At 62.1% G+C, this 112,714-nt stretch carries 109 protein-coding genes, 1 tRNA gene and 2 pseudogenes (2 of these 112 only partly in view); 50 read left to right on the forward strand and 62 right to left on the reverse strand.

Annotated features, from left to right (window positions below; all coding sequences use genetic code 11):
- A protein-coding gene (gene hrpB / locus AC07OF_RS17380; protein ID WP_495073278.1) for an ATP-dependent helicase HrpB crosses the window boundary here: on the reverse strand, positions 1–1,876 show its 5' portion. 650 nt of this gene lie to the left of the window's left edge; 1,876 of the gene's 2,526 nt are visible here — the first part of the coding sequence; it begins with the start codon at positions 1,874–1,876; the stop codon falls past the left edge of the window.
- Between the two features lie 118 nt (positions 1,877–1,994).
- Here hrpB and pmcY point away from each other — a divergent pair, with 118 nt between their 5' ends.
- Together pmcY and AC07OF_RS17390 are read left to right on the forward strand one after the other, a co-directional pair.
- Complete coding sequence (gene pmcY, locus AC07OF_RS17385; protein WP_038606632.1) at positions 1,995–2,414, forward strand: periplasmic Zn2+ metallochaperone PmcY; 420 nt, start codon at positions 1,995–1,997, stop codon at positions 2,412–2,414.
- Between the two features lie 25 nt (positions 2,415–2,439).
- Positions 2,440–3,312 carry a cation diffusion facilitator family transporter gene (locus tag AC07OF_RS17390; protein WP_157191054.1) on the forward strand — a complete coding sequence of 291 codons (873 nt, stop codon included), beginning with the start codon at positions 2,440–2,442 and terminating at the stop codon, positions 3,310–3,312.
- A 9-nt stretch (positions 3,313–3,321) separates the two neighbouring features.
- Here AC07OF_RS17390 and AC07OF_RS17395 read toward each other — a convergent pair whose 3' ends face one another.
- Complete coding sequence (locus AC07OF_RS17395; protein ID WP_157191053.1) at positions 3,322–4,155, reverse strand: DUF6515 family protein; 834 nt, start codon at positions 4,153–4,155, stop codon at positions 3,322–3,324.
- 442 nt (positions 4,156–4,597) lie between these two features.
- On the opposite strand from AC07OF_RS17395, the gene AC07OF_RS17400 reads away from it, so the two are divergent.
- Positions 4,598–5,074 carry an Lrp/AsnC family transcriptional regulator gene (locus AC07OF_RS17400; RefSeq protein WP_038606626.1) on the forward strand — a complete coding sequence of 159 codons (477 nt, stop codon included), beginning with the start codon at positions 4,598–4,600 and terminating at the stop codon, positions 5,072–5,074.
- A gap of 55 nt (positions 5,075–5,129) precedes the next feature.
- On the forward strand, positions 5,130–5,333 hold the full coding sequence (locus AC07OF_RS17405; protein ID WP_038606624.1) for a DUF2788 domain-containing protein: 204 nt from the start codon (positions 5,130–5,132) through the stop codon (positions 5,331–5,333).
- Here AC07OF_RS17405 and AC07OF_RS17410 read toward each other — a convergent pair.
- The 4 genes from AC07OF_RS17410 to AC07OF_RS17425 all read right to left on the reverse strand — a co-directional run bounded on the left by AC07OF_RS17410 (position 5,330) and on the right by AC07OF_RS17425 (position 11,222).
- The gene (locus AC07OF_RS17410; protein WP_495073279.1) at positions 5,330–5,959 is read right to left on the reverse strand and encodes an rRNA large subunit pseudouridine synthase E; all 630 of its coding nucleotides are present in this window, start codon (positions 5,957–5,959) and stop codon (positions 5,330–5,332) included. The two genes, AC07OF_RS17405 and AC07OF_RS17410, sit on opposite strands and share 4 nt — an antisense overlap.
- A 6-nt stretch (positions 5,960–5,965) precedes the next feature.
- A complete protein-coding gene (amn, locus tag AC07OF_RS17415; protein WP_371261980.1) occupies positions 5,966–7,471 on the reverse strand; it encodes an AMP nucleosidase in 1,506 nt (501 codons plus the stop codon).
- A 32-nt stretch (positions 7,472–7,503) separates the two neighbouring features.
- A complete protein-coding gene (locus AC07OF_RS17420; RefSeq protein ID WP_157191052.1) occupies positions 7,504–9,156 on the reverse strand; it encodes an acyl-CoA dehydrogenase family protein in 1,653 nt (550 codons plus the stop codon).
- Positions 9,157–9,239: 83 nt separating this feature from the next.
- Positions 9,240–11,222 carry a sensor histidine kinase gene (locus tag AC07OF_RS17425; RefSeq protein WP_157191051.1) on the reverse strand — a complete coding sequence of 661 codons (1,983 nt, stop codon included), beginning with the start codon at positions 11,220–11,222 and terminating at the stop codon, positions 9,240–9,242.
- A gap of 264 nt (positions 11,223–11,486) precedes the next feature.
- Between AC07OF_RS17425 and AC07OF_RS17430 the strand changes: the two genes are divergently transcribed.
- From AC07OF_RS17430 to AC07OF_RS17445, 4 genes are all read left to right on the forward strand, one after another.
- On the forward strand, positions 11,487–12,284 hold the full coding sequence (locus AC07OF_RS17430; RefSeq protein ID WP_038606609.1) for a hydroxymethylpyrimidine/phosphomethylpyrimidine kinase: 798 nt from the start codon (positions 11,487–11,489) through the stop codon (positions 12,282–12,284).
- A gap of 15 nt (positions 12,285–12,299) precedes the next feature.
- The gene (gene thiE, locus AC07OF_RS17435) at positions 12,300–12,926 is read left to right on the forward strand and encodes a thiamine phosphate synthase (protein WP_157191050.1); all 627 of its coding nucleotides are present in this window, start codon (positions 12,300–12,302) and stop codon (positions 12,924–12,926) included.
- Positions 12,927–12,941: 15 nt separating this feature from the next.
- Positions 12,942–14,228 (forward strand): glutamate-1-semialdehyde 2,1-aminomutase, encoded by a 1,287-nt coding sequence (gene hemL / locus AC07OF_RS17440; RefSeq protein WP_157191049.1) that lies wholly within the window; start codon positions 12,942–12,944, stop codon positions 14,226–14,228.
- 186 nt (positions 14,229–14,414) lie between these two features.
- Positions 14,415–14,963 (forward strand): tetratricopeptide repeat protein, encoded by a 549-nt coding sequence (locus tag AC07OF_RS17445; protein WP_157191048.1) that lies wholly within the window; start codon positions 14,415–14,417, stop codon positions 14,961–14,963.
- Between the two features lie 9 nt (positions 14,964–14,972).
- Here the strand turns inward: AC07OF_RS17445 and AC07OF_RS17450 are convergent, their stop codons facing one another.
- Positions 14,973–15,299, reverse strand: a complete 327-nt coding sequence (locus AC07OF_RS17450; protein WP_038606593.1) for a DUF1820 family protein — start codon at positions 15,297–15,299, stop codon at positions 14,973–14,975.
- 129 nt (positions 15,300–15,428) lie between these two features.
- On the opposite strand from AC07OF_RS17450, the gene miaB reads away from it, so the two are divergent.
- The 5 genes from miaB (at position 15,429) to lnt (ending at position 20,740) form a co-directional block, all read left to right on the forward strand.
- The gene (gene miaB / locus AC07OF_RS17455; RefSeq protein ID WP_495073280.1) at positions 15,429–16,757 is read left to right on the forward strand and encodes a tRNA (N6-isopentenyl adenosine(37)-C2)-methylthiotransferase MiaB; all 1,329 of its coding nucleotides are present in this window, start codon (positions 15,429–15,431) and stop codon (positions 16,755–16,757) included.
- 123 nt (positions 16,758–16,880) lie between these two features.
- Positions 16,881–17,882, forward strand: a complete 1,002-nt coding sequence (locus tag AC07OF_RS17460; RefSeq protein ID WP_157191046.1) for a PhoH family protein — start codon at positions 16,881–16,883, stop codon at positions 17,880–17,882.
- A complete protein-coding gene (gene ybeY, locus AC07OF_RS17465) occupies positions 17,875–18,369 on the forward strand; it encodes an rRNA maturation RNase YbeY (RefSeq protein ID WP_157191045.1) in 495 nt (164 codons plus the stop codon). The genes AC07OF_RS17460 and ybeY overlap by 8 nt, the downstream gene beginning before the upstream one ends.
- A gap of 5 nt (positions 18,370–18,374) precedes the next feature.
- Complete coding sequence (locus tag AC07OF_RS17470; protein ID WP_028944390.1) at positions 18,375–19,214, forward strand: CorC family transporter; 840 nt, start codon at positions 18,375–18,377, stop codon at positions 19,212–19,214.
- A gap of 8 nt (positions 19,215–19,222) precedes the next feature.
- Positions 19,223–20,740: an apolipoprotein N-acyltransferase gene (lnt, locus tag AC07OF_RS17475; RefSeq protein WP_157191044.1), complete on the forward strand. Its 1,518-nt coding sequence runs from the start codon at positions 19,223–19,225 to the stop codon at positions 20,738–20,740.
- Here the strand turns inward: lnt and AC07OF_RS17480 are convergent.
- A complete protein-coding gene (locus AC07OF_RS17480) occupies positions 20,737–21,498 on the reverse strand; it encodes a YdcF family protein (RefSeq protein WP_157191043.1) in 762 nt (253 codons plus the stop codon). The two genes, lnt and AC07OF_RS17480, sit on opposite strands and share 4 nt — an antisense overlap.
- Before the next feature lie 129 nt (positions 21,499–21,627).
- On the reverse strand, positions 21,628–21,945 hold the full coding sequence (locus AC07OF_RS17485) for a hypothetical protein (protein WP_038606574.1): 318 nt from the start codon (positions 21,943–21,945) through the stop codon (positions 21,628–21,630).
- A 238-nt stretch (positions 21,946–22,183) separates the two neighbouring features.
- Between AC07OF_RS17485 and leuS the strand changes: the two genes are divergently transcribed.
- The 5 genes from leuS to AC07OF_RS17510 all read left to right on the forward strand — a co-directional run bounded on the left by leuS (position 22,184) and on the right by AC07OF_RS17510 (position 28,229).
- Positions 22,184–24,790 carry a leucine--tRNA ligase gene (gene leuS, locus AC07OF_RS17490; protein WP_157191042.1) on the forward strand — a complete coding sequence of 869 codons (2,607 nt, stop codon included), beginning with the start codon at positions 22,184–22,186 and terminating at the stop codon, positions 24,788–24,790.
- Between the two features lie 65 nt (positions 24,791–24,855).
- Positions 24,856–25,464, forward strand: coding sequence for an LPS-assembly lipoprotein LptE (locus tag AC07OF_RS17495; protein WP_157191041.1), 609 nt, complete (start codon positions 24,856–24,858; stop codon positions 25,462–25,464).
- A gap of 36 nt (positions 25,465–25,500) precedes the next feature.
- The gene (gene holA / locus AC07OF_RS17500; RefSeq protein WP_038606566.1) at positions 25,501–26,538 is read left to right on the forward strand and encodes a DNA polymerase III subunit delta; all 1,038 of its coding nucleotides are present in this window, start codon (positions 25,501–25,503) and stop codon (positions 26,536–26,538) included.
- 157 nt (positions 26,539–26,695) lie between these two features.
- Entirely contained in the window at positions 26,696–26,851 is a 156-nt protein-coding gene (arfA, locus tag AC07OF_RS17505; RefSeq protein WP_038606564.1) for an alternative ribosome rescue factor ArfA, read from the forward strand.
- A 61-nt stretch (positions 26,852–26,912) separates the two neighbouring features.
- Positions 26,913–28,229 carry a lytic murein transglycosylase gene (locus AC07OF_RS17510; protein WP_157191040.1) on the forward strand — a complete coding sequence of 439 codons (1,317 nt, stop codon included), beginning with the start codon at positions 26,913–26,915 and terminating at the stop codon, positions 28,227–28,229.
- Between the two features lie 29 nt (positions 28,230–28,258).
- Here AC07OF_RS17510 and AC07OF_RS17515 read toward each other — a convergent pair whose 3' ends face one another.
- From AC07OF_RS17515 to AC07OF_RS17575, 13 genes are all read right to left on the reverse strand, one after another.
- Positions 28,259–29,218 (reverse strand): S66 peptidase family protein, encoded by a 960-nt coding sequence (locus tag AC07OF_RS17515; RefSeq protein ID WP_157191039.1) that lies wholly within the window; start codon positions 29,216–29,218, stop codon positions 28,259–28,261.
- Positions 29,219–29,352: 134 nt separating this feature from the next.
- On the reverse strand, positions 29,353–30,351 hold the full coding sequence (gene lipA / locus AC07OF_RS17520) for a lipoyl synthase (RefSeq protein ID WP_157191038.1): 999 nt from the start codon (positions 30,349–30,351) through the stop codon (positions 29,353–29,355).
- 2 nt (positions 30,352–30,353) lie between these two features.
- Positions 30,354–31,001, reverse strand: a complete 648-nt coding sequence (lipB, locus tag AC07OF_RS17525) for a lipoyl(octanoyl) transferase LipB (RefSeq protein WP_038606561.1) — start codon at positions 30,999–31,001, stop codon at positions 30,354–30,356.
- Positions 31,001–31,273 (reverse strand): DUF493 domain-containing protein, encoded by a 273-nt coding sequence (locus tag AC07OF_RS17530; RefSeq protein ID WP_157191037.1) that lies wholly within the window; start codon positions 31,271–31,273, stop codon positions 31,001–31,003. Before AC07OF_RS17530 ends, lipB begins: the two co-directional genes overlap by 1 nt.
- Positions 31,274–31,349: 76 nt before the next feature.
- Positions 31,350–32,510, reverse strand: a complete 1,161-nt coding sequence (locus tag AC07OF_RS17535) for a D-alanyl-D-alanine carboxypeptidase family protein (RefSeq protein ID WP_157191036.1) — start codon at positions 32,508–32,510, stop codon at positions 31,350–31,352.
- A gap of 135 nt (positions 32,511–32,645) precedes the next feature.
- Complete coding sequence (locus tag AC07OF_RS17540; protein ID WP_495073281.1) at positions 32,646–33,638, reverse strand: septal ring lytic transglycosylase RlpA family protein; 993 nt, start codon at positions 33,636–33,638, stop codon at positions 32,646–32,648.
- Positions 33,638–34,648, reverse strand: a complete 1,011-nt coding sequence (mltB, locus tag AC07OF_RS17545; protein WP_157191034.1) for a lytic murein transglycosylase B — start codon at positions 34,646–34,648, stop codon at positions 33,638–33,640. Before mltB ends, AC07OF_RS17540 begins: the two co-directional genes overlap by 1 nt.
- 17 nt (positions 34,649–34,665) lie before the next feature.
- Positions 34,666–35,769 (reverse strand): rod shape-determining protein RodA, encoded by a 1,104-nt coding sequence (rodA, locus tag AC07OF_RS17550; RefSeq protein WP_051939583.1) that lies wholly within the window; start codon positions 35,767–35,769, stop codon positions 34,666–34,668.
- A 38-nt stretch (positions 35,770–35,807) separates the two neighbouring features.
- Positions 35,808–37,697 carry a penicillin-binding protein 2 gene (gene mrdA / locus AC07OF_RS17555; protein ID WP_038606544.1) on the reverse strand — a complete coding sequence of 630 codons (1,890 nt, stop codon included), beginning with the start codon at positions 37,695–37,697 and terminating at the stop codon, positions 35,808–35,810.
- Between the two features lie 16 nt (positions 37,698–37,713).
- Positions 37,714–38,181: a 23S rRNA (pseudouridine(1915)-N(3))-methyltransferase RlmH gene (gene rlmH, locus AC07OF_RS17560; protein WP_010222895.1), complete on the reverse strand. Its 468-nt coding sequence runs from the start codon at positions 38,179–38,181 to the stop codon at positions 37,714–37,716.
- A gap of 9 nt (positions 38,182–38,190) precedes the next feature.
- Positions 38,191–38,619 carry a ribosome silencing factor gene (gene rsfS / locus AC07OF_RS17565; protein WP_157191033.1) on the reverse strand — a complete coding sequence of 143 codons (429 nt, stop codon included), beginning with the start codon at positions 38,617–38,619 and terminating at the stop codon, positions 38,191–38,193.
- Positions 38,620–38,664: 45 nt separating this feature from the next.
- Entirely contained in the window at positions 38,665–39,321 is a 657-nt protein-coding gene (gene nadD / locus AC07OF_RS17570) for a nicotinate-nucleotide adenylyltransferase (protein WP_408635416.1), read from the reverse strand.
- Positions 39,322–39,352: 31 nt separating this feature from the next.
- Complete coding sequence (locus AC07OF_RS17575; RefSeq protein ID WP_495073282.1) at positions 39,353–40,624, reverse strand: glutamate-5-semialdehyde dehydrogenase; 1,272 nt, start codon at positions 40,622–40,624, stop codon at positions 39,353–39,355.
- Between the two features lie 182 nt (positions 40,625–40,806).
- On the opposite strand from AC07OF_RS17575, the gene AC07OF_RS17580 reads away from it, so the two are divergent.
- Positions 40,807–41,499: a DNA-3-methyladenine glycosylase gene (locus AC07OF_RS17580; protein ID WP_157191031.1), complete on the forward strand. Its 693-nt coding sequence runs from the start codon at positions 40,807–40,809 to the stop codon at positions 41,497–41,499.
- A gap of 4 nt (positions 41,500–41,503) precedes the next feature.
- Positions 41,504–42,820 (forward strand): bifunctional DedA family/phosphatase PAP2 family protein, encoded by a 1,317-nt coding sequence (locus tag AC07OF_RS17585; protein WP_157191030.1) that lies wholly within the window; start codon positions 41,504–41,506, stop codon positions 42,818–42,820.
- A gap of 4 nt (positions 42,821–42,824) precedes the next feature.
- On the opposite strand, the gene AC07OF_RS17590 is transcribed toward AC07OF_RS17585, so the two are convergent.
- From AC07OF_RS17590 to AC07OF_RS17600, 3 genes are read right to left on the reverse strand one after another with little or no spacing between them, the layout of a single operon-like run.
- Positions 42,825–43,415 (reverse strand): LON peptidase substrate-binding domain-containing protein, encoded by a 591-nt coding sequence (locus AC07OF_RS17590; RefSeq protein ID WP_157191029.1) that lies wholly within the window; start codon positions 43,413–43,415, stop codon positions 42,825–42,827.
- Positions 43,416–43,424: 9 nt separating this feature from the next.
- Positions 43,425–44,135, reverse strand: coding sequence for an LrgB family protein (locus tag AC07OF_RS17595; RefSeq protein WP_191831510.1), 711 nt, complete (start codon positions 44,133–44,135; stop codon positions 43,425–43,427).
- A 2-nt stretch (positions 44,136–44,137) separates the two neighbouring features.
- Entirely contained in the window at positions 44,138–44,500 is a 363-nt protein-coding gene (locus AC07OF_RS17600) for a CidA/LrgA family protein (protein ID WP_157191027.1), read from the reverse strand.
- Positions 44,501–44,669: 169 nt separating this feature from the next.
- Between AC07OF_RS17600 and AC07OF_RS17605 the strand changes: the two genes are divergently transcribed.
- From AC07OF_RS17605 to AC07OF_RS17615, 3 genes are all read left to right on the forward strand, one after another.
- A complete protein-coding gene (locus tag AC07OF_RS17605; protein WP_157191026.1) occupies positions 44,670–45,125 on the forward strand; it encodes a MaoC family dehydratase in 456 nt (151 codons plus the stop codon).
- Positions 45,126–45,213: 88 nt separating this feature from the next.
- On the forward strand, positions 45,214–46,944 hold the full coding sequence (locus AC07OF_RS17610; protein ID WP_157191025.1) for a C13 family peptidase: 1,731 nt from the start codon (positions 45,214–45,216) through the stop codon (positions 46,942–46,944).
- A gap of 26 nt (positions 46,945–46,970) precedes the next feature.
- Positions 46,971–47,612, forward strand: a complete 642-nt coding sequence (locus AC07OF_RS17615) for an oxidoreductase (protein WP_157191024.1) — start codon at positions 46,971–46,973, stop codon at positions 47,610–47,612.
- Between the two features lie 67 nt (positions 47,613–47,679).
- On the opposite strand, the gene AC07OF_RS17620 is transcribed toward AC07OF_RS17615, so the two are convergent.
- The 5 genes and pseudogenes from AC07OF_RS17620 to AC07OF_RS17640 form a co-directional block, all read right to left on the reverse strand.
- Positions 47,680–47,967, reverse strand: a complete 288-nt coding sequence (locus AC07OF_RS17620) for a YceK/YidQ family lipoprotein (RefSeq protein ID WP_157191023.1) — start codon at positions 47,965–47,967, stop codon at positions 47,680–47,682.
- A complete protein-coding gene (gene ubiX / locus AC07OF_RS17625) occupies positions 47,964–48,593 on the reverse strand; it encodes a flavin prenyltransferase UbiX (protein WP_157191022.1) in 630 nt (209 codons plus the stop codon). The genes AC07OF_RS17620 and ubiX overlap by 4 nt, the downstream gene beginning before the upstream one ends.
- Positions 48,590–49,939: a UDP-N-acetylmuramate:L-alanyl-gamma-D-glutamyl-meso-diaminopimelate ligase gene (gene mpl, locus AC07OF_RS17630; protein ID WP_157191021.1), complete on the reverse strand. Its 1,350-nt coding sequence runs from the start codon at positions 49,937–49,939 to the stop codon at positions 48,590–48,592. The genes ubiX and mpl overlap by 4 nt, the downstream gene beginning before the upstream one ends.
- 66 nt (positions 49,940–50,005) lie before the next feature.
- Positions 50,006–50,149, reverse strand: a pseudogene (locus AC07OF_RS17635) (helix-turn-helix domain-containing protein); the annotation flags it as partial.
- A gap of 92 nt (positions 50,150–50,241) precedes the next feature.
- Positions 50,242–51,961: pseudogene (locus AC07OF_RS17640) on the reverse strand (sigma-54-dependent Fis family transcriptional regulator); the annotation flags it as partial.
- 268 nt (positions 51,962–52,229) lie between these two features.
- On the opposite strand from AC07OF_RS17640, the gene exaC reads away from it, so the two are divergent.
- The 8 genes from exaC (at position 52,230) to ppa (ending at position 60,513) form a co-directional block, all read left to right on the forward strand.
- The gene (gene exaC / locus AC07OF_RS17645; RefSeq protein ID WP_157191019.1) at positions 52,230–53,750 is read left to right on the forward strand and encodes an acetaldehyde dehydrogenase ExaC; all 1,521 of its coding nucleotides are present in this window, start codon (positions 52,230–52,232) and stop codon (positions 53,748–53,750) included.
- Positions 53,751–53,859: 109 nt separating this feature from the next.
- Positions 53,860–55,308: an ethanolamine permease gene (gene eat, locus AC07OF_RS17650; RefSeq protein ID WP_157191018.1), complete on the forward strand. Its 1,449-nt coding sequence runs from the start codon at positions 53,860–53,862 to the stop codon at positions 55,306–55,308.
- Between the two features lie 51 nt (positions 55,309–55,359).
- Positions 55,360–56,754: an ethanolamine ammonia-lyase subunit EutB gene (locus AC07OF_RS17655; protein ID WP_495073283.1), complete on the forward strand. Its 1,395-nt coding sequence runs from the start codon at positions 55,360–55,362 to the stop codon at positions 56,752–56,754.
- A gap of 11 nt (positions 56,755–56,765) precedes the next feature.
- Positions 56,766–57,590 carry an ethanolamine ammonia-lyase subunit EutC gene (gene eutC / locus AC07OF_RS17660; RefSeq protein ID WP_157191016.1) on the forward strand — a complete coding sequence of 275 codons (825 nt, stop codon included), beginning with the start codon at positions 56,766–56,768 and terminating at the stop codon, positions 57,588–57,590.
- A 104-nt stretch (positions 57,591–57,694) separates the two neighbouring features.
- Complete coding sequence (locus AC07OF_RS17665) at positions 57,695–58,153, forward strand: GNAT family N-acetyltransferase (protein WP_157191015.1); 459 nt, start codon at positions 57,695–57,697, stop codon at positions 58,151–58,153.
- A 268-nt stretch (positions 58,154–58,421) separates the two neighbouring features.
- Entirely contained in the window at positions 58,422–59,069 is a 648-nt protein-coding gene (locus AC07OF_RS17670; RefSeq protein ID WP_157191014.1) for a DedA family protein, read from the forward strand.
- A 9-nt stretch (positions 59,070–59,078) separates the two neighbouring features.
- Entirely contained in the window at positions 59,079–59,894 is an 816-nt protein-coding gene (locus tag AC07OF_RS17675) for a M90 family metallopeptidase (RefSeq protein WP_495073284.1), read from the forward strand.
- Positions 59,895–59,985: 91 nt separating this feature from the next.
- Positions 59,986–60,513 (forward strand): inorganic diphosphatase, encoded by a 528-nt coding sequence (gene ppa / locus AC07OF_RS17680; protein WP_157191012.1) that lies wholly within the window; start codon positions 59,986–59,988, stop codon positions 60,511–60,513.
- 122 nt (positions 60,514–60,635) lie between these two features.
- On the opposite strand, the gene AC07OF_RS17685 is transcribed toward ppa, so the two are convergent.
- Entirely contained in the window at positions 60,636–62,801 is a 2,166-nt protein-coding gene (locus tag AC07OF_RS17685; protein WP_157191011.1) for a M48 family metallopeptidase, read from the reverse strand.
- Positions 62,802–63,170: 369 nt separating this feature from the next.
- Here AC07OF_RS17685 and AC07OF_RS17690 point away from each other — a divergent pair, with 369 nt between their 5' ends.
- Positions 63,171–63,881: a LexA family transcriptional regulator gene (locus tag AC07OF_RS17690; RefSeq protein WP_157191010.1), complete on the forward strand. Its 711-nt coding sequence runs from the start codon at positions 63,171–63,173 to the stop codon at positions 63,879–63,881.
- A gap of 237 nt (positions 63,882–64,118) precedes the next feature.
- Here AC07OF_RS17690 and AC07OF_RS17695 read toward each other — a convergent pair whose 3' ends face one another.
- Positions 64,119–65,051, reverse strand: coding sequence for a carbon-nitrogen hydrolase family protein (locus tag AC07OF_RS17695; RefSeq protein ID WP_157191009.1), 933 nt, complete (start codon positions 65,049–65,051; stop codon positions 64,119–64,121).
- Between the two features lie 32 nt (positions 65,052–65,083).
- Positions 65,084–66,394: an MFS transporter gene (locus tag AC07OF_RS17700; protein WP_232478230.1), complete on the reverse strand. Its 1,311-nt coding sequence runs from the start codon at positions 66,392–66,394 to the stop codon at positions 65,084–65,086.
- A gap of 103 nt (positions 66,395–66,497) precedes the next feature.
- Here AC07OF_RS17700 and AC07OF_RS17705 point away from each other — a divergent pair, with 103 nt between their 5' ends.
- Positions 66,498–67,442: a LysR family transcriptional regulator gene (locus AC07OF_RS17705; RefSeq protein WP_232478229.1), complete on the forward strand. Its 945-nt coding sequence runs from the start codon at positions 66,498–66,500 to the stop codon at positions 67,440–67,442.
- Here AC07OF_RS17705 and AC07OF_RS17710 read toward each other — a convergent pair.
- From AC07OF_RS17710 to AC07OF_RS17725, 4 genes are all read right to left on the reverse strand, one after another.
- On the reverse strand, positions 67,432–68,637 hold the full coding sequence (locus tag AC07OF_RS17710) for an RtcB family protein (protein WP_157191006.1): 1,206 nt from the start codon (positions 68,635–68,637) through the stop codon (positions 67,432–67,434). The two genes, AC07OF_RS17705 and AC07OF_RS17710, sit on opposite strands and share 11 nt — an antisense overlap.
- 252 nt (positions 68,638–68,889) lie before the next feature.
- Complete coding sequence (locus tag AC07OF_RS17715) at positions 68,890–70,095, reverse strand: SGNH/GDSL hydrolase family protein (RefSeq protein ID WP_495073285.1); 1,206 nt, start codon at positions 70,093–70,095, stop codon at positions 68,890–68,892.
- Positions 70,095–71,210, reverse strand: coding sequence for an SGNH/GDSL hydrolase family protein (locus tag AC07OF_RS17720; protein WP_495073286.1), 1,116 nt, complete (start codon positions 71,208–71,210; stop codon positions 70,095–70,097). Before AC07OF_RS17720 ends, AC07OF_RS17715 begins: the two co-directional genes overlap by 1 nt.
- Entirely contained in the window at positions 71,197–72,600 is a 1,404-nt protein-coding gene (locus tag AC07OF_RS17725; protein WP_495073287.1) for an MBOAT family O-acyltransferase, read from the reverse strand. Before AC07OF_RS17725 ends, AC07OF_RS17720 begins: the two co-directional genes overlap by 14 nt.
- Before the next feature lie 243 nt (positions 72,601–72,843).
- On the opposite strand from AC07OF_RS17725, the gene AC07OF_RS17730 reads away from it, so the two are divergent.
- The 4 genes from AC07OF_RS17730 to AC07OF_RS17745 all read left to right on the forward strand — a co-directional run bounded on the left by AC07OF_RS17730 (position 72,844) and on the right by AC07OF_RS17745 (position 78,040).
- Positions 72,844–73,086: an exodeoxyribonuclease VII small subunit gene (locus AC07OF_RS17730; RefSeq protein ID WP_038606297.1), complete on the forward strand. Its 243-nt coding sequence runs from the start codon at positions 72,844–72,846 to the stop codon at positions 73,084–73,086.
- Positions 73,083–73,970, forward strand: a complete 888-nt coding sequence (locus tag AC07OF_RS17735) for a polyprenyl synthetase family protein (protein ID WP_157191002.1) — start codon at positions 73,083–73,085, stop codon at positions 73,968–73,970. Before AC07OF_RS17730 ends, AC07OF_RS17735 begins: the two co-directional genes overlap by 4 nt.
- A 185-nt stretch (positions 73,971–74,155) precedes the next feature.
- Complete coding sequence (gene dxs, locus AC07OF_RS17740) at positions 74,156–76,054, forward strand: 1-deoxy-D-xylulose-5-phosphate synthase (RefSeq protein ID WP_157191001.1); 1,899 nt, start codon at positions 74,156–74,158, stop codon at positions 76,052–76,054.
- A gap of 105 nt (positions 76,055–76,159) precedes the next feature.
- Entirely contained in the window at positions 76,160–78,040 is a 1,881-nt protein-coding gene (locus AC07OF_RS17745) for a TonB-dependent receptor domain-containing protein (protein WP_476446467.1), read from the forward strand.
- On the opposite strand, the gene AC07OF_RS17750 is transcribed toward AC07OF_RS17745, so the two are convergent.
- The 12 genes from AC07OF_RS17750 to nrdR all read right to left on the reverse strand — a co-directional run bounded on the left by AC07OF_RS17750 (position 78,018) and on the right by nrdR (position 86,702).
- On the reverse strand, positions 78,018–78,827 hold the full coding sequence (locus AC07OF_RS17750) for a cobalamin-binding protein (protein ID WP_157190999.1): 810 nt from the start codon (positions 78,825–78,827) through the stop codon (positions 78,018–78,020). The genes AC07OF_RS17745 and AC07OF_RS17750 overlap by 23 nt on opposite strands.
- Positions 78,827–79,246 (reverse strand): MFS transporter, encoded by a 420-nt coding sequence (locus AC07OF_RS17755; RefSeq protein WP_476446466.1) that lies wholly within the window; start codon positions 79,244–79,246, stop codon positions 78,827–78,829. Before AC07OF_RS17755 ends, AC07OF_RS17750 begins: the two co-directional genes overlap by 1 nt.
- Entirely contained in the window at positions 79,243–79,860 is a 618-nt protein-coding gene (gene ribA, locus AC07OF_RS17760) for a GTP cyclohydrolase II (protein ID WP_038606280.1), read from the reverse strand. The genes AC07OF_RS17755 and ribA overlap by 4 nt, the downstream gene beginning before the upstream one ends.
- Positions 79,861–79,973: 113 nt before the next feature.
- Positions 79,974–80,729 (reverse strand): substrate-binding periplasmic protein, encoded by a 756-nt coding sequence (locus AC07OF_RS17765; protein WP_157190997.1) that lies wholly within the window; start codon positions 80,727–80,729, stop codon positions 79,974–79,976.
- Positions 80,730–80,741: 12 nt separating this feature from the next.
- Positions 80,742–81,245 (reverse strand): phosphatidylglycerophosphatase A family protein, encoded by a 504-nt coding sequence (locus AC07OF_RS17770; protein WP_038606274.1) that lies wholly within the window; start codon positions 81,243–81,245, stop codon positions 80,742–80,744.
- A complete protein-coding gene (gene thiL, locus AC07OF_RS17775; RefSeq protein ID WP_495073288.1) occupies positions 81,242–82,207 on the reverse strand; it encodes a thiamine-phosphate kinase in 966 nt (321 codons plus the stop codon). The genes AC07OF_RS17770 and thiL overlap by 4 nt, the downstream gene beginning before the upstream one ends.
- Before the next feature lie 18 nt (positions 82,208–82,225).
- Complete coding sequence (gene nusB, locus AC07OF_RS17780) at positions 82,226–82,726, reverse strand: transcription antitermination factor NusB (RefSeq protein WP_038606270.1); 501 nt, start codon at positions 82,724–82,726, stop codon at positions 82,226–82,228.
- The gene (gene ribH / locus AC07OF_RS17785) at positions 82,723–83,199 is read right to left on the reverse strand and encodes a 6,7-dimethyl-8-ribityllumazine synthase (RefSeq protein WP_028944446.1); all 477 of its coding nucleotides are present in this window, start codon (positions 83,197–83,199) and stop codon (positions 82,723–82,725) included. The genes nusB and ribH overlap by 4 nt, the downstream gene beginning before the upstream one ends.
- 87 nt (positions 83,200–83,286) lie before the next feature.
- Entirely contained in the window at positions 83,287–84,378 is a 1,092-nt protein-coding gene (gene ribBA, locus AC07OF_RS17790; protein ID WP_038606268.1) for a bifunctional 3,4-dihydroxy-2-butanone-4-phosphate synthase/GTP cyclohydrolase II, read from the reverse strand.
- 18 nt (positions 84,379–84,396) lie between these two features.
- Positions 84,397–85,062, reverse strand: a complete 666-nt coding sequence (locus AC07OF_RS17795) for a riboflavin synthase (protein WP_157190994.1) — start codon at positions 85,060–85,062, stop codon at positions 84,397–84,399.
- Positions 85,063–85,104: 42 nt separating this feature from the next.
- Positions 85,105–86,235 carry a bifunctional diaminohydroxyphosphoribosylaminopyrimidine deaminase/5-amino-6-(5-phosphoribosylamino)uracil reductase RibD gene (gene ribD, locus AC07OF_RS17800; protein ID WP_495073289.1) on the reverse strand — a complete coding sequence of 377 codons (1,131 nt, stop codon included), beginning with the start codon at positions 86,233–86,235 and terminating at the stop codon, positions 85,105–85,107.
- A 2-nt stretch (positions 86,236–86,237) separates the two neighbouring features.
- Positions 86,238–86,702 carry a transcriptional regulator NrdR gene (gene nrdR, locus AC07OF_RS17805; protein ID WP_038606259.1) on the reverse strand — a complete coding sequence of 155 codons (465 nt, stop codon included), beginning with the start codon at positions 86,700–86,702 and terminating at the stop codon, positions 86,238–86,240.
- Between the two features lie 107 nt (positions 86,703–86,809).
- On the opposite strand from nrdR, the gene AC07OF_RS17810 reads away from it, so the two are divergent.
- From AC07OF_RS17810 to trxA, 3 genes are read left to right on the forward strand one after another with little or no spacing between them, the layout of a single operon-like run.
- Complete coding sequence (locus tag AC07OF_RS17810; RefSeq protein ID WP_422416001.1) at positions 86,810–87,256, forward strand: YbaY family lipoprotein; 447 nt, start codon at positions 86,810–86,812, stop codon at positions 87,254–87,256.
- Complete coding sequence (locus AC07OF_RS17815; RefSeq protein WP_476446462.1) at positions 87,256–87,915, forward strand: class I SAM-dependent methyltransferase; 660 nt, start codon at positions 87,256–87,258, stop codon at positions 87,913–87,915. Before AC07OF_RS17810 ends, AC07OF_RS17815 begins: the two co-directional genes overlap by 1 nt.
- Before the next feature lie 31 nt (positions 87,916–87,946).
- Positions 87,947–88,819, forward strand: a complete 873-nt coding sequence (gene trxA, locus AC07OF_RS17820; protein ID WP_342624076.1) for a thioredoxin — start codon at positions 87,947–87,949, stop codon at positions 88,817–88,819.
- 102 nt (positions 88,820–88,921) lie between these two features.
- On the opposite strand, the gene AC07OF_RS17825 is transcribed toward trxA, so the two are convergent.
- The gene (locus tag AC07OF_RS17825) at positions 88,922–89,269 is read right to left on the reverse strand and encodes a hypothetical protein (protein WP_461530417.1); all 348 of its coding nucleotides are present in this window, start codon (positions 89,267–89,269) and stop codon (positions 88,922–88,924) included.
- A gap of 132 nt (positions 89,270–89,401) precedes the next feature.
- Between AC07OF_RS17825 and AC07OF_RS17830 the strand changes: the two genes are divergently transcribed.
- The 5 genes from AC07OF_RS17830 (at position 89,402) to AC07OF_RS17850 (ending at position 93,319) form a co-directional block, all read left to right on the forward strand.
- On the forward strand, positions 89,402–89,971 hold the full coding sequence (locus AC07OF_RS17830; protein ID WP_476446460.1) for a DUF2796 domain-containing protein: 570 nt from the start codon (positions 89,402–89,404) through the stop codon (positions 89,969–89,971).
- Positions 89,972–90,017: 46 nt separating this feature from the next.
- Positions 90,018–90,737: an ABC transporter ATP-binding protein gene (locus tag AC07OF_RS17835; protein WP_476446459.1), complete on the forward strand. Its 720-nt coding sequence runs from the start codon at positions 90,018–90,020 to the stop codon at positions 90,735–90,737.
- Positions 90,737–92,002, forward strand: coding sequence for an ABC transporter permease (locus AC07OF_RS17840; protein ID WP_038606241.1), 1,266 nt, complete (start codon positions 90,737–90,739; stop codon positions 92,000–92,002). The genes AC07OF_RS17835 and AC07OF_RS17840 overlap by 1 nt, the downstream gene beginning before the upstream one ends.
- A gap of 8 nt (positions 92,003–92,010) precedes the next feature.
- Positions 92,011–92,526, forward strand: coding sequence for a DUF3299 domain-containing protein (locus tag AC07OF_RS17845; protein WP_157190986.1), 516 nt, complete (start codon positions 92,011–92,013; stop codon positions 92,524–92,526).
- A 109-nt stretch (positions 92,527–92,635) separates the two neighbouring features.
- Complete coding sequence (locus AC07OF_RS17850; protein WP_157190985.1) at positions 92,636–93,319, forward strand: OmpW/AlkL family protein; 684 nt, start codon at positions 92,636–92,638, stop codon at positions 93,317–93,319.
- Positions 93,320–93,369: 50 nt separating this feature from the next.
- Here the strand turns inward: AC07OF_RS17850 and AC07OF_RS17855 are convergent, their stop codons facing one another.
- Entirely contained in the window at positions 93,370–94,302 is a 933-nt protein-coding gene (locus AC07OF_RS17855; protein WP_157190984.1) for an NAD-dependent epimerase/dehydratase family protein, read from the reverse strand.
- The gene (locus AC07OF_RS17860; RefSeq protein ID WP_038606229.1) at positions 94,295–95,179 is read right to left on the reverse strand and encodes a sugar nucleotide-binding protein; all 885 of its coding nucleotides are present in this window, start codon (positions 95,177–95,179) and stop codon (positions 94,295–94,297) included. Before AC07OF_RS17860 ends, AC07OF_RS17855 begins: the two co-directional genes overlap by 8 nt.
- Positions 95,180–95,342: 163 nt before the next feature.
- On the opposite strand from AC07OF_RS17860, the gene AC07OF_RS17865 reads away from it, so the two are divergent.
- Positions 95,343–96,188 carry an alpha/beta hydrolase gene (locus tag AC07OF_RS17865; protein ID WP_495073290.1) on the forward strand — a complete coding sequence of 282 codons (846 nt, stop codon included), beginning with the start codon at positions 95,343–95,345 and terminating at the stop codon, positions 96,186–96,188.
- Here AC07OF_RS17865 and AC07OF_RS17870 read toward each other — a convergent pair whose 3' ends face one another.
- On the reverse strand, positions 96,189–97,007 hold the full coding sequence (locus tag AC07OF_RS17870) for a helix-turn-helix domain-containing protein (RefSeq protein ID WP_157190982.1): 819 nt from the start codon (positions 97,005–97,007) through the stop codon (positions 96,189–96,191).
- Between the two features lie 177 nt (positions 97,008–97,184).
- Between AC07OF_RS17870 and AC07OF_RS17875 the strand changes: the two genes are divergently transcribed.
- On the forward strand, positions 97,185–98,627 hold the full coding sequence (locus tag AC07OF_RS17875) for an alanine/glycine:cation symporter family protein (RefSeq protein WP_157190981.1): 1,443 nt from the start codon (positions 97,185–97,187) through the stop codon (positions 98,625–98,627).
- A gap of 1 nt (position 98,628) precedes the next feature.
- Positions 98,629–99,621: an asparaginase gene (locus AC07OF_RS17880; protein ID WP_495073291.1), complete on the forward strand. Its 993-nt coding sequence runs from the start codon at positions 98,629–98,631 to the stop codon at positions 99,619–99,621.
- A 4-nt stretch (positions 99,622–99,625) separates the two neighbouring features.
- On the opposite strand, the gene AC07OF_RS17885 is transcribed toward AC07OF_RS17880, so the two are convergent.
- From AC07OF_RS17885 to fdnG, 7 genes are all read right to left on the reverse strand, one after another.
- Positions 99,626–99,721 (reverse strand) — tRNA-Sec (locus AC07OF_RS17885).
- Positions 99,722–99,727: 6 nt separating this feature from the next.
- Positions 99,728–101,647, reverse strand: coding sequence for a selenocysteine-specific translation elongation factor (selB, locus tag AC07OF_RS17890; protein ID WP_157190979.1), 1,920 nt, complete (start codon positions 101,645–101,647; stop codon positions 99,728–99,730).
- Complete coding sequence (gene selA, locus AC07OF_RS17895) at positions 101,644–103,074, reverse strand: L-seryl-tRNA(Sec) selenium transferase (RefSeq protein WP_157190978.1); 1,431 nt, start codon at positions 103,072–103,074, stop codon at positions 101,644–101,646. Before selA ends, selB begins: the two co-directional genes overlap by 4 nt.
- 130 nt (positions 103,075–103,204) lie before the next feature.
- The gene (fdhE, locus tag AC07OF_RS17900) at positions 103,205–104,131 is read right to left on the reverse strand and encodes a formate dehydrogenase accessory protein FdhE (RefSeq protein ID WP_157190977.1); all 927 of its coding nucleotides are present in this window, start codon (positions 104,129–104,131) and stop codon (positions 103,205–103,207) included.
- 4 nt (positions 104,132–104,135) lie between these two features.
- On the reverse strand, positions 104,136–104,789 hold the full coding sequence (locus tag AC07OF_RS17905) for a formate dehydrogenase subunit gamma (protein WP_038606207.1): 654 nt from the start codon (positions 104,787–104,789) through the stop codon (positions 104,136–104,138).
- Entirely contained in the window at positions 104,786–105,736 is a 951-nt protein-coding gene (gene fdxH / locus AC07OF_RS17910) for a formate dehydrogenase subunit beta (protein ID WP_157190976.1), read from the reverse strand. The genes AC07OF_RS17905 and fdxH overlap by 4 nt, the downstream gene beginning before the upstream one ends.
- The gene (gene fdnG / locus AC07OF_RS17915) at positions 105,736–108,801 is read right to left on the reverse strand and encodes a formate dehydrogenase-N subunit alpha (protein ID WP_157190975.1); all 3,066 of its coding nucleotides are present in this window, start codon (positions 108,799–108,801) and stop codon (positions 105,736–105,738) included. Before fdnG ends, fdxH begins: the two co-directional genes overlap by 1 nt.
- A gap of 322 nt (positions 108,802–109,123) precedes the next feature.
- Here fdnG and AC07OF_RS17920 point away from each other — a divergent pair, with 322 nt between their 5' ends.
- Positions 109,124–110,122: a hypothetical protein gene (locus AC07OF_RS17920; protein WP_157190974.1), complete on the forward strand. Its 999-nt coding sequence runs from the start codon at positions 109,124–109,126 to the stop codon at positions 110,120–110,122.
- A gap of 114 nt (positions 110,123–110,236) precedes the next feature.
- Here AC07OF_RS17920 and AC07OF_RS17925 read toward each other — a convergent pair whose 3' ends face one another.
- Positions 110,237–110,752 (reverse strand): single-stranded DNA-binding protein, encoded by a 516-nt coding sequence (locus tag AC07OF_RS17925; RefSeq protein WP_107024803.1) that lies wholly within the window; start codon positions 110,750–110,752, stop codon positions 110,237–110,239.
- A 9-nt stretch (positions 110,753–110,761) separates the two neighbouring features.
- Entirely contained in the window at positions 110,762–112,156 is a 1,395-nt protein-coding gene (locus AC07OF_RS17930) for an MFS transporter (protein ID WP_157190973.1), read from the reverse strand.
- A 129-nt stretch (positions 112,157–112,285) separates the two neighbouring features.
- Here AC07OF_RS17930 and uvrA point away from each other — a divergent pair, with 129 nt between their 5' ends.
- Positions 112,286–112,714: the 5' portion of an excinuclease ABC subunit UvrA gene (gene uvrA / locus AC07OF_RS17935; protein ID WP_198325395.1), read on the forward strand. It continues 2,406 nt past the right edge of the window; only the first 429 of its 2,835 coding nucleotides appear in the window; the start codon lies at positions 112,286–112,288; its stop codon lies off the right edge, out of view.

The following is a 112,714-nucleotide window of genomic DNA, read 5'->3' on the forward strand; positions in this document are numbered from 1 at the left end:
GACTGAGCACCAGCTCGCCGACCTTGCGCTGACGCTCGGCGCGCAATACGTTTTCACGCTCGTCCCAGTCGAGGATGTCGACGCTGCGCACCTGCTCGGCCAGTACCCGGTCAAACAAGGCCGGATCGAACTCGGCAGCCAGATAGATGCGCTCTTCGCGCTGACCCTGGCGACTGCCAAGGTCGGCAATCACCAGCCACGGACACTTCATCAGTGCATCGGGCTCGCCAAACAACGCCGCACGGCCGTTGGCCAGACGGTACTCGGCGCCACCGGCGCGGCGCTGCTGGGCAACCCGGTCCGGGTAAGCCAGCGCCAACAATGCACCCAGCCAGCGGGAATGCTCGGGGTCGGCAACCGCAGAGCGCGCTTTGCCACGCAGATAACCGCGATACTGCCGGGCCAGTTGCCGGGCACGTTGCACTCCACCCTGCCCGCCTTTGTTCACGCGGGTTTCACCGCTGAGCAAGGCCAGGCGGCTGTGCAGATCAGCGCCAGCGCCGCGCAGAATATCGCGCTCGCCCAGCAGCGCAGCGACGTCACAGGCCATGGCTGCCAGGCCCAGGTCCTGGCCACGCAACAACAGATGGGCGATGCGCGGGTGTGCGGGTAACTCGGCCATGGCCTGGCCGTGCTCATTCAAACTGTCCCGACTGTCAGCCTTGAATGCTCCCAGGCGCTGCAACAGATCCAGGGCCTGTGCATAAGCAGCCGCAGGAGGTTGATCAAGCCAGCGCAATTGATCCGGGGTGACGCCCCAGCGCGCCAGCTGCAAGGCCAGCCCGGCGAGGTCGGCCTGAAGTATCTCGGCGCTACCGTAGGCGGCCAGCTGCTCATGCTGGGCCTCGGACCACAGTCGATAACACACCCCAGGCTCAAGGCGACCGGCACGACCGGCCCGCTGGGTGGCGCTGGCTCGGGAGATACGCTGGGTGTCGAGGCGAGTCATGCCGCTGCCCGGGTCGAAGCGCGGCACACGCGCCAGGCCGGCATCGATCACCACGCGCACGCCATCAATGGTCAGGCTGGTCTCGGCAATGTTGGTCGCCAGCACCACCTTGCGTTTACCGGGCGGCGCGGCATCAATGGCCGCACGCTGGGCATTGAGCTCCAGTTCGCCGTGCAAGGGGCACAACAGAATGTCCTGACGCTCACCCAGCGCCTCCTGCAACGATTGGTGCACCCGGCGGATTTCGGCCTGACCGGGCAGAAACACCAGCAAGCTGCCCGGCTCATCGGCGATGGCCTGCAATACGCAATCGACCACCCGTGGCTCGATGTACTCGCCCGGCTGGAACGGCCTGCCCCAGCGTACATCAACAGGGTACATGCGCCCTTCACTGCTGATCACCGGTGCCTCATCGAGCAAGCTCGACAGGCGCTCGCCTTCGAGGGTTGCCGACATCAGCAGAATCTTCAACGGCGGCTCATCACGCAGCAGCTCACGGCCATTGAGGCTCAGGGCCAGGGCAAGGTCAGCGTCGAGGCTGCGTTCGTGGAATTCGTCGAAAATCAGCAAGCCGACGCCCTCCAGCGCCGGATCGGCCTGCAGGCGGCGGGTGAGGATGCCTTCGGTGACCACTTCAATGCGGGTTTCTGGACCGACTTTGCTGTCCAGCCGAATCCGGTAGCCGACCGTTTGCCCGACCTGCTCGCCCAGCTCGCTGGCCAGTCGCTCGGCCGCCGCGCGCGCGGCAAGCCGGCGTGGCTCAAGCATGAGAATGCTCTGCCCTGCCAGCCATGGCTCATTGAGTAGCGCCAATGGCACACGGGTGGTCTTGCCGGCGCCGGGCGGCGCTTCCAGTACCGCTTCATGGCGCAGGCTCAAGGCTTCACGCAAGGCTGGCAGTACGGCATCGATCGGTAACGAAATCATGGTGGCCCTCAAACAATTCGCCCAGTATAACGGCGAACCGAGCCTGCTCTATCATGGTCTTAGCTGTAGATACCGGCTCTTTGCCTGTATCTTTGTGGCCCTCATTCCGGAGATTTCCATGCGTATTCCCTCCCGCGTCATCGGCGGCGTCCTGATAGCATCCTTGCTGACCCAACTGACGGCCTGCGGCACCATCTTCTACCCAGACCGGCGCGGCCAGATCGAAGGCAAGATCGACCCTGTGGTGGCGGCAATGGACGCCATTGGCATCCTGTTCTACGTACTCCCCGGGCTGATCGCTTTTGGCGTCGACTTCGCCACCGGCGCCATCTATATGCCAGGAGGGCGAAACGCGCAGATCGCACCGGAAAAACTCAACCAGGCCATCAGCGCTGATGGCAAGGTCGACAACAGCAAGCTGCAGGCCATCCTCGAAAGCGAGCTGGGCCTGCGCCTGCCGCTCAACGACCCGCGCCTGATCCAGCACAAGGGCAGTGTCGAGCAACTGGCGATGTACGGCCTCAAGCCCGCCGCTTGAGCAACGCACAGGAAGCCCCGGCAGCATGACCTCTTCGGCTGAACATCAACGTCTGCTGCGCCTGGCCACTCGCGCTTCGCTGGCGGTGGCCAGCATCCTGATCCTGACCAAGGCGGTGGCCTGGTGGCTCAGCGGCTCGGTAAGCTTGCTGGCCGGCCTGACCGACTCGGCACTCGACGGCGTGGCCTCATTGCTCAACCTGCTGGCGGTGCACTACGCCTTGCGCCCGGCCGATGACGATCACCGTTACGGCCACGGCAAGGCCGAAGCCATGGCCGGCATGGCCCAGGCGCTGTTCATCGCGGTGAGTGCCGTGCTGATCGGCGTACAGGCCGTGGAACGCCTGCAAAATCCCCAACCGCTGGGCGACACCGCCATCGGCATCGCGGTGATGCTGCTGTCACTGGCGCTGACGGTGGCCTTGTTGACGCTGCAGACGCGGGTGATACGCATCACCGGCTCCACCGCGGTGCGTGCCGACTCGCTGCATTACCGTTCCGACCTGTTGCTCAACGGCAGCATCCTGGTTGCGCTGGTCCTGGCACGCCTGGGCTGGCCGCAACTGGACGCCTTCTTCGGCCTGGGCATTGCCCTGTACATACTCTGGAGCGCGCTGCAGATCGCCCGGGAAAGTACATCGATCCTGATGGACGAGGAACTGCCCGGCGATATCAGCGAACAGATGCTGGCCCTGGCCTGCAGCGTGCCTGGCGTGCACGGTGCACATGATTTGCGCACGCGTGTTTCCGGTAGTCACTGGTTTGTCCAGGTGCACCTGGAGTTACCGGGCAGCATGCCGCTAACCGATGCCCATGCGCTGTGCGATCAAGCGGCGGCAGCCATTCATGGCAAGTACCCAAAAGCGGAAGTATTGGTACATGCCGATCCAGTGGGCTGAGCCGGCGTATCAGTTAACGCTGTAGCCCCGCCCGCTCAAGCAAGCCCTCAGCGCTTGCCGGTAGCTGTCCGTCACTTGTATAGCCGGTGCATAAGTCGCTTTGGCCGGATCGAAGCCGCTTTGCTGCACCGCCCAACGGTGGCACTCGTAACGATCCCGGTCAGCCTGTTCCGGACTTTGCCCGGAAACCGGATTGGCAACGACGTCGTAGTCATTTTCCATTGGCTGAGGCTCTGCGCTGGCCACCGGCGGATTGACCACAACGTACTCGTTGCTGTCTTGCAGGTACTGGTAGTAGGTACCTGCCACAAGGAAATACAGCGAATCGGCAACCCACACTTCACGCGCGTAATCCGGCAGGTAGCCGACCCGCATACCGTAGTGAGGCGCTACCACCACATAGCGCGGCCCTTGCGGACGGTACCAGTACCCGCCGGAATAAAAGTAATCACCACCACGGTAAGGCACACGCCAGTACTGGTCAGGGAACTGCTCGACCACCTGACCGGGCCGGTAACGCGGCCCGCTGCCCCAGCCGTTGCCATGACCATCAGGGCGTCCCGGCCAGTTATCCTCCTGCGGTCGCTGTTGCGGCCCACCAGCCTGGTAGTAGCGGTTGCCATTGTTGTGCCGAGGAATGTCCTGGTAGTACCCGGTTCGCGGTGGTTGGGTCTGGCGCACCTCGTCCGGGCGCGACTGCAGCGGCGACGCCGCTTGAGACTGCTCGGCGCCTTGCCCCCCATACCCGCCACCCGATCCACCCTGCCCCTCGGCCAATGCCTGCAGGTTGATAGTGATGCACAACAAACCTGCACCGGCCAGACACCAGCTACGCGACTTCATGTTGTTCCTCTCGGACCGTTGAGATGGGCCTGTGGGTAAGACTGGAAAAACCACGGCGGGTTTAACCAACAATTTATCAGGCTGTCCGCAACGAGGTATCGGCACCAGGATGAAAAATTACAGGCAATAAAAAAGGGAGACCCTGGGGTCTCCCTTTGAGAATTTTGTCCGTGCTCGACGCTTGTGACGTCGGCTCACCTCACGCTGTCTTGTGAACAGTGTGTAGCCCGGGGGCCGAGCACAACCCTGTTGGGTTGCTGGCCGCAGCTGCCCTGATAAGGCCAGCTGCACTGGACTGATGTCCGGGCAGTGATTCTGGGTATAAGCATAGGGCTAGAGCGGCAGCAGAGGATTGCGAAGATTGCTCGATCAAATAGCACTTGCGCAATTTTTACCTAAGGATTGATAATTCGACGCAATCGAAACAGAAAAGGCATCTTCCATGAGCAAGCTTGACCGCTACGACCTGAGCATTCTTGCCGAATTGCAGCGCGATGCGCGCATCTCCAACCAGGAACTGGCCGAGCGCATCGGCCTGTCGCCTTCGCCCTGCTCGCGCCGGGTCAAGCAACTGGAAGACGACGGCTACATCGCCCGTCAAGTGGCGCTGCTCGACCGCAAGAAGCTGGGCTTGAGCCTCACGGCCTACGTATTGATCGGCATGGACCGCCACACCCCGGAACGTTTCGAAGCATTCGAAACCGCTATCCGCAACCTGCCTCAGGTGCTTGAGTGCAGCCTGGTTACCGGAATGGATGCCGACTATCAGCTCAAAGTAGTGGTCCCGGACATGGACCACTACCAGCAACTGCTGCTCGGCCACCTGACCCGCATCGAAGGGGTGACCAGCGTGCGCTCCAGCTTCGTGCTCAACCAGGTACTGGCCAGCACCGAACTACCGTTGACGCACCTGCGTTAGTCAGACCGGCAAGCGGGGCGTATAATCGCGCGCCTCAACTTGCCGGAGAATATCGATGGATCCTGCGTTGTTCGAAGAGTGGATGATGACTGTCCTGGTCACCATCCTGATTGGTTTCATGGGCTTTATCGTCTGGGACCTGGCGAAGAAGTCCAAAGCCGGCAAGTTCGGCACCTTCATTCTGTTTTTCGTGCTGGGCCTGGGTATCCTCGCTTTCATCATCAAAAGCGTGGTGATCGGCTATATCGAAGGCGTTTAACGCCTGGCCGGAACTTCCCGCCACTGCCCCTGATCCAGACCGTCCAAGGTCCAGTCGCCGATCCGCACCCGTACCAGGCGCAGGGTCGGCAGACCGACGGCGGCGGTCATGCGCCGCACCTGGCGGTTGCGCCCTTCCTTGATCACCAGTTCCAGCCAGCTGGTCGGTATGCTTTTGCGAAAGCGTACCGGCGGGTTGCGCGGCCACAACTGCGGTTCTTCAAGCTGCCTGGCCTGGGCAGGCAAGGTAGGCCCGTCATTGAGCTCGACACCGTCGCGCAAACGCTGCAGCTGCTCTTCTGTCGGCTCACCCTCGACCTGTACCCAGTAGGTTTTCGCCAGCTTGTGCTTCGGATCGGCAATCCGCGCCTGCAACTGGCCGTCATTGGTCAGCAGCAGCAAGCCTTCACTGTCGCGGTCCAGGCGGCCGGCCGGATAGACGCCGGGAATATCGATGAAATCCTTGAGGGTCGCGCGCCCTTCACCGTCGCTGAACTGGGTCAGTACGTCAAAGGGCTTGTTGAACAGGATCAACCGCGGCTCGGCCAGCGGCGCCTTGGCCTGGCGACGCGGGCCTGCGGGTTTGGCCGCGCCAGGGCGCGGCTTGGAACGTGGGGGTAACGGCATGGGGCCTCAGCGGAACGGCGGCTCGTCGAAACTGCGCAGTTTACGCGAGTGCAGCGAATGCAGCTCGGTGCGCAGCAGGTCGAGTGCGGCGATACCGATTTTCAGGTGCTGGCTGACTGCCCGGTTGTAGAAAGCGTTGGCCGCGCCCGGCAGTTTGATTTCGCTGTGCAGCGGCTTGTCCGAAACGCACAGCAACGTGCCATAAGGCACGCGCAAGCGGTAACCCTGGGCGGCGATTGTGCCGCTTTCCATGTCGACCGCCACCGCCCGCGAGAGGTTGATCAGCGGACGCTCCTGAGCCCAGCGCAGCTCCCAGTTGCGGTCGTCGTAAGTCAACACGGTGCCGGTACGCAGACGCTTTTTCAGCTCGTCGCCACGCTCGCCGGTCACCTGCGCCGCTGCTTCCTGCAGCGCCATCTGCACCTCGGCCAGGGCCGGAATCGGAATATGCGGCGGTACCACCCGATCCAGAATGCCGTCCCGGCGCATGTAAGCGTGGGCCAGCACGTAATCGCCGATGGTCTGCGACTGCCGCAAGCCGCCGCAGTGACCGATCATCAGCCAGCAGTGCGGACGCAGCACCGCCAAATGGTCGGTGATGTTCTTGGCGTTGGAAGGGCCGACGCCGATGTTGACCAGGGTAATGCCATCACCATCGGCGGCGATCAGGTGATACGCCGGCATCTGGTAACGGTGCCAGACCACACTCGCCACCAGCGACTGGGCCTCACCGTTGTCCATGCTCTTTTCGATGATCACGTTACCCGGCAGGACCATGCGCACGAAACGCGGGTCATCGCGCAGCTGCTCCAGGCCATGGCTGACGAACTGGTCGACATAGCGGTGGTAGTTGGTCAGCAGGATCCACGGCTGCACATGGCGCCAGTCGCTGCCGGTGTAATGCACCAGACGGCGCAAGGAAAAGTCCACCCGCGCCGCGTCGAACAGTGCCAGCGGCAAAGGATCGACGTTGGCCCAGTCGTACAGGCCATCGGCGATACCATCGGTGGCAGCCGACAGGTCAGTGCTGGGGAAAACCCGTGCCAGCGCGGCGGCAGTGATACCGCTACCGGCCAGTTCGTCGCCCTGCTCGACCACGTAGGGATAAGGAATGTTCTGCTGACTGACACCGACTTCGACGGTGACAGTGAAGTCGCGCATCAGTGGTTTGAGCTGTTCCAGCAAATAGCCACGGAAGGCCGCGGGATGGGTCACCGTGACGCTGTAGGTGCCCGGCAGCTGAACCTTGGCGTAGGCGCGGGTGGTGGCCGGCACCTCACCATGATACTCGTAGGTCAGGCGCAGTTCCGGGTAGCGGAACAAGGCGCGCTCTTCGGCATTCGGCTCGGTGCGGTCCTTGAGATAGCGCTTGAGCGCCTGGCTCAGGGCCGCGGTGGACTTCTCGTGCAGGGCCGCCAAACGATCGACGGCCTGCTCGGCGGTTTCTACGACAACGAAGGCTTCATCAGTACGGCTCACAATGTACTTCCTGTCTGACATGCATGTAGCCATCTTGCCTACTTATTCAGGCAAAGGCACGCACGTTAGAGCGGCCAGTTTGGCGTCGACCGTGCCACTATTTCGCCAACATCAATGCCTCTTGGCAGCACACCGTAGACCCGGCCGCTGCCGCCCAGGCGGCTGCCGATAAAAGCATCGCTGACGGTGGCATTGCCCGCTTCAAGCAACAGCTTGGCCTGCAAGCCCAGGGCGATGTCTTCGGTGAGCTGACGGGCGCGGTACTGAATGTCGCCGGTGTCGGCAAACGCCGCCTTGAGATTGCCGATGTGCGCCGCCAGACGCGGATCGCCGTGACCGTCACCGAGCTCCTCGAACAGCACATCGAGCACACCTGGCTCCTTGGACAGGGCACGCAGCACGTCCAGGCACTGGACATTACCGGAACCTTCCCAGGTCGAGTTGACCGGTGCTTCGCGGTACAGGCGCGGCAGGATGCTGTCTTCGACATACCCGGCGCCGCCCATGCATTCAGCCGCTTCGTTGATCATTGCCGGGGCGCGCTTGCAGATCCAGTACTTGCCGACAGCGGTGATCAACCGGGCGAACCGTGCCTGTTGCAGGTCATCCGGCTGATCAAGGGCATGACCCATGCGCAGGCTCAGGGCCAGCGCCGCTTCGCTTTCCAGGGCCAGGTCAGCGAGGACGTTCTGCATCAGGGGTTGCTCGGCCAGCAGCTTCCCGCCGACCTGGCGATGAGCACAGTGGTGGGCGGCCTGGGTCAGGGCCTGGCGCATCAGCGCGCTGGAGCCGACCATGCAGTCGAAACGGGTCATGGCGACCATTTCGATGATGGTCGGCACGCCGCGGCCTTCCTCGCCGATCATCCACGCCAGGGCGCCACGGAACTCCACTTCACTGGAGGCGTTGGAGCAGTTGCCGAGCTTGTTCTTCAGGCGCTGGATATAGAACTGGTTGCGACTGTCATCCGGGCGATGGCGCGGTAGCAGGAAGCAGCTCAAGCCCTTGTCAGTCTGGGCCAGGGTCAGGAAGGCGTCGCACATCGGTGCCGAACAGAACCATTTGTGCCCGACCAGCTCGTAGGCCTGTCCCGGTCCCGGCGCGCCCACCGGGTAAGCACGGGTGGTGTTGGCACGGACATCGGTGCCGCCCTGCTTCTCGGTCATGGCCATGCCCAGGGTTACCCCGACCTTGTGCCGGTCACCGACGTTACGCGGGTCGTACTCGGTGGCGAGGACTTTGGGCAGCCAGTACTCGGCCAGTTCCGGCTGCAACTTGAGCGCCGGCACTGCGGCAAAGGTCATGGTCAGCGGGCATCCGCTGCCAGCTTCCGCTTGGGTATGCAGATAGGTCATCGAGGCCCGGGCGACGTGCGCACCCTGGCGCGGGTCGGTCCACGGCAGCGACGGCAAACCGTGTTCGATGGCCGTGCGCATCAGCTCGTGGTAGGCCGGATGAAACTCCACCAGGTCGATACGATGACCATAGCGGTCATGGCTGCTGAATTGCGGCTTGTGCAGGTTGGCCAGAAACCCTGCGGCCATCAGCGGCCCGCCCGCCAACGCCCCGTACGCGTCGATCCGGGCCTCCGCCCAGCCTGCCCCATAGTGCCGCGACCATTGCTGCAGCGGCAGGTCGAGGCGATACAGATTGGTCCCGTCCAGCGATGGCGGCTGGTTGGTGACTTCATGGGTTTCAGCGTACTGGTGCAGGTTCATCAGGGGGCCTCCTGGATCCGGACGTGACTGAAATTTCAGTGAATCACGCCGCGCCCCCCGCTCAAAGTGACAAATACGCCTAACTAGCCGCGATTTAGCCCGGGCTGGGCCAGCGCCTGCGGCTGGCTCAAGGCGAGGCTCAGCACCAGCTCGAAACGGCTGCCCAGCCCCGGGCTGGACTCATGCTGCAAGCGTGCCCCGATCAACTCGGCCAACTGCCGGCAGATCGCCAGACCGATGCCCAGGCCTCCGTACTGGCGACTCATCGAGCCATCGACCTGGAAGAAACGCTGATACAGACCCGGCTCGGCCAGGCGATCAAAGCCGATGCCGCTGTCGCTGACACTGATGGTCAGGCCAAGCAGACCCGGCCCTTGCAAGCGCCCACGCACCTGCAACACGACCCCACCTTCATGCGTGAACTTGATCCCGTTGTCGAGCAGATAGCTGATGCACTGGGCCAGTTTATGCCGGTCGCCGACCAGCAACTCGGGCAAATCGGCCGGTGTGTCCAGATTCAGGTACAGCCCCTTGCCCAGCGCCGCCGCGGCGTACTTGCTGCGCAGCTCCTGCAACAGGTTGCGCAAGCCGAACGGTGCGTTTTGCGCACTGAGGCGACCGGCCTGCAGCTCGGTGAGGATCAGAATGTCGTCGACCATGCCCATCATGTCCTGGGCCGCGTAACTGGCCGTGCGCTGGTACTGCGCCAACTCGTGCGCCATCGGCACTGTCTGCATCAATTCCAGCGAACCGATCACGCCGTTCATCGGCGTGCGCAGTTCATGGGTCACCGTGGCCAGAAACTCATCCTTCAAGCGGTTGCTGTTGGACAGTTGCTGGTTCAGCACTTCCAAGGCCCGGCCCGTGTCGCGCAGGGCCTGGGCCTGCTGGTCACGCATGCTGTTGATACGGTCGGCCAGGGCCAGCGACAGCAGGCACACCTCCAGCGCTGAACCGATCTGGCTGGCATACATGGTCAGGAACACATTGGGCAGGTAGCCCAGCACCATCAAGGTATTGACCAGGCCGCCAAGCAGGAATGCCGTCCAGGCGATGATGAAATAACGTGCCACCCGCAAGCCGCGCCGCCAGGCATACACCCCGGCGGCAAAGATCGTCACGGTAAACAGCAACGCCAGGGCCGTCGCCAGGCGCAGGGCAATACCGTAGCTGCTGATCAGCGACAGCAGCATGACCACCCCGCCACAGGCCATCAGCACCTTGAGCAGGCCATCGAAGGCGCGGCTGTGCCGGGCCATCTGCAGGAAACTACGGGCGAACTGGCAACCGAACAGTCCCGACGCGCCGATGAACAGCGGCGTGGCGGCATTCGCCCACCAGGGGCTGTCAGGCCAGAAATAAGCCACTGCCGCGCCGTTGACCGATACCTGATAGAGGCCGAACGAGGCGATATAGAGGATGTAATAGAGATAACTGGTGTCGCGTACGCTGAGGTAGATGAACAGGTTGTAGACCAGCATCCCCAGCAGCACACCGTAGATCAGGCCGAGCACATAAAGGCGGGTCGGTTGCGCTTCCAGATAGGCTTCGGTGGACCATAAGGTCAGCGGCGCCTGGACCGAACCCTGGCTGTGCAGACGCAAATAGGCGGTGGTGGTCTGTCCGGGGCTGAAGGGTAATTCGAACAGGTAGTTGTTCTGCTCGATCTGGCGACTGGCATACGGCAGTGCGTCACCGGTGCGCTGCGCCAGGCGGAAAGTGCCGCTGCTGTCAGGCAGGTAAAGTTCCAGATGGTCCAGTGGCGGATAGGCCAGCTCCAGCAACCAGCTGCGCGGCGCGGCCGAAGGCAGTGCGGTGTAGCGCAGATCGAGGCGGATCCAGAACACCGAGGTCGAGTAACCGGCGTTCAATACATCGGTTTGATGCGTACGGAAATGCTCACCGAACGAAGGGGCACTGACCTGCGCGATGCTGGCATTGCCATCGCGGTCTTCGAATACCTGCATCACTCGCCCCAAGGGCAAGCTGCGCGTCGAGTCGTCGAAATCGACCGCCGTGGCCAGCAGTGGCAACCAGCCCAGCACAACAATCAGCAAATAGCGCATACAGCCCCAGCATGGTCTGTCCCGGTCGTGTCGCGGTAGCCTCCTGTCCGTTTGAGGCGACGCGATCCGGCAGTAACCGTTATCGGTTGTTTGAGCACTCTAGCATAGCTTTTCAGCGCTACCAGACGCCACATAAAACTTTGATGAAAAGGCTCTAGAACGGCACTTTCAGCGATATGTAAATACATTTCCTGACCACTTGATCAAAAAAGCTTGGCGCGGGGGCAGACCCGACAAAAGCGTTTGGTGGTAAGCTCGCGCACCATGAATACCTACAGCTCCCGCCCCGTTGTCCTCTGTCTCTCCGGCCACGACCCCAGTGGCGGCGCCGGCTTGCAGGCAGATATCGAAGCCCTGATCGCTCAAGGTTGCCACGCCGCTCCCGCCGTGACCGCCCTGACCGTGCAGGATACCGTCAATGTCACTGACTTCCGTGTGCTCGACCGCGAGTGGGTGCTGGCCCAGGCCAACGCCGTACTGGCCGACTCCACGGTCGCAGCAGTCAAGCTGGGCATGCTCGGCTCGCTGGACATGGTCGACACTGTAGTCGAACTGCTCAGTGCCCACCCGCATCTGCCGCTGGTCTGCGACCCGGTGCTGCGCGCTGGCGGCGGTGGCCGCCTGGGCAAGGACGAAGTCGGCTACGCCATGCGCGAACGACTGTTGCCCCTGGCCACTATCGCCACCCCGAACCTCCCCGAAGCCCGCATCCTCGCCGAACTGCCTGAGGGCACTGCGGATGAATGCGCAGAAAAGCTGCTGCCCTTCGTCAGACACCTGCTGATCACCGGCGGTCACGGTGACGAACACGAAATCCACAACCGCCTGTACAGCCGCGATGGCCAGCGTCACACCTGGACCTGCCAGCGCCTGCCTGGCAGCTACCACGGCTCGGGCTGCACCCTGGCCAGCGCTCTGGCCGGTCGCCTGGCCCTCGGCGAGCAACTGCAGAGCGCCGTACGTTCGGCCCTGGACTACACCTGGCGAACCCTGCGCGATGCCGAACAACTGGGCAAAGGCCAATATGTGCCGCGTCGCCTACCCCTGGATTTCTGTTCCTGAGCCCGAGGCCCCTAGATGAAGCTACGCGGTCTGTATGCCATCACCGACAGCCAACTGCTGACCGGCAAGTTTCTGCCCTACGTTGAAGCGGCCCTTGAGGGCGGCGTGACCTTGCTGCAATACCGCGACAAGAGCCAGGACCAGTCCCGCCGCCTGCGCGAAGCCGAAGCCCTGGCCGAGCTTTGCGCACGCTACAAGACCCAGTTGATCATCAACGACGATGCCGAGCTGGCCGCGCGCCTGGGCGTCGGTGTGCACCTGGGCCAGACCGATGGCCCGCTGACGCCGGCGCGCACCCTGTTGGGGCGCGAGGCGATCATCGGCTCGACCTGCCACGCCCAGCTGGAGCTGGCCGAACAGGCCGCCCGCGAAGGTGCCAGCTACGTTGCCTTCGGCCGCTTCTTCAATTCCGTGACCAAGCCGGGCGCGCCCGCCGCCGATACCGCCTTGCTGGACCAGGCCCGGGCCCGGATCAAGTTGCCGATCTGCGTGATCGGCGGCATCACCCTCGACAACGCCGCCCCGCTGGTCGCCCACGGCGCCGACCTGCTGGCGGTGATTCATGGCCTGTTCGGCGCCGACAGCACGCAGGAAGTCACCCGCCGTGCCCGCGCCTTCAACGCCCTGTTCGCATCTGCCTGATTGAGAGAGCCCATCATGTCTCGTTCCGAAACCCTGTTCGCCAACGCCCAGAAACACATCCCCGGGGGCGTCAACTCGCCAGTGCGGGCGTTCAAGAGCGTTGGCGGCACGCCGCTGTTCTTCAAGCATGCCGAAGGCGCCTACGTCACCGACGAAGATGACAAGCGCTACGTCGACTACGTCGGTTCCTGGGGCCCGATGATCCTCGGCCACAGCCACCCGGAGGTGCTCGACTCGGTGCGCAAGCAGCTGGAACACGGCTTGTCTTACGGCGCGCCGACCGCCATGGAAACCGAGATGGCCGACCTGGTCTGCTCGATCGTGCCATCGATGGAAATGGTACGCATGGTCAGCTCCGGCACCGAAGCGACCATGAGCGCCATTCGTCTGGCCCGCGGCTACACCGGCCGCGACAGCATCATCAAGTTCGAAGGCTGCTACCACGGCCACTCCGACAGCCTGCTGGTAAAAGCCGGCTCCGGTCTGCTGACCCAGGGCGTACCAAGCTCCGCTGGCGTGCCGGCAGCCTTTGCCAAACACACCCTGACCCTGCCCTTCAACGACATCGACGCGGTCGAGAAAATGCTCGCTGAAGTCGGCCAGGAAGTGGCGTGCATCATCGTCGAGCCGGTAGCCGGCAACATGAACTGCGTGCCGCCGGCACCAGGCTTCCTCGAAGGCCTGCGCACGCTGTGCGACAAGCATGGCGTGGTACTGATCTTCGACGAAGTGATGACCGGTTTCCGTGTCGCCCTCGGCGGCGCGCAAGCGCATTACGGCGTGACTCCGGACCTGTCGACCTTCGGCAAGATCGTTGGCGGTGGCATGCCGGTCGGCTGCTTCGGCGGCAAGCGCAAGATCATGGAGCAGATTGCACCGCTGGGCCCGGTCTACCAGGCCGGTACCCTGTCGGGCAACCCGCTGGCCATGGCTGCGGGCCTGACCACCCTGAAACTGATCAGCCGCCCGGGCTTCCACTCCGAGCTGAGCGACTACACCAGCCGTCTGCTCGATGGTCTGCAGCAGCGTGCCGATGCCGCTGGCATTCCGTTCGTCACCACGCAGGCCGGGGGCATGTTCGGCCTGTACTTCAGCGGTGCTGACGATATCGTCACCTTCGACGACGTGATGGCCAGCGATGCCGAACGCTTCAAGCGCTTCTTCCACCTGATGCTTGAAGGCGGTGTATACCTGGCGCCAAGCGCCTTCGAGGCCGGTTTCACCTCGATCGCCCACGGCGAAACCGAGCTGAAAATCACCCTGGATGCCGCCGAGCGGGCGTTCGCCAAGCTCAAGAACTAAACGGTGGGAGCGGGCTTGCCCCGCGAGGCGATGCAGCTGACACAGCGCAATCGCGGGGCAAGCCCGCTCCTACCGAGGGTTCCTCAGCAGAAAATCGAGTAAAGACTTTGTAAGGTAGGCGTTGCTTATCCCATAATGTGCCACCAGACACTTTGGCCGCAGCTTTGCAGAGGTAAGTCGATCCCCATGAACCGCACCGGCCGCGCCCTCGCCCTGGGCTGCCTGTTGCTTCTTCAGCCCCTGCTGGCCTCAGCAGGCGGTAACTCGTTGCTGATTCCAGCAACGGGCCGCTGCACCCTCAATTCCCAGCCCGAAGACCTGCCCCAAGCCTTGGCCGCATGCCAGCAGGCCGCGCAGCAAGGCGATGCCCAGGCCCAATACGAGCTCGGCGAGTTCTATTACGAGGGCACCAATACGCCACGCGACCTCAAGCAAGCCCTGAGCTACTTCGAGCAAGCCTCGCTGCAAGGCCACGCTCAAGCTCAGTACCGTCTGGGCACCATGTTTTTCAAAGGGGAAGGTGTCGCAGCCAACAATGTACAGGCGTACATCGTGCTGAAAATGGCGGCAGTCAATGGCGCCGAAGATGCCCTGGATCTGGCCGATGAGGTCTCCGAGCAAATGCCTCGTGAAGATCTTGAAGTGGCGACCCAGGTATTGGGACAGATTTTCCGCAAATACCTGCTGGAGCTGCAGACCGCCGAAGGGCGTACCCCCTTCTCGCCACTGCCCTGAAGCCCGGGCTTATTTTTCCGGCATCGGCATCGGAAACGGCATCACGTTGCTGACGCCACGCGCCTCACTGATTTTTGGCGTTCCCAGGCGCTCGACCTCATCGATACGCACGATCGAGTGCATCGGTACAAAGCTGCGCACCACGCCTTCGAATTGCGCCTTGAGCTTTTCTTCGCTCGGATCGACCACCACCTGGGTGCGTTCGCCGAAGACAAATTCCTCTATTTCAAGAAAGCCCCACAGATCGCTCTGGTAGATCTGTTTGGCATACATCTCGAATACCTGGCCCTGGTTGAGAAAGATCACTTTGTAGATAGGCGCTTCACGTTTGGTCATTTCGGCGGGGACAGCCACAGGTTGTAAAGAAAGGCCAAACTATAACATAGCCCCCAGACCGACAACGCTAGGATCCACCGCCCCGGGCCCTTATAATGTGCGGTTCTTCGAATTACCTGATGATCTCCCATGGCCAAGAAGCTTTATATCGAAACCCACGGTTGCCAGATGAACGAGTACGACAGCTCGCGCATGGTCGACTTGCTGGGTGAACATCAAGCCCTGGAGGTCACGGCACGGGCCGAAGACGCCGACGTGATCCTGCTCAATACCTGCTCGATCCGCGAGCGCGCCCAGGACCGGGTCTACTCCCAGCTGGGCCGCTGGCGCGAACTGAAGGACCTGAAGCCGGACATGGTCATCGCCGTCGGCGGTTGCGTGGCCAGCCAGGAAGGCGAATCGATCCGCAAGCGTGCGCCGTATATCGACGTGGTATTCGGCCCACAGACCCTGCACCGCTTGCCGGAAATGATCGACGCCGCGCGCACCACGCGCCTGCCGCAGGTCGATGTGTCGTTCCCGGAAATCGAAAAATTCGATCACCTGCCCGAGCCGCGCATCGACGGACCGACCGCCTATGTTTCGGTCATGGAAGGCTGCAGCAAGTACTGCACCTTCTGCGTGGTGCCCTACACCCGCGGTGAAGAAGTCAGCCGGCCATTCGACGACGTCTTGTCCGAAGTCATTCACCTGGCCGAAAACGGCGTGCGCGAGATCACCCTGCTGGGGCAGAACGTCAACGGCTACCGTGGCCAGACCCACGATGGTCGCCTGGCCGACCTGGCCGAACTGATCAGGGTCGTAGCGGCAGTGGATGGCATCGACCGTATCCGCTACACCACCTCGCACCCGCTGGAATTCTCCGACAGCCTGATCCAGGCCCACGCCGAAGTACCCGAGCTGGTCAAACACCTGCACCTACCGGTGCAATCGGGCTCTGACCGGGTGCTGGCAGCGATGAAACGCAACCACACCATCCTCGAATACAAGTCCAAGCTGCGCAAACTCAAGGCCGCCGTGCCAGGTATCTGCATCAGCTCGGACTTCATCGTCGGCTTCCCGGGTGAAACCGAGAAAGACTTCGAGCAGACCATGAAACTGGTCGCCGAGGTCGGTTTCGACTTTTCCTACTCCTTCGTCTACAGCCAGCGTCCGGGCACCCCGGCCTCCGACCTGCCCGACGACACCCCGGAAGAACTGAAAAAAGAGCGCCTCAAAGCCCTGCAGCATCGCCTCGACACCCAGGGCTTCGAGATCAGCCGACAAATGGTCGGCACCGTGCAGCGCATCCTCGTCACCGACTACTCGCGCCGCGACCCTGGCCAGTTGCAGGGGCGTACCGAGAATAATCGTATCGTCAACTTCCGCTGCGACAATCCGAAGCTGATCGGCCAGTTCGTCGACATCCATATCGACGACGCCCGCCCGCATTCGCTGTTCGGTTCGCTGGCACCTTGACCTGTCCCGCCGGGTCGCAATACTGGCCCGGCGACCCTTGATCGTTTCAGCGCTTTCGCCCTGCAGCGGCTAGGGTTATCCTTGAGTCCATCTCCATTGCCGTTGGGCGGCTAAAAAACAACCTTGAACGCACCCATAGAACCTCATCGTTTCATCCTCGAACCCTTCGAGGCCCATCGCTTCGCCAATCTGTGCGGGCAATTCGACGAGCATTTGCGCTTGATCGAACAGCGCCTGGCTATCGAAATCCGCAACCGCGGCAATCAGTTCGAATTGATCGGCGAACCCAAACACACCTCCTCTGCCGAGCAACTGCTGCGCCGTCTCTATCGCGAGACCAAGGCCACCGAGCTGTCGCCGGAAATGGTTCACCTGTTCCTGCAGGAATCTGCGGTCCAGGAGCTGGAAAACCCGGCCGTCAACGAAGTCAGTGTTTCCCTGCGCACGCGCAAGGGCATGATTCGTCCGCGCGGGCTGAACCAGCAGCGCTATGTGAAGGAAATCCTCGGCAACGACATCAACTTCGGCATCGGCCCGGCCGGTACCGGCAAGACCTACCTGGCCGTAGCCTGCGCCGTCGATGCGCTGGAACGTGAACAGGTACGCCGCATCCTGCTGGTACGCCCGGCGGTCGAAGCGGGTGAAAAGCTCGGCTTTTTGCCCGGCGACCTGGCCCAGAAGATCGACCCGTACCTGCGCCCGCTGTACGACGCCCTGTATGAAATGCTCGGCTTCGAACATGTGGCCAAGCTGATCGAGCGTCAGGTAATCGAGATCGCCCCGCTGGCCTACATGCGTGGCCGCACCCTGAACAACAGCTTCATCATCCTCGATGAGAGCCAGAACACCACGGTCGAACAGATGAAAATGTTCCTCACCCGTATCGGTTTCGGCTCCACCGCAGTGATCACCGGCGACATTACCCAGGTCGACCTGCCACGTGGCACCAAGTCGGGCCTGGCGCATGTCATCGAAGTGCTCAAGGACGTGCCGGGCATCAGCTTCACCCACTTCCAGCCCAAAGATGTGGTTCGCCACCCGTTGGTGCAACGCATTGTCGAAGCGTACGAGCGCTTTGAGAGCCATCAACATGACATCAGCGAAGGCAGCAAACGCGATGCTTGAGCTCGATCTGCAGCTGGCAAGCGATGCCCCGCACCCAAGTGAAGAACAGTTCCGCCGCTGGTGCGAACTGGCCCTGCGCCAGCGTACAGCCGACTCGGAAATGACCATCCGCCTGGTGGATGAAGCCGAAGGTCGTGAGCTCAATCACACCTGGCGGCACAAGGACTACGCCACCAATGTGCTGTCCTTCCCGGCCGATGTGCCTGACGAACTGCTCGATATTCCGCTGCTCGGTGACCTGGTGATCTGCATCGCCGTGGTCGAGCGCGAGGCCGCCGAACAGGGCAAGGCGCTGGAGGCCCACTGGGCGCACCTGGTGATCCACGGCTGCCTGCACCTGCTGGGCTACGACCACATCGACGACGATGAGGCCGAGGAAATGGAAGCGCTGGAACGAGAATTGCTGGCTGAACTGGGTCATCCGGACCCTTACGCCGACGATGAACACGACCTACCCCACACTGATATCTGCAAGGATCACGAGTAACCGCCATGAGCGAAGATCGATCGAGCAACGGGCAAAAGTCCTGGCTGGGCAAACTGACCCAGGCTTTTGCCCATGAGCCGAAAAACCGCCAGGAGCTGCTTGAGCTGCTGCGCGAAGCCCATCAGAACAAGCTGCTCGACAGCGAAGCGCTGACCATCGTCGAAGGCGCCATTCAGGTCGCCGACCTGCAAGTACGCGACATCATGGTGCCGCGCTCGCAGATGATCAGCATCAAGGCCACACAGTCGCCACGCGAGTTCCTGCCAGCGGTGATCGACGCTGCGCACTCGCGCTACCCGGTGGTCGGCGAAAGCCATGACGATGTCCTCGGCGTCCTGCTGGCCAAGGACCTGCTGCCGCTGATCCTCAAGGAGAATGGTGACAGCTTCAACATCAAGGACCTGCTGCGCCCGGCCACCTTCGTGCCCGAGTCCAAGCGCCTGAACGTGCTGCTGCGCGAGTTCCGCGCCAACCACAACCACATGGCCATCGTCATCGACGAATACGGCGGCGTGGCTGGCCTGGTGACCATCGAAGACGTGCTCGAGCAGATCGTCGGCGACATCGAAGATGAACACGACGTCGAGGAAGACAGCTACATCAAGCCGTTGCCCAGCGGCGACTTCCTGATCAAGGCCCTGACCCCGATCGAGAACTTCAACGAATTCTTCGACAGCCAGTTCTCCGACGACGAGTTCGACACGGTTGGCGGTCTGGTCATGAGCGCCTTCGGCCACCTGCCCAAGCGTAACGAGACCACCGAAATCGGCCCGTACCGCTTCCGCATCCTCAATGCCGATAGCCGCCGGATACACTTGCTGCGACTGACCCCTATCACCCGTTAAGGACAACCATGCGCTGGATCACCCGCCCCGGCTGGCCCGGTAACCTGCTGGCCGTGGCGGCCGGTGCAATCACCACCCTGGCCCTGGCGCCGTTCGACATCTGGCCGCTGGCACTGCTGGCGGCCGGCCTGTTCTACCTCGGCTTGCGTGAGCTGAGCCCACGCCAGGCCCTGGGCCGCGGCTGGTGCTTCGGCTTCGGCCTGTACGCCGCCGGTACCAGCTGGATCTATGTCAGCATCAACACCTATGGCGGCGCTACGCCGCTACTGGCTACCGGCCTGCTGCTGGCATTCTTTGCCGCCATTGCCTGGTTCTTCGCCCTGCCTGCCTGGATCTGGGCGCGCTGGCTGCGCCGCAACGAGGCACCCCTGGCCGACGCCCTGTGCTTCGCCGCCCTATGGGTCGGCCAGGAAGCCTTTCGCGGCTGGTTCCTCACCGGTTTCCCCTGGCTTTATTCCGGCTACAGCCAGCTCGACGGCCCGCTGTCCGGCCTCGCTCCGGTCGGAGGCATGTGGCTGATTTCCTTCTGCCTGGCCTTGTGTGCCGCCCTGCTGTGCAACCTGCCTCGTTTGCGGGCGCGCAAATCTTTCCTGGCCGTGGCCATCGTCCTGTTGCTGGCGCCTTGGGCCGTGGGCCTGGCCCTGAAGAACCACGCCTGGACCGAGCCTGCCGGCAAGCCGCTGACAGTGGCCGCCCTGCAAGGCAATGTCGAGCAGGAGCTGAAGTGGAACCCCGAACACGTCAACGCCCAGCTGGCCCTGTACCGCGACATGAGCTTCAGCTCCAAACCGGTCGACCTGCTGGTCTGGCCGGAAACCGCTGTGCCGATCCTCAAGGAACAGGCCCAGGGTTATCTGGACATGATGGGCAGCTTCGCCGCCGACCGGCATTCGGCGCTGATCACCGGTGTGCCGGTTCGCGAAGTGGTGCACCAGCAACGTCGTTACTACAACGGCATCACCGTAACCGGTGAAGGCGATGGCACCTACCTCAAGCAGAAACTGGTGCCTTTTGGTGAGTACGTTCCACTGCAGGACATGCTCCGCGGCGTGATTGCCTTCTTCGACCTGCCGATGTCGGACTTTGCCCGCGGGCCCACCGACCAGGCACTGCTACAGGCCAAGGGCTATCAGATTGCCCCGTACATCTGCTACGAAGTGGTCTACCCGGAGTTCGCTGCAAGCCTGGCGGCCCGTAGCGACATCCTCCTGACCATCAGCAACGACACCTGGTTCGGCACCTCGATCGGCCCCTTGCAGCACTTGCAGATGGCCCAGATGCGCGCACTGGAGGCCGGTCGCTGGATGATTCGCGCTACCAACAACGGTGTCACCGGACTGATTGATCCATTCGGGCGCATCACCGCACAGATCCCGCAGTTCGAACGCGGCATCCTCTACGGTGAAGTGGTGCCGATGCAGCAGCTCACGCCGTACCTGCAGTGGCGCTCCTGGCCACTGCTGATTGTCTGTACGCTGCTGTTTGGCTGGGCCTTGCTGGCCAGCCGGATCGCCAAGACCGTCTAGTAGAACAGACGGTAACCGAGCAGGCCGACTGCCTCATTGAGCAGTTGGCTGCTCTGCCACATGGCCTTGCTTTCCGGCAGCCAGCCACCGAATGGCCGGGCGTGATCACGGCCGAGAAAGTTGACTGGCGCCGGGATGACTGTGAAGCCCGCCTGTTCGAAGCTCCAGCGCGAACGCTGCATATGCCAGGCCTGGGTCACTACAACCACACGCTTGACGCCCTCAGGCAAGAGGATTTGCGCACTCATCCGGGCATTCTCCCAAGTGGTCCGGCTGCGCTCTTCCTTCCAGCGCACGCTCACTCCCAGATCACGCTGCAGCGCATCGGCCATCAGCTGCGCCTCGCTGGGCGGGGTGCCATAGTGCAAACCGCCGCTGGTCAGCAACGGCAAGCCAGAGGCCTTGGCCAGCTGCGCGGCATAACGCATGCGCTCCATCGCCACGCCCGTGGGTTGATCGATGTAATCCCAGGCCGGATCTCCACGTTCACGCCCTGCCCCCAGCACCACAATGGCATCTGCCTGCGCGGCCAGCTGCGCCCATTGCTCATGGCTCAAGGCCGGTTCGGACTCCAGCAAATGCGCCGAGCGCTCGACCACAATCGGCAGGCTCATCGCCCACAAACCGCCCAGGCCAAGAACAAAACACAAGGCAGACAGGCGCGGCCAGGAACGACGCAGCCACCAGGCAGCGATCAACAGCAGGAACAACACGCCGGGCGGCAGGATCATTTGCTTGATCAAGTAACGAATAGGCACAGGTCACCTCCATGGAGGTGCGCAGCCTAAGAGGATCGGCACCTGGCAACAATAGTCAGGAGTCAGATGCCGATCATCTTGAGTTTGCAAAGGGGGGCGCACTCCGTATTGCGCCTGGGAATCCGGTAGCTACTTGAATTGCAGCTTTCTGGATTTTGCCGTGGTGGTGGAGCGTGTCTTGTCCTTGAGCCAGACAACTCTGGCCGTAGGTGGCGGCTCCGCTGATAGCTGTGCGCCAGCGCATCCATGCCTGCCCTCTGGAAGGGAGTCCAGATAGGCTTTGATCACATCGAATTCGGCGCGGCTCAGACCACGCAACTCCAATTCAGCAGGCACTTCATCGCGTAACCGAACGGAAGTTCTGGCGACCTCCAGAGCAAGCCCCAGACGATCGATCAGCCGTTCGTAAAGCTCCGGTTTTGTTGCTTGTAGCTGCGACTCTCCCATCCGTTCACCTCATTGAAGATAAAATATCTCCCCCCAACAGTGAGCTTAGCGTTACTCGAAAAAGCAGCCGGGCGCTGCGACCAACGGCCCGCAACGCCTCTGCCGGTGCAATCAGGGTTTCCCTCGGTGGACAGGGGTCATGTATGCTAGGCCGTTCACCATTTTGACACCGGATTGCCGATGTAGCGGTTTTCCCGCTGCCTGGATAAGGTCTCCCATCTCTAAGCGCAAAGTAGCCATGCACGAACTCTATCAGCCCCGCGAAATCGAAGCCGCCGCCCAGTCCTACTGGGACGAGCAAAAGTCTTTTGAAGTCAGTGAACAGCCAGGCAAGGAGTCGTACTACTGCCTATCGATGTTCCCGTACCCAAGCGGCAAGCTACATATGGGCCACGTGCGCAACTACACCATCGGTGACGTGATCGCCCGTTACCAGCGCATGCAAGGCAAGAACGTCCTGCAACCCATGGGTTGGGATGCCTTCGGCATGCCGGCGGAAAACGCCGCGATGAAAAACAACGTCGCACCGGCCAAATGGACCTACGAAAACATCGACTACATGAAGACCCAGCTCAAGAGCCTGGGCCTGGCCTTCGACTGGTCGCGTGAAGTCACCACCTGCAAACCGGATTACTACCGCTGGGAACAGTGGCTGTTCACCCGCCTGTTCGAAAAAGGCGTGATCTACCGCAAAAACGGTACCGTGAACTGGGACCCGGCCGACCAGACCGTACTGGCCAACGAGCAGGTCATCGACGGCCGTGGCTGGCGTTCGGGCGCGCTGATCGAGAAGCGCGAAATCCCGATGTACTACTTCAAGATCACCGACTATGCCGACGAGCTGCTGGAAAGCCTCGACGAGCTGCCGGGCTGGCCTGAGCAGGTCAAGACCATGCAGCGCAACTGGATCGGCAAGTCCCGCGGCATGGAAGTGCAGTTCCCCTTCGATCAGGCCAGCATCGGCCACGCCGGGGCACTGAAGGTCTTCACCACCCGCCCGGACACCCTGATGGGTGCCACCTACGTGGCCGTTGCCGCCGAGCACCCGCTGGCCACCCAGGCCGCCCAGGGCAACCCCGAGCTGCAAGCGTTCATCGATGAATGCAAGAGCGGCAGCGTCGCCGAAGCCGACGTCGCCACCCAGGAGAAAAAAGGCCTGGCCACCTCGCTGTTCGTCGAACACCCGCTGACCGGTGAAAAGCTGCCGGTATGGGTCGCCAACTATGTACTGATGCACTACGGCGACGGCGCGGTAATGGCCGTTCCGGCCCACGACGAGCGCGATTTCGAGTTCGCCAAAAAGTACAACCTGCCGTTCAAGGCCGTGGTGCGCACCAGCCTGGGCGACGAAGTCGCCGCCGAGTGGGATGCTGCCTGCGGTGAGTACGGCCAACTGATCAACTCCGGCGAATTCGACGGCCTGGACTTCCAGGGCGCGTTCGATGCCATCGAAGTGGCCCTGATCAAGAAAGAGCTGGGCAAATCGCGTACCCAGTTCCGTCTGCGTGACTGGGGCATCAGCCGCCAGCGCTACTGGGGCTGCCCGATCCCGATCATCCATTGCCCAGCCTGTGGCGATGTGCCGGTACCGGAAGACCAGTTGCCGGTCAAGCTGCCTGAAGACGTGGTACCGGATGGCGCAGGTTCGCCACTGGCACGCATGCCTGAGTTCTACGAGTGCACCTGCCCGAAATGCGGCACCGCGGCCAAGCGCGAAACCGACACCATGGACACCTTCGTCGAATCGTCCTGGTACTTCGCCCGTTACGCCTCGCCGAACTACGAGGGCGGCCTGGTCGACCCGAAAGCGGCCAACCACTGGCTGCCGGTAGACCAGTACATCGGTGGCATCGAACACGCCATCCTGCACCTGCTCTATGCACGCTTCTTCCACAAGCTGATGCGTGACGAAGGCCTGGTCAGCTCCAACGAGCCGTTCAAGAACCTGCTGACCCAGGGCATGGTCGTTGCCGAAACCTACTACCGGGTTGCCAGCAACGGCGGCAAGGACTGGTTCAACCCGGCTGACGTCGAAGTCGAACGTGACGCCAAGGCCAAGATCATCGGCGCGCGCCTGAAAACCGACGGTTTGCCGGTCGAGATCGGCGGCACCGAGAAGATGTCCAAGTCCAAGAACAACGGCGTTGACCCACAGGCAATGATCGAAGCCTACGGTGCCGACACCTGCCGTCTGTTCATGATGTTCGCCTCGCCGCCCGACATGAGCCTGGAGTGGTCCGATTCCGGCGTCGAAGGTGCCAACCGCTTCCTGCGTCGCGTCTGGCGTCTGGCCCAGTCCCATGTCGCCCTGGGCTTGCCGGGCAAGCTGGACGTTGCAGCCCTGGACGATGGCCAGAAAGTGGTCCGCCGCGCCATTCACGCAGCGATCAAACAGGCCAGCACCGACGTCGGCCAGTTCCACAAGTTCAACACCGCCATCGCCCAGGTGATGACCCTGATGAACGTGCTGGAAAAAGCCCCGCAAGCCAGCGAACAGGACCGTGCCCTGCTGCAAGAAGGCCTGGAAACCGTCGCCTTGCTGCTGGCCCCGATCACTCCGCACATCAGCCACGAACTGTGGCACCGCCTGGGTCACCAGGGTGCGGTGATCGATGCTGGCTGGCCAGCGCTGGATGAAAGCGCCCTGGTGCAGGACAGCATCGTTCTGGTCATCCAGGTCAACGGCAAGCTGCGCGGCCAGATCGAAATGCCGGCCGGCGCCAGCCGCGAAGACGTCGAAGCGGCTGCGCGCAGCAACGAAAACGTGTTGCGCTTCACCGAAGGCCTGAGCATCCGCAAGGTCATCGTGGTACCGGGCAAACTGGTCAACATCGTCGCCAACTGACAGGACTACCGGCCCGCAAGCATGGCGGGCCGGTATACAGAATCGGCCCACAAGGGAGCAACAAGATGATCAAACGCAATCTGCTGGTAATGGGCCTGGCCGTGATGCTCAGTGCCTGCGGTTTCCAGCTGCGCGGTACCGGCACCAGTGAGCTGACCATCACGGAACTGGACCTGAGTGCACGCAACGCCTACGGCGAAACCGTGAATCAGCTGCGTCAGGCCCTGACAAGCAGCGGTGTCAACGTTCACGCTGGCGCGCCATACAAGCTGGTCCTGACCAACGAAGCGGAAACCCAGCGCGCCGCCACCTATGCCGGTGGCTCGGGTCGTTCGGCCGAGTATGAGCTGAGCACCGTGCTGAGCTACAGCATCGAAGGCCACAACAATACCAACCTGCTCAACGACAAGCTGGAAGTGCGCAAGATCTACCTGCACGACGGCAACAACATCACCGGCTCCCAGCAAGAAGCGACCCAGACCCGCCAGGAAATGCGCCGCGACCTGGTGCAGAACATGCTGGTACGCCTGCAACTGCTGACGCCGAGCCAGCTCGACCAGTTGCAGCAGGACGCTGACGCACGCGCCAAGGCCCAGGCCGACGCCGTGGAAGCGGCCCGCCGCGCCCAGGACGAGACGCCTCAGCAGTCGCCCCTGCAACTGCCGATCAACTGAGTCTGAACGGGGCACTTCGGTGCCCCGCCTGCGATCATGAAACTCGCCCCCGCCCAGCTCAACAAACACCTGCAAGGCAGCCTCGCGCCGGTCTACGTGATCAGTGGCGATGATCCGTTGCTCTGCCAGGAAGCCGCCGATGCGGTGCGTGCTGCCGCGCGCCAGCAAGGTTTCGATGAACGCCAGGTGTTCAGTGCCGACGCCAACTTCGACTGGGGCACCCTGCTCCAGGCCGGTGCCAGCCTGTCACTGTTCGCCCAACGGCGCCTGCTGGAGCTGCGCCTGCCTTCCGGCAAGCCTGGCGACAAGGGCGCTGCGGCACTGATCGAATACTGCTCACGACCTGCCGAAGACACCCTGCTGCTGATCAGCCTGCCCAAGCTCGACGGCAGTGCGCAGAAGACCAAATGGGGCAAGGCGCTGATCGAAGGCCAGCAGGTCCAGTTCATCCAGATCTGGCCGGTCGACACCCAGCAACTGCCGCAGTGGATCAACCAGCGCCTGTCCCAGGCCGGGCTGTCCGCCCAGCGCGATGCGGTGGATCTGATTGCCGCCCGGGTCGAAGGCAACCTGCTCGCCGCTGCCCAGGAAATCGAAAAGCTCAAGCTGCTGGCCGAAGGTAATCAGATCACCGTCGAGACGGTGCAAGCGGCGGTGGCTGACAGCGCCCGTTTTGATGTCTTCGGCCTGGTCGATGCGATTCTCAACGGCGAGGCTGCTCATGCCCTGCGCATGCTCGAAGGCTTGCGCGGTGAAGGGGTCGAACCGCCAGTGATTCTCTGGGCCCTGGCCCGGGAATTACGTGTGCTGGCCGGGCTTGCCCAGCAGTACAGCCAGGGCGTGCCGCTGGACAAGGCCTTCAGCCAGGCTCGGCCTCCGGTCTGGGACAAGCGCAAGCCACTGATGAGCAAAGCCCTGCAGCGCCACTCGGCGCAGCGCTGGAGCCAGTTGTTGCAGGATGCCCAGCGCATTGATGCGCAGATCAAGGGGCAGGCCCAGGGCTCGCCCTGGACGAGCCTTGCACGATTGTCGTTGCTGATGGCGGGGCAACGTTTGGCATTGCCGGCAGAGTGATATCCATCTGTGGGAGCTGGCCTTGCCAGCGATACAGCCGCCGCGCAACACCTGACACTACAGCGATCTCATCGCCGGCAAGGCCGGCTCCCACACTTGCCCGGCGATGGTTTCGCGCCTATATTGCGCCGCACACCCTCTATCAGGAGCGCTTGCCATGAGCAAAAAACCCAGGCCCAACAAGGCCAAATCCATCATCGCCCAGCCTCTGTTCCGCAGCCGCCAGGAACGCGCAGGCAAAGGCAAAGGCAGCTACCGCCGCGAAGCCTTCCAATCGAGAGATTGGGAGGCTTCTTACTTTTTGGCGGCATAAAAGCAAGATTCCGGCAGGCATGGTATGGTCGTCACCTGACCTGAAATACCTGGACCTGTGCATGCCCTTTTGTCTTTCCCATCGCTGGCAACCTCGCCAGCTGATTGCTGCCTCCAGCCTCATCCTGCTCGTCGCCTGCGCGGAAAAACCCACCGCTGCCGATGCCCTGCCGCTGGCACCTGCCCAGCCCGCCCCGGTCGTGACCGTGCCGAACCCGGCAGTCGACACCAGCACCGAAATCCAGCCACTGCAAAGCTTTGCCCAATGGCAAGCGGGCTTCCGTCAGCAAGCCTTGCAAGCGGGTATCAACCCCGGCACGTTTGACCGCGCCTTCCTCGGTGTCACGCCAGACATGGACGTGATCAAGGCCGACCGCAGCCAGCCAGAGTTCGCGCGCCCCGTCTGGGAGTACCTCGACGGCGCCCTGTCGCCCCTGCGCGTACGCAATGGCAAAGCTCTACTGGAAAAACACGCAGAGCTGTTGAGCCAGATCGAACAACGCTACGGTGTCGACCGCAACGTGCTGGTCTCGGTATGGGGCATGGAAAGCAACTTCGGCCAGTTCCAGGGCAGCAAGTCAGTGATCCGCTCCCTGGCTACCCTGGCCTATGAAGGCCGTCGCCCGGCCTTCGCCCAGGCACAACTGATCGCCGCCCTGCAGATTCTGCAGAATGGCGATATCCAGCCCGACGCCATGAAAGGCTCTTGGGCCGGTGCAATGGGCCAGACCCAGTTCATCCCCACCACCTACAACACCCATGCGGTGGACTTCGACGGCGATGGCCGCCGGGATATCTGGAACAGCTCCGCCGATGCCCTGGCTTCCACTGCCCATTACTTGCAAAGCTCCGGCTGGAAACGTGGCGAGCCATGGGGCTTCGAAGTGCAGCTGGCTCCCGGCTTCGACTACTGGCTGGCCGATGGCAGCCAGCGCAAGAGCGTATCCGAATGGATGCAACTGGGCCTGAAAATGCCAGCCGGTGTGCGCCTGCCAGCCGGTAGCGAGCAACTGTCCGCTGCCCTGCTGCTGCCTGCGGGATATCGCGGCCCGGCGTTCCTGGTACTGGATAACTTCCGTGCGATCCTCAAGTACAACAACTCGTCTTCTTATGCCCTGGCTGTCAGCCTGCTTGGCCAGCGTTTCGATGGCTCGGGCTACATCGCCGGCCCTTGGCCAAAAGACGATCTGCCGTTGAGCCGTAGTGAGCGCGTCGAGCTGCAGACCCTGCTCAGCGCCAGAAACTATGACGCCGGGGCCGCCGACGGCATTATCGGCGCCAACACTCGCAAAGCTATCCGCAATGCCCAGCAAGCACTGGGTTGGCCGGCTGATGGCTATCCGACGCATAAACTGCTGGAAAGCCTGCGTCAGCGCTAAATGAAAACGCCCCTGTTCCGGGGCGTTTTTTATTCTGCGAACAAATCCTGATGCAATTGCAGGTAGCGCCGATCAGCGTCCAGGTACACCTGCGCCCCCAGCGGCAAAGTGATATTGGGATCGCAGTGACCACTGCGCCAACCGGCCAGCACCGGTATCTGCAGCGGTTCGAACATCTCCCGCAACAACGGCGTCAGCGCCTGCAATGTCAGCCCGGCAAAGTCCCCGACCAGTACACCCCGCAACCCTTCGAACTTGCCGGCCAGGCGCAGCTGGGTCAACAGCCGGTCGATGCGGTACAGCGGCTCGTTGACATCCTCGATGAACAGAATGCCATCCCGGCACTCGAGTTCTGCCGGCGTACACAAGGTTGCACACAGCATCGCCAGGTTACCGCCCATCAAGCGCCCTGAGGCAGCGCCAGAGACGATCGTACTTAAAGGATGACTCTGTGGATGCTCCAACCTGTCACCACACTTCAAACGCCCGCTGAGCAGCTCGAAAAGTGAGGACACCGAAGGCGCCTGCTTGTGCGCCAGCAACTCGGACTTGAGCATTGCCCCATGAAAGGTCACAAAACCGGCATGCCGGGCGATCGCACTATGCAATGCGCTGATATCGCTGTAGCCAACAAACGGCTTGGGGTGTTTGCGCAACACGCCATAGTCGAGCCCCTCAAGCAGGCGGATACTGCCGTACCCACCGCGCAAGCAGATAATTGCATCCACATCATCCGCGGCGAACGCCGCATGCAGATCCGCCAGCCGCGTCGCGTCGCTACCCGCCAGATAACCTTGAACTTCGGTTACCCCCGGATAGATCCGGCATTGATAACCACGCGCCTCGAACCACTGGATCGCCTTGAGCGTATCGAGCTGGGCCGGCCCAGCGGGTGCGATGATGGCGATACGGCCATTCTCTGGCAGCGCCTTTGGCAGCATTGAACTACCTGATTGCAGGGCTGGCTGCTGATCGATAGGAAGGTTCATCCAGACGACTCCTTGTTTGGACTTGAGCATCAACCCTAGAGCGGTTGACGGTCAAACGGCGGGTGGAAGAAATCCCGCACACAAAAATGCCGATGCCGCCGGCAAGCGGGCATCGGCATTCGACACAGCCGGGATCAGAGCTTGATCTTGGCCTCATGCGCCTGCTGGTCGGCATGATACGAAGAACGCACCAGAGGACCGGAAGCGACGTTCTTGAAGCCCATCTTGTAACCTTCTTCGGCGAACCAGGCGAAGGTATCCGGATGCACGAAACGCTGCACCGGCAAGTGGCTGCGCGATGGCTGCAGGTACTGGCCGAGGGTCAGCATGTCGATGTTGTGCTCGCGCATGCGGTGCATCACTTCGATCACTTCTTCGTCGGTCTCGCCCAGCCCCAGCATCAAGCCGGACTTGGTCGGTACGTGCGGCACCAGTTCCTTGAACTTCTGCAGCAGGGTCAGCGACCACTGGTAGTCGGAGCCCGGACGCGCGGCCTTGTACAGGCGTGGCACGGTTTCCAGGTTGTGGTTGAACACGTCCGGCGGGGTCTCGGCGGTGATCGCCAGGGCCACGTCCATCCGTCCACGGTAGTCCGGCACCAGGGTTTCCAGCTGGACACCCGGCGACAACGCGCGAATTTCGCGGATGCAGTCGGCAAAGTGTTGGGCACCGCCATCACGCAGGTCGTCGCGGTCCACCGAGGTGATCACCACGTACTTCAGGCGCAGGTCGGCAATGGCGACAGCGAGGTTCTTCGGCTCGTCGACATCCAGAGGCTTCGGACGACCGTGGCCAACGTCACAGAACGGGCAGCGACGGGTGCAGATGTCACCCATGATCATGAAGGTCGCAGTACCACCGGAGAAGCACTCACCCAGGTTCGGGCAGGACGCCTCTTCGCAGACGCTGTGCAGCTTGTGTTTGCGCAGCAATTGCTTGATACGGTCGACTTCCGGCGAAACCGGGATACGCACGCGGATCCAGTCTGGTTTCTTCGGCAACTCGTCGGTCGGGATGATCTTTACCGGGATACGCGCGACTTTCTCCGCGCCACGCAGTTTGACACCCGCCTCGACCTTGGGCCGTGGCACTGGTGTCACGCTTTGCACTGGTTCTTGCACAACAGTAGTCATATTCAGAAGATTCCGCCCGTAAGGGTCGTCTGCTCAGCATAGTCGAGGTGCTTGACCAGCTGCCCGCGCAGCCTTGCCCTTACCTCAGAGAGTTCGATCGAGCCTGCCTGGTCGCGCAGCTGGGTCATGGCCAGCCCCGCATACCCGCAGGGGTTAATCCGGCGGAATGGCGCAAGGTCCATGTCCACGTTCAAGGCAAGGCCATGGAAAGAACAGCCATTGCGGATCCGCAGGCCGAGGGAAGCGATTTTCGCTCCATCGACATAAACGCCCGGGGCATCGGCCTTGGCCGCCGCCTCGACGCCATAACTGGCCAGCAACTCGATCAGGCAGCGTTCGATCCGGGAGACCAGATCACGCACACCAAACCCGAGCCGGCGCACATCAAGCAACAGGTAAGCCACCAGCTGGCCAGGACCGTGATAGGTCACCTGGCCGCCCCGGTCGGTCTGCACTACTGGAATATCGCCGGGCACCAACAGGTGCTCGGCCTTGCCCGCCTGGCCCTGGGTGAACACCGCAGGGTGCTCCACCAGCCAGACCTCGTCGCAGGTTTCGGGGCCGCGCTGGTCGGTGAACCTGCGCATGGCCTCGAGCACCGGCTCGTAAGGCAGTAATCCCAGATCGCGAAAGCCGAGGCTTGCCGGCATCAGAGCACCATTTTTACGATGCCAGTGGCACGCAGGGCGCTATTGATATCGTGCAGCTGGTCTTCACCGGTAGCGATAATATGCAACTGCACAGTGGTGTACTTGCCTTCCTTGCTCTGGCGCTCGGCCAGCGTGCTCATGTCGACCGTGGCGTATTTGCTCAGGATCTCGATGACCGTGTCCTTGAAGTGAACGACGGTGTCACCGATTACCTTGATCGGGTAATCAGCGCAGGGAAATTCGATTTTGTGCGATTTGTCAGCTTCGGTCATGGCAGTAACGGCCTCGTAAGCCGTGGCAACAACAACGCCCCCGCGTGAGTTGGCGGGGGCGTGGCTGGTCACGATATCAGTTGAACAGCCCGTAGAAGAATAGACGAATGCTATCCCACACCCGGCCGAAGAAACCAGCTTCCTCAACAGCGTCCAGCGCGATCAGATCGGCGCTGTGTACAACGTTGTCATCCAGTTTGACTTCCACTTTACCGATCACGTCACCTTTGGCGATTGGCGCGGTCAGTTGCGGGTTCATGGTCATGCTTGCAGCCAGTTTCTTCAATTGGCCTTTAGGCAAAGTCATGCTCAGGTCTTGGGCCAGACCGGCTTTGACCTGGTTGGTAGCACCCTTCCAGACTTGCGCCTGGGCCAGTTCAGTGCCCTTCTGGTAGAAGGTCTGGGTTTCGAAGAAGCGGAAACCGTAGGTCAGCAGCTTCTGGGTTTCGGCAGCACGGGCCTGCTCGCTGTTGGTACCGAAGACCACGGCGATCAGACGCATGCCATCACGCACGGCGGACGACACCATGCAGTAGCCAGCTTCGTCGGTGTGACCGGTTTTCAGGCCGTCGACAGTCTTGTCGCGCCACAGCAGCAGGTTGCGGTTAGGCTGCTTGATGTTGTTCCAGAAGAACTCTTTCTGCGAGTAGATCGCATAGTGAGCAGGGTCTTCGTGGATGATTGCGCGCGCCAGCACGGCCATGTCGTGAGCCGACGAGTAGTGCTCGGGGTTCGGCAGGCCGGTCGGGTTCATGAAGTGGCTGTTGGTCATGCCCAGGTCAGCGGCAGTCTTGTTCATCATGTCGGCGAAGGCGTCTTCGCTACCGGCGATGTGCTCGGCCAGGGCGACACTGGCGTCGTTGCCCGACTGGATGATGATGCCGTGCAGCAGGTCGCTGACGCTGACCTGGGTGCCGACCTTGATGAACATCCGCGAACCACCGGTGCGCCAGGCGTTTTCGCTGACGGTTACCGGGTCGTTCTCGCCGATTTGCCCGCGACGGATATCCAGGGTCGCGATGTAGGCGGTCATCAGCTTGGTCAGGCTGGCCGGCGGCAAACGCTCGTCACCATTGTTCTCGACCAGGATATTACCGCTGGAAGCTTCCATGAGCACGTAGGACTTGGCTGCCAGTTGCGGCGGCGACGGCATCATCTGCTCTGCCGCAAAGGCGGCAGGGGTGATCATCAGCGGTACAAGCAGGCAAAGGCGTTTGGCAAAGCTGGTTATGTTCATCCGTCTCTCGAAATGGCTATTGGGCTCATGCCCTACATGGGCAAAACGTCTTCAGGCGCTGGGCCTTGCGAGCAAAACCGCCATTGTACATGGCTGTTCCGCCCGCTTGCATGACAAACCGACCAGTCCCCCCGATCAGTCCGCCGTCACAACTTTTGGCTGGCCAAGGTTGGCCAGACGCACACTGTCCTGCATCTGCTGGGCTTCGCCCTGGCTGTTGATCGGCCCCATGCGTACGCGGTGCAGGGTCTGCTGGTTGCGCACGATCGAGCTGATGAAGACCGGCGCGCTGACCATACCGCTCAGCTTGGAACGCAGCAGTTCGGCGGCATCCGGGTTGGCGAAAGCGCCGACCTGCAAGTAAAGACCATTGCTGGCCTGGTTACTGGCGATCTGCACAGGTACGACCGCTGCGGCATGCTGCTGCGGCGGTGGCGTCCACTGCTCAACGGCACCGGTGCCGGGCGTAAACGCCTGGGTCTGGGCCACCTGCGGCTGATCCAGCACCATCGGCGCCGGCTGGCCACGCTGAGCCCACCACTGTTTCGGGTCGATACCCTCGACACGCACGCGCGCGGTACCGGTTTCGGCGTAACCGAGCTTCTTCGCCGCCGCATAGGACAGGTCGATGATGCGGTCCGAATAGAACGGGCCGCGGTCGTTGACGCGCAGGATCACGCTGCGATGGTTGTCCAGGTTGGTGACCTTGACGTAGGCCGGCAGCGGCAGGGTCTTGTGCGCCGCGCTCATGCCATAAAGGTCATAGACCTCGCCGTTGGCGGTGTTCTGACCGTGGAACTTGGTGCCGTACCACGACGCCGTACCCTCGGCGCGATAGTTGCGCGAGTCCTGGATCGGGAAGTAGGTCTTGCCCAATACGGTGTAGGGGTTGGCCTTGTAGTTGCCGGTATGCACGGTCGGCGTGGCATCCGGGATCTTCGAGACATCGACGTCCCACCACGGCGCGCCGTCCTTGTGCGCCCGGTTGATGTCCAGGCCGGGCTTGGCCCGCACCACATTGGTGCTTTGCTGTGTCGACGGCTTGCTGGAAGAGCAACTGGCCAGCATCAGGCCCAGGGCCGCACAGCCGATCAGTTTGAGGGATGTATCAGAAAACATTACGCGCATTACTTGGCGCCCCGTGCTTGAACCAGCAGGTCCGATAGCTGATGTACCGCCATCGCGTACATCACGCTGCGGTTGTAGCGAGTGATCGCGTAGAAGTTCTGCAGACCCAGCCAGTATTCGGGGCCGTTGTCGCCTTCAAGCCGGAAAGCGGTGACCGGCAGATCATCGCGCAGCGCATCATGACTTGACCAGCCCAGTGCCCGCAACTCCCCGACCGTCTTGACCGCGTCAATCCCGGGGGTCAGGCCCTCGTCGATGCGATCACCGCTGGCCGTGGCACGGCTGACCACCGGTTCACCGGCGACCCAGCCATGGCGCTTGAAGTAGCTGGCAACGCTGCCGATGGCATCGTCCGGGTTGTTCCAGATATTGATGTGGCCGTCACCGTCGAAGTCCACGGCGTAGGCGCGAAAGCTGCTGGGCATGAATTGCGGCAGGCCCATGGCGCCGGCGTAGGAACCTTTGAGAGTCAGCGGATCGACCTGTTCTTCACGCGCCAGCAAGAGGTACTCGCGCAGCTCCTTGCGGAAGAACTCGGCCCGCGGCGGGTAATCGAAGCCCAGGGTCGAAAGCGCATCGATCACCCGGTAGTTGCCGGTATTGCGGCCAAAGAAGGTTTCAACGCCGATAATCGACACGATCACCTGGGCCGGGACGCCATACTCCTGCTCGGCACGGGCCAGGGTCGCCTCGTGCTGACGCCAGAAGTCCACGCCACGGGCGACCCGCGCGTCAGTGAGAAACATCGGCCGGTAATCCTTCCAGGGCTTTACCCGTTCGGCCGGCCGGGAAATCGCATCGAGGATCGACTGCTTGCGCTTGACGTCGCGAAACACATCCATCAACTGCTCGTCGGCAAAGCCATAATCGCGGGTCATCTCAGCGACGAACTCAGCTACCTGAGGCGAGCCGTCATAGTCGCCTGCGACCGCTTGCTGACCACCACCGAGCAAGCCGAGCAGGCCCACCCAGGGCGCACAACGAGCTGCCCAGCCACGCATTGCTTGCATGTAATTCTTCACCTTATTCAAACCTGTGCAATCCATTTGCGATGCGTATGGATCGACATTAAAACCCCAAACGCTGACAGCAGCGTCACTAACGAAGTTCCGCCATAACTAATGAAGGGCAGCGGCACGCCCACCACGGGCAACAAACCGCTGACCATACCGATATTGACGAACACATAAACGAAAAAGGTCATGGTCAGGCTGCCAGCCAGCAACTTGCCGTAGAGCGTCTGGGCCTGGGCGGTAATCACCAGGCCACGGCCGATCAACAACAGGTAGATGAGCAGCAGCGCACAGATACCGACCAGACCAAACTCCTCGCCCAGCACGGCGATGATGAAGTCGGTGTGGCTTTCCGGCAGGAAGTCCAGGTGCGACTGGGTGCCGAGCAGCCAGCCCTTGCCAAACACACCACCGGAACCGATGGCCGCCTTGGACTGGATAATGTTCCAGCCGGTACCCAGCGGGTCGCTTTCCGGATCGAGGAAGGTCAGTACCCGCTGCTTCTGGTAGTCGTGCATGACGAAGAACCACATGGCCACGGCCACCGGCACTGCGGCGGCGAGCACACTGAGGATCCAGCGCCAGCGCAGCCCACCCATGAACAGCACGAACGCGCCCGAAGCGAGGATCAGCAACGCCGTGCCGAGGTCCGGCTGACGCACGATGAGGATGAACGGCACACCAATCATGATCAGGCTGATCATCACATGCTTGAGGTGCGGTGGCAGGGAGCGCTTGGCCAGGTACCAGGCAATGGTGGCCGGCATGATGATTTTCATGAATTCCGAGGGCTGGAAGCGAATCACCCCGGGAATGTTGATCCAGCGTGTGGCGCCCATGGCGTTGTGGCCCATGACATCCACCACCACCAGCAGGATCACCCCGCAGACGTAGGCCAAGGGCACCCAGCGCGCCATGAACCGCGGCTCCAGCTGGGCGATGACGAACATCGACACCAGGCCGATGCCGAACGAGCTGGCCTGTTTGAGCAGCAGGTCCCAGTTCTTGCCACTGGCCGAATAAAGGACGAACAGGCTGCCCGCCGCCAGGGTCAGCAGCAGGATCAGCAAGGGGCCGTCGATGTGGATGCGCTGCAGGAAGCTGGCGCGACGACGCATCACGTCTTCGCTGGAAAGCATGCGATCGAAATTGTTCTTCACTGGGCCGATTCCTGAGCGACGGTGGCGGGAGCGAACTCGGATTTGAGTCGGCCATTCTCGTCGAGCAACCAGGCGTCCATCACCTGACGCATCACCGGCGCTGCGACGCGGCCACCCGCCTCGCCGTTTTCGATCATGACCGAGACTACGATCTTTGGGTTCTCTGCCGGAGCGAAGCCGACGAACAAGGCGTGGTCACGGTGGCGCTCCTGAACCTTGTTGCGGTCGTACTTCTCGCCCTGCTTGATTGCCACCACCTGGGCGGTACCACTCTTGCCGGCAATGCGGTACTGGGCACCGGCGGCGGCAGCGCGGGCGGTACCACGGGCGTTGTGCATCACCTGCTCCATGCCATGGGTGACCTTGGCCCAGTCGGACTTGTCGCGCAGGACGATGTCTTCCATCGGATTCTCGTCCACCGGCGGCTGGCCTTCGATGGTCTTGGCCAGGTGCGGACGGTTCCATTTGCCCTTGCTGGCGATCAGCGCGATCGCCTGGGCCATCTGCAGCGGCGTGGTCTGCATGTAGCCCTGGCCGATACCGAGAATCAGGGTTTCACCCGGGAACCAGGCCTGGCGGCGGGTAGCGCGCTTCCATTCGCGGGTCGGCATCAGGCCGGCGGACTCCTCGAACATGTCGAGGGAGACTTTCTGCCCGAGGCCGAACTTGTTCATGTAGCTGGACAGGCGGTCGATGCCCATCTTGTGCGCCAGATCGTAGAAGTAGGTGTCGTTGGAACGCATGATCGCCAGGTCGAGGTCGACCCAGCCGTCACCGCTGCGGTTCCAGTTGCGGTACTTGTGGTCATAGTTGGGCAACTGATAGTAGCCCGGGTCGAACACCCGGCTGCTGGCCGTGACCACACCACTGTCGAGGCCGGCGATGGCCACTGCCGGTTTGATGGTCGAACCCGGCGGGTACAAGCCCCGCAGCACACGGTTGAACAGCGGCCGGTCGATCGAATCGCGCAGGTCGGCATAGGCCTTGAAGCTGATGCCGGTGACGAACGGGTTGGGGTCGAAGCTTGGCTGGCTGACCATCGCCAACACTTCACCGGTGTTCGGATCGAGCGCGACGACGGCCCCACGACGCCCGCCCAGCGCGGCCTCGGCAGCTTCCTGCAACTTGATGTCGAGGCTCAGGACAATGTCCTTGCCTGGGATCGGATCGGTGCGCTTGAGTACCCGCAGTACCCGGCCCCGGGCGTTGGTCTCGACCTCTTCGTAGCCAACCTGGCCATGCAGCTCAGGCTCGTAGAAGCGCTCGATACCGGTCTTGCCGATATGGTGGGTACCGCTGTAGTTGACCGGATCGAGGGTTTTGAGCTCTTTCTCGTTGATCCGCCCGACATAGCCGACCGAGTGAGCGAAATGCGCACCCTGCGGGTAATGCCGGACCAGCTGGGCAACCACCTCGACACCGGGCAGGCGGAATTGATTGACCGCAATCCGGGCAATCTGCTCCTCGGTCAGCTCGAACAGGATCGGCACCGGCTCGAACGGCCGACGCCCCTGGCGCATGCGCTTTTCGAACAGCGTACGGTCGTCCGGGGTCAGCTCCAGCACCTCGACGATCACATCGAGCACCTGCTGCCAGTCGCCGGAGCGCTCACGGGTCATGCTCAGGCTGAAGCTTGGCCGGTTATCGGCGATGATCACCCCATTACGGTCGAAAATCAGCCCGCGAGTCGGCGGAATCGGCTGCACATGCACCCGGTTGTTTTCCGACAGGGTCGAGTGATAGTCGTACTGGATCACCTGCAGGTAATACAGGCGCGCGATCAGCACGCAGATCAGCAGGACGATCGCCACGGCACCGACCACGACGCGACTGCGCACCATACGGGCGTCTTTCTCGTGATCCTTGAGGCGAATCGGCTGCGTCATTGAAAGGCTTACAGGTTCATTTGTGGTAAGGGTGCCCGGACAACACGGTCCAGGCGCGGTACAGCTGTTCGCCGATCAGTATCCTTACCAATGGGTGCGGCAGGGTCAGCGGCGACAGCGACCAGCGCTGCTCGGCCCGCGCACAGACTTCCGGCGCCAGCCCTTCCGGGCCGCCGACCATGAAGTTCACGGTACGCGAGTCCAGGCGCCAGCGGTCCAGCTCGACCGCCAGTTGCTCGGTACTCCAGGGCTTGCCATGGACCTCCAGGGTGACAATCCGTTCCCCTGGCTGGACCTTGGCAAGCATGGCCTCGCCCTCCTGACGAATCAGGCGGGCGACATCGGCATTCTTGCCCCGGGTGTTGAGCGGTATTTCCACCAGCTCCAGCGACAGCTCCGAGGGCAGGCGCTTGGCATATTCATGCCAGCCGTCCTCGACCCACTTGGGCATGCGCGAGCCGACCGCGATCAGACGCAGACGCACAAGCCTTCCTTATTCCCGGTCTTTGAGATTGTCGGAATAGGCGTGGGTGTTTTCCGGGCTGTGGTGCTTGCCATCGGCGGCACGGCTCTGCTCGGCACCCATCCACAGACGTTCGAGGTCGTAGAACTGACGGGCAGCGGCGGTCATCATGTGCACGATGACGTCGTTGAGGTCGAGCAGCACCCAGTCGCTGTCGCCCTTGCCTTCTTCGCCCAGTGGCTGCACGCCCTTGGCCTTGACCTGCTCACGGACCTTTTCCAGCATGGCGCTGATCTGGCGGTTGGAAGTACCGGTGGCAATGATCATGTAGTCGGTCAGGCTGTGCTTGTCACGCACGTCGATAACCTGGATGTCCTGGGCCTTGACCTCTGCCAGGGCGTCTTTGGTCAGTTCGACCAGTTCTTCGGCGCTAACGGCACTGTGTTTTTGCTTGGTCATATAAAACTCATTCAACTCAATAGTGTGAGGTGCTTCACAGCACCTTCAGTTCGGCGCACGGTACAGGTTGTGCGCATCGATGTAGGCCAGTACTGCGTCCGGCACCAGAAACCGCACCGACTTGCCGCTGGCCAGCAGCTGTCGGATCTGCGTGGCTGACACCGCAAGCGGCGTCTGCCAGACGAATGCAATTTGTCCCGCAGGCCCTGCCAGGGCCTGCGGATCACTGACTGAGCGTGCGGCCAACAGGTTGCGCAGGGCATCCGGTGGCTCGACGTCGGCATCCGGGCGTTGCAGCACCAGGATGTGACAGTGTTGCAGCAATTCTTCCCAACGGTGCCAACTGGGCAGGCCGCAAAACGCGTCCCAGCCCAGCAGCAGAAACAGCTGGTCCGAAGCGGCCAGTTCGGCGCGCATCAGTTCCAGTGTTTCGATGGTATACGACGGCGTGTCGCGCGCCAGTTCTCGCGCATCCACCGACAAAGTCGGCACGCCTTCGACCGCACAACGGACCATTTCCAGGCGGTCCTGGGCCGATACCTGCGGCGTGTCCCGGTGCGGCGGGCGGGCATTGGGCATCAGCCGCAGCTCGTCCAGCGCCAGCACCTCGGCCACCTCGAGCGCGCTGCGCAAGTGGCCGATGTGTACCGGGTCGAATGTCCCGCCGAGCACGCCAATGCGCCGGGCGGGCGACATCGTCATGACTGCAGCGAGCGGTTTGCGCTCGGCCAAGTCAGAGCGACTCCTGTCCACGCAGTTGACCGTCGCCGATCACCACGTATTTTTCACAGGTCAGGCCTTCCAGGCCGACCGGGCCGCGGGCATGCAGTTTGTCGGTGGAAATACCGATTTCCGCGCCCAGACCATACTCGAAACCGTCGGCAAAGCAGGTCGGGGTGTTGATCATCACCGAGGACGAATCGACCTCGGCAGTGAACTGCCGGGCCTGACCCTGATGTTCGGTGACGATGGAATCGGTGTGATGCGAGCCGTAATGATTGATGTGCTCGATGGCCTGGTCCAGACCGTCGACCACGCGGATCGACAGAATCGCCGCCAGGTACTCGGTGTTCCAGTCGGCCTCAGTGGCCGGCACGGCATCGATGATCTGGCGGGTACGCTCACAACCGCGCAGTTCGACGCCTTTTTCCCGAAATTGACGGGCCATTTCCGGCAGGAAGTCCGCCGCGACCGACTGATCGACCAGCAGGGTTTCCATCGCCCCGCAAATGCCATAACGGTAGGTTTTGGCGTTGAAGGCAATACGTCGGGCTTTGTCCAGCTCAGCGTGCTCGGCCACATAAACGTGGCAGATACCGTCCAGATGCTTGATGACCGGCACCCGTGCATCACGGCTGATGCGTTCGATCAGGCCCTTGCCGCCGCGCGGCACGATCACATCGACATAGTCGGGCATGCTGATCAACGCGCCGACGGCTTCGCGGTCGGTGGTTTCCACGACCTGCACCACCGCAGCCGGCAGGCCGGCTTCGGCCAGGCCACGCTGGATACAGGCGGCAATGGCGCGGTTGGAATGAATGGCTTCGGAGCCACCGCGCAGGATGGTGGCGTTGCCCGACTTCAGGCACAGGCTGGCGGCATCGATGGTCACGTTCGGCCGCGACTCGTAGATGATCCCGATCACGCCCAGCGGCACGCGCATCTTGCCGACCTGGATACCCGAAGGCCGATAGCTCATGTCGCGGATCGCCCCGACCGGATCTGGCAGGCTGGCCACCTGGCGCAGGCCGACGATCATGCCGTCGATCCGTGCCGGGGTCAGCGCCAGGCGCTCAAGCATGGCTGGCTCCAGACCATTGGCGCGACCAGCGGCCAGGTCCAGTTCATTGGCGGCAGACAGCTCGGCGCGCGCGGCGTCCAGGGCATTGGCCGCGGCCTGCAGCGCACGGTTCTTCTGCGCGGTACTGGCGCGGGCGATGACGCGGGCAGCTTCACGGGCGGCGCGACCCAGGCGGGTCATGTAGTCAAGAACGGACTCAGTCATGGGCTCAGTGTCTTGGCGAAGGGGAAATCGGCTGATTATAACTGGCACGTCGCCCCACGCCCAGCGGTGACAGGCGGATGGTCGAAAACAGTGTTCAATGTGCTGCTGCAAGCCCCCTGTTCAGCATCGATTAAGCCAGAAATTGCTATCATCGCCGCCCTGACCACTGCGATTACGCCCGCATGCCCGACTCAGCCCCCTGCCCGTCCCGAGCCCTGCCCGACAGCTTCTTCGACCGCGACGCCCAGGAACTGGCCAAAGCCCTGCTGGGCAAGGTTATCCGCCACCGTCACGGCCCGTACTGGCTGGCGGCACGGATCATCGAGACCGAGGCCTATTACCTGAGCGACAAAGGCAGCCACGCGTCGCTCGGTTACACCGAAAAGCGCAAGGCGCTGTTCCTCGATGGCGGACACATCTACATGTACTACGCGCGCGGCGGCGACTCGCTGAACTTCAGCGCCCATGGCCCGGGCAATGCCGTGCTGATCAAGTCGGCCTATCCGTTCGTCGACGCCATCAGCGACGATAACAGCCTGGCGCAGATGCAACTGAACAACCCCGACGCCAGCGGCCAGGCCCGTCCAGCCGAACGCCTGTGCGCCGGGCAGACGCTGCTGTGCAAGGCCCTGGGCCTGAAAGTGCCGCACTGGGACGGCAAACGCTTCGACCCCGAGCAACTGTTTGTCGAAGACTGCGGTATCAATGTGAAACACATTATTCAGGCCGCCCGCCTGGGCATTCCCCATGGCCGCGACGAACATCTGCCCTACCGTTTTGTCGACGCCGACTTTGCCCGCCATTGCACGAGGAACCCGCTGCGCCGGGGCCAAGTCGAAGGTCGGGACTACTTTTTACTGACACAAGGAAACTGACACGATGGGCCAATGGCTCGACAGCCTGACCGGTTGGCTTGGCGCCAACCCGCAATGGCTTGGCTTGGCGATTTTTCTGGTGGCCTGCGTGGAGTGCCTGGCCATCGCCGGGATCATCGTGCCGGGTACTGTGTTGCTGTTCGGCGTGGCCGTACTGGCCGGCAGCGGTGCCCTGTCACTCGGCGAAACCCTGTTGCTGGGATTCCTCGGCGGCCTGCTGGGTGACGCCATCTCCTATACCCTGGGGCGCAAGTTTCATCAGAACATCCGGCGCCTGCCGCTGTTACGCCACCATCCGGAATGGATCGGTGGCGCTGAGACCTATTTCCAGCGCTACGGCATCGCCAGCCTGCTGGTCGGTCGTTTCATCGGCCCGCTGCGACCGATGCTGCCGATGGTCGCCGGCATGTTCGACATGCCCCTGCCACGCTTTATCGCCGTCAGCCTGCTGGCCGGTGCCGGTTGGTCGGTTGCGTACCTGCTGCCGGGCTGGGCCACTGGCGCGGCGATGCGCTTGCCGCTCCCCGAAGGCTTCTGGCTGGATGCCGGGCTGATTAGCGCAGGCCTGGCGCTGCTGCTCGGGATCAGCATCAACTGCAGCTTGCGCAGCCTGCGTGGTGGCACCCGGGTCATCGCCCTCCTCAGCCTGGTGGCTTTGGCCGCATTGTTTCTCGGCTGGCCGTATCTGCATGAATTCGACCAGGGCTTGATGACCCTGATCCAGGAACATCGCAGCAATGTCATCGATGGCAGCGTGGTACTGATCACGCGCATGGGTGATTTTCGTACCCAGTTCTTCCTCGGTGGCTTGCTGACCGGCCTGTTGTTGCTGGCACGTCAATGGCGTCCGGCGATCTTTGCCGGTACCACCCTGATCGGTACGGCCCTGGCCAACGGCAGCCTGAAATGGCTGTTCGCCCGCGCCCGCCCGGAAGTGCTGACCGATCCCTTGACCACCTACAGCATGCCCAGCGGCCACAGCTCGGCAGCCTTCGCGTTTTTCCTGGTGCTGGCGGTACTGGCCGGACGCGGTCAGCCGGCGCGCATGCGCCTGACCTGGATCCTGCTGGGGTGCTTGCCGGCGCTGGCCATTGCGCTGTCGAGGGTCTATCTGGGCGCGCACTGGCCAACCGATATCCTCGCCGGGGCCATGCTCGCCTGCTGTATCTGCGCCACCAGCCTGACGCTGATCCAGCACCGCGAGCCGATCACCGCCCTGCCGTTGAAAGTCTGGTGGTTGATACTGCCGGCGTGCGTGGCGCTACTGGCGTTCTTCAGCCTGCATTCGCTGCCGCACGCCCTGCTGCGCTACCAGTACTGAGGCGTCAGGCGAACAGTTCACCCTGCAGCCGATCGAGCAACGCCTGGATTGCATCCAGGCGTTGTTTTGGAGAGTCGATGGCCAGCAGGTCAAGCTTGTCTTCCTCGACAAAGGGCAGCAAGTAGGCCAGCTGGTTGGCCAATCCCTGCTGGCCGGTGACCGTCACCGGCATGCCCAGGGCTTCGACCATCGGATGCTCGCCCAGGGCTTGCAACAGCGCCAGCAAGTCATGATGGTCATCCGCCAGCGGCAGGTCGTCCCCCTCTGGCAGCCAGGTCACATCGGCGACCAGCAACTGGTCCTTCTGCACCTCGAAAGGCCCGACGCGAAAACGCCGGGTGCCCTCGACGCGAATGCCGAGCAGGCCGTTGTCCTGCTGCTGAAAGTCGCGGATCACCGCCTCGCAGCCTATCTCGGAAAAACCAGTCGGCGCGCTGCCAACCTGGTGACCTTCAAGAATGCACACAACACCGAAGCCACCGCCCTGTTTCATGCAGCGGCCGATCATGTCCAGGTAGCGCGCCTCGAAAATCTGCAGATCGAGAAAGCAGCCTGGAAACAACACGGTATTGAGCGGAAACAGCGGTAAGGTCATTGCTACTCCTCAAGCAACCAGGCTGACCGCCAGCGGCAGGAACACCGCCGTGGCAACGCCCATCAGACTCATCGCCAGGGCCGCAAAGGCCCCGCATTCATCACTTTCCTGCAGGGCCACCGAAGTGCCCACTGCGTGAGCGGTTACGCCCAGTGCCATACCCCGCGCCTCCGGGCTGTGCACACCACAGCGCGACAGCAAGCCTGGGCCGAAGATTGCGCCAATCACCCCGGTGATCAACACAAACACCGCCGCCAGGGCGGCCACGCCACCGATCTGCTCGGCCACCAGCATGGCGATCGGCGAAGTCACCGACTTGGGCGCCATGGTCATCAGGATCATGTGCTCGGCGCCAAACCACCAGCCCAGCAGCAGACAAGCGCCGGTCGCGACGATCCCTCCGATTACCAGCGTAGTAAAGGTCGGCCAGAACAGCTGGCGAATCCGCCGCAGATTGAGATAAAGCGGCACCGCCAGCGCCACCGTCGCCGGCCCCAGAAGGATACTCATGATCTCGGTACTTTTGCGGTACTCGCTGTAAGTCAGGCCACAGGCGAGGAGTACGCCAATGACGACCAGCATCGACACCAGCACCGGCTGGAGGAAAATCCAGCGGGTCTTTTCGTAGGCCGCCAGCACCAGTTGGTACGCCCCCAGGGTAATGCCGATGCCGAACAATGGATGGTGAATGACCGCGTCCAGTGCGCCGCTCCAGTCCAGGCTCATGGCTGCTCCTCACGCTTGGCCTGACGGGCGATGAGCTTTTGCATCAGCACTCCGACGAAGGCCAGGGTAACCAGCGCCGAAATCACCAGGGCACCGACGATGGCCCAGAAATCCGCGGCGATATCCGCGGCGTAGACCATCACCCCCACCGCTGGCGGCACCAGCAGCAACGGCAGGTAGCGCAACAGGCTATTGGCTGCCTCGCTCAGCGGCGCGCCCACCTCACCGCGCACCATGAGGAACACCAGCAGCAGCAACAGGCCGATGATCGGCCCGGGCAAGATGGGCACGAACAAGTGATTGATTGCCGTCCCAAGCAATTGAAACAACACCAGCCAGGTCAAACCACGCAACAGCATAACTATCTCCTTCAGGCCTGGCGGCCATTATAAGCACGCTAACGACTTGCCTATAACCTGATATTCGCCGAAAACATGGCGACTTGACCGCTTTGTGCAGGCGTGCTGATCTTAGTCTTTCGAATCTGCCGAAATCATAAGAAAACCAAAAATCATCTGGAGAGTCACAATGCCCTTTGTACCTGTTGCAGAGCTGTCGCAGTACGTTGGAAAGGAACTGGGATGTTCCGAATGGCTGACCATCGATCAAGCGCGCATCAACCTGTTTGCTGAAGCCACAGGCGACTTCCAGTTCATCCATGTGGACCCGGAGAAGGCGGCAAAAACGCCATTTGGCAGCACCATCGCTCACGGTTTTCTCACCCTGTCGCTGATCCCCAAGTTGATGGAGGACATCCTGGTCCTGCCTGAAGGTCTGAAGATGGTCGTCAACTATGGCCTGGACAGCGTGCGTTTCATCCAGCCGGTCAAGGTCGACAGCAAGGTCCGCCTTAAAGTTGACCTGAGCGACGCCTTCGAGAAAAAGCCCGGCCAATGGCTGCTCAAATTCACCGCCACCCTGGAAATCGAAGGCCAGGAAAAGCCCGCCTATATTGCCGAGCCGCTGACACTCTGCTTCGTCTGAGGCCGCCCTGCACTGAAACAGCCGCTGCGGCTGTTTCAGCCTGCACATTGTGCGGCATACTCGGGGCCTTACCCGTCCGGACCCCGTCATGCGCCCACTTGTTCCCCTTGCCCTGACCTTGCTGCTCGCCGCCTGTGGCGATGGCGAACCGCTGTCTCCACCTGATGCCCGCCTGCCCGATGGCGGCCGCTTCCGGGGCCAGGTCGTCGATGGCCTGCTGCAAGGCGAAGGGCGCATCGATTACCCCAACGGCAGCTGGTATGCCGGCAACTTCCATAATGGCCAGTGGCATGGTCAGGGCGAGTGGCATGGCAGCAATGGCGAGGTCTACCGTGGCCAGTTCCAGCAGGGCCTGTTCCATGGCCTGGGCACCCTGAAGACACCGGGCAGCAGCTACACCGGTGGTTTCAAGCTGGGCCGCCGCGATGGCGAGGGCACCCTGAAAGAAACCGGCCTGTTGTACCGCGGCCAGTTCAAGGACGACCAATACCATGGCGCCGGGCATCTGGAGCTGGCCGACGGCAGCCAGTACCAGGGCCTGTTTGCCCGCGGCAAACCCAATGGCGAAGGCATCCGCAGCGACGCCAGCGGCAACCAGTTCAGCGGTCGCTTCGTCAGCGGTCAGCTCGAAGGCAGCGGCACCTTCAATAGCGCCGAAGGCGACCAGTACATCGGCGCCTTTCGTGACAATCACCTGGAAGGCCGCGGCCGCTACGAAAGCACCGACGGTGATGTCTGGATCGGCCAGTTCAAGGACGGCACGCTCAACGGCAAGGGTGAGCTGATCGGCGCCGATGGCAGTCACTACAAGGGCAACTTTGTCGACTGGCGCTTCTCCGGCAAGGGCCGCCTGCAACTGGCGGACGGTAGCCTCTACGTCGGCGGCTTCGAAAACGACACCTACCAGGGGCCTGGCCGTCTGACCTTGAGCGATGGCAGCAGCCAGAGTGGTTACTGGGTCAATGGCCAGCGCGTGCGCGACGAGCAGGGCCGCCTGTTACCTGATCCACTGGAGCTGGCCTTGCTCAATCAAGGTCGCCTGCTGGAACAGGCCCTGGCCAAAGTGCCGGCCTCGACGCCGGAAATCGAACTGTACAGCCTGGCCCTTGCCGGCGACGGCAAGCAAAGCGTGTTTCTGCGCGAAGCCGACTATGTCAGCAACTTGCTCAAGAGCCGCTTTGGCGCGGTAGGCCAGATCACGCTGGTCAATCACCGCGACCATCTGGATGACCGCGCGCTGGCCACCCGCGAGAACCTTGCCCGGGCGGCGCAAACCCTGGCCGAGCGTAGCGGCCCCGAAGACCTGCTGTTCATCTACCTGACCAGCCATGGCAGCCACGAGCACGAACTGGTGCTGGACCTGCCGCGCATGCAACTGGCCGACCTGCCCGCCGACGCCCTGGCCAGTGCCTTGGCGCCATTAAAAGATCGCCACAAGGTAATCGTCATCTCCGCCTGCTATTCAGGGGGATACATCGACGCACTCAAGGACAACATGACCCTGATCATGACGGCCTCACGCGCCGACCGCGTATCATTCGGCTGCTCTGAAGAAGCCGACTTCACCTATTTCGGTGACGCGTTGTTCGCCCAGGCCCTGAACCAGACCGACAACCTGCGCCAGGCCTTCGACCTGGCCAGCGCCAGCGTTGCCGGGCGCGAAGCGGCAGAAGGATTCGAAGCGTCCGAGCCGCAGATCTGGGCGCCCGCCGAGGTGCTCGCGCACTGGCAGCGACTGCGCCAGCAACAGGCACGCAAAGCGTTGCAGAGCAATGCGGACAAGCAGACTGGACATGCAAAAAATGCCAGTTCCCACTAAGCTGACTGTATCAAGGGAGAGACATCATGTACTTGACGCCTCAGCATATCCTGCTTGCCGGAGCCACCGGTCTCACCGGTGAACATCTACTCGATCGGCTGCTCAGCGAGCCTACCGTCAGCCGAGTACTGGCCCCGACCCGCCGGCCATTGGCCGCACACCCGCACCTGGAAAACCCGGTCGGCGATCCCGCGCTGTTCCTGCCGCAGCTGGCCGGTCGCGTCGATATCGCCTTCTGCTGCCTGGGTACCACGATCAAACAGGCTGGCTCCGAGCCGGCCTTCCGCGCTGTCGACCTGGACATGGTCGTGGCCTTCGGCAAGCGCGCCCGGGAGATGGGGGCACGCCATCTGCTGGTGGTCAGTGCCATGGGCGCCGACCGCAGATCACCGATTTTCTACAACCGGGTCAAGGGTGAGATGGAATACGCGCTGAGGGCCCAGGACTGGCCGCAACTGACCATTGCCCGACCTTCCCTGCTGCTCGGTGACCGAGAGGAACCACGCCTGGTCGAACAGATTGCCGGCCCTCTGTCGAAACTGATTCCCGGAAAATACCGCGGCATCGAGGCCTGTCAGCTGGCTCGGGCGCTGTGGCGTCTGGCGCTGGAAGAACAGGATGGCATTCGCATTGTCGAGTCCGACGAACTGCGCAAGCTCGGGAAGTAATCCTGGGCACACCGAGTTCACACCGATCCATTGTGGGAGCTGGCATTGCCAGCGATGAGGCCCCCAGCTACAGCCCGCCAGTAGCCTGAAACCCCACCCCCAACGCGGTCAACACCGACAAGGGCAACAACAAGGTATCCAGCAAGGCACTACCCGGTAGATCCAGCCCCGGGTAGTGCGGCGCTTCGGCACCGAAACGGTCCATGGCGCAGCAACCACCCTGCAATGCGTACAAATCCAGACGCGTGCCGCTATACACCAACGGCGCCCCCGGCTTGGCCGCATCCAGCGTGCGCACGGTGGCACAACCGCTAACCAATAAAACCATCAGGCCGACGCCAAGCAGTCGCTTCATTCATCAGCGCCAAAGTGATGCTCGCCCCAACGCGGCAGCATGTCCTGGGGAATATTCAGCACATTGAGAATCCGCGCCACGACAAAGTCGATCAGGTCGTCGATGGTCTGGGGCTGATGGTAGAACCCAGGTGCTGCCGGCAGGATCACCGCGCCCATTTTCGACAACTTGAGCATGTTCTCCAGATGAATACTGGAAAACGGCGCTTCACGCGGCACCAGAATCAGTTGCCGACGCTCTTTAAGAGTGACATCGGCAGCACGCTCGATCAGGTTGTTACAGGCCCCGGTGGCAATGGCCGAGAGCGTACCGGTGGAACACGGCACTACCACCATCGCCGCGGGAGCGCCGGAGCCAGAGGCCACCGGCGACATCCAGTCTTCCTTGCCATACACGCGAATCTGCCCGGCGGCGGCGCCGGTGTACTCGGTCAGGAAGGCCTGCATCGCCTGAGGTTTGGCCGGAAGCACCACATCGGTCTCGGTCGACATCACCAGTTGCGCCGCCTTGGAGATCAGGAAATGCACCTCACGGTCTTCGCGCACCAGGCAATCGAGCAGGCGCAGACCATACTGCGCCCCCGAAGCCCCGGTCATCGCCAGGGTGATGCGTTCCGGCCCGCTCATTTCAGCGCCTCGGCCAGTTTGCCGTGCAGCCCGCCAAAGCCGCCGTTGCTCATGATCACCACCTGGGTGCCGGGCGTAGCCTGGCTTTTGACCCGTTCGATGATCGCTTCAAGGCTGTCGGCGACCACCGAAGGCACCGTGCACTCGGCGGCGGTGGCAGCCAGGTCCCAACCGAGGTTGGGTGGTGCGTACCAGATGACCTGATCGGCGTCGTTGACGCTTTCTGGCAAGCCATCACGGTGGGCGCCCAGCTTCATCGAGTTGGAACGTGGCTCGATCACCGCGATCAGCGGTGCATCGCCAATGCGCTTGCGCAGGCCGTCGAGGGTGGTGGCAATCGCGGTCGGGTGATGAGCGAAGTCGTCATAGATCGTCACGCCCTGCACTTCAGCGACTTTTTCCATACGCCGTTTGACACTTTTGAACGCGCTCAACGCAGCGATACCCATGGCCGGCACCACACCGACATGGCGAGCAGCAGCCAGGGTCGCCAAAGCATTGGCGACGTTGTGCTGACCGGTCAGTTCCCACTCGACTACGCCCTGGGTTTCACCTTCGAAGCTGACTTCAAAGCGTGAGCCGTCGGCGCTGAGCAGTTTGACCTGCCACTGTCCGCCTTCACCGGTGGTCTGCACCGGGGTCCAGCAACCCATCTTGATCACCCGTTCCAGGGCCGGTTCGGTAGTCGGATGAATCACCAGGCCTTCGCTCGGAATCGTCCGCACCAGGTGGTGGAACTGCCGCTCGATGGCGGCCAGGTCCGGGAAGATATCGGCGTGATCGAACTCAAGGTTGTTGAGGATCGCGGTACGCGGACGGTAGTGCACGAACTTCGAGCGTTTGTCGAAGAAGGCACTGTCGTATTCATCGGCCTCAACCACAAAGAACGGCGTGCCGCCCAGACGTGCCGACACCGAGAAGTTCTGCGGCACGCCACCGATCAGGAAGCCCGGACTCATGCCGGCATGCTCCAGCACCCAGGCCAGCATGCTGCTGGTGGTGGTTTTGCCGTGGGTACCGGCAACTGCCAGCACCCAACGGCCTTGCAGGACGTGGTCAGCCAGCCATTGCGGACCCGATACGTAGGGCAGGCCCTTGTTGAGCACGTACTCAACCGCAGGATTACCCCGCGACAGGGCGTTGCCGATCACTACCAGGTCGGGTGCCGGGTCCAGCTGGGCGGCGTCATAACCCTGGGTCAGCTCGATGCCCTGGGCCTCAAGCTGAGTGCTCATGGGCGGATAGACATTGGCGTCGGAGCCGGTGACCCGATGCCCGAGCTCTTTGGCCAGCACCGCCAGAGAGCCCATGAAAGTGCCGCAGATACCAAGAATATGAATGTGCATTATCGACCTCGCAAAACGTCGAGGCAGGGTAGCCCAGGGCGCAGGAATTCGCATCCTGTGTTTCGCTCAAAGGCTCCGGGCGATACCGTGTTTGCGAAGTTTTCGATACAAGGTATTGCGGCTGACGCCTAACTGGGCTGCTACATGGGTCATGTGCCAGCGTTGTTGTTCGAGGGCGGCAAGCAATGCGCTGCGTTCAGCCTCCTGCAACGCCGGTGGGAGCGGCGGTGCGACGACTCGACTTGCCCCGCGAGGCGTTGGATCAGACAGACCGCTATCGCGGGGCAAGCCCGCTCCCACAATGTTCGGCAAATCTCTGAGGCTGATAGTGCTGTCATCACACAGCGCTACCAAGGTGCGCAACACATTACGCAACTGCCGTACGTTCCCTGGCCAGGCGAAATCGAGCAAGGCCTGGCGTGCCGAGGGCTCCAGCGTTACTGACTGCTCGCCTGCCTCTTCAGCCAGAATGAAATCAAGCAGCTGCGACTTGTCACTACGCTCACGCAAGGCCGGCAGCTCGATCTCCAGGCCATTGAGCCGGTAATAAAGGTCTTCACGAAAGCTGCCATCCTCTACCCGCTCCAGCAGGTTGCGGTGGGTGGCACTGATGATGCGCACGTTGACCGCCTGTGGCTCGCCACCGATCGGCACCACCATGCGATCCTCCAGCACCCGCAACAGACGGGTCTGCAGGGCCAGCGGCATGTCACCGATTTCATCCAGCAACAAGGTGCCGCCATCAGCCTGCTGCAACTTGCCGCGCATGCCCTCCTTGCGCGCACCGGTAAAGCTGCCGCCGCGATAACCGAACAGCTCGCTCTCGATCAAGCTTTCCGGAATCGAGGCGCAGTTCAAAGCGACAAACGCCCGGTCGCGGCGCTGGCTGGCCTGGTGTACGGCCTTGGCAAAGGCCTCCTTGCCACTGCCGGTTTCACCATTGATCAACAACGGCACATCACGTTCGAATACGCGCACGGCGCGACGAAAATCGTTCTGCAGCGCAGGATCAAGCAGGCAGATCGATCCCGCCTTTTCCACCTTGACGGCAGGGACTGGCGTTGGCAACGAAGGCGGCACCGGCTGGCGCACCTGCCCCCGCAAACTGGCAAACAGCAAGCGCCCATCGCGGGTACGCAATGGCCAGCTGGCACTGGCATGAGTCGTGGTACGGCTGAACAGTTCATCCAGGGCACAGTCGAAGAACATCTCCACCGGCTTGCCCAATGCGCCGCCACGAATAGTGCCAAGCAGGTTCAAGGCGCTCTGGTTGACCGCGCAGATTCGCCCGTCACCATCGAAGGCCAGCAAGCCTTCACTGAACAGGCCGACCGACTCAGCCTGCAGGTGAAAACGCAGCAGCCACTGGTTCTCGAAGTAGCGCAGGAAATAGCAGCTCTCGATCATCTTCGCCGAGAGATTGACCAGGGCCATGGTGTGGAACTGGCTCTGGCGCGACACGTCCGGGCGCGCCGAAGACACATCGAGTACCGCCAGCAGCTCGCCGTGCGGATCGAACACCGGACTGGCCGAACAGGTCAGGCCGGTGTGCCTGCCACGAAAATGTTCGTCTTGATGGATGGTCAGCGCCTGCCGCTCGACCAGGCATGTGCCGATGCCATTGGTGCCCTCGCGGGCCTCGCTCCAGTCGGCGCCCAGCCACAGCCCGGCACGCTCGAACACCCGCCGTTCGGTGGGCGCGGTAACACAATTGAGGATCACCCCGCGGGCATCGGTCAGCAACACCGCGTGCCCTGCGCCGGACAACTGCTGGTGCAGGCTGTTCATCTCATTGCCGGCAATTTGCAGCACCTGCTGCAGGCGCTCGCGGCTCTCCAGTACGCGGCCATGCTCAAGCACGGTCGGCGCCATGCTCTGGGCCGGGTCCAGGTGGTAATCCTCCAGGCAGCGCAACCATGAGCGGGCAATCGACGGGTCACTGCCCGGCCCGTGCATCTGTGCCTTGCCCTGGGTCACCGTGAGCACTTGCCGGGCGTGCCGGCTGAGGTGATTGTTCTGCACTTTTTATTGTTCTCCGCAGACGAGATCGGCCCAGCATCCTCCACCCGTCCGCGCATTGCAATGCTGGCTTGACCGCTGGGTCACGGCCTGTGTCATCAGCGGTACAAAGTGTCACCCACGCTGTACCGACGCTGCTACACCACCACCTTCCGCCGCCTGGCAAAGTACCGCAAACCCTTGATTTTACTAGGCCCGGCAACACTGGCCCGAGCCTTGCTCTATGCTTTAGGTATCCTCCCCAACAAACACAATAGCCAGGAGACACACCATGCGTTACGCACATCCCGGTACCGAAGGCGCCAAGGTTTCCTTCAAGAGCCGTTATGGCAACTACATCGGTGGCGAGTTCGTAGCTCCAGTCAAAGGGCAGTACTTCGAAAACACCTCACCGGTGAACGGCCAACTGATTGCCGAATTCCCGCGTTCCAGCGCCGAAGACATTGAAAAGGCCCTGGACGCCGCCCATGCCGCCGCTGACGCCTGGGGCTCGACCTCGGCGCAGGCGCGCTCGCTGGTCCTGCTGAAAATCGCCGACCGTATCGAACAGAACCTCGAACTGCTGGCCATCACCGAGACATGGGACAACGGCAAGGCCATTCGCGAAACCCTCAACGCCGACATCCCACTGGCTGCCGACCACTTCCGCTACTTCGCTGGCTGCATACGCGCCCAGGAAGGCGGTGCGGCCGAAATCGACGGCAACACAGTGGCCTACCACCTGCACGAACCATTGGGTGTGGTCGGCCAGATCATCCCGTGGAACTTCCCGATCCTGATGGCCGCCTGGAAACTCGCACCAGCCCTGGCAGCCGGCAACTGCGTGGTACTCAAGCCGGCCGAACAGACCCCGCTGGGCATCACCGTGCTGCTGGAACTCATCGGTGACCTGCTGCCCCCTGGCGTCCTCAACGTGGTGCAAGGCTATGGCCGCGAAGCCGGTGAAGCTCTGGCCACCAGCAAGCGCATCGCCAAGATCGCCTTCACCGGCTCCACCCCGGTGGGCTCGCACATCATGAAATGTGCCGCCGAGAACATCATCCCGTCGACCGTGGAACTGGGCGGCAAATCACCGAACATCTTCTTCGAAGACATCATGCAGGCCGAGCCTGCCTTCATCGAGAAAGCCGCCGAAGGCCTGGTACTGGCCTTCTTCAACCAGGGTGAAGTGTGCACCTGCCCGTCGCGGGCGCTGGTGCAGGAGTCGATCTACCCGGCGTTCATGCAAGAGGTGATGAAGAAGATCAAACAGATCAAGCGCGGCGACCCGCTGGACACCGACACCATGGTCGGCGCCCAGGCCTCCGAGCAACAATTCGACAAGATCCTCTCGTACCTGGAAATCGCCGAGAAAGAAGGCGCCGAGCTGCTCACCGGCGGCAAGGTGGAAAAACTCGAAGGCAGCCTGTCGACCGGTTACTACATCCAGCCGACCCTGCTCAAGGGCACCAACCAGATGCGCGTGTTCCAGGAAGAAATCTTCGGCCCGGTGGTGAGCATCACCACCTTCAAGGACGAAGCCGAAGCACTGGCCATCGCCAACGATACCGAGTTCGGTCTTGGTGCAGGCGTCTGGACCCGCGACATCAACCGCGCCTACCGCATGGGCCGCGGCATCAAGGCGGGCCGCGTATGGACCAACTGCTACCACCTGTACCCGGCTCACGCCGCGTTCGGTGGCTACAAAAAGTCCGGCGTCGGCCGTGAAACCCACAAGATGATGCTCGACCACTACCAGCAAACCAAAAACCTGCTGGTCAGCTACGACATCAATCCGCTGGGCTTCTTCTAACCCACAAACAGAGCGGCCCCACCCGGGGCCGCTCTGGCTCGCTTCCTGCAAGACCATCACCAGAAACATCGGCACCCGCCGGTCACGATAAAAAAAACAGGTGAACCCTATGCCAAGCGATCATACCGGCAGCGTGCCGGCAGGCTCTTCTGTCGACTTTGAAAAAGTCGGCACCGACTATTTCCAACAACGTGAACTGAAAAAGGGCGCAGCAGGCTGGGTACTGCTGGTCGGCCTGGGCGTTGCCTATGTGATTTCCGGCGACTATGCCGGCTGGAACTTCGGCCTGGCCCAGGGTGGCTGGGGCGGGATGTTCCTTGCCACGTTGCTGATGGCGACCATGTACCTGTGCATGTGTTTCTCCCTCGCCGAGTTGTCCTCGATGATCCCTACCGCCGGTGGCGGCTACGGCTTTGCCCGCAGCGCGTTCGGCCCCTGGGGCGGATTCCTCACCGGCACGGCGATCCTGATCGAATACGCCATCGCCCCGGCAGCCATTGCCGTGTTCATCGGCGCGTACTGTCAGTCGCTGTTCGGTATTGGCGGCTGGATGATCTACCTGGCCTTCTACACCATCTTTATCGGCATCCACATCTTCGGCGTTGGTGAAGCACTGAAGCTGATGTTCATCATCACTGCCATCGCGGCGATTGCCCTGGGCGTGTTCCTGGTGGCCATGGTGCCGCATTTCAACGTCAATAACCTGTTCGACATCGCCCAGACCGATGCCGTTGGCGCCAGCAGCTTCCTGCCGTTCGGTTATGTCGGCGTGTGGGCGGCAATTCCTTACGCGATCTGGTTCTTCCTCGCCGTCGAAGGCGTACCGCTGGCCGCTGAAGAAACCAAGAACCCCAAGCGCGACCTGCCTCGCGGCCTGATCGGCGCCATGCTGGTGCTGCTGGCCTTCGCCCTGCTGATTCTCGTGGTCGGCCCTGGCGCCGCCGGTGCCGAAGCGTTGAAAAGCTCGGGCAACCCGCTGGTCGAAGCGCTGGCCAAAGCCTACGGCGGCTCGACCTGGATGGGCAGCTTCGTCAACCTGGTGGGCCTGGCCGGCCTGATCGCCAGCTTCTTCTCGATCATCTACGCCTACTCGCGGCAGATCTTCGCCTTGTCCCGTGCTGGCTACCTGCCGCGCAAGCTTTCGGAAACCAACAAGAGCAAGGCCCCGGTCCTGGCCCTGGTGATCCCCGGCATTATCGGTTTCGGCCTGTCACTGACCGGCCAGGGCGACCTGCTGATCCTGGTTGCGGTGTTCGGCGCTACGCTGTCTTATGTACTGATGATGGCCGCGCACATCACCCTGCGGATCAAACGCCCTAAAATGGAGCGCCCATACCGCACCCCGGGCGGGATCTTCACCTCAGGCGTGGCCCTGGTGCTGGCCTGCATCGCCGTGGTCGCCGGCTTCCTGGTTGACCCTCGGGTGGTGATTGGCGCTGCGATCATCTATGGCGTACTGATTGCCTACTTTGCGTTCTACAGCCGACACCACCTGGTGGCCGGAACACCGGAAGAGGAATTCGCCGCGATCCAGAAGGCCGAAGAGGCCCTGCACTGATCAACGCTATCTGCGCCGCAGGTCAGGCCTGCGGCGTTCTGGAGATTCTGTATGGCAAGTTTTGTACACACGGCAGGTCAGCAGACCTACCGCTTTGAAAGCCTTAAAGAAGTAATGGCCAAGGCCAGCCCGGCGCGCTCAGGTGACTTTCTCGCTGGCGTTGCGGCCAGCAACGATGGCGAACGGGTTGCCGCACAAATGGCCCTCGCTGACATCCCGCTCAAACACTTCCTCAGCGAAGCGCTGATCCCTTACGAAGAAGACGAAGTCACCCGCCTGATCATCGACACCCACGATGCCAGTGCCTTTGCCGCAGTCAGCCACCTGACCGTCGGCGGCCTGCGCGACTGGCTGCTCAGCGACCAGGCCGATGAAACCAGTCTGCGCGCCCTGGCGCCCGGACTGACCCCGGAGATGGCCGCCGCCGTGTCGAAGATCATGCGCGTGCAGGACCTGGTGCTGGTGGCGCAAAAAATCCGTGTGGTCACCCGCTTTCGCGGCACCATGGGCCTGCGCGGACGCCTGTCGACCCGTCTGCAACCCAACCACCCGACCGACGAACCGGCCGGGATCGCCGCGAGCATCCTCGACGGCCTGCTCTACGGCAACGGCGACGCCATGATCGGCATCAACCCGGCCACCGACAGCATCGCCTCGATCTGCGCCCTGCTGGAAATGCTCGACGCCATCATCCAGCGCTATGACATCCCTACCCAGGCCTGTGTGCTCACCCACGTGACCACCTCGATCGAAGCGATCAACCGCGGCGTGCCGCTGGACCTGGTGTTCCAGTCGATCGCCGGCACCGAGGCGGCCAACGCCAGTTTCGGCATCAACCTCAATGTCCTTAAAGAGGGCTATGACGCCGGCCTGAGCCTCAATCGCGGTACCCTCGGGCAAAACCTGATGTACTTCGAAACCGGCCAGGGCAGCGCACTGTCGGCCAACGCCCACCATGGCGTCGATCAACAGACCTGCGAAACCCGCGCCTATGCCGTGGCCCGCCACTTCAAGCCGTTTCTGGTCAACACCGTGGTCGGCTTCATCGGGCCGGAGTACCTGTACAACGGCAAGCAGATCATCCGTGCCGGGCTGGAAGACCACTTCTGCGGCAAGCTGCTCGGCGTGCCCATGGGTTGCGACATCTGCTACACCAACCATGCCGAAGCCGACCAGGACGACATGGACACGCTGCTGACCCTGCTTGGCGTTGCCGGGATCAACTTCATCATGGGCATCCCCGGCTCCGACGACATCATGCTCAACTACCAGACCACCTCGTTTCACGACGCGCTGTATGCACGCCAGACCCTCGGCCTGAAACCGGCGCCGGAATTCGAAGCCTGGCTGGCGCGCATGGGCATCTTCACCCAGACCGATGGCCGGGTGCGTTTCGGTGACAACCTGCCCCCGGCTTTCCGCCAGGCCCTGGCCCAACTGGGATAAGCGAGGCGACCATGGACAACACCCCACAGCACGACAACAGCGCCAACCCCTGGCTGGAACTGCGCCGCCTGACTCCAGCGCGCATCGCCCTCGGCCGCACCGGCACCAGCCTGCCGACCGGCGCCCAGCTGGACTTTCAGTTCGCCCATGCCCAGGCCCGCGACGCCGTGCACCTGGCCTTTGATCACCAGGGGCTGCGCAGCCAGTTGAGTGAGCGCCAGCGCGACAGCCTGCTGCTGCACAGCGCCGCCGCCGACCGCGACAGTTACCTGCAACGCCCCGATCTGGGGCGGCGCCTGCACCCGGACTCGGCGCAACTGCTGCGCGAGCATGCCCAGACCAACCCTGGCGGCGTCGACCTGGCCATCGTGGTCGCCGACGGCCTCTCGGCCCTGGCGGTGCACCGTCATACCCTGCCGTTTCTGACCCGTTTCGAAGAACAGTCTGCCGCTGAAGGCTGGTCAACCTCGCCGGTGATCCTGGTGGAACAGGGCCGCGTGGCGGTGGCCGACGAAGTGGGCGAATTGCTCGGGGCGAAAATGACCGTAATCCTGATCGGCGAACGCCCGGGCCTGAGCTCCCCCGACAGCCTCGGCCTGTACTTCACCTACAACCCCAAAGTCGGCCTGACCGACGCCTACCGCAACTGCATATCCAATGTACGCCTGGAGGGACTCAGCTACGGCATGGCCGCTCATCGCCTGCTGTACCTGATGCGCGAGGCGTGCAGACGGCAGTTGTCCGGGGTCAACCTCAAGGATGAGGCGCAGGTGCATACGCTGGAGGCAGACGCCGGCACGCCAAACAAAGGAAACTTCCTGTTAAGCAAACCCTGAGGTGCAAACATTTCGTAGATTGCGCTTTCTAATTATCTTCAGGCAGCATCTGCCAAGGCGGCCGGCAATTTGCCGCACACTCCCATGGACCCTGAGGCCTGCTTATGCGGATCATCAAAGCCACTCTGGAACATCTGGACCTGCTTGCCCCGCTGTTCGTCAAATACCGCGAGTTTTATGGCCAGTTGCCATACCCGGACTCTTCCCGCTCGTTTCTGGAAAAACGCCTGGAGCGCGGTGAATCGATCATTTACCTCGCCCTGGCGGACGATGACGACAACAAGCTGATGGGCTTCTGCCAGCTCTACCCGAGCTTCTCGTCGCTATCGCTCAAGCGCGTGTGGATCCTCAATGACATCTACGTCGCCGAAGATTCCCGACGCATGCTGGTCGCCGACCACCTGATGCGCGAAGCCAAGAAAATGGCCAAAGAGACCAATGCCGTGCGCCTGCGCGTCTCCACCAGCAACAACAATGAAGTGGCGATGAAGACCTACGAGTCCATCGGTTTTCGTGAAGACAACGAGTTCAAAAGCTATATCCTGCCGATCAACCCGGACTGATGCGTCACCTGTGGGAGCTGGCGGCAGCCTGCGATGGGCTGCGCAGCGGCCCCACTGACCGTAACTGACTGGCACTGCCCGGTGCCAGCCTTGTTTTGTTTAGAAATCCGCCGCTACAAACTGCGCAGGCATAATCTCGTCGCCTCCGTATAATGCGCCTCCTCAAAATGTGTGAAACTTTACCCTTCACTCGGGTAGCGGCTGATCACATCTGCACTGCCAGTCATCGCATACCCCTCGACCGGGTCAAAGAACACAGGTGCCGTACATGGATTTCAACCCGCTGGACCTCATTCTGCATCTCGACGTTTACCTCGATTTGCTGGTCAACAACTATGGTCCGTGGATCTACGCGATCCTGTTCCTGGTAATTTTCTGCGAGACCGGTCTGGTGGTCATGCCGTTCCTGCCGGGCGATTCCCTGCTGTTCATCGCCGGTGCGGTTGCCGCTGGCGGCGGCATGGACCCGGTGCTGCTGGGTGGCCTGCTGATGGCGGCGGCAATCCTCGGCGACAGCACCAATTACGTCATAGGCCGAACCGCCGGAGAACGGCTGTTCCGCAACCCCAACTCGAAAATCTTCCGTCGCGACTACCTGCAGCAGACCCACGACTTCTACGAGCGCCATGGTGGCAAAACCGTCACCCTCGCGCGTTTCCTGCCGATCCTGCGCACCTTTGCACCGTTTGTCGCCGGCATCGCGAAAATGCATTACCCACGCTTCCTCGGTTTCAGCGTTGCCGGCACCGTACTGTGGGTCGGCGGCCTGGTGACCCTAGGCTACTTCTTCGGCAACGTACCGTTCATCAAACAGAACCTGTCACTGATGATTGTCGCAATCATCCTGCTGTCGCTGGTGCCGATGATCGTTGGCTTTGTGCGCAGCCGCCTGCATCGCACCGCCAAGGTCCAGTAAGCCCTGGCCATGTGGTCACTGAGCGCCTGGCGCCGTCGCCGCACCCTGGCCCGTCACCCCATCGACCCGCAGCGCTGGCAGCGGGTTCGCGAGCGCCTGCCGATGCTCGACGGCCTGAGTGCCGACGAAGACCACTGGCTGCGCGAAGCCTGCGTACTGTTTCTGCATGACAAACACCTGAGCGCCCTGCCCGGCGTTGAGCTGGACGGCGAGCAACGGCTGTTTCTCGCCGCCCAGGCCCAATTGCCGCTGCTGCATCTGGGCGAGCTGAACTGGTACCAGGGCTTCCACGAGATCGTGCTGTATCCCGACGACTTCCTCAGCCCCCAACGCCACCGCGACGCCAGCGGCGTGGAGCATGAATGGAACGGTGAGCACAGTGGCGAAGCCTGGCAACAAGGCCCGGTGATCCTCGCCTGGCCCGGCGTGCTGGCCAGCGGCGGCAGGGAAGGCTACAACCTGGTCATCCACGAACTGGCGCACAAGCTAGACATGCTCAACGGCGACGCCAACGGCCTGCCGCCGCTGCACAACGATATGCGCGTCGGCGACTGGGCCAAGGCCATGCAAGAAGCCTACGACGACCTCAACCGCCAGCTTGACCGCGACCCGGACGCCGAGACCGCCATCGACCCTTACGCAGCGGAAAACCCGGCAGAATTTTTCGCCGTCACCAGCGAATACTTCTTCAGCGCCCCCGACCTGCTCAACGACGCTTATCCTGCGGTGTACCAGCAACTGCGCGGTTTTTACCGCCAGGATCCGCTGGCACGTCTGCAGCATTTGCAGCACAACCACCCGCATTACCGGCAGGCGCAGGACTGACACTGCCGGACATCAGGGCGAACGTGGCAAGCAGTGCGGAATGTGCCTATAATCGCGACCAATTTTTGGCCAAACATGGGGGCACTGCCCAATGAGCTACAGCAAGATTCCGGCTGGCAAAGACCTGCCGAACGACATCTACGTCGCCATCGAGATTCCAGCCAACCACGCCCCGATCAAGTACGAGATCGACAAGGACAGCGATTGCCTGTTCGTTGACCGTTTCATGGCCACCCCGATGTTCTACCCGGCCAACTACGGTTACATCCCTAACACCCTGGCCGACGACGGTGATCCGCTGGACGTGCTGGTTGTTACCCCGTACCCGGTTGCCCCAGGCTCGGTTATCCGCGCCCGTCCGGTCGGCATCCTGAACATGACCGACGACGGCGGCGGCGACGCCAAAGTCGTTGCCGTACCGCACGACAAACTGTCGCAGCTGTACGTCGACGTCAAAGAATACACCGACCTGCCAGCCCTGCTGATCCAGCAGATCGAGCACTTCTTCGAGAACTACAAAGATCTCGAGAAAGGCAAGTGGGTCAAGATCGAAGGCTGGGACGGCGCTGACGCCGCTCGCGCTGCGATCACCAAGTCGGTTGCTGCCTACAAAGGCTAAGTAACCCTCAGCAAAAAGCCCCGCTCATGCGGGGCTTTTTGTTTGCAGCGGGTTGCTGGAGCTCTTGATTGAAGGAAGTCCGCGAACCAAAAATAGCCGACGCGGACTCCGGTCAGCACCTGCTATGCCTGCTCAAAACGCTGTTGCAGCAAGTGTCGCGCCGCGCCAGCATTCAGGTAACTGCCGATCAGGTCGGCGAGTTCCTGAGCCTTGAGCGCTTTGTCATCGCGGCAGAACTGCGTCAGCTGCAACTGTACCCAGCGTTTTTTCTTGAACACTTTGGCATCCGGAGAAAAGAACGACCGCGATGCCAGCTCCGGCAATGGCGCGTCGTCTTCAAGCTGGATATTCAGAATCACCCCCTGACCAATCTGCAAACCGAAGTCCGCAATGTGTTGAATCGGCAGTGGCGCCTTGAAGTTGCTGAAAACCAGATGGTCCGGTGTCAGCAACAAGGCGGTTTTGTCGGCGCGGGCGCGCATGCGCAACGCAAACGGCAAAATGCACGCCACCGTGAAAATCAAAACGCAGCCAGTCACGATCAAGACACGCGGGAATTTCTCCCCCGCCGTCGGAGACAGGAACGGTATGGCCAGTACAGCAACCGTTGCAAGCGTGAGCACAGCGCAAAAGATCAGCAAGAGCAAGCCACGTAGCCGCGCCCCCTCATGCAAGCTGACATTGCCGCTGACCTTGCTGGCATGATCGCGTAATTCTTCAACCGCTGCGGCATCCTGTGCTACGTAGTGGTTGATGTAATCCTGGGTAATGCGTGTGCGCAACGCCTGGGGGTCGGCAAAATAGCGATCCATTGCGGCGCAGGCCTGCCCTGCATCCAAGGCCCGGGTGCCGCTACGGACCGCATCATCGACGGCAATCTGCAATGCGGCAATGCGCTCGCCGTTCGATGGGTGAGTGTCAGAGGGGTGCGGCAACTGCGTAGCCATTTCCTCTTCCGGAAGGCTCAGCGGTAGCGCTGCCAATTCCTGGATGGCACAGGTCGGCAAGTCGGCAACCGGCGGATGCTCGGGCGTCTGTTGGACCGCGCTGGCGATATGCGTATGTATCCGCTCCAGCAGCACAGGGTCGATGGCAGAAATACGCACCAATGCCGAAGCCATTGCCAGGTTGCCCGCCAACTGTGCGCCTGCAGCGTCGGCAGCCAGCTCGCGCACACGACTCCAGTGATTGACGGCGTGGTCGAAGCTCTCCATGAAATAGATGCCGAGCATGAACGCCGGACGCAGGATCGTACGCTGCAGCATATCGCTGGCCAGCATGGTTTCGGCAATCACCCCCAGACTGCGGCCAATCCCATCGTAAATCGGCACGAAGCGCAGACTGTACTCGGTATCGGCACCGGCGAAGTGCGCCAGTTCATGGCCGATGACCGCATCGATTTCTCCGGTATCGAGAAGCCCCAGGTACATCATCGGCACATGCAAGGTACGGCCCTGAAGGGTGTTGCCCGCAGGCAGTAGCTCGACATCGCTGGAGGTGACGTAAAAACCTTCGGACACGCCCAGTACGATGTGGTCGGGCGCCAGCGCACCGAGGCGCGCGGCCAGCTCGCAAACATGCGCCCAAAGCACAGGCGCTTGTGCCTCGCTAACGTCCTGGCCCAGCACCGGCATGGCGGTTGGTTCGAACATGTGCAGCATGACCCGCAATTGCTTGGCCATTTGCCACATTGAATACAGGCAGCCCGCCATGATCAGTAGCGCAACCAGCATCAATTTGATTTCGCCGGAGTTCATTTTCCCCGCGTGCCAGATACCCAGCCCCTCGAAGGCGAGAATCGACGCAACCGCAGCGCCCATCAAAATGATATGCCCCACAAGTACGTAAGGCAGGATCCGGCTGACGCGGGTAAACGTGTGCAGCAATCGCTCACGGGAATGAAGGGCGCGCGCCCCCGCCCAGCTCAACCCCCACATGCCGATTCCGCCGACCAGCGCGGCGAGCAGTCCCAGGGCGATCACCGCCTTGGCCAGCCAGCTCTTCAGTTCACCCAGGGGTATCAGCGTCTTGATGTCGCTTTTAGCGGTACTCAGCCGGGACAAGGCCAGATTGGCGGAAAGGCGCTCTCCGTCAATCTCGACCATAGGCGCTCGTGAGCCGCTGCGGGAGACCAGCGCTTCAAGTTCCGGGAGGATCTCGTTGATATTGGCCTGAATACTGACCAGCTCCGAATTGGTTTCGATGCTGCGTTTCAGCTCCCAGACGCCGAACAGGTTCAGACACAAAGGCAGCAGGATCAGTACTGCAATGAGCTTGTAGTTTTTCATAAGGCAGGCCCAAAGGTGCGTCGCCGCAGGCTATCCAAAGCGAGCACAAATTCCATTTTTACCAGGCGCCCTGGTGGACGCTTGCGTGCAGGCGCACCCCCGTTTGTAACGGGCCATGTCGCGCTGACTGCGTTATACAGCGATATTCCCGAAGAGGTAACCATCAATTGGCCATCACGCCGCCGCCAAGTCTAAGGAATGTGCGCCGGCTCGCACCTCATTCAGGGTCTCTGCCATTCAGGCTGATTTTTGAAAGGAAATCTCCTACAGCGGCCTAGGCAATGCCTGTAAAACCAGGCTTTTTCCCACCCTAAAAATGAACCTCGCGTTTATAGCCCGGGCTGTGCAAGCCCTCTAGACTCGGGACTCATGAATACCTCCGGTGATCGACTCAAAACCCTGCTGCACGAGTGCAGCCTCTCGCCTTCCGACTTTGCCGCCCAGCGCAAGGTCACGCCGCAGCACGTCAACAACTGGTTCAAACGCGGTGTGCCCCTGGCCCGACTCGACGAAATCGCCGAGTTGCTGTGTGTACGCAGCAAATGGCTGCGTACTGGCGAAGGCCCCAAGCACCCCGCCCCCTTGCCACGCCTGAACACTGCGTTACGCAAACCGGGTACAGAGCCGGCGGAACCGAGCTTGCTCGCCGCCAGCACCGCTGATGACGTCCAGCTGCCGTTCTACAGCATGCAATCCAGGCAGTTCAGACCCATCCCCGACCGCCACCTGCGCTTGCCCGTCCGCGTCTTCGATGCCCTTGGTATCGATCCAGACGTAGCGCTGTGCGTGAGCATGCCTGCGAGCAACATGAGCCCGTTACTGCCACGCGGCAGCACCCTGGCCATCGACTGTGGCCTGAAACACATCGTCGAAGGCGAGCTCTACGCCTTGCTGCACAACGGCCGCTTGCGCATCCACAGCCTCAGCCAGCGTGCCAACGGCACCTTGCGCCTGCACAGCCACGACAGCGACGAACACCCCACCGAAACCTACAGTCTGGCGCAGCTCAAAAGCCAGAAGCTGAGCGTGCTGGGTTGGGTGTTCTGGTGGGGGCATTTGCGCGACAGCCGCCCGGTTTGAGCGGCTGCGGGTGATTTTTTGCTGGGCATCTGTCGCGATAGCCAGTATGCTACGCCGCACATTTCGCCCCGGCTGCTTAGCACGCCTGCGGGCCTGGCGCGGCACACACTGCCTGCCGCCACCTCCCGGCCCCAGCGCCGGAGCAACGATTTTAAGGCGGTTGCGGCTTACCATAAATTAGCCAAGACCGTCCCCTAGAAGCCGGCCACAAGCCGGCTTTTTAATGCCCGCCTCTTTTTAATCCCCGTCGAACACCACCGGCTTCATCGCCGTCGTATTGACCTTCAGGGTAAACACATCCGGCCGGGCGTAATGCCCGCAGACGTCAAAGTCCAGGTTACTGGCCTGCCCCACAGTCAAGTCGATCTCGGCATACAAAATCGTCTCCTGATCAAACACTGGCCCGGCGAGCACCTGCCCGGTCGCACTGACGATCATGCTGCCACCATGCATGATGTAGTCCCCTTCTGCGGCTTCCAGGCCAAAGTCTTCCCGGTAGGACGCCGGGTACTCACCAAGGGTGATCGCCTGGCAAGCCGAAAGCACCGGCACCCGCCCTTCCAGAGCAATGTGGACCATGGACGCCGCCCAGGTCGGACGGTCGTCGGCAGTCGGCGCGCAGTAGATTTCCGTGCCCTGGGCATACATCGCCTGGCGCAATGCAGGCATGTAGTTTTCCCAGCAGATTACCGTGCCGAGCCTGCCAAACGGGGTGTCTACCGGAGCGATGCTCGAGCCGTCGCCGAAGCCCCAGATGATGCGCTCCTGGCCGGTCGGCATCAGCTTGCGGTGAAAGCCCGCTACGCCCTTGCCCGGTGCCAGGGTCACGGCGGTGCAATACAGGGTCCGGCCCAGGCGTTCGATGATGCCCATGACCACATGGACGCCGGTTTCATTGACCACTTCTCCGAGCATGGCCAGCTCCGGGCCGTCCAGGCTGACAGCGCCTTGTACATAGCGCAGGTACTGCGCCCGGCCAAGGTCACTGCGGCTACCGACAACGGTGCCGAACGCGGCGCCTTTGGGGTAGCCACCGAGAAAGGCCTCGGGGAATACCGTAAGTTCACTGCCTTGCGCAGCAGCGACACGGATCAGGCCAGCGGCTTTCTCGGCGCTCAGCTGCGGCTCGAAGGGGATGGATGAAGCTTGAACAACGGCTACCTTGATCATGAGTCTTCCCTTGATGAATGGTGAGGATCGGCTTAACCGCGGGTGATATCCCGGTCTTTGGTTTCCGGCAGCATGAACCACAGCACGATGAAGCAGATCAGCGACACCGCAGCCAGGTAGGCAGCGGGAATGTCCGGGTTGTGGGTGGCCTGGATCAGTGCCACGGCAATGAACGGGCCGGGCCCCGCCAGCAGCGCCAGGGCGACGTTGTGGCCAACAGCGGCGCCGGTCGAACGGATCGAGGCGGGGAACACTTCAACCAGCAGCACCACGTCCATCACTGCGGTGATTGCCACCAGCGCCGCCATGATCACCAGCCCCAGCAGGATCGCGGCGAAGCTGCCGGTGTTCATCAGCAGGAACACCGGATACGCCAGCACAGTCAGGCCGGCGGCGGCAGTCAGTACAAACGGACGGCGGCCGAAGCGATCGCTCAGACGGCCAACCAGCGGGTTGAACAGGGTGTAGAGCACCAAGGCCAGGCTGCACAGGACCAACGCCGTCGATTTGCTCAGACCGACGGTCTGGGTCAGGTGGGTGTTGGCGTAGGTGATGAAGTAGTACAGCGACACACCGAACAGCGCGGAAAAGGCGAACGAGACCACGAAGGCCCGTTGCTTGGCCCCACGCGAAACCTGCTCCAGGCCACCGGTAGCGCGCTTGTGCTGCAGGGCCTCGTAGACCGGGGTGTCACCCAGTTTGCGGCGGATGTACATGGCCACACCGGCCATGATGATCGAGGCTACGAACGGTACGCGCCAGCCCCAGGCCATGAGGTCTGCATCAGAGAGGGTCGCGGTGATGATCGCGGCGATGGCCGTACCACACAGGAATGCCGCACCAGCGGTGCCAGTGATGACGCTGGCTGCAGTTGCCCGGCGGTTGGCGGGAGCACTTTCAACGATGTAGATCCCGGCGCTGGACCACTCACCGCCGACCATCATGCCCTGCAGAAAGCGCAGCGCAACCAGCAGGATCGGCGCAGCGATGCCGATGCTCGCGTAGCCGGGCAACAGACCGATCAGGGTGGTGGCCAGGCCCATGCCGAACACGGTGATGATCAGCACCGCGCGGCGTCCCAGCTTGTCGCCGATCGGCCCCAGCACCACGGCGCCCAAGGGCCGTGAAAGAAAGCCTACGGCGAACACCGCCAACGACGACAGCAGCGAAACGCCCGGTGCAGTGGACGGAAAGAACAGCTGTCCGATGACCGCGGCGAAGTAGCCGTAAATGGCAAAGTCGAACCACTCCATGAAGTTGCCAATGCCGACGGCAATGGCCCGTTTGCGCAGCTCTGCTGCGTCGTTTGATGAGACGGTGTGCTCACCCTGTTGCGATTGCACTATTGAATCCTGCATCCCCGGCCACCTGATTATTGTTGTGTTTGCGCAGGGTCGAGATTAAGAATGTCGAGGCAAATTAATCAAACGAATACAAGAGATGACCATGATTAGTGTTGCTAATATCAGCAGGGTCGACCTCAACCTGCTCATCGTTTTTCAGTGCCTGATGAACGAGCGCAGCGTGACCCGTGCAGCGGCGCTGCTGCATGTCACGCAAGGGGCGGTCAGCTCTTCGCTCAAGCGCCTGCGCGAACAGTTTCACGACGAACTGTTCATTCGCACCAGCACCGGCATGGTGCCAACCCGACGGGCGCTGGAGATCGCGCCGAAAGTCACTGAGGCCCTCACCGCCGTGGCCTCCATCGTCGACAAGCGTCCGCAGTTTGCCGCCGAATCATCCACCCGGGTGTTCAATATCGCGCTGTCGGATGACATCGAAAGCTATGTGTCGCCAAGGCTGGTCAACGAAGCAAAAGCACGTGGGCTTTCCGTCAAATTTGCCTTTCACCAGAGCAACAGTTCGCTGTGGAAAACTTCGCTGGCGGACCCGGACATCGATCTGGTTCTGTGTTCGGAACCCAAGGAGCTGACTTCACATTACAGCTCACAGGTGCTGTTTTCTTCGTCCTACTCATGCCTGTACGACGGACCACGGCTGAACCTGAAAAGCCCGCTCACCCGCGATGAATATCTCATGCACGAGCATGTGAGGATTTCCTTCGATGGACGCCGGGGATTCGTTGACGACCTGCTGGAAAGCGAAGGCGTCGCCCGCCGCGTTGCGGCGTCATTCACCCACTTCAGTGGCGCCTTGGCGACGCTGGTGCATAGTGATGTGATTGCCACCTTGCCCACTTTTGCGGCCCTGTCCTACGCCCGAATCGCGCGCTTGACCGTCAGCCCTGTGCCGATTTTCGTCCCGGCCTTTCGCGTGTTCATGGTCTGGGATGTGGAGCACAACGACGATCCGCACAACCGTTGGCTGCGCAGTTTCATCATCGACACCACGCAAGATTTACAACGTGGCTCAGGCGCGCTCAGCCTTTGACGCATACCACCTGCCGCAAGGTATGCACCACCTCCACCAGATCCCGCTGCGCCTGCATCACTGCATCGATGTCTTTGTAGGCCATGGGAATCTCATCGATCACATCTTTGTCTTTGCGGCATTCGACATGCGCGGTGGCGCGCACCTGATCTTCCAGGGTGAACTGCTTTTTTGCCCGGGTGCGGCTCATGGTCCGCCCGGCGCCGTGGCTGCAGGAGCAAAACGACTCTTCATTCCCCAGGCCACGGACGATGAAACTCTTCGCGCCCATGGAGCCGGGGATGATACCCAGCTGGCCTTTCTGCGCCGATACCGCACCCTTGCGGGTTACCAGAATGTCCTGGCCGAAGTGGTGTTCGCGCTGTACATAATTGTGGTGGCAGTTGACCGCCTCCAGGTTGGCTTCGAAGGGTTTGCCAAGTACCTGGCGAGCCGCAGCGATCACCGCGTGCATCATCAAGGCACGGTTCTGCCGGGCAAAATCCTGGGCCCATTCGACCGCTTCGACATAGTCGTTGAAGTGGCGGCTGCCCTCCTTGAAATAAGCCAGATCCTTGTCCGGCAGGTTGGCGATGTGCTGGCGCATGTCGGCCTGGGCCAGTTCAATGAACAGGTTGCCAATGGCGTTGCCGACGCCGCGCGAACCGCTGTGCAGCATGAACCAGACGCGGTCGCTTTCATCCAGGCAGACTTCGATGAAATGGTTACCGCCGCCGAGGGTGCCCAGGTGCTGGCGGTTATTGGTCTTTTCCAGTTGCGGGTACTTGCCGGTGATGGCCTTGAACCGCCCGGCCAGGTCCTTCCAGGCATGATCGGCCTGGGCCGGGACCTTGTCCCAGGCGCCCTGATCGCGACGGCCGAAAGTCTTGCCATGGGGCACGGCCTGTTCGATGGCGCTGCGCAGCCGGTGCAAGTTGTCGGGCAGGTCCGCGGCAACCAGCGAGGTGCAGGCGGCGATCATGCCGCAGCCGATATCCACGCCGACCGCCGCCGGAATAATCGCACCCAGGGTCGGGATCACACTGCCGATGGTCGAGCCTTTGCCCAGGTGCACATCCGGCATCACTGCCAGGTGTTTGAAGATGAACGGCATCTTCGCCGTGTTGATCAACTGCTGACGGGCTTCGTCTTCCACCGGCACGCCCTGGGTCCAGAGTTTGATCGGTTTGCCGCCGGCCACTTCAAGCAGGTTCATGTCACACCTCTGGATTGACGCACATGTATTTACAACCAGAAACACAATGCGTTCAGGAAAATTTACAGTACACCAGACAGCGACTAAGGTGTATTTAGAGGACCGAATCGCGACTGGCAGGACGCCAGTCGGCACATGCTGAGCAGGTGCCACCGGGCATCTGGATTGGCCTCTTTTCGAGGGCCGGGGAGACAACTCCATGGGGCGCCGCAAGCCAACCCGGAGTTGTCCCCGCCTCTCCTTTTCCCGCCCTTAATTCAACTTCAGCTGCGTGCGCAGATAGTCGTGCAGAGCGGCCGCGCTCTTGCGGTAGCCGTCGGCAGTCAGGTGCACCAGATCACCGCGCGCCAGGCCTTGCGCCTGCCAGGCTGCAATCGAACACTGACCGCCCATGTACGCCTGCCAGTCCCAGAACAGCGCATTGGCCTGCCGGGCGGCCTGACGCTGGATGCGGATGACCGCAGCCAGTTGCTGCGGCTGACGCGCTGCACAGCTACGCGCCTTGCGCTGCTTGATCGAGTCTGGCGGACCGACGATCAACACTACCGCCCGCGGCAGGTCGCGGCGCAGGCGTTCAAGGGTCTGCTTGAGCTGGGTCTGATACAGATTGAGGTCAAGCGTGTCGTCGAACGCCTCGTTGGTGCCGTAGGCAAGGATCACCAGGTCCGGGCGCAGCGACTTGAGGGTGTCCTGCCAGCCGGGCTGCCATTTGTCCGTTACCTCAAGCCGCGCGCCGTTGATGCCCAACGCCGAGTAGATCACCCCGGCATTCTTCTGCCCCTGCAGGTACCAGCCACCCAGTACGGTGCCAGGGCGACTGTCGAGGGTCAGATCCAGCGGCAGGCCGAGATTGTTCACCACCGGGCCGAAGCGCCATTGCCCACCCGTGGCTGCCAGCAACCGGCGGTTCTGGCCACGAGGATCGCGCAGCAATAGAGAAGTACTCTCCTGCGCCTGGTACAAGGCTGACACCCGATAGCGCTGGGAACCCGGCTCACGCGCCTCGATACGCACACCGGGCTTTGCCGCCAGGGGTACCGACAGATAGCCGCCAAGGGGGAACTGTGCGCTCTGCTGGTTACGTGCCGACACCAGTTCCCACTGGCGCTTGGCGGCCTTGAGGATGACCTGCTCATAACGCGTGCCGGGCACTGGCGTAGCGGCAACCAGGCCGATGCCGCCATCGCCGTACTGCGCTTGCAGCAAGCGGCGCATCTCACCGCTGAACAGGTCGGCGGCGGTATGCGAATCACCAAACTGAACGATCGTGACCGGCGCGCGGTTGGCATTCTTGAACTTGCCGGCCAACACCGCCAGGTTGCCATTGCTCTGGTTGATTGCAGGCTTGGCCGGCGCAGTCACCGGCCTGGCCGTGGTATCGACCGCCGCCACCGGGCTACAGCCCGGTAGCGCACAGATCAGTAGAGCCAGCCCGAGAATGTTGTGCAGTCGACGCATCAGTGTCCCGTTACAGTGAGGCCCGGGAATGCGATCTTCGACAATATCTGTTCGGCGATCAGCTTTTGCCCGGTGATAGTGAAATGAATGCCGTCATCGACCCGGGTCTTGACCCGTTTGCCCCGGCTGTCCTGCAAGGTATAGGAGAACTCGTCGTCCTTGTAACCCAGCACCGGATTGACCGAGAGGTAGTGTTGCTGATGCAGCCCGACCTGCTCCTGATACAGGCCGCTGAGGTAGGCCATGGCGCTGGACAGCCGTGGCTTCTGCATGTTCGGCGGACCGACCCAGATCACCTGTACCTGATGCTCGCGGGCCTGCTCGAGAATCGCATCGATGCGCTGACGGTAGGCACTCTCCCAGTCCGGCGACTTGAAGCGCAGGAATGGCTTGCCCTTGCCCTGGGGCATGTCCCAGGGATCGTTGGGGCCGAGGAAGATCACCATCAGGCGAATGTTCGGCGAGTTCTGCAGGGTCTGCGCCACTGTTCGCGGCCAGTTGAAAAACCCCGGATACGCCAGCCCGGTACTCTGCCGACTGAGGTTGACGCTTTTGATCTGGTAGCGCTTGCGAAGGGTGTTGGCCAGGTGCGGCGCGACGCCTTGCATCAACGAATCGCCCACCAGAAACACCTCATCACCCGCTGCCAGGGAGACCACGGTGGCCGACGGCGACGGGCCTGGCGCAATGGCTGCGGCTGGCCTGACCGGTGCCACAACCGTCGCCGGGGCAGCCACCTTGACCGCCAGTGCTTTGCTCGCCACTGCGTGGGGCACCGCATGCGCGGCCTCCAGATTCACCGGAACCACGGGAATGGGCGCAGGCAGCTCGACGGTTTCGACCTTTGCTATCGCTGTGCGGCTCTGCGCCAGGTTGTCGACAAAACTGTCACGGGCCGCACCGAGGGCCTGGGTCAGATTGCCCCCCAAGCGCCAGGCCGGACTTTGCCCAAGCACCGGCAGCTCGCAACTCTGATGGTATTTCTGCTGGCAGTAGAGGCTGATCGAATCCTGGTTCAGCCAGAATAGCAGCGCAGTGGCCAGGGCGATCGCGTAGAAGGCTTTCGCCGCATCCACTTGCACGCGCAGCAGTTGGGCGGAATTAGAAGCTTGCATAGATGAACCCCGGCACGCCCGACTGCGAAGCAAAGATCACCAACGACACAAACACCCCGAGCGGAATCGGATAGAACTGCCAGGGCAAGCGGGTTGTGGCGGTAAACAGCTGCCGTAGCAGCGCAAGCATCTGCGGATACACCGCGACGTACAGCACACTGGCCAGCAACAGCAGGCCGGTCGCCGAGAACAGCCCGTCGAGGCTCACGCCGCCGATGCCGGCGAGCATGTCCATGGCTTCATCGAGGCTCGCGCAGCGGAAAAAGATCCAGGCAAAGGCCACGTAGTGGAAGGTCAGCAGCCGCGCCGCCAACCCCGCCCCGGGCCAGCGCATGGGTTGCGGCAGGACGTAGGTCGAAGCCTTGTACAAGGCCAGGCCGATGCCGTGCAGTGCGCCCCAGATAATGAAGTTGATGCTCGCGCCATGCCACAAACCGGAAATCAGCATGGCCAGCAGCATGTTCAGGTTGCCGCGCCATACACCCCGGCGATTGCCGCCGAGCGGGATGTACACGTAGTCACGGATGAACAGCGACAGGCTGATGTGCCAGCGGCCCCAGAACTCCTTGAGGTTATGCGCGGCATAAGGCGCATCGAAGTTGTCGGGCAGACGGAATCCCAGCAACAGGCCAATACCGGTCACCAGGTTGGTGTAGCCGCTGAAGTTGAAATAGATCAGGAAGCTGTAGCCATAGACGCTCAGCAGGATCTGTTCCGGCGAGTAACTGCCCGGCGTTTCGAACACCGGATCGACCCATTCGCTGGCCAGCCAGGCGCTGCAGAAGAACAGCTTGACCACCGCCAGCGCGATCAGGCCCAGGGCCCGCTGAGGCTCCAGCACCTGGCGAATGGTCTGCGGACGAATCTGCGGCAACATATGCGCGGCGCGGTTGACGGGGCCTGCGATCAGGCTGGGGAAGAATGCCAGGTACAGGGCCAGGTCCATCGGACTCGCCGACGGCATCTCGCGCCGGTTGATCGACACCAGGTAGCTGACCGAGTGAAAGGTGTAAAACGACAAGCCGATCGGCAGCAGCACTTCCAGCACCGGCAGCGACACATCAATACCGGCACTGGCCAGCGCGCCCTGCACGCCCGCGACAAAGAACTCCTGATACTTGAACAGGTAGAAGCAGCTCACTACCAGCAGCAACACCAGCAGGTAACTCAAACGCCGCCCCGGATAGCGTTCAGCGAGCCGGCCGAGCAGGTACACCAGGGCGCTGTAGCCGAGCAGAACGTACAGGGAGTTGAGGCTGAAACTGGCCACCAGGCCATAACTGGCCGCCAGCAGAAGCACGTTCTGCAGGCGAACGCTCCAGCACAAGCTCCAGTAAATGACGAAAAACAGGATGAAACTGAGGCCGAACTCGATCGAAAGGAAGCTCACAACGTAGTCCATTACGTGACGTCAGATAAAGGAAGCTGCACCTGCGCGAACCCGCGAGATAAAGCGGCCGCGATTATGGCAGAGAGCTGCAAGCAGCCACAATGAAAGCCTTGCAGGAAAATCAAGCGCTAGCCGTCGGTCTTTATGCAACAGAATGCGACGAAAGATCCGCCCTATCGATTTGCTCCCCCCGCCCCGCTCTGCTAGTGTCGCGCCGTTTATACCGCCACCGAGACAGCCGCCATGGCCCGAAAAAAAGCCTCCATCGATTTCGAGCAATCCCTCGCCGACCTGCAAACCCTGGTCGAACGCCTGGAGAACGGTGAGCTGTCGCTGGAAGACTCGCTGACCGCGTTCGAACAAGGCATCAGCCTGACCCGCGACTGCCAGGCCGCGCTGGTCCAGGCCGAGCAGAAGGTCCAGGTGTTGCTGGAGCGCGATGGCGAACTGAAGGCCGAACCTTTCGACGCGGAACAGGCAGAATGATTGCCCACTATCAGGCCAGCTGTCAGGCCCGGGTCGATGCGGCCCTCGAGCAGTTGTTCGTCGCCCCCTCGGTAGAGCTCACCCGCCTCTACGCCGCCATGCGCTACAGCGTGATGAACGGCGGCAAGCGCGTGCGCCCGTTGCTTGCCTATGCCGCCTGCGAAGCCCTCGGTGCGGCCCCCGAGCAGGCCAATGGTGCCGCCTGCGCCGTCGAGCTGATCCATGCCTATTCGCTGGTGCACGACGATCTCCCGGCCATGGACGATGACGACCTGCGCCGTGGCCAGCCGACCACCCACAAGGCCTTTGACGAAGCCTGCGCGATCCTCGCTGGCGATGGCTTGCAGAGCCTGGCATTCAACGCCCTGCTCGATCCGCAGCTGAGCCCGCAGGCTGACAGCATTCGCCTGGCCATGGTCCAGACCCTGGCCCTGGCTGCAGGTCCGGCCGGCATGGTCGGTGGCCAGGCCATCGACCTCGGTTCGGTGGGCCTCAAGCTTGATCAGACCGCGCTTGAATTCATGCACCGGCACAAGACCGGCGCCTTGATCGAAGCCAGCGTGCGCCTCGGTGCCCTGGCCAGTGCGCGTGCCGATCAAGCGCAGCTCGATGCCCTGCAGACCTACGCCCGGGCCATCGGCCTGGCGTTTCAGGTGCAGGACGATATTCTCGACGTCGAAAGCGACACCGAAACCCTCGGCAAACGCCAAGGTGCCGATATCGCCCGCGACAAACCGACCTACCCGGCCCTGCTCGGGCTACAAGCCGCCAAGGCCTATGCCCTGGAACTGCGCGACCAGGCGCTGGAAGCCCTGCGGCCATTCGACGCAGCGGCCGAGCCGTTGCGCGAGTTGGCCCGCTACATTGTCGCGCGACGTAACTAAGTCGCCTGTTCCGGCCTCATCGCCGGCAAGGCCGGCTCCCACAAGAGCCAAACCGAAGTGTTGTAACCGTGGGAGCCGGCTTTGCCGGCGATAGGGGCCGCAAGCCCCTGCTTTTGCACTCAATGGGCAGCCATTACCGCAATAAGGTAAACTGCCGCCACTTCATATCTATAACGATTCGCCTGATGCCCACGACGTTTCAAGAGATCCCCCGCGAACGCCCGGTCACGCCGCTGCTCGACCGTGCCGATACGCCTGCCGGCCTGCGCCGGCTGGCTGAAGCCGACCTGGAGAACCTGGCTGACGAACTGCGCCAGGAGCTGCTCTATACCGTTGGTCAGACCGGCGGGCATTTCGGTGCCGGCCTGGGCGTTATCGAGCTGACGATTGCCCTGCACTACGTTTTCGACACCCCGGACGACCGGCTGGTGTGGGACGTGGGTCACCAGGCCTATCCGCACAAGATCCTCACCGGTCGCCGCCAGCGCATGCACACCCTGCGCCAGAAGGACGGCCTGGCCGCCTTCCCGCGACGCGCCGAGAGCGAGTACGACACCTTTGGCGTCGGTCACTCCAGCACCTCGATCAGCGCAGCGCTGGGCATGGCCATCGCCGCCCGCCTGCAGAACGATCCGCGCAAGTCCATCGCCGTGATCGGTGACGGCGCGCTGACTGCCGGCATGGCTTTCGAGGCGTTGAACCACGCCCAGGAAGTCGATGCCGACATGCTGGTGATCCTCAACGACAACGACATGTCGATCTCGCGCAATGTCGGCGGCCTGTCCAACTACCTGGCCAAGATCCTCTCCAGCCGCACCTATTCGAGCATGCGCGAGGGCAGCAAAAAGGTTCTCTCGCGCCTGCCTGGCGCCTGGGAAATCGCCCGCCGCACCGAAGAGTATGCCAAGGGCATGCTGGTGCCCGGCACCCTGTTCGAAGAGCTGGGCTGGAACTACATCGGGCCAATCGACGGGCACGACCTGCCGACCCTGATCACCACCCTGCGTAACATGCGCGACCTCAAAGGCCCGCAGTTCCTGCACGTAGTGACGAAAAAAGGCAAAGGCTTCGCCCCGGCGGAAGTCGACCCGATCGGCTACCACGCCATCACCAAGCTTGAGCCCGTCGATGCACCGGCTGCCGCGCCGAAAAAGGCTGGCGGTCCGAAGTACTCGGCAGTGTTCGGCCAGTGGCTGTGCGACATGGCCGCAGCTGACGAACGCCTGGTCGGCATCACCCCGGCGATGAAGGAAGGCTCTGACCTGGTGGCGTTCAGCGAGCGCTATCCGCAGCGTTACTTCGACGTGGCGATTGCCGAACAGCATGCCGTGACCCTCGCGGCCGGCATGGCCTGCGAAGGCGCCAAGCCGGTGGTGGCGATCTACTCGACGTTCCTGCAGCGCGCCTACGATCAGCTGATCCACGACGTTGCCGTGCAGAACCTCGACGTGCTGTTCGCCATCGACCGTGCCGGCCTGGTCGGCGAAGACGGCCCGACTCATGCCGGCAGCTTCGACCTGTCGTTCCTGCGCTGCATCCCCGGCATGCTGGTGATGACCCCGAGCGACGAGAACGAGCTGCGCAAGATGCTCAGTACCGGTCACCTGTACAACGGTCCGGCAGCGGTGCGCTACCCGCGCGGCAGCGGCCCGAACGCGACCATCGAGAACAACCTCGAGCCGCTGGAAATCGGCAAGGGCGTGGTTCGCCGCCAGGGCAGCAAAGTCGCCCTGCTGGTGTTTGGCGTGCAGCTGACAGAAGCGTTGAAGGTGGCTGAAAATCTTGATGCCACCGTCGTCGACATGCGCTTCGTCAAACCGCTGGATGAAGCACTGGTGCGCGAAATGGCGACCAGCCATGAGCTGCTGGTGACTATCGAAGAGAACGCCATCATGGGTGGCGCGGGTGCTGCGGTCAGCGAGTTCCTCGCCCGCGAAGCACTGCTCAAGCCGGTACTGCACCTGGGCCTGCCTGACGTCTATGTCGAGCATGCCAAGCCTGCGCAGATGCTCGCCGAGTGCGGGCTGGATGTTGCCGGTATCGAGGCTTCGGTGCGTCAGCGCCTGCAACTGCTCGGCCTTTGATCTCCGGGGCCTGAAAGGGCCTCATCGCTGGCAAAGCCAGCTCCCACAAAGTTGACAGAACATTGTGGGAGCTGACCTTGCCGGCGATAAGCAATGGGACACCCCATGAAGCTCTCCCGCCTTACCCCGCTGTTGCTGTGCCTGCCCACCGCCCTCCTCGCCGACCCCATCGACCGCGACAGCGCCCTGAAGCTGCCCGACACCCTGATCAGCGCCAACCGCCAGGTCGAGGACCGCACGCAATCCAGTGCCGCCAACACGGTGTTCACCCGTGATGACATCGATCGCCTGCAACCTACCAGCGTCACCGACCTGCTGACCCGCGTACCGGGCGTACAGGTCGCGCCTACCGGCGGACGTGGCAGCGTGCCCGGCATCTACATCCGCGGCAGCAAGACCGCTCAAAGCCTGGTGCTGGTGGACGGCGTGCGCATTGCCAACGCCACTTCCGGTGACAGCGGTCTGCAGTTTTTGAATATCGACCAGATCGAGCGGGTGGAAGTACTGCGCGGTTCACGCTCGGCGGTCTACGGCAGCGACGCTATCGGCGGTGTCATCCAGATCTTCACCCGCCGCAGCGCCCAACAGGGTCTGCAGCCACGCCTGCGTCTGGCCGCAGGCAGCAATCAGACCTGGCAACGCAGCCTCGGCCTTTCTGGCGGCGACCAGGATACCCGCTTCAATCTCGGCGCCAGCCTCGATGAAAGCGCCGGTATCGACTGGAGCCACACCTCCTACCCAAGCGATGGCGACCATGACGCCTATCGCAACAAGTCGTTCAACCTGAGCCTGAGCCACAACTTCAGTGACGAAGTAGAGGCCGGCCTCAACCTGCTCGACAGCCGCGGTCGCAGCGAGTACGACAACCCGTACGGGCGCTTCGACATGGACACCTTCCAGAGTTTCGGCCAAGCCCCCTACACCGACTACACCGTCAGTAGCCTGGGCTCCTACCTGGGCGCCCAACTCAACGAGCACTGGTATTCGCGTCTCGAAGTCGGCCATAGCGAGAACCGCGACAAGAAGCGCGACAAACTCAGTAGCGAGAGCAGCGAGTTCAACACCTATCGCGATTCAGCCAGCTGGCAGAACGACCTGACGCTTGATGAGCAGAACAGCCTGATGATCGGCGCCGACTGGTACCAGGACCGCGTTCACGGCAGCACCGACTTCGACGAGGATAGCCGCTGGAACCGCGCTGCCTTTATCCAGCACCGCTTCAAGGGAGAGTGGTTTTCCACCGAACTGGGCTTGCGTCGCGACCAGAACCAGCAGTTCGGTGGGCAGAATACCTGGAGCGGCAGCCTGACCCTGCCAGTCAACCCGGATAACGACCTGTTGCTGTCCTACAGCGAAGGCTTCCGCGCCCCGACGTTCAACGATCTGTATTACCCGCAGTACAGCAACCCGAACCTCAAGCCTGAGCGCTCGAAAAGCTACGAACTGCAGTGGCGAAGCCAGCTCGGTGCAGACAGTCGTCTGGAAACCTCGATTTACCGTACGGACCTGCGCGATGCGATCATCTTTGGTGAAGGTTCGATCCCGCGCAACGTGGCTTCAGCCCGAATCAACGGCTTTGAAGCGGCCCTGCACCAACAATGGTTCGGCTGGCAGAGCAACCTCGGCCTGGCGCTGATTGACCCTCGCGATCGCGACAGCGGTCATACCCTGGCCCGCCGCGCTCGCCGCACCCTGAGCCTGGACCTTGATCGGCAGTTCGATCAACTGGGACTGGGCGCTAGCTGGCAGGCGGTGAGCAGCAGTTACGACGATGAGGCCAACAGCAATAGCCTGGGCGGCTACGGCCTTCTCGGCCTACGCAGCAGCTGGACATTGAATCCTGAAATCAAGCTGGACCTGAAGGTCGACAACCTGCTGGACAAGGCTTATTCCCGCGCCCTGTATACCTACGAAGGTACCCAGTACGGTTACCGCGAGGAAGGCCGCACCTGGCTGCTCGGCATCACCTGGACACCGGCGCTTTAACGTCGAGCACCTGACACAACCGCGCCGTCGCTTCGATCATCTGCCCGCTGGGCCGTTCCAGGCCCTTGTCCGGCACCAGCAGCAAACGCCCATGGCGCACGGCATCGACCTGCGGCCAGGCCTTCCAGGCGTCGAGCTGGGCCTGGTCGCTGGCGAGGATCACCTGGGGATCGTGCAACAGCACCGACTCCAGATTCACCTGTGGCGCAGGCACCTTGAGCTCGGCGAACACATTACGCGCGCCACACACCGCCAGGGCATCACTGACGATCTGCCCGCCACCGACGGTGTACAAAGGTTTGTCCCACACCTGATAGAACACCCTTAGCGGCTGTTGACGATGATACTGCGCACGGAGCTTGTGCAATTGCTCACGCAGCTGCTGCGCACGCGCCCGCCCCTGCTCGGCGCGCCCCATTTGCACGCCGATGGCCTCAATCTGGTCGATCAGCTCATCAATGCCATGGGGGTCGGCGGTGTAGGTGGCGATACCCAGACGTTCGAGCTGATCACGCTGGGCCGCCGGAACGCTGCCCGGCCAGAGCAGTAACAGATCAGGCTTGAGACTGAGCAGCCGCTCCATGTCGATCTGGCCGTAGCGCCCGACCGAAGGCACCTGGGCCAAGGCCGCGGGCCGCTCGCCACCGTCGAGCATGCCCACCAGCAAATCAGTGGCATGCAGTTCGACAACGATTTCCGACAGCGAGGGGGCCAGGCTGACCACCCGCGAAGCAGCCGCCAGTGGCGCGGCCAGTGCCAGCAACACCAGCAGCAGAACGCCGCGCATCAGCCGAGCTGACGCGGGATACGGTAGAGGTAGAGCAGTACCAGGCTGGAGATCGCCAGGAGGATCTGCGGCACCGCTTCCAGGCCGACGAACACCGACAACGCCGATATCCATGCCGGCAGGCAGGCGAACAGCATGCCCAGGCGCCGCACACGCGCCAGTTCGGTCCAGGCGCCAGGTTCGGCATCGCTGTCGAGGGCTTTCTGGGTAGCGATCAGTGCCCGCTTGTAGGCACCAAAGCGTGGCAGGCTGAGGAACATCGAGGCCACACCGGCGATGAACACCGGCATGGCCAGGACTGCGATCAATGCCTGCAGGTCACCAAAGGCCCAGGCAAACACCAGCAACGGCGCCAGCGCCAGTGCCAGGTATTGCCACCAGGCGAGTTCGAGGCGGCGGCGAACCTGGGCGCGGGTCACGCCCGACCGGCCTCGCCCTGGTGCTCGTTGCCCATCATGTGGCCGAGCTTGCCAGCCTTGGTGGCCAGGTAGTGTTTGTTGTGCGGGTTATGACCGGTGTGCAGCGGCACACGTTCGGCGACCGGGATGCCCATGCCGGTCAGTGCCTTGACCTTGCGCGGGTTGTTGGTCATCAGGCGCAGCGACTTGACCCCCAGGTGCTCAAGCATCGGCTGGCACATGCCGTAGTCACGCTGGTCGGCGGCAAAGCCCAGGCGCTCATTGGCCTCGACCGTGTCGGCGCCACCGTCCTGCAGCTCGTAAGCGCGGATCTTGTTCAACAGGCCAATGCCACGGCCTTCCTGACGCAGGTACAGCAGTACGCCACGGCCTTCGCGGGCGATCGCCTGCAGGGCAGCCTCAAGCTGCGAACCGCAGTCGCAACGCTGGCTGAACAAAGCATCGCCGGTCAGGCATTCGGAATGCAGGCGCCCGAGCACCGGTTGCCCATCGGCGATATCACCCAGGCTGAGCACAACGTGCTCGCGGCCCGTGGCTTCATCGAGAAAACCATGCATGGTGAAAATCGCAAACGGGGTAGGCAGCTTGGAAGCGGCAACAAAGACGACGGGCACTTTGTGCTCCTGATTTGAAAGCTTGAAGAATAAAGTGAGCCGATTGTACCAGCATGTGCACGGGCTGCTCAGGTCGAATCTTTGCTCAAACCCATCGATAGATACGATTTGGCCTACTCCAGGCGCGCCTTCTCATCGAACGGATAGGGCTGGGACCAATGGCTGAAGATTTCACGCAACTCGCCACTGGCGACCAGTTTGTCCATTCGCTGGTCAAACAGTTCCTTGAGCGCCCGGGCCTCATCAGTTTTGCCAAAGGCCAGATACAGCGGCAGTTCGGCAATGTGCGTGCTGCGAAACCTGCGCCGCTCACCTGCTGCAGCCTGGCCTAGAACGTAGTCAACTTCAGTCTGCGCGTCGATGTAAAAATCCACACGCCCGCGTTCGAGCATTGGCAAGATCCCTTCGCGACGCTGCACTTCCCGGTACTCGCCGACATTGGGCAGGTAGTCCTGATAGTCATAGCCGCGCACCCAGGAAAGCTTGAACTGCCCCAGGTTCTCCGGGGTCGGCACAGGCTTGCTGGTAAGGCTCAGGGCGTAGATATGGTCGGTGTCGAAATTCCACCGCGGGTAGAGGTTGTCGGTGCTTTCTTCGTGATAGGAACCGACCCAGGCATCGGCTTCGCCGCGCTTGACCAGGCCAATAGCTCGGCTGTACGGCACGCTGAGCACCTCTACCTTGACACCGGCAGGCTCGAACACCTTGCGCAGGATATCCCAGGCAATACCAGTGCCGTCAGCGTTGGTGTAATCCTCCCAACGCTCACTGGCCAACCTTACTTGCTTGGGCACTTCGATGGTCTCGCTGGCGTGAACACCGTTGGCGACCAGCGCCAGGATCAACAGGACTACTCGCCATCCACGCATTGCACCACTCCCTTAAGTGACACTCCATACAAGCACCTGCATACCCAACCAAGCGAAGACGCCCGCCAGCACATCGTCAAGCATGATACCGACACCGCCGTGCACATGGCGGTCAACCCAGCGAATCGGCCAGGGCTTGAGGATGTCGAAAAAGCGGAACATCAAAAAACCCGCCAACAGCCACTGCCAGCCTTCGGGGACCAACCACAGGGTGATCCACATGCCGACCATCTCGTCCCAGACAATGCCTTCATGGTCATGAACACGCAAGTCATCAGCAACCTTGCCACATAGCCAGAAGCCGAACAGCATGGTCAGGCCGAGCATCAGCCAATAGCCCCAGTCGGGCAACATCTGCCACAACGGGATAAACGGCAAAGCTACCAGCGAGCCCCAGGTTCCCGGCGCCTTGGGCAAGGTCCCGGAGCCGAAGCCGAATGCGAGAAAGTGCCACGGATTACGCCAGACCGACGGCGGAACGTTCTCCGCAGGCACCTGATTGGGGTGATCGGTCACGGTTGCTCCCTAAAATGTTGATAGCCCCGGGTTGTCGGGGTGATGTTCTGTCCCTGGCCGTCCACCAGGCTGACGCCAGCGCCAGTGCCTGCACGCCCCACCACATGGATCGGCCAACCCGCAGCCCGCAGTGGTTCCAGCTCGGCTTCAGGCAGGGTGAACGCCAGTACATAGTCGTCGCCGCCGGCCAGTGCAGCCTCTTGAGCGCCTGCATGACCGAGGAACGCTTGCAGCGCAGCAGACAACGGCAGCCGATCCAGCTCGACCTGCAGCGACACCTGCGAAGCCTTGGCGATATGCCCGCAGTCGGCCAACAGGCCATCGGAGATATCCAGCGCCGCAGTCGCCTTGCCACGCAGCGCCTGCCCCAGGGCAAACTGCGGCTGCGGTGACCAGTAATGGGCGAGCAACGGATCGGCCACAGCGGGGTCGGCCTGGCGCTGGCCGAGGACCAAAGGCAAGGCGCCGGCGGCATTGCCCAGCTCGCCGCCGACACACAGCAGGTCGCCGGCGCGCGCGCCACTGCGGGTCAAGGCCTGGCCTGCCGGCACACGACCGAACACGGTCATGGTCAGGCTCAACGGGCCACGGGTGGTGTCGCCGCCGATCAGGCTCAGCCTGCACGCCTGAGCCATCTGGTTCAGTCCACGGGCATAGGCCTGCAGCCAGTCGGCACGCACCTCAGGCAGGGTCAGGGCAAGGGTAAAGCCGATGGGTGTGGCGCCCATGGCAGCCAGGTCACTGGCGGCAACAGCCAGCGAACGCTGACCGAGCAGAAAAGGGTCGCAGACAGCCGGGAAATGCACCCCGGCCACCAGCGTGTCGGTGGAGATCGCCAGTTGCTCGCCAGGCGGCAGGCTGAGCAAGGCACAATCATCGCCAATGCCCAGCGCAACCGCTTCGCCGCCTTGCGCGCAGGGCGCAGCGGCGAAGTAATGGCGAATCAGCTCGAACTCACCCATTGGCAATCAGCGCCGCAATCAGCGCTTGAACGCCTTTACTTCGGCTTCACGCAGCCGTGGAGCCAGCTTGTCGAGCACACCGTTGACGAACTTGTGGCCGTCAGTGGCACCGAACACCTTGGCCAGCTCGACGCCTTCGTTGATGACGACGCGGTACGGTACATCAGCGCGCATCATGAACTCCCAGGTGGACAGGCGCAGTACCGCCAGTTCAACTGGATCGAGCTCTTCAAGGGCCAGGTCCAGGCATGGCTTCAGTGCTTCGTCGATCTCGACTTTCTTCGCCGGAACCCCGTGCAGGATTTCACGGAAGTAGGCACCGTCGACATCGGTGAAATCGTTATCGACCCGGAACTGCGCTTCGATCTCGTTCAGCGACTGCCGGGCCATGTGCCATTGATACAGGGCCTGAGTCGCGAGCTGACGGGCTTCGCGACGCTTGGCGCTCTTCGATGGCTTGCCAGCATCCGCAGGTTTTGGATCGCGCGGGTTGAAACGATCGCTTTCGTCGCTAATCACTTGGCCTCCAACTGCGCCAGCAGGCTGACCATTTCCAGAGCGGACAGGGCAGCTTCGGCACCTTTGTTGCCGGCTTTGGTGCCGGAACGCTCAATGGCCTGTTCGATCGAATCGACAGTCAGGACACCGAAAGCAACCGGTACGCCGAACTCCATGGACACCTGGGCCAGGCCCTTGGTGCATTCGCCCGCAACGTATTCGAAGTGCGGGGTACCGCCACGAATCACTGCGCCCAGGGCGATGATTGCAGCGTATTCGCTTTGCTGGGCGACTTTCTGTGCTACCAGCGGGATTTCAAAGGCACCCGGGGCACGGATGATGGTGATGTCGCTTTCGCTCACGCCATGGCGAACCAGGGCATCAACAGCACCGCTTACCAGGCTTTCGACGACGAAGCTGTTAAAGCGGCCAACCACCAAAGCATAGCGACCTTTGGGGGCAATGAAGGTACCTTCGATGGTCTTCAGGGTCATTGCGAGTTCTCATCTTAAAGAGCCAGGCCGCAAATGGCGGCCTGTGAGGGTTTGGGACACGAATGGCAGCGCGACAAACCGCCTGCTTTATTCGGAGGGCACGTATTCTACAACTTCCAGATCGAATCCGGATATCGCATTGAACTTCATTGGCGAACTCATCAGGCGCATTTTGCGTACGCCCAGGTCGCGCAGGATCTGCGAACCGGCACCGACGGTGCTGTAAGTGGTCGGGGTTTTCGCCGGCGCGGCATCGGCGCTTTCGCGGATATGCGCCAGCAGCACGTCGCCTTCCAGCGGGTGACCGAGCAGCAGTACGACACCGCTGCCGGCCTCGGCAACCGCGCTCATGGCGGCGCGCAGGCTCCAGCGGCCCGGTTGCTTGACCATCAGCAGGTCGCGCAACGGGTCCATGTTGTGCACGCGCACCAGGGTCGGCTCTTCCGCGCAGATGTTGCCCAGGGTCAGGGCCATGTGCACGTCACCTTCAACCGAATCGCGGTAGGTCACCAGGTTGAAACTGCCCAGTTCGCTGTCCAGCGGCTGCTCGGAAATCCGCTGAATGGTACGTTCGTGGATCATCCGGTAGTGGATCAGGTCGGCGATGGTGCCGATCTTGATGCCATGCTCGGCAGCAAAGACTTCCAGTTCCGGACGACGCGACATGGTGCCGTCGTCATTCATCACTTCGCAGATCACCCCGCTCGGCTCGAAACCGGCCATGCGCGCCAGGTCGCAGGCAGCTTCGGTGTGGCCGGCGCGGGCCAGGGTGCCGCCAGGCTGGGCCATCAGCGGGAAGATGTGGCCGGGGCTGACGATGTCTTCGGCCTTGGCATCACGGGCGGCGGCTGCTTGCACGGTGCGCGCACGGTCAGCGGCGGAGATACCGGTGGTCACACCTTCGGCGGCTTCGATCGAAACGGTGAACTTGGTACCGAAACCCGAACCGTTACGCGGCGCCATCAGTGGCAGTTTGAGCGTTTCGCAGCGCTCGCGCGACATCGGCATGCAGATCAGGCCACGGGCGTGCTTGGCCATGAAGTTAATGTGTTCGGCCTTGCAGCACTCGGCGGCCATGATCAGGTCGCCTTCGTTCTCGCGGTCTTCGTCATCCATGAGGATGACCATTTTGCCCTGGCGGATGTCTTCGACCAGTTCTTCGATGCTGTTGAGCGCCACGCGGCACCCCCTTTCAAATCAGGATTTCAGGTAGCCGTTGGCGGCCAGGAAACTTTCGGTAATGCCGCTGCCGGTGTTCGGCTCGGCGGCTTTGTCACCCAGCAGCAAACGCTCCAGGTAACGGGCCAGCAGGTCGACCTCAAGGTTGACCCGACGACCTGGACGGTAGTCGGCCATGATGGTTTCGGCCAGGGTATGCGGGACGATGGTCAGTTCGAACTCGGCGCCATCGACGACGTTCACGGTCAGGCTGGTGCCATCGACGGTGATCGAGCCCTTGTGGGCAATGTACTTGGCCAGCTCCTTGGGTGCACGAATGCGGAACTGGATGGCGCGGGCGTTATCGCTGCGCGACACCACTTCGCCGACACCGTCGACGTGACCGCTGACCAGATGACCGCCCAGGCGGGTGGTCGGGGTCAGGGCTTTTTCCAGGTTGACCCGGCTGCCGCTTTTCAGTTCGTTGAAGGCGGTGCAGTCGAGGGTTTCACGGCTGACGTCAGCCCAGAAGCCATCGCCAGGCAGCTCGACCGCAGTCAGGCACACACCATTGACGGCGATGCTGTCGCCGAGTTTGACGTCGCCCAGGTCGAGCTTGCCGGTTTCGACATAGACCCGCACGTCGCCACCTTTGGGCGTCAGCGAGCGGATGCTGCCGATGGATTCGATGATGCCAGTAAACATGAGTCCTCCTCGAGAACAGGGCTGCGCGTGGCTAGCCTGGAATTATACGCCGGACGCCGGCACAGGGATGGCAGTGACTCGCCAGTCATCGCCTACCGCGCGCATTTCAGTGATTTTCAGCTGCACCGCTTCATTCATGTGGTTCAGCGGCCAGTCCAGCAACGGACGGGCACTGGAACCGAGGAACTTGCCGGCAACAAAGATCTGGTATTCATCGATCAGGCCAAGCTGGGCAAAGGCCCCGACCAGGCCGGCACCGGCCTCGAGCAGCACTTCGCTGGTACCACGCTGCGCCAGTTCGCGCATCAGCGCAGACAGGTCGACCCGGCCGCCCTCGCCCGCCAGGCTCAGCAGCTCATGGCCGGCTTCGGCGTAACGTGGGTCAGCGCCGGCTGCAGTGACCACCAGCGCCGGGCCGGCCAGGAAGAACGGCGCATCCAGTGGCAGGCGCAAGCGGCCATCGATCAGCACCCGCAGGGGCGGACGCGCCAGGGCCAGGGCTGTGGTTTGCGGATCGAGGCCCAGCTCGTCAGCGCGCACCGTCATCCGCGCCTTGTCGGCCAGGACGCTTTCGGCACTGCTCAGCACCACGCTGGAGCGGGCACGCAGACGCTGTACTGCTGAGCGCGCGGCGGGCCCGGTGATCCACTGGCTTTCACCGTTGGCCATGGCCGTGCGGCCATCCAGGCTCATTGCCAGCTTGGCCCGTACAAATGGCAGACCGCACTCCATACGTTTGAGAAAGCCCGGGTTGAGCGCGCGGGCCTCGGCTTCGAGTACGCCACTGGCGACTTCGATGCCGACTTCGGCCAGACGCTTGAGGCCTTGACCTGCGACTTGCGGGTTAGGGTCCTGCATGGCGGCGACCACCCGCGCCACGCCAGCCTTGACCAGTGCCTCGGCACACGGCGGCGTGCGCCCGTGGTGGCTGCACGGTTCAAGGGTGACGTAGGCACAGGCGCCACGGGCCAGCTCGCCGGCCTGACGCAGCGCATGCACTTCGGCGTGCGGCTCACCGGCACGCACATGCCAGCCTTCGCCGACGATCTGGCCGTCGCGAACAATCACACAGCCGACGCGCGGATTCGGATGGGTCGAATACAAGCCCTTGCGGGCCAGTTCCAGGGCCCGGGCCATGTAATGGGCGTCGAGTACCGCGCGCTCGTTGGACATGCTCACTCTTTAGCCGGCTCACGGGCCAGGCGGTCGATTTCTTCGCGAAACTCGTTGAGGTCCTGGAAGCGCCGGTAGACCGAGGCGAAGCGGATGTAGGCGACTTCATCGAGCTTCTGCAGCTCGTTCATCACCAGCTCACCGACCACCAGCGATTTGACCTCGCGTTCGCCGGTTGCCCGCAGCTTGTGCTTGATATGCGCCAGCGCCGCTTCCAGGCGCTCGACGCTGACCGGGCGTTTTTCCAGGGCGCGCTGCATTCCGGCGCGCAGTTTTTCTTCGTCGAAGGGTTGGCGGCTGCCGTCCTGTTTGATCAGGCGCGGCAAAACCAGCTCGGCGGTTTCGAAGGTGGTGAACCGCTCGCCGCAGGCGACGCATTCGCGCCGGCGGCGCACTTGCTCGCCCTCGGCAACCAGTCGAGAGTCGATGACCTTGGTGTCGTTGGCACCGCAGAAGGGACAGTGCATGGTGGCAGGCAACAAAAAAAGGGAGGGCCATGGTAGCGCATCCCACTGGCAAGACAAGCCAAAGGGGTTACCATCCACTCAGGAAATATGCCGCGAAGGAATTCCCCATGCCATTTCGAGCGCTCGTTGTGCTCAGTTTTGCCGCCTTGCTGGCAGCCTGCAGCAGCGATCAACCCCAGACTGCACCGGCCCCGAAAGCACCGGTTGCCAGTAAAACCGCAAAAACCCTCGGTCCTTTGCCGGCCTATCAACGTGAATTGAGCGGAACCTTGCTCAATATTCCGGCCGGTGCCGAAGTCGAACTGGCCTTGCTGGTCATCGATGACCGCGGCCGCCCGCAAAACCTGCTGGCCAGCAGCACGCTCGACAGCAACGGCCTGGACTTGCCGTACCAACTGCGCTTCAACCCCGAAGCCTTCCCGGCCGGGGCACGGGTCGAATTGCGCGGCCGCGCGAGCAAGTCCGGGCAACTGATCCTGCACCTGCCGCCTGTGCGGATTTTCCAGGCGCAGACCCAGGTCACCGGCCCGCTGCGTTTCGAACGAGCGCCATAATGGCACCCGCACCTTTGCAACAGGCCTTGGGCGAACTGCTCGGCGATGCCCGCTTGGTGGTCAGCGATCTACCCGAGTGCGCACTCAAGCTGTGGCTGATCGATGCCGAGAACATGGACCGCGAATTCAGCCCGGAAGAAACCCGGCGCATCCTCCACGAACCACCGTACTGGAGCTTCTGCTGGGCCAGCGGCCTGGCCATGGCCCGTTACCTGGACCAGCACCGGCACTGGGTAGAAGGCAAGCGTGTGCTGGATTTTGGCGCCGGCTCCGGGATCGCCGGGATCGCAGCCGCCCGCGCAGGCGCCCTTGAGGTCGTGGCTTGCGACCTTGATCCACTGGCCCTGCAAGCCTGCCAGGCAAATGCCGCGCTCAATGGCGTGGAGCTGAGCTATTCCGAGGATTTCTTCCAGGAAGCCGACCGTTTCGACCTGATCCTGGTGGCCGACGTGCTCTACGACCGGGCCAACCTGCCACTGCTCGATGAGTTCCTCAGCCGCGGCCAGCAGGCCCTGGTGGCCGACTCACGTGTACGCGACTTCAGTCATCCGCTGTACCAGCCTTTGGGCGTGCTGGAGGCCCTGACCCTGCCGGACCTGGCCGAGCCCCACGAATTCCGCCGGGTCAGCCTGTACCACGCCAGCCGCCAGCCTTTATAGTGATGCCATTCACGGATTTTCGAGAGTCGCGATGAGCCAAGACACACCCTATGTTTTCGATACCAGCGCTGCCGATTTCGACCAGCTGGTAATCGCCAACTCCCACCACAAACCGGTGCTGGTGGATTTCTGGGCCGAGTGGTGCGCCCCCTGCAAGGCGCTGATGCCGCTGCTTGCGCAAATCACCGAGAGCTATCAAGGCGAGTTGTTGCTGGCCAAGGTCAACTGCGATATCGAACAGGACATCGTTGCCCGCTTCGGCATTCGCAGCCTGCCTACCGTGGTGCTGTTCAAAGACGGTCAGCCGGTCGACGGCTTTGCCGGTGCCCAGCCCGAATCGGCGATTCGTGCGCTGCTCGAACCGCATGTGCAAATGCCGCCGCCGGCTGCTGCCGATCCGCTGGAACTGGCCCAGGGGCTGTTTGCCGAAGGGCGCTTCAGCGAAGCCGAAGCCACGCTGAAAGCGCTGCTGAGCGAAGACAACAGCAATGCCGCGGCCTTGATTCTGTACGCCCGTTGCCTGGCTGAACGCGGTGAACTGGGTGAAGCCCAGACCGTGCTGGATGCAGTCAAGAGCGATGAGCACAAGGCTGCCCTGGCCGGCGCCAAGGCTCAGCTGACCTTCCTGCGTCAGGCCGCAAGCCTGCCGGAAGTTGCCGATCTCAAGGCACGGCTGGCGCAGAACAACGAAGACGATGAAGCGGCCTATCAGCTGTGCATCCAGCAGCTCTCCCGCCAGCAGTACGAAGCGGCGCTGGACGGCATGCTCAAGCTGTTCATGCGCAATCGCGGTTATGAAGGCGGCTTGCCGCACAAGACGCTGCTGCAGGTGTTCGATCTGCTGGGCAATGACCATCCGCTGGTGGGGACTTACCGGCGCAAGCTGTTTGCTGCCTTGTATTAAGCATCCGGCCCCATCGCCGGCAAGGCCGGCTCCCACAATGGAACATGGTGATCTCCGAACCCTGTGGGAGCTGGCCTTGCCAGCGATGAAGCCAGCACAGACTCACCCCACCCAGTGATACACCGGCGCATCCGCCCCGCTTTCGACCTTCACCTCGGCACTATGGCGCAAGCGCACCAGCAGGCGCTTGCCCGCTGCAGTACTTCCCGCCAGCCCTTCCAGATGTTCAAGCAACTCCGGCCCGTTGAGCTGCCCGGCGTTGCGCAATACCTCACGTGCCGCCTGCCAGAGAGCGTCATCCGGCCGGGCATTGGCCACCGATGCCACTGCAGCAGCCGTCGCGACCGGCGCCACAGCCGCCAGTTGCCCCCCAAGATGCGCCCATTCCGCCGGGTCCAGCTCCAGGGTCAAGTCCACCGGCCAGTCGCCGATATGTCCACGAATTCGCACGGTCGTTTCCTCTACTCAGTGACGGGCTCCATGCTCCCACGCCGACGATCCGTCGCCAAGCGCACTGGCACCGGCAGAACAAGTTGTTATAACATAACCAAACACATCCTGTGCCCTCGTGGAGTCCTGCCCATGCGTCGCCTGTTCCTTGCCTTGCCGTTCGCCTTGCTGCCCCTGGCCGTTGCTCACGCCCATGAGGACCACGAGCACGATCATGACCACGCCCATGGCAGCCTCGCCGCCCATGAGCACGGCGTCGCTCGCCTCAATGTGGTACTCGATGGCAAAGCTCTGGAGCTGGAACTGGACAGCCCAGCGATGAACCTGGTCGGTTTCGAGCATGCCCCCAGCAGCGCTGCCGATAAAGCCAAGGTCGCCACCGTGCGCGCCCAGCTGGAAAAACCGCTGGCCCTGTTCGCCTTGAACAAGGCGGCCAACTGCAGCGAAAGCGATCAGGAACTGGAAAGCCCGCTGTTCAGCGACAAGCCAGCGGCGGATGATGACGGCCATGCCCATGACCACAGCGACATCCACGCGCACTACCGACTCGATTGCGAGAAGCCCGAGCAACTCACCAACCTCGACCTGAGCCCCCTGTTCAAAGCCTTCCCCGCCACCCAGAAAATTCAGCTACAACTGATCGGGCCAAACGGTCAGCAGGGTGTCGAAGCGACCCCGGCGAAAACCACGATCACTTTCTGACAGCCCTTTTGCAGCGAAACGCCCGGGGTAACCCGGGCGTTCATTTATGAGCCAGGCACTGATTGAACTGACCGACCTGGGCTTTGCCTGGCCGGGCCAAGCCCCCCTGCTAGAGATTCCCGCCTTGCGCCTGGAAGCCGGCGAATCGTTGTTTCTCAAAGGCCCCAGCGGCAGCGGCAAAACCACCCTGCTCGGCCTGCTCGGCGGTGTGCAGGTACCCGACCGCGGCAGCATCCGCCTGCTTGGCCAGGATTTGAGCAAGTTGAAACAGGGCGCCCGTGATCGCTTCCGCGTTGATCACACCGGCTACATTTTCCAGCAGTTCAACCTGCTGCCGTTTCTTTCCGTACGGGAGAACGTCGAACTGCCCTGCCGCTTCTCGCGCAGCCGCGCACAACGCGCCGCCGAACGCCACGGCAGTATCGATCAGGCAGCCGCCAGCCTGCTCGCCCACCTCGGCCTGAAAGATCCGGGCTTGCTCGCCCGCCGCGCCGACAGCCTGTCGATCGGCCAGCAACAGCGGGTCGCTGCCGCCCGCGCGCTGATCGGCCAGCCGGAACTGGTGATCGCCGACGAGCCGACCTCAGCCCTCGACGCCGACACCCGCGAAGCGTTCATTCGTCTGCTGTTCGCCGAATGCCGTGACGCCGGCTCCAGCCTGCTGTTCGTCAGCCATGACCAGAGCCTGGCCAGGTTGTTCGACCGTCAGTTGTCACTCGCCGAGCTCAACCGCGCAGCCCTGCCAGCCAACGCTCAGGAGGCCTGATGTACCTGCTCCGTCTAGCCCTGGCGAGCCTCGCCAACCGTCGTTTCACCGCCTTTCTGACCGCCTTTGCCATTGCCCTGTCGGTGTGTTTGCTGCTGGCCGTTGAGCGGGTACGCACCGAAGCCCGCGCCAGCTTCGCCAGCACCATCAGCGGCACCGACCTGATCGTCGGCGCCCGCTCCGGTTCGGTAAACCTGCTGCTGTATTCGGTGTTCCGCATCGGCAATGCCACCAACAACATCCGCTGGGACAGCTACGAACACTACGCCAGTGACAAGCGGGTGAAGTGGGCGATTCCGATTTCACTCGGTGACTCGCATCGCGGCTACCGGGTCATGGGGACTACCGGCAGTTACTTCGAGCATTATCAGTACGGCCGCAAGCAAAACCTGCAATTGGCCGAGGGCCGCGCGTTCGCCACCGACCCGTTCGAAGTGGTGCTGGGCGCCGAAGTCGCCCAGGCCCTGCATTACAAGCTCGGTGACAAGCTGGTGCTGGCCCACGGTGTGGCCGCAATCAGCCTGGTCAAGCATGACGACAAACCCTTCACCGTGGTCGGCGTACTGCAACGCACCGGCACCCCGGTGGACCGCACCCTGCATATCAGCCTGGGTGGCATGGAAGCGATTCACATCGACTGGCACAACGGCGTTCCGGCTCGTGGTGCCGGACGGATCAGTGCCGAGCAGGCGCGTGACATGGACCTCAAGCCCGCCGCGATCACCGCGTTCATGCTGGGCCTGAACAACAAGATCGCCACCTTCAGCCTGCAGCGCGAGATCAACGAGTACCGCAATGAGCCGCTGCTGGCGATCCTGCCGGGAGTCGCCCTGCAAGAGCTCTGGAGCCTGATGGGCACTGCCGAGCAGGCGTTGTTCGTGGTCTCTCTGTTCGTCGTACTGACCGGCTTGATCGGCATGCTCACCGCCATCCTCACCAGCCTCAACGAGCGGCGCCGGGAGATGGCCATTTTGCGCTCGGTCGGTGCCCGTCCGTGGCATATTGCCGGGCTGCTGGTGCTTGAGGCGCTGGCCCTGGCAGTAGTCGGCATCGCTGCCGGTCTGGGCTTGCTGTACCTGGGGATTGCCCTGGCTCAGGGTTATGTACAGGCCAACTATGGACTGTTTCTGCCGCTGGCCTGGCCGAGTGCCCATGAGTGGAGCCTGCTGGCGATCATTCTCGGGGCCGCACTGCTCATGGGTAGCGTGCCGGCCTGGCGCGCCTATCGGCAGTCTCTGGCCGACGGCCTGTCCATTCACTTGTGAGACCTTTGATGCCACGCATTCTGCTGTCGATACTGCTGCTGGTGAGCACGCCCTTATGGGCGGACGAACCGCGCACCCTGGAGTGGCCGCAACTGATTCCCGCCGGTGCGCCAATCGTCCAGCCGCAACTGGCGCCGCTGCATGACCTGTCGCAATTGAGCGACGCCCTGGCCGCCGAATCGGCTCCGGCCGCCCACCAGCAGGTGCCGAACGCGCCGGTGGTCAAGGCCCTCGATGGCCAGCAGGTGAAGTTGCCGGGCTACATCGTGCCGCTGGAAGTCAGTGAAGAAGGTCGCACCACCGAGTTTCTCCTGGTGCCCTACTACGGCGCCTGCATCCACGTGCCGCCGCCACCTTCGAACCAGATCGTGCATATCGTCAGTGAGATGGGTGTGCGCGTCGAGGACCTCTATCAGCCCTACTGGATCGAAGGCCGGATGCAGGTAAAAAGCACCAGCAGTGACCTCGCCGACGCCGGTTACCAGATGGAAGCCGAGAAAATCTACGCTTATGAACTAGAATGATTGGCCCCAGACAATGGCTTTGACGCTTTCATTGAGCTGGGTCAAATCGCGAAAATAATGGCTCTTTACCATTGGACGTACCAATTCTAAACGTCCTCTGGGAGCTTCCATGAACAAGTCCTTGCTCAGCGCCTCGCTTTTCGCCTTGGCGCTCGCAGCCCCTGTTGCCCACGCCCACCAGGCTGGCGACATCATCGTGCGTGCCGGCGCAATCACTGTTAATCCCAACGAGGACAGCAGTGACATCAAGCTCGACGGCACCAAGGTGTCCGGTACCAAGGCGACTCTGGATAGCGATACCCAACTGGGCCTGACCTTCGCCTACATGCTGACCGACCACATCGGCCTGGAGCTGCTGGCCGCCACGCCGTTCCACCACACTGTCGGCGTCAAGGGCCTCGGCCCAGGCCTGGATGGCAAGCTGGGCGATATCAAACAACTGCCACCGACCCTGTCGCTGCAGTACTACCCGATGGAACCAAGCTCGAAGTTCCAGCCGTATGCCGGTATCGGTCTGAACTACACCATGTTCTTTGACGAAGATCTGGACAGCAACCGCAAGGCCCAGGGCTTCAGCAACCTGAAAGTCAAAGACTCGTTCGGTCTGGCCGGCCAGCTGGGTATGGACTACATGATCACCGACCACTTCCTGGTCAACGCCGCGGTCTGGTACATCGACATCGACACCAAGGCCACCATGGACGGCCCGACCGCTCTGGGCGTCGGCAAGACCAAGGTCGACGTAGATGTCGATCCATGGGTCTACATGGTCGGTGTAGGTTACAAGTTCTAAGGCTGCGGGGCCTGGGAAAGAAAAAAGCGGCGATTAAATCGCCGCTTTTTTTATTCTTTGCCGAGCAATCGGGCCAGGCCAACGGCCAACGGCGTCGGCTGCGGGAACTCGAATCGCGCCAGCAGCCGCTGGTTGTTCGCCCGTGAGTGACGAATATCGCCAGAGCGCGCAGGCCCGTGACTGATCGCCGGCAACCCGCCCAGCACTGATTTGAGCGCATCCAGCAACTGATTCAGGGAAGTCGCCTGGTTCAGGCCGATGTTGATTGCCCCCTCTTCAACTTCCCGCAACTCCAGCGCCTGTACCATCACCGCGACCAGATCGGCGATATAGAGGAAATCACGGGTCTGCTCGCCATCACCGAACAGCGTGATGGGGGTGCCGCTCAAGGCGCGCTCGCAGAAAATGCTGATCACCCCGGAATACGGCGAAGACGGATCCTGGCGTGGCCCGAAGATGTTGAAGAAGCGGAACACCACCGGCTCCAGACCATGCTGGCGACGATAGAAGTCCAGGTATTGCTCACTGGCCAGCTTGTCCACGGCATAGGGCGTGAGAGGCGCTTTGGGGGCATCTTCCTCGACCGCCAGGCCTTCGCCGTTGTTGCCATAGACGGCCGCGCTGGAGGCAAACAGCACCCGCTTGATGCCATTGAGGCGCATGGCTTCGCAGACATTCAAGGTGCCGATGAAGTTGCTCTGGTGGGTTTTCACCGGGTCGTCCACCGAGGCCTGCACCGAGGCAACGGCGGCCAGGTGCACAACCGCCTGGCACCCCGCAACCGCGCGCTTGACCAGCTCAGCGTCGGCGACATCGCCTTCGATCAGCTCAAGCCTGGGGTTGGCCATTTGCAGATTGGCGGGTTTGCCGGTGGACAGGTCATCGAGAATCCGTACCGCGTAGCCTTTTGCCAGCAGCGCATCGCTCAGGTGAGAACCGATGAAGCCGGCGCCACCGGTGATCAGAATTGGGGCATCAGCCATGACGATAGAATCGATCCAGTAAGGGTGGCAAACCCGAGCGCCAGGCGCGGGGTTTGATACCGAAAGTGTGCAAAATTTTCTTGCAGGCCAGCACTGCATGTTGCGGTTCTTCGCTGGCATCCGGACGTGCGGCATGGGCCTGCGCGGTCGGTGCGGTAACAGCCAGTGGGTGCAGCTGCGCCGCTTCGGTGAGGATAGCCTGACCGAGCGCCAGCGGCGTGGTGGCTTCGTTACCGGCGTAGTGGTATGTCCCCCACAAGGGCGCTGCGCAATCGAGCTGCTTGAGCACCGAGAGAATCACCCGTGCGGCATCGTCCACCGGCGTTGGATTGCCCCGGCGATCATCGGCCAGGAGCAATTCCTGGGGCTGTTCGGCGCGGGTCAGAAAACGCCCGAGCACGCCATCGATGCTCTCGTCGAGCAACCAGCCAAAACGCAGCAGTACGTGCTGCGGGCAGGTCGCCCGTACGCTCTGTTCGATCCGCCACAGTGCCTGACCACGCAGGCCCAGGGGCACCGGCTCATCCTTCTCGCTGTAGGCGGTGGCGCGCGAGCCATCGAACACCCGGTAGCTCGAAGGCTGGACCAGAATGATGTTGTGGTGCTGGCACAGTTCAGCCAGGCGCTCCACCGAGCGCTCCTGCTGAGCCAGGCGCTTTTCGCTGACGGACTCGGCCTGGAACCAGTCGAAGTAATAGGCCAGGTTCACCAATGCGTCAGGGCGGGTGTCGTCCAGCAACTGGGTCAGGCTGGCCGGGTCCCAGCCGTGCTCTGGCGGACGCGGTGCCAGAAAGCCGATATCTTCCTCGGCCCCGAGACGAATCAGCGCTTGCCCAAGGGCATTTCCACCACCCAACAGCATCAGGCGCATTCGCATAGAGTCAGCAGATCCGGTCAGATTGATTGAGGAAAGGGCACATTTTGCGTTTTCCGGCAGGGGAAGTCCAACGCTGGCCTAGCTAACGCCTTATCTACGCAATTCGGCAAACGGCCTATAATGCGCCCGACACGAGCATCCTCGGCTTCTCAAGGCGACGTCCATGGAACTTGAAGCGGCTTCAGCACAACGTTCAACCTGGCAATACGATGAGCCCAGCCCCGGCGCTGAGCGGTTCATCAGCGAAACCTTCGACAGCTATCAACAACAGGCGCGGCTACTGATCCCCGACCAGGAGCGCGCAGCGCCGCTGTTCGTTGTCGGTGGCGCACGCTCGGACTTTACCCGCCTCAATCCCCTGCTCTACCGGCTACAGGCACTGGGTATCGGCTCACTGACCGCCAACCTGTCCGGGCACAGTCAGGCCAGCGAACCGGGTGCATTTGAACCTTCGCTGCGCACCAACCGCGAAGAAGCACTGCGCTTTCACCGGCATATCGCTGCACGTTGCCAGACCGTGATCGGTCATAGCCTGGGGGCGTCCATCGCCTTGAAGCTGGCGGCGCAGCAACCGACTGTGGATAAGTTGATCCTGATCTGTCCCGCCGTCTACCCCGACAGCGCCCATGACGCCCCTTTCGGCCCGGCCTTCACTGCGGCAATCAGCAAGCCCTATGGTTTTCTGGATTGCGACAGCTTTGAGTTCCTGCGCCAGTTCCACGGCCGGGTGTTGCTGGTGATGGGTGAGTTCGACGGGCTCAACTCCCAGACGCATGGCCAGGGTGCCGGCACTTCGGCCGGCACCTTGTGGCTGGCGGGCGCGCAGCGTTACAGCCCGATCCCGGAAGAAGTCACCCGCTCGCTGCTCAAATCCGTGCCGCCTCCAAACCTTCAGTGTCTGTTGCTCTCGAACTGCGACCACGGCGTTGCGGCACATCTGCGTAGCGCACCGTTAGTAGCGGATCAGGTGGCGCAGACCGTCGCGGAGTTCATCTTCGACGCCAGTTGATCACTCGATCTCGAACAAGCCGTTGCTGATCGGCCCGACGCTCAGGCGCTCGCGCACATCGTCATCGATGCGCGGATCGTCCGGGCGATACAGCTTCACCTGGCGGTAGGCGTTGATGCGGTTGATCTCGGTCCCCAGATACTCCCAGACCACCCGGGTGCAGGCCGGGGTGCGCCGATCGCCGCTGGACACCCCGGTTTTCAGGCCATTCAAACGGGTGATGCGGCTCTTGAAACTGGGGATCAGGATGGTCTGGCTCATTTCGTTCACCGTCAGCGACTCGTAGTCGATGAGAAACAGGCGATCCTGCAACTGAAAGGCCGCGCCCAGGTAGCGACAGCGTACCCAGTCCTCGGCTTGTACATCGGTACTGCTGGAGCGCTCCTGGCGTTCCTGGCGCTCGAACAGGAAGGTGCCACGCTCCTCGCGCAGGTGCACCAGCGACAGCAGGATCGAGCCCGGCACCGACATGCAGTTGGAGTATTCGAAGTAGTAACCGCAGTACCGCGACAGGTTGCCGCTCTGCTCACGCAATGGCCGCAGCAGTTCGCTCAGCGGATCTTCTTGCGGGGCGCTGACGCTGGCCGGATTGCGCGCCCCGATCAAGCGGGCGAACTGCTCAGGCGGCAAACCCAGCTCGTAATCCTCGACACCGAAGAAATCGCCGATGCGCTTGAGGTTGAACGGCGTCGGCTGACTTTGCCCGCTCAGGTACTTGTTGAACTGTGCCCGGTTGATCGACAGCTGCCGGCAAACCTCTGAGATAGAGCGGTAGTGACTGCAGGCGAGTTTGAGGTTGGTAGCAAGATTTTCGCTCATGCGAGCCGTTCCAGGTGATGCGATAGGCGCCAGTTTAGCATCAAGTCGCATCAACTCAGAGCAACCCGCGAAATTGTAACCATATTTATCTTGGCCAACCATGCGCCCCCATGGATACGACGCATCGACGTCTGTCCGGTTGTCTTTCATGCAAAGAATAAGAATCGAGGTCACTCCATGCTCGAAGCACTCAACGATTTCCTTTCGGGGAAACTCCTCATCGTGCTGATCGTCGGACTCGGCGGTTATTTCACCATCCGCTCGCGTTTTGTCCAGTTCCGCCATTTCGCTCACATGTTCGGCGTTTTCAAGGAATCCCTGCGTGGCCAGGCTGGCCAGCTGAGCTCGTTCCAGGCCCTGATGCTGAGCCTGGCCGGCCGCGTCGGCGCCGGTAACATTGCCGGTGTCGGTATCGCTGTCACCCTCGGCGGCCCAGGTGCGGTGTTCTGGATGTGGGTCACTGCCCTGGTGGGTATGTCCAGCAGCTTTTTCGAATGCACCCTGGCCCAGGTCTACAAGCGTAGCGACGGCGACGGCCTGTACCGTGGCGGCCCGGCCTACTACATCCAGCACGGCCTGAAGCTCAAGACCATGGCCGTGGTGTTCTCCCTCTTGCTGCTGGTGACCTACGGCTTTGCCTTCAATGGCCTGCAGTCCTACACCGTGACCCACTCGCTGCAGAACGCCTTCGGTTTCGCTCCCGAGCGCACCGGCATCGCTCTGGCCGTGCTGCTGGCGATCGTTTTCCTCGGCGGCATCAAGCGCATCGCCGCAGTCTCCGACCTGCTGGTACCGGTCAAGACCCTGGCCTACATCGGCGTAACCCTGTACGTGATCGGCAGCCAGATCGAACACGTCCCGGCCATGCTGGAAACCATCTTCAAGAGCGCTTTCGGTCTCGATCCGGCGTTCGGCGGCCTGCTCGGCAGCGCCATTGTCATGGGCGTGAAGCGTGGCGTGTTCGCCAACGAAGCGGGCCTGGGCAGTGCACCGAACGTAGCGGCTGTGGCTGCGGTGAAACACCCGGGCGCGCAAGGCGTGGTCCAGGCGTTCAGCGTGTTCCTCGACACCTTCGTGATCTGCACCTGCACCGCGTTGCTGATCCTGCTGTCCGGCTTCTACACCCCGGGTTTCGAAGGTGACGGTATCGTCCTGACCCAGAACTCCCTGGCCGCCGTAGTCGGTGACTGGGGCCGTCTGTTCGTCAGCGTGGCGCTGTCGCTGTTCGTCTTCACCTGCATCCTCTACAACTACTACCTGGGCGAAACCAGCCTGCAGTTCCTGACCCGCAACCGCCTGGTACTGCTGGGCTACCGCGCGCTGGTGCTGGCCCTGATCGTCTGGGGCTCGGTGCAGAACCTGTCCACCGTGTTCGCTTTCGCCGACATCACCATGACCTGCCTGGCCTTCGTCAACCTGATTGCCCTGGCCCTGCTGTTCAAGATCGGCCTGCGGGTAATGCGCGACTACGACGAGCAACGCAGAGCCGGTATCAAGCAACCAGTGTTTGATGCGCGCAAGTTCAGCGACCTGGATCTGGATCTGCAGGCCTGGCCGGTCAATCCGCAGACTGAGCCCAAGCCTGCAACCGGCGCCGCTGTCGCGCAGCCGCAGAACTGACATGCGCGCCGTCAACAACCTGCTGGTGCTCTACACCGGAGGCACCATCGGCATGCTCGAAACACCGCAAGGCCTGGCGCCAGGCGGTGGTTTCGAGGCGCGCATGCGCGACTACCTGGCGGCTCACCGCGAATCGCCAGGCATCCGCTGGACCTTGCGCGAACTGTCGCCGCTGCTCGACAGCGCCAACATGCAGCAGGCCAACTGGCTGGCGATGTGCGATGCGATTGTCGAAGCAGTGAAGAAGGATGGCCACGACGGCATCCTCGTACTGCACGGCACCGACACTCTGGCCTACAGCGCGGCAGCCCTGTCATTCCTGTTGCTCGGGCTGGACGTCCCGGTGGTACTGACCGGTTCGATGTTGCCGGCGGGCGCCGCAGACAGCGACGCCTGGAGCAATCTGTGCGGGGCCTTGAGCCTGTTCGAGTCGGGTGTCGAGAACGGCGTGCATCTGTATTTCGCTGGCCAGCTGTTGCATGGCGCGCGCGCCAGCAAGCTGCGCAGCGAAGCCTTTGATGCCTTTACCGCACTCCCGCGGTATCGCGAGGGTCAACGGGCCGAACAGGTGCCGGCGGTACTCACCTACTGCCAGCCTCGGGTTGCGGTGAACCTGGCTGTATTACCGGTCTTTCCGGGGCTGCAGGCAGCTCATGTGCGGGCGTTGATCGACAGTGGCGTCAAGGGTCTTGTGCTGGAATGTTACGGCAGCGGCACCGGCCCTTCCGATGATCAGGCCTTGCTCCAGGTCTTGAGTGATGCGCGCCAGCGCGGGGTACTGATGGTCGCCATCAGCCAATGCCCGCAAGGCAGTGTGAAGTTCGATACCTACGCGGCGGGCAGCCGGCTACGCGATGCAGGCCTGGTCTCGGCCGGCGGCATGACCCGCGAAGCTGCGCTGGGCAAACTGTTTGCGTTGCTGGGTGCCGGGCTGGATGTGGCGACCGCACAGCACTGGTTCGCCCTCGACCTGTGCGGGGAACGGGCGCAGTAGAAAATGGCGGAAGGCAGCGGGAGTCGAACCTGCCCGGGAACGGCTGCCGTCCCCAACCGGGTTTGAAGCCCGGCCGCGCCACCGGGCGCGATTGCCTTCCTTGAACTCAATGCCCCGGCGATTGTGCCAAAGCGTTGTCGGCCCGTACCTGACGCCGGTCACCGATGCGCCGGGTCAGGCCGATACGATCAAAATACTCCAGCACCTGAATGCTGCGCTTGCGGCCGATGCCCAGCACATCACGAAAGGCCACCACCTGCACCACCGGGTCATCACTGGCCAGCTGCAAGAGCATAGCTGCCATTTGTCGGATTGTGGCTTCAGGATAGAACAGATCGCGCACCACCTGATGCACCTGGCCCAGACGCGCCAACTTGCGCAGAAGCAGTCGAACCTGCGCCTCCTCTTGCCCCAGCGACCTGGCCAGATCACGCACCCAGGGCGGATCGAACCGGCCTTGTTCAAGCAGCGGGCGCAACTGCAGCCATAGCGTTTCATCCTCTTCGTTCAGGCGTACCTGATGTTCGGGCAAATGCAGCCAGGGGCCGTTGCCAACAATGGCGCCGCTGGCGAGCAACTCATCCAGCAGGCTGATAAAGGCCGGACGCTCCAACGGCAAGGCGGCAAAGCGGCGCAACCGATCCCGGTCGGGGCCGAGCTGATCGGGCTCCTGCTCATGCAAGTGCGCCAGCTGCTCTAGCACGGTTTGTTTCAGCGCCTGCCAGCGCGCCGCGGTAAACAGCAACGGGCCCTGACGCGTAGCGATGACCTGGACATCTGCCGGCAGTTTCCAGCTGCTGCGCAGACGGTTGAACTGACGCTCCAGGCGTTGTGGATCAAGACCGACCTCATCGTTGGCGAGTAGCGCCGGCAAGGCCTGCTCCAGGCTGTCGACGCTGGCCAGCGCCTGCAGCTGCGCCAGACGTGCCTCGCTGCGCCGTTGGCGCGCCGGGGCAAAAGGATCGAGCACCCGGCCGCCGCCAAGGGTGCGTTGCGCGCTATGGTCGCGTAGCACCAGGCGGTCGCCGTGCACCGCCTGCAGCGGCGCGTTGAGCTGCAACTGGGCAAACATGCGGCCGCCCGGCAGCAGATGTTCACCCTGCAGCAAGGCCACCCGCGCACTGACATCCTGGGTGCCCAGGTGCACATGCACCGGGCTGAAATGGGCAAAGCTGCGCACTTCACTGGCGAGTAACTGCAGTTCGATATCCACCCGTTGGGTCGGCCCGTGCAGCCACTCGGTGAGCAGCCAGTCGCCGCGGTGAATCTGCGCAAGCTCCAGGCGCTCGGCGCTGATGTTCAACGCCACCCGCTGCCCCGCCCATGCCTCGGGCACCGCCTGGTTCTGGGCATGCAGCCCGCGTACCCGCACCGGCTTTCCAGCCTTGCCCAGGAGCAGAGTGTCACCCAACTGCACCTGGCCATCGAGCGCGGTGCCGGTGACCACAATACCAGCGCCGGCCACCGCGAAAGCGCGGTCGATGGCCAGGCGAAAACCGCCGCGGCGGCTGCGCGCGCGGATCTCGCCCTGGGCATCGATCAAGGCCTGGCGCAGGGCATCGACGCCCTCGCCGGTGATGCTGGACAACGGGAATTGCCTAGCCCCGGCATAGGGCCCGGCCTCCAGCAAGCTACTGACTTGCGCCTGGACCTCGCGGACCCGACGCGGCTCGACGCGATCGCACTTGCTGATAGCCACCAGCAACCGGGGGATACCCAGCAATTGAACAATCGCCAGGTGTTCGCGGGTCTGCGGCATCACCCCGTCATCCGCGGCCACCACCAGCACCACCAGATCGACACCCTGGGCACCGGCCAGCATGTTGTGGATAAACCGCTCGTGGCCAGGCACGTCGATGAAACCGGTCAACGGTGCCCCTGCTTCCAGGCTGGCATAGCGATAGCCCAGGTCGATGGTCATGCCCCGTTCGCGCTCTTCCCGGCGTTGATCCCCCGCCTGGCCGGTCAGCGCTTCAAGCAAGGAGGTCTTGCCATGGTCGATGTGCCCTGCCGTGCCGACGATCACCTGATCGTCTCCAGCAACTGCAATTGCGTTAATTGCGCCAGCCAACCGGCCTCGTCATCCAGCTGCCGCAAGTCCAGCCACAGGGCGTCATCATCGATGCGCCCGAGTACCGGCACCGGCAGCTTGCGCAGTGCTTCCTCAAGGCTGCGCAGACTACGACCGCGCAGGCGCCTGGACAATTGAGGACGCAGGCACAGGGCGGCACTGGGTAAACGGGCCACCGGCTGGCTGCCGCTGCCGATCATGCTCTGCGCCGGAACTGCGGCGACGTCCCAGTCAGCACCCAGTACCTGCCCGAGTAACGGTGCCAGGCGTTCGGCCTGGGCCGCAATCTCCGGCTGGGGACGGGTCAACAGGCGCAGGCTGGGCAGCCGTTCAGCCAGCAGGTCGGGGTTACGGTACAGGCCCAATACCGCTTCCAGCGCCGCGAGGGTCAACTTGTCGACCCTGAGCGCACGCTTGAGCGGGTTCTTCTTGATCTTCGCGATCAGCTCCTTGCGCCCGACGATGATCCCGGCCTGCGGGCCACCGAGCAGCTTGTCGCCACTGAAGGTGACGATGTCCGCGCCATCATCCAGCGCCTGGCGCACCGTCGGTTCGGCGGGCAGCCCCCAGCGTGTGAGGTCAAGCAAGCTGCCGCTGCCCAGGTCTTCAAGCAATGGCAAGTCATGCTGGTGAGCCAGTTGCGCCAGCTCCCGGGTGGCAACCTGGGTAGTGAAACCCTGGATGCTGTAATTGCTGCAATGCACCCGCATCAGCAGGCCGCTGCGCGGGCCGATGGCTGCTTCATAGTCGCGGACATGGGTACGGTTGGTGGTACCGACTTCATGCAGTTTGACCCCGGCGCGGGCCATGATGTCCGGAATGCGAAAGGCGCCGCCAATCTCGATCAGTTCGCCACGGGAGATGATGCCTTCCTTGCGCGCCCCCAGGCTGTTCAGCGCCAGCAATACGGCTGCCGCATTGTTGTTGACCACCGTGACCGCCTCGGCGCCGGTCAGCTCACGGATCAGCCCTTCAATCAGGTCATCGCGGTCACCGCGCTTGCCGGTGGCCAGATCGTATTCAAGGTTCAGCGGATAGCGCGCGGCCATTTGCACCGCGTCGATCGCTTCCTCGGGCAGCAACGCCCGGCCAAGGTTGGTGTGCAGGACCGTACCGGTAAGGTTGAACACCCGCCGTACCTGGCTGCGGTGCTGGGCTGCAAGCCGTTCGCCGGCGCGACCGGCAAGCACTGCCGGAGCCAGTTCTGCACCGTCTAGCTGGCCGAGTCTGGCCGGATCGCGCAGGTCGTCGAGCAGCTGGCGCAAAGTAGCCAGTACGGCGTCGCGCCCATAGCGCTCAATCAGCGGCTGGCAGGCGGGGTGGCGCAGCAGGGTGTCGATGGAGGGCAGGCGTGTCGGGAGTTTGGCGAGGTTGGAGGGCATTAACGAGATTACCTTCAACAGGGTGGACCAGTTCGCGGGGCAAGCCCGCTCCTACAGGTGAAGGGGGCTCTGTGGGAGCGGGCTTGCCCCGCGATGGCAGCGGCACAAAACCTGAGTGTAGACGCTGGGATCACTCCCCTCCGGGCGCCAGCATCAGATTCGGCGCCAGCCGCTGATAGCCCTCCTGATCCAGGCGCAGATCCAGCGCCAGGCTTGCCAGATCAGCAGACAGCGCCTCGGCATCAGCGTCGCACTCCAGATAGATCTGCTTCAGATAGCTCTTGCACCCCGGGCAACACTCGGCACGCAGCGGCGCCTTGCCGGCGGCATGGCGATCGTCCTCGAGGTTGAAATAAGTCAGCCCCTTGCTCTGCTCGCAGTAGATGCACTTGACCCGCACCACATGCCACTCACACGCGCACAGCGAGCACACCAGATAGCGCAGGCCGTTGTACTTGCCGCGATGGCGGATCACCCCGGCCATCGGCGGCGACCCGCAGGCCGGGCACTGGCAAAGACTGTCGCCAGCCTTGAGCTCGGTGCTCGCAAGGCTCAGCAGCCAATGGCTCCAGGCCGCCTGCAACGCGGCACCGAGAAACGGCACCAGCGCCGCTGGCACGGCGCTGAACTGCCCGGTCAGCAAGGCGATGCCCCAGAGCTTGCGTTGCTCGGCACTGGACGCGCTCAAGGCGCTTACGGCAGCCAGCAACTCAGCGCTGGCAGGCGTCGGGTAGCGCTGCAACAAGGCGTCAAGATAAGCCAGCCACTGCCCTTCACGTACCAGACTGTCGGCAGCCAGCGGTGGCAAGCCGTGCTCGGCACACAAACGCTGACGCTCTGTCTCGGCAGGCGCCGCCACCGGTGGTTGATCGAGCAGGCTCTGCTGGATTCGGCACAGGCCGGCAATCAGCCGCAGGTAGTCACCCAGGGCATTGCCCTCGGCGAGGGCGTCCAGTCGTGCCGCGCGCAACGTAAAAAGATTCGCTGGCGGCAGATAGAGAAGCGGCGGCGAGCTGGCCGCCGCTTCGATCTGCCCAGGTTCAAGAATGGTGCTCAAGTGGTCATCCTTTTTTTCTGATCTGCGAGTCTGGTGGGTCCTCGCGGGTCACTTCCCGATACCATAGCTCATGGTGCTTTTTCGCCCAGGCGCGACTGACCCAACCATGCAGCATCGCGCTGACCGAGCCCTTGATCCAGACCCCGGCGTAGATGTGCACGATGATGCTCAGCACCAGCACGAAAGCGGCCAGCGCGTGCAGCAAAGTCGCCAGGCGGATCGAACCGATACCGAAGTACTGGCTGAACCAGGCCCGCCAGATCACGATGCCACTGAGCAGCAGTACCAGCATGCACAACAGCAGGGTCCAGAACAGCAGCTTCTGCCCGGGGTTGTACTTGCCGATAGGTGGCACGCCCTCCTCTTCGTTGCGCATCACCCGGTCGATACGCCTGAGCCAAAGACGATCATTGGCGATAAAGAAATTCGCCCGCCAGAAGCGCAGTACCAGGAAGAGAAAGAATACGAACATCAGCACACCGATAAACGGGTGCAAGATGCGCGTCCACGGCCCGCCACCGAACAGATGGCTGAGCCAGAACAGCGCCGGGTGAAACAGCGCCAGCCCCGACAATGCAGCCATGATGAACAGGATTGCCACCAGCCAGTGGTTGCTGCGCTCGTTGGCGTTGTAGCGCAGGATGGGTTTGTCTTTCATGGCCGCTCCTCCCCTTGCCCACCCGGTTTGTGCGGGTCATACACATGCACGGCGGGATCGACCACATGCACACTGGTGTCCGCTGCACTCGGATGCTCGTCCTCCTCGACCCGGTTCGGGCCTATGCGCACATAGTGGAAGAACCCGGCCAGCACCGCCGCGCCCATGGCCAGCAGCGCCAGCGGTTTGCTCACCCCTTTCCACAGCCCAACCAGCGGGCTGATCACCGGCTGGTCCGGCAGGCCCGCGTACAGCTTCGGTTGGTCGGCATGGTGCAGCACGTACATTACATGGGTGCCGCCGACGCCATCCGGGTCATACAAGCCGGCGTTGTCGAAGCCCCGCGACTTGAGGTCGACAATGCGTTCGGCGGCGTGCTCCTTCATGTCCTCCTTGCTGCCGAACACGATCGCCCCGGTCGGGCAGGTCTTCACACAGGCGGGCTCCAGCCCTACCGCGACGCGGTCGGAACACAAGGTGCACTTGTAGGCTTTGTGATCCTTCTGCGATATCCGCGGAATGTTGAACGGGCAACCGGTGATGCAGTAACCGCAACCGATGCAGTGGTCCTGGTTGAAGTCGACGATGCCGTTGGCGTGCTGGATGATCGCGCCTGGGCTCGGACAAGCCTTCAGGCAACCGGGCTCGGCGCAGTGCATGCAGCCGTCCTTGCGGATCAACCACTCCAGGTTACCGTCGGCATTTTCATGCTCGGTGAAGCGCATCAGGGTCCAGGTCTCGGCCCCCAGGTCATGCGGGTTATCGTAAGTGCCGTAGCTGTGCCCCACCTCGTCACGCAACTCGTTCCATTCCGAACACGCGACCTGGCAGGCCTTGCAACCGATGCACTTGGTGGTGTCGATCAGCTTGGCCACCTCCTCCTGCTGGCGGATCGACGGCGGCGCCGTGGTGGTGGCCGAACGGGCGATGATGTCTTGGCTAGCCATCAGATTTTCTCCACGTTGACCAGGAACGACTTCGATTCCGGCGTTTGCGTATTGCCGTCACCGAGGAACGGCACCAGAGTGTTGGTCAGGTAGCCATGCCGGGTCACCCCGGTAAAGCCCCAGTGCAACGGAATACCGATCTGGTGCACGGTCTGGTTGTTGACCTGCAACGGACGAATCCGCTTGGTCACCACCGCTACCGCCTCGATATGCCCACGCTTGCTGCTGACGCGCACCCGGTCGCCGGCGGCGATGCCCTTCTCCTTGGCCAGTACCTCGCCGATTTCGACAAACTGCTCCGGCTGGGTCACGGCGTTGATCGGGCAATGCTTGGTCCAGAAGTGGAAGTGCTCGGTCAGCCGGTAGGTGGTGGCGGCGTAGGGGAAGTCCTTGGCTTGCCCCAGGGTGTCCCATACCGAATCGAACACCCTGCCTGCCGGGTTGCTGGTGGCCTTCTTGTTGTTCGGGTGCAACGGGTTGACCCCGATGGGCGTTTCGAATGGTTCGTAATGCTCCGGGAACGGCCCTTCGGCCATCTTGTCCAGGGCAAAGAAACGCGCCACGCCCTCAGGGTTCATGATGAACGGATTCATCCCTGCTTCCGGTGCCACGTCGGCCTTGAAGTCCGGCACATCGGTACCGCCCCAGGCCTTGCCGTTCCACCACACCAGCCGTTTGTTCGGCGACCAGGGCTTGCCCTGCACATCAGCCGACGCCCGGTTGTAGAGAATCCGCCGGTTCGCCGGCCACGCCCAGGCCCAACCGAGGTTCTGCTTCATGCCGAACGGATCAGCGTTATCGCGCCGGGCCATCTGGTTGCCCTGCTCGGTCCAGCTGCCACAGAAAATCCAGCAGCCGGAAGCCGTACTGCCATCGTCCTTGAGCTGGGCGAATGCGGCCAGTTGCTGCCCGGCCTTGATGGTCGCGCCGCTGGCATCGGTGACATCGGATACCGCGTAACCGCTGAACTCCTTGGCGATTTCTTCCGGGGTCGGCTCGTGCGCTACCTTGTACGGCCAGTTGAGCTTGAGGATCGACTCGGCCCAGGCCCCGCCCTCGCGCTGGTAACGCTCGCGCAGGCGCAGGAACAGCGCACTCATGATCCACACGTCGGTTCGGGCCTGACCCGGCCCTTCCGCGCCCTTCCAGTGCCATTGCAGCCAGCGGCTGCTGTTGACCAGCGAGCCGTCTTCCTCGGCAAAGCAGGTAGTGGGCAGGCGAATGACTTCAGTCTGCACGTTCGCCGTATCGACATCGTTGTACGGCCCGGCATTGCGCCAGAACTCCGAGGTCTCGGTCGCCAGCGGGTCCATCACCACCAGCCACTTAAGCTTGCTCAGCGCGGCGGTGACGCGGTTCTTGTCAGGCAAGGCGGCAATCGGGTTGAAGCCCTGGCAGAAGTAACCGTTGACCTGGTCCTTGGCCATCATGTCGAACATCTTCAACACGTCGTAGCCCGGAATATCCAGCTTCGGCAGGTAATCAAAGCCCCAATGGTTCTCGGCGGTGGCGTTGGCACCGTACCAGGCCTTCATCAGGCTGACATGGAACTTGCCGTAGTTCTGCCAGTAGGACAGTTGCCCTGGCCGCAGCGGCTTCGGCGCGCGTTTGGCGATGTAGGTGTCGTAGTCCTGCTCGGCATCCGACGGCAGGGTCAGGTAGCCCGGCAGCAGGTTGGACAACAGCCCCAGGTCGGTCAGCCCCTGGATATTGGAGTGACCGCGCAGGGCGTTGACCCCGCCACCGGGCATGCCGACGTTGCCCAGCAGCAACTGGACCATCGCCGCACTGCGGATGATCTGCGAGCCGATCGAGTGCTGGGTCCAGCCCAGGGCATAGAGGATCGTCATGGTCTTGCCCGGTTGCGAGCAGGTGGCGATCTCTTCCCAGACCTTGCGCATGCTGTCCACCGGCATGCCACAGATCTGGCTGGCCAGCTCCGGCGTGTAGCGGCTGTAGTGCTGCTTCATCAGCTGGTAGACGCACTGTGGGTCTTGCAGGGTCGGATCGACCTTGGCAAAGCCGTCTTCACCGAGCTCGTAACCCCAGCCGGACTTGTCGGTGTAGCTGCGTTTGTCGGCGTCGTAGCCACTGAACAGACCATCTTCAAAGCCATAGCCAGCTTTGACGATGAACGCCACGTCGGTGTAGTTGCGTACGTATTCGTGCTGAATCTTGTCTTCGCTCAGCAGGTAATTGATCAGCCCGCCCATGAAGGCGATATCCGTGCCGGTACGGATCGGCGCGTAATAGTCGGCTACCGAAGCGGTTCGGGTAAAACGCGGGTCGACCACGATCAGCCGGGCCTGGTTGTGCGCCTTGGCCTCGGTCACCCATTTGAAGCCACAGGGATGGGCTTCTGCAGCGTTGCCACCCATCACCAGGATCAGATTCGCGTTGGCGATATCGGTCCAGTGATTGGTCATGGCTCCACGGCCGTACGTCGGGGCAAGACTTGCCACCGTCGGGCCATGTCAGACACGTGCCTGGTTATCGAACCCCAGCATGCCAAGACTGCGAACGACCTTGTGGGTCATGTAGCCGGCTTCGTTGGAGGAAGCCGAAGCGGCCAGAAAGCCGACGCTCAACCAGCGATTGACCGTCTGGCCCTGGGCGTTCTTCTCGATGAAGTTGGCGTCGCGATCGGTCTTCATCAGATCGGCGATGCGATCGAGCGCCTCATCCCAGGACACCCGCGTCCATTCCTTGCTGCCCGGCTTGCGTACCTGTGGATACTGCAGGCGGTTGGGGCTGTGGATAAAGTCGAGCAGACCGGCGCCTTTCGGGCACAGCGTGCCGCGGTTCACCGGATGGTCGGCATCGCCTTCGATATGGATGATGTTCTGCGCAACGTTCTTGGCCGCATCACCCTGGCTGTACATGATCAAACCACAGCCAACCGAGCAATAAGGACAGGTGTTGCGGGTTTCTTTGGTATGCGCCAGCTTGAAGTGACGCACCTGCTCGGCGAAGGCCGGTGTCGGGGCCATGCCCAACGCAGCCAGGCTCGAACCTCCAAGGCCGATAGCGGCGACCTTGAAGAACTGCCGACGGTTGAGATCCATCGTGCACTCCTGATCAGGTGGCGGACGCGCGGGACGTTGCCGGCGTCTCTTGAACGATCACGGTGGCGACTTTTACTGCAGGCGCCAGTTGATACTGTAGTCAAGATTTCTGCTGTCAGGGTGAAGAGGATGGGATTTTTGAACCTGATTTGCTCCCAATATTCTGTTTAAACGCCGCCGATATTCAAAATTGACATAAAAACTATCATTTTTACCAGTAAACATTTTTTTTGCCTACGACATACTTCAGCCGCACCCAAGGCAATTGAAACTTACAACGTCAGTTGCAATCGCCACACTTTTGCAGCAAGGAGCTACAGCAATGGTAGACGACAACTCTCTTCCTTCTTACGGCTACACGTTTGATGATGTCGATCGCACCAAGGCAGCAGGCAAGGAGAAACAGCAAGCCCATCAGTTCACAGTCGATATCGACATTTCCATGCGCCAACATTATGCCGCCAACTTGAAGGCCCTAAGCAAAACGCTGTACCCGATGATGTATGCAGAAGCAACATTTGCGGGTGGTCGTTATACATTTTGCGTTGATGAACACACCACCCTTGTGAGTCAGGAGTCAAACCCGATTTATACACAGCTCAAAGCTATTGCGCATATCCCACTTGCCATTTACGCAATTATTTTCCCCTATGCCGATTACTCTACTAATGGGCAATGGCTTGAGCCTTTACGTGTATTTTTAGGCCAAGTAACCCTTGTGGAGAAAAACTTGGAAGCTCTTGGAATAGCCGAGCCAGCACAAACGGCCAGCCGAAAGATTGTGGCCCAAGCCATAGATTTTATGAATAAATTGATAGCCGCCAAGGAAATTGACATGCAAAAGTACAAAGACTTTTGCGAAGTCATAGGTGAAGAGTTGATAACTAATCAGACTTACGCGGCAGAAGATCAAGCAAAGGTAATGCTTGGCTACTTAATAAAGTGGAAAAATCAAGTCGGCAAGGACACTTGGGATAAGATGTACGTAGTATGCCAGTGCATTTGGACTGCTTCAAAAAGCAGCGTTCACGAACAAATCATCAAATCCACAATGGAGACTGCAAAGCACAAAACAAACGTCATTATATCCGAAGCGGCCTCAACCTTGGACGACGCTAAGCTACTGCTCGCGCGTATCCTCGCCGACCGTGCGCTGGCAGCCAACGTGTTTAAATTTGCACCGAACACAGACTCCGCTCGGAATGCCTACTTTATTTCGACTGAATACGACCTGTTGTCAGATTCAATGCAAGCCGCATTACTCAAATTACGCGAACAGTCCGTTAACAAACAATCTGGATGTCCAGCCGGGCACAGCTGACACGGTAGCGGGACCCGCAATGAGCAAATGAGCGACCTCGTGCGCACAGTTACACAAAAGCCCAGCGTTGAAGACCAACACCGGGCTTTTTCACATTACCTCACGCGCTACAGCTTAGAACGGAATATCGTCATCAAAGCTATCGAAATCCGGAGCTGGCTGCGGTGCGGCCTGTTGCGGCGCTGGGCGCTGCTGCGGTGCCGACTGCTGTGGACGCGGAGCCTGTTGGCGTGGCGCCTGGTTGTAGTTGTTGCCGCCCTGCTGCTGAGAACCGTCCTGGTTCTGCGGACGACCGCCGAGCAGCTGCATGGTGCCCTGCATGTCGACGATGATTTCGGTGGTGTAACGCTTGATGCCGTCTTTTTCCCACTCGCGGGTCTGCAGTTTGCCTTCGATGTAGACCTGCGAACCTTTGCGCAGGTACTCGCCGGCGATCTCGGCAACCTTGCCGAACATCGAAACGCGGTGCCACTCGGTGCGCTCGACCTTCTGGCCGGTTTGCTTGTCGGTCCACTGCTCGCTGGTAGCCAGGCTCAGGTTGGTCACGGCGTTACCGTTGGGCAGGTAGCGGACTTCGGGATCCTGACCGCAAGTACCGACCAGAATGACTTTGTTAACCCCACGGGCCATAACGTTCTCCTAGGCTTCGCACGCTGCGGAGGCCGGGTTTACCAGGCGCTCCAGGGTCGTGCGATCCAAAATTTGTGTATCAAGTTTGATATAGATGGCGGACTCATCGGCCACCACCACTGCGTCGGTCACACCCGGTACGGCCAGCAGCCGTTCGGTCAGTCCCGCTTCGCGGACCGCCTCGGCCGACAACGGCATGCGCAGGCTGGTCACGTACGGCGGCTCTCGCATGCTCAGGGCAACGATCCACCACACTGCACACAAAGCGGCACAGCCGAGGAACACCGTACTCAGGCCACCGTGCTGGAACAACCAGCCACCGAGAATTCCTCCCAGCGCGGCACCAAGGAACTGGCTGGTGGAGTACACCCCCATGGCCGTGCCCTTGCCGCCGGCGGGCGACACCTTGCTCACCAGCGAAGGCAAGGATGCCTCCAGCAGGTTGAAGGCAGTAAAGAATATCACGGTGCCTATCACCAGTTCGTGCAAGTTGTCTGCCGACAGCCAGAAATACAGCTCGGTCAGCACTAAAACACTGACCGCGCCCAGCAGGACACGTTTCATCTTGCGCTTTTTTTCGCCGTAGATGATGAACGGGATCATTGCAAAAAATGAGACCAGCAAAGCCGTCAGGTACACCCACCAATGCTCTTCCTTGGGCAGGCCACCGCGCTCGACCAAGGCCAGGGGCAAGGCGACGAAGCTGGCCATCAGGATCGCATGCAGGACGAAGATACCGACATCCAGGCGCAGCAGGTCGGGGTGACGCAAGGTCGGTCCCAAGGCTTGCTTGGCGACGCCAGATTCGCGGTGCTGCAACGCCCCGTGCGACGCCGGCACGACGAAGGCGATCAGCGCCATGCCGACCACCGCCATGGCGGCCGTGGCCAGGAACAGCCCGGACAAGCCGAAGGCACGGGTCAGCAAGGGGCCAACCACCATGGCCACGGCAAACGACAAACCGATGCTCATGCCGATCATGGCCATGGCTTTGGTCCGGTGCTGCTCGCGGGTAAGGTCCGAAAGCAGCGCCATCACTGCCGCCGAAATCGCCCCGGCACCTTGCAGGATACGTCCGGCAATCACCCCCCAGATCGAATCGGCCTGGGCCGCCAGCACGCTGCCCAGGGCAAAGATCACCAGGCCCAGGTAGATCACCGGACGACGACCGATGCGATCGGAAATGACCCCGAACGGAATCTGCAGGAATGCCTGGGTCAGGCCATAGGCACCAATGGCCAGGCCAATCAGCGCCGGCGTGGCGCCAGCCAGGTCCATGCCATAGGTCGCCAGCACCGGCAGGACCATGAACATGCCCAGCATACGGAAGGCGAACACCAGGGCCAGGCCGCCTGCGGCGCGGGTTTCGCTGCCACTCATGCGTTCGCTGTGGGGATCGTGCATGGATAAACCTCGTGTGAACCGGCGGCGATTCTACCAGTCCGATCGCGTAACGGCATATACGTGACGCTTTGCCGCGTACTGGCAGGGAGCCGTATACTCAACCGTTTATGCCCGCCAAGCGAGGCCGCAGTGGACAAGATCCTGATTCGTGGGGCACGGACCCACAACCTGAAGAACATCGACTTGACCCTGCCCCGGGACAAGCTGATCGTTATCACCGGCCTGTCCGGTTCCGGCAAGTCGTCGCTGGCCTTCGATACCCTGTACGCCGAAGGCCAGCGCCGCTATGTCGAGTCGCTGTCGGCGTATGCCCGGCAGTTCCTGTCGATGATGGAAAAGCCTGACGTCGACACCATCGAAGGACTGTCGCCAGCAATTTCCATCGAGCAGAAGTCAACTTCGCACAACCCGCGTTCGACTGTCGGCACCATCACCGAGATCTATGACTACCTGCGCCTGCTCTACGCCCGCGTCGGTACCCCACGCTGCCCGGACCACGACATTCCGCTGGAGGCGCAGACCGTCAGCCAGATGGTCGATCTGGTGCTGGCCCAGCCC

The sequence above is a fragment of the Pseudomonas sp. GW821-FHT10B02 genome, assembly GCF_059415665.1.

Excerpts from the sequence above, each read along its gene's own strand:
- AC07OF_RS17695 (WP_157191009.1), bottom strand. The coding sequence starts at position 65,051 with ATGATCAAGGTAGCCGTTGTTCAAGCTTCATCCATCCCCTTCGAGCCG.
- AC07OF_RS17735 (WP_157191002.1), top strand. The coding sequence starts at position 73,083 with ATGATTGCCCACTATCAGGCCAGCTGTCAGGCCCGGGTCGATGCGGCC.
- AC07OF_RS17875 (WP_157190981.1), top strand. The coding sequence starts at position 97,185 with ATGCTCGAAGCACTCAACGATTTCCTTTCGGGGAAACTCCTCATCGTG.
- AC07OF_RS17445 (WP_157191048.1), top strand. The coding sequence starts at position 14,415 with ATGAACCGCACCGGCCGCGCCCTCGCCCTGGGCTGCCTGTTGCTTCTT.
- AC07OF_RS17580 (WP_157191031.1), top strand. The coding sequence starts at position 40,807 with ATGCCCGACTCAGCCCCCTGCCCGTCCCGAGCCCTGCCCGACAGCTTC.
- amn (WP_371261980.1), bottom strand. The coding sequence starts at position 7,471 with ATGGCTACATGCATGTCAGACAGGAAGTACATTGTGAGCCGTACTGAT.
- AC07OF_RS17410 (WP_495073279.1), bottom strand. The coding sequence starts at position 5,959 with ATGCCGTTACCCCCACGTTCCAAGCCGCGCCCTGGCGCGGCCAAACCC.
- AC07OF_RS17485 (WP_038606574.1), bottom strand. The coding sequence starts at position 21,945 with ATGGGAGAGTCGCAGCTACAAGCAACAAAACCGGAGCTTTACGAACGG.
- AC07OF_RS17715 (WP_495073285.1), bottom strand. The coding sequence starts at position 70,095 with ATGCGTCGACTGCACAACATTCTCGGGCTGGCTCTACTGATCTGTGCG.
- AC07OF_RS17430 (WP_038606609.1), top strand. The coding sequence starts at position 11,487 with ATGAATACCTACAGCTCCCGCCCCGTTGTCCTCTGTCTCTCCGGCCAC.
- lnt (WP_157191044.1), top strand. The coding sequence starts at position 19,223 with ATGCGCTGGATCACCCGCCCCGGCTGGCCCGGTAACCTGCTGGCCGTG.
- ybeY (WP_157191045.1), top strand. The coding sequence starts at position 17,875 with ATGCTTGAGCTCGATCTGCAGCTGGCAAGCGATGCCCCGCACCCAAGT.
- AC07OF_RS17920 (WP_157190974.1), top strand. The coding sequence starts at position 109,124 with ATGGTAGACGACAACTCTCTTCCTTCTTACGGCTACACGTTTGATGAT.
- hemL (WP_157191049.1), top strand. The coding sequence starts at position 12,942 with ATGTCTCGTTCCGAAACCCTGTTCGCCAACGCCCAGAAACACATCCCC.
- AC07OF_RS17585 (WP_157191030.1), top strand. The coding sequence starts at position 41,504 with ATGGGCCAATGGCTCGACAGCCTGACCGGTTGGCTTGGCGCCAACCCG.
- AC07OF_RS17590 (WP_157191029.1), bottom strand. The coding sequence starts at position 43,415 with ATGACCTTACCGCTGTTTCCGCTCAATACCGTGTTGTTTCCAGGCTGC.
- ribD (WP_495073289.1), bottom strand. The coding sequence starts at position 86,235 with ATGTCCAACGAGCGCGCGGTACTCGACGCCCATTACATGGCCCGGGCC.
- AC07OF_RS17690 (WP_157191010.1), top strand. The coding sequence starts at position 63,171 with ATGAATACCTCCGGTGATCGACTCAAAACCCTGCTGCACGAGTGCAGC.
- eutC (WP_157191016.1), top strand. The coding sequence starts at position 56,766 with ATGGACAACACCCCACAGCACGACAACAGCGCCAACCCCTGGCTGGAA.
- AC07OF_RS17850 (WP_157190985.1), top strand. The coding sequence starts at position 92,636 with ATGAACAAGTCCTTGCTCAGCGCCTCGCTTTTCGCCTTGGCGCTCGCA.
- AC07OF_RS17395 (WP_157191053.1), bottom strand. The coding sequence starts at position 4,155 with ATGAAGTCGCGTAGCTGGTGTCTGGCCGGTGCAGGTTTGTTGTGCATC.
- selA (WP_157190978.1), bottom strand. The coding sequence starts at position 103,074 with ATGCCCTCCAACCTCGCCAAACTCCCGACACGCCTGCCCTCCATCGAC.
- pmcY (WP_038606632.1), top strand. The coding sequence starts at position 1,995 with ATGCGTATTCCCTCCCGCGTCATCGGCGGCGTCCTGATAGCATCCTTG.
- ribH (WP_028944446.1), bottom strand. The coding sequence starts at position 83,199 with ATGACCCTGAAGACCATCGAAGGTACCTTCATTGCCCCCAAAGGTCGC.
- AC07OF_RS17655 (WP_495073283.1), top strand. The coding sequence starts at position 55,360 with ATGGCAAGTTTTGTACACACGGCAGGTCAGCAGACCTACCGCTTTGAA.
- exaC (WP_157191019.1), top strand. The coding sequence starts at position 52,230 with ATGCGTTACGCACATCCCGGTACCGAAGGCGCCAAGGTTTCCTTCAAG.
- trxA (WP_342624076.1), top strand. The coding sequence starts at position 87,947 with ATGAGCCAAGACACACCCTATGTTTTCGATACCAGCGCTGCCGATTTC.
- leuS (WP_157191042.1), top strand. The coding sequence starts at position 22,184 with ATGCACGAACTCTATCAGCCCCGCGAAATCGAAGCCGCCGCCCAGTCC.
- AC07OF_RS17575 (WP_495073282.1), bottom strand. The coding sequence starts at position 40,624 with ATGACTGAGTCCGTTCTTGACTACATGACCCGCCTGGGTCGCGCCGCC.
- nrdR (WP_038606259.1), bottom strand. The coding sequence starts at position 86,702 with ATGCACTGTCCCTTCTGCGGTGCCAACGACACCAAGGTCATCGACTCT.
- AC07OF_RS17710 (WP_157191006.1), bottom strand. The coding sequence starts at position 68,637 with ATGAACCTGCTTGAAGTGGCCGGCGGCAAACCGATCAAACTCTGGACC.
- AC07OF_RS17675 (WP_495073284.1), top strand. The coding sequence starts at position 59,079 with ATGTGGTCACTGAGCGCCTGGCGCCGTCGCCGCACCCTGGCCCGTCAC.
- arfA (WP_038606564.1), top strand. The coding sequence starts at position 26,696 with ATGAGCAAAAAACCCAGGCCCAACAAGGCCAAATCCATCATCGCCCAG.
- holA (WP_038606566.1), top strand. The coding sequence starts at position 25,501 with ATGAAACTCGCCCCCGCCCAGCTCAACAAACACCTGCAAGGCAGCCTC.
- AC07OF_RS17930 (WP_157190973.1), bottom strand. The coding sequence starts at position 112,156 with ATGCACGATCCCCACAGCGAACGCATGAGTGGCAGCGAAACCCGCGCC.
- AC07OF_RS17425 (WP_157191051.1), bottom strand. The coding sequence starts at position 11,222 with ATGCGCTATTTGCTGATTGTTGTGCTGGGCTGGTTGCCACTGCTGGCC.
- AC07OF_RS17540 (WP_495073281.1), bottom strand. The coding sequence starts at position 33,638 with ATGCGCGTAATGTTTTCTGATACATCCCTCAAACTGATCGGCTGTGCG.
- AC07OF_RS17880 (WP_495073291.1), top strand. The coding sequence starts at position 98,629 with ATGCGCGCCGTCAACAACCTGCTGGTGCTCTACACCGGAGGCACCATC.
- miaB (WP_495073280.1), top strand. The coding sequence starts at position 15,429 with ATGGCCAAGAAGCTTTATATCGAAACCCACGGTTGCCAGATGAACGAG.
- AC07OF_RS17840 (WP_038606241.1), top strand. The coding sequence starts at position 90,737 with ATGTACCTGCTCCGTCTAGCCCTGGCGAGCCTCGCCAACCGTCGTTTC.
- AC07OF_RS17835 (WP_476446459.1), top strand. The coding sequence starts at position 90,018 with ATGAGCCAGGCACTGATTGAACTGACCGACCTGGGCTTTGCCTGGCCG.
- mpl (WP_157191021.1), bottom strand. The coding sequence starts at position 49,939 with ATGCACATTCATATTCTTGGTATCTGCGGCACTTTCATGGGCTCTCTG.
- AC07OF_RS17610 (WP_157191025.1), top strand. The coding sequence starts at position 45,214 with ATGCGCCCACTTGTTCCCCTTGCCCTGACCTTGCTGCTCGCCGCCTGT.
- AC07OF_RS17925 (WP_107024803.1), bottom strand. The coding sequence starts at position 110,752 with ATGGCCCGTGGGGTTAACAAAGTCATTCTGGTCGGTACTTGCGGTCAG.
- AC07OF_RS17815 (WP_476446462.1), top strand. The coding sequence starts at position 87,256 with ATGGCACCCGCACCTTTGCAACAGGCCTTGGGCGAACTGCTCGGCGAT.
- eat (WP_157191018.1), top strand. The coding sequence starts at position 53,860 with ATGCCAAGCGATCATACCGGCAGCGTGCCGGCAGGCTCTTCTGTCGAC.
- ppa (WP_157191012.1), top strand. The coding sequence starts at position 59,986 with ATGAGCTACAGCAAGATTCCGGCTGGCAAAGACCTGCCGAACGACATC.
- AC07OF_RS17750 (WP_157190999.1), bottom strand. The coding sequence starts at position 78,827 with ATGCGCGGCGTTCTGCTGCTGGTGTTGCTGGCACTGGCCGCGCCACTG.
- mltB (WP_157191034.1), bottom strand. The coding sequence starts at position 34,648 with ATGCAAGCAATGCGTGGCTGGGCAGCTCGTTGTGCGCCCTGGGTGGGC.
- AC07OF_RS17745 (WP_476446467.1), top strand. The coding sequence starts at position 76,160 with ATGAAGCTCTCCCGCCTTACCCCGCTGTTGCTGTGCCTGCCCACCGCC.
- AC07OF_RS17530 (WP_157191037.1), bottom strand. The coding sequence starts at position 31,273 with ATGACCGAAGCTGACAAATCGCACAAAATCGAATTTCCCTGCGCTGAT.
- AC07OF_RS17600 (WP_157191027.1), bottom strand. The coding sequence starts at position 44,500 with ATGCTGTTGCGTGGTTTGACCTGGCTGGTGTTGTTTCAATTGCTTGGG.
- fdxH (WP_157190976.1), bottom strand. The coding sequence starts at position 105,736 with ATGGCTAGCCAAGACATCATCGCCCGTTCGGCCACCACCACGGCGCCG.
- AC07OF_RS17420 (WP_157191052.1), bottom strand. The coding sequence starts at position 9,156 with ATGAACCTGCACCAGTACGCTGAAACCCATGAAGTCACCAACCAGCCG.
- dxs (WP_157191001.1), top strand. The coding sequence starts at position 74,156 with ATGCCCACGACGTTTCAAGAGATCCCCCGCGAACGCCCGGTCACGCCG.
- AC07OF_RS17390 (WP_157191054.1), top strand. The coding sequence starts at position 2,440 with ATGACCTCTTCGGCTGAACATCAACGTCTGCTGCGCCTGGCCACTCGC.
- AC07OF_RS17830 (WP_476446460.1), top strand. The coding sequence starts at position 89,402 with ATGCGTCGCCTGTTCCTTGCCTTGCCGTTCGCCTTGCTGCCCCTGGCC.
- AC07OF_RS17535 (WP_157191036.1), bottom strand. The coding sequence starts at position 32,510 with ATGAACATAACCAGCTTTGCCAAACGCCTTTGCCTGCTTGTACCGCTG.
- thiL (WP_495073288.1), bottom strand. The coding sequence starts at position 82,207 with ATGGGTGAGTTCGAGCTGATTCGCCATTACTTCGCCGCTGCGCCCTGC.
- AC07OF_RS17605 (WP_157191026.1), top strand. The coding sequence starts at position 44,670 with ATGCCCTTTGTACCTGTTGCAGAGCTGTCGCAGTACGTTGGAAAGGAA.
- AC07OF_RS17400 (WP_038606626.1), top strand. The coding sequence starts at position 4,598 with ATGAGCAAGCTTGACCGCTACGACCTGAGCATTCTTGCCGAATTGCAG.
- AC07OF_RS17620 (WP_157191023.1), bottom strand. The coding sequence starts at position 47,967 with ATGAAGCGACTGCTTGGCGTCGGCCTGATGGTTTTATTGGTTAGCGGT.
- AC07OF_RS17870 (WP_157190982.1), bottom strand. The coding sequence starts at position 97,007 with ATGAGCGAAAATCTTGCTACCAACCTCAAACTCGCCTGCAGTCACTAC.
- AC07OF_RS17730 (WP_038606297.1), top strand. The coding sequence starts at position 72,844 with ATGGCCCGAAAAAAAGCCTCCATCGATTTCGAGCAATCCCTCGCCGAC.
- AC07OF_RS17615 (WP_157191024.1), top strand. The coding sequence starts at position 46,971 with ATGTACTTGACGCCTCAGCATATCCTGCTTGCCGGAGCCACCGGTCTC.
- AC07OF_RS17495 (WP_157191041.1), top strand. The coding sequence starts at position 24,856 with ATGATCAAACGCAATCTGCTGGTAATGGGCCTGGCCGTGATGCTCAGT.
- thiE (WP_157191050.1), top strand. The coding sequence starts at position 12,300 with ATGAAGCTACGCGGTCTGTATGCCATCACCGACAGCCAACTGCTGACC.
- AC07OF_RS17845 (WP_157190986.1), top strand. The coding sequence starts at position 92,011 with ATGCCACGCATTCTGCTGTCGATACTGCTGCTGGTGAGCACGCCCTTA.
- lipA (WP_157191038.1), bottom strand. The coding sequence starts at position 30,351 with ATGACTACTGTTGTGCAAGAACCAGTGCAAAGCGTGACACCAGTGCCA.
- AC07OF_RS17670 (WP_157191014.1), top strand. The coding sequence starts at position 58,422 with ATGGATTTCAACCCGCTGGACCTCATTCTGCATCTCGACGTTTACCTC.
- AC07OF_RS17810 (WP_422416001.1), top strand. The coding sequence starts at position 86,810 with ATGCCATTTCGAGCGCTCGTTGTGCTCAGTTTTGCCGCCTTGCTGGCA.
- AC07OF_RS17450 (WP_038606593.1), bottom strand. The coding sequence starts at position 15,299 with ATGACCAAACGTGAAGCGCCTATCTACAAAGTGATCTTTCTCAACCAG.
- AC07OF_RS17405 (WP_038606624.1), top strand. The coding sequence starts at position 5,130 with ATGGATCCTGCGTTGTTCGAAGAGTGGATGATGACTGTCCTGGTCACC.
- AC07OF_RS17720 (WP_495073286.1), bottom strand. The coding sequence starts at position 71,210 with ATGCAAGCTTCTAATTCCGCCCAACTGCTGCGCGTGCAAGTGGATGCG.
- AC07OF_RS17860 (WP_038606229.1), bottom strand. The coding sequence starts at position 95,179 with ATGCGAATGCGCCTGATGCTGTTGGGTGGTGGAAATGCCCTTGGGCAA.
- AC07OF_RS17865 (WP_495073290.1), top strand. The coding sequence starts at position 95,343 with ATGGAACTTGAAGCGGCTTCAGCACAACGTTCAACCTGGCAATACGAT.
- AC07OF_RS17515 (WP_157191039.1), bottom strand. The coding sequence starts at position 29,218 with ATGAACCTTCCTATCGATCAGCAGCCAGCCCTGCAATCAGGTAGTTCA.
- AC07OF_RS17855 (WP_157190984.1), bottom strand. The coding sequence starts at position 94,302 with ATGGCTGATGCCCCAATTCTGATCACCGGTGGCGCCGGCTTCATCGGT.
- AC07OF_RS17685 (WP_157191011.1), bottom strand. The coding sequence starts at position 62,801 with ATGAAAAACTACAAGCTCATTGCAGTACTGATCCTGCTGCCTTTGTGT.
- ubiX (WP_157191022.1), bottom strand. The coding sequence starts at position 48,593 with ATGAGCGGGCCGGAACGCATCACCCTGGCGATGACCGGGGCTTCGGGG.
- AC07OF_RS17470 (WP_028944390.1), top strand. The coding sequence starts at position 18,375 with ATGAGCGAAGATCGATCGAGCAACGGGCAAAAGTCCTGGCTGGGCAAA.
- AC07OF_RS17795 (WP_157190994.1), bottom strand. The coding sequence starts at position 85,062 with ATGTTTACTGGCATCATCGAATCCATCGGCAGCATCCGCTCGCTGACG.
- AC07OF_RS17705 (WP_232478229.1), top strand. The coding sequence starts at position 66,498 with ATGATTAGTGTTGCTAATATCAGCAGGGTCGACCTCAACCTGCTCATC.
- AC07OF_RS17510 (WP_157191040.1), top strand. The coding sequence starts at position 26,913 with ATGCCCTTTTGTCTTTCCCATCGCTGGCAACCTCGCCAGCTGATTGCT.
- AC07OF_RS17765 (WP_157190997.1), bottom strand. The coding sequence starts at position 80,729 with ATGCGTGGATGGCGAGTAGTCCTGTTGATCCTGGCGCTGGTCGCCAAC.
- lipB (WP_038606561.1), bottom strand. The coding sequence starts at position 31,001 with ATGCCGGCAAGCCTCGGCTTTCGCGATCTGGGATTACTGCCTTACGAG.
- rsfS (WP_157191033.1), bottom strand. The coding sequence starts at position 38,619 with ATGACCAAGCAAAAACACAGTGCCGTTAGCGCCGAAGAACTGGTCGAA.
- AC07OF_RS17665 (WP_157191015.1), top strand. The coding sequence starts at position 57,695 with ATGCGGATCATCAAAGCCACTCTGGAACATCTGGACCTGCTTGCCCCG.
- rodA (WP_051939583.1), bottom strand. The coding sequence starts at position 35,769 with ATGCGTCGTCGCGCCAGCTTCCTGCAGCGCATCCACATCGACGGCCCC.
- nadD (WP_408635416.1), bottom strand. The coding sequence starts at position 39,321 with ATGACGATGTCGCCCGCCCGGCGCATTGGCGTGCTCGGCGGGACATTC.
- mrdA (WP_038606544.1), bottom strand. The coding sequence starts at position 37,697 with ATGACGCAGCCGATTCGCCTCAAGGATCACGAGAAAGACGCCCGTATG.
- AC07OF_RS17905 (WP_038606207.1), bottom strand. The coding sequence starts at position 104,789 with ATGAAAGACAAACCCATCCTGCGCTACAACGCCAACGAGCGCAGCAAC.